84 protein-coding genes and 1 pseudogene are annotated in these 96,722 nt (G+C 70.3%); 47 read left to right on the top strand and 38 right to left on the bottom strand.

Annotation, left to right across the window (positions count from 1 at the left end; translation table 11 throughout):
• The coding region (locus HKK72_RS06640) for an MMPL family transporter (protein WP_187233352.1) at positions 1 to 2,129 on the bottom strand (2,129 nt) is incomplete at its 3' end.
• Between the two features lie 168 nt (positions 2,130 to 2,297).
• On the opposite strand from HKK72_RS06640, the gene HKK72_RS06635 reads away from it, so the two are divergent.
• Positions 2,298 to 3,452: a cystathionine gamma-synthase gene (locus HKK72_RS06635; RefSeq protein ID WP_187233351.1), complete on the top strand. Its 1,155-nt coding sequence runs from the start codon at positions 2,298 to 2,300 to the stop codon at positions 3,450 to 3,452.
• Positions 3,453 to 3,623: 171 nt separating this feature from the next.
• Positions 3,624 to 4,655, top strand: a complete 1,032-nt coding sequence (locus tag HKK72_RS06630) for an alpha/beta hydrolase (RefSeq protein ID WP_315987112.1) — start codon at positions 3,624 to 3,626, stop codon at positions 4,653 to 4,655.
• A 39-nt stretch (positions 4,656 to 4,694) separates the two neighbouring features.
• Here the strand turns inward: HKK72_RS06630 and HKK72_RS40690 are convergent, their stop codons facing one another.
• The 3 genes from HKK72_RS40690 to HKK72_RS06615 form a co-directional block, all read right to left on the bottom strand.
• A complete protein-coding gene (locus tag HKK72_RS40690) occupies positions 4,695 to 5,417 on the bottom strand; it encodes a hypothetical protein (protein WP_261986592.1) in 723 nt (240 codons plus the stop codon).
• A gap of 35 nt (positions 5,418 to 5,452) precedes the next feature.
• Positions 5,453 to 7,405 carry a VWA domain-containing protein gene (locus tag HKK72_RS06620; protein WP_187233350.1) on the bottom strand — a complete coding sequence of 651 codons (1,953 nt, stop codon included), beginning with the start codon at positions 7,403 to 7,405 and terminating at the stop codon, positions 5,453 to 5,455.
• A gap of 104 nt (positions 7,406 to 7,509) precedes the next feature.
• Complete coding sequence (locus HKK72_RS06615; protein WP_187233349.1) at positions 7,510 to 8,922, bottom strand: sigma 54-interacting transcriptional regulator; 1,413 nt, start codon at positions 8,920 to 8,922, stop codon at positions 7,510 to 7,512.
• Positions 8,923 to 9,100: 178 nt separating this feature from the next.
• Between HKK72_RS06615 and HKK72_RS06610 the strand changes: the two genes are divergently transcribed.
• The 3 genes from HKK72_RS06610 to ilvA all read left to right on the top strand — a co-directional run bounded on the left by HKK72_RS06610 (position 9,101) and on the right by ilvA (position 12,530).
• Positions 9,101 to 10,261 carry an FIST N-terminal domain-containing protein gene (locus tag HKK72_RS06610; protein WP_187233348.1) on the top strand — a complete coding sequence of 387 codons (1,161 nt, stop codon included), beginning with the start codon at positions 9,101 to 9,103 and terminating at the stop codon, positions 10,259 to 10,261.
• On the top strand, positions 10,251 to 11,222 hold the full coding sequence (locus HKK72_RS06605; RefSeq protein WP_222720401.1) for an ROK family protein: 972 nt from the start codon (positions 10,251 to 10,253) through the stop codon (positions 11,220 to 11,222). The genes HKK72_RS06610 and HKK72_RS06605 overlap by 11 nt, the downstream gene beginning before the upstream one ends.
• 93 nt (positions 11,223 to 11,315) lie before the next feature.
• Positions 11,316 to 12,530, top strand: a complete 1,215-nt coding sequence (ilvA, locus tag HKK72_RS06600) for a threonine ammonia-lyase (RefSeq protein WP_187233346.1) — start codon at positions 11,316 to 11,318, stop codon at positions 12,528 to 12,530.
• A gap of 15 nt (positions 12,531 to 12,545) precedes the next feature.
• Here ilvA and HKK72_RS06595 read toward each other — a convergent pair whose 3' ends face one another.
• The 3 genes from HKK72_RS06595 to hppD form a co-directional block, all read right to left on the bottom strand.
• Positions 12,546 to 14,006, bottom strand: coding sequence for a M1 family metallopeptidase (locus HKK72_RS06595; protein ID WP_187233345.1), 1,461 nt, complete (start codon positions 14,004 to 14,006; stop codon positions 12,546 to 12,548).
• Between the two features lie 219 nt (positions 14,007 to 14,225).
• Positions 14,226 to 15,941, bottom strand: a complete 1,716-nt coding sequence (locus HKK72_RS06590) for a M1 family metallopeptidase (RefSeq protein ID WP_315987111.1) — start codon at positions 15,939 to 15,941, stop codon at positions 14,226 to 14,228.
• Between the two features lie 13 nt (positions 15,942 to 15,954).
• A complete protein-coding gene (hppD, locus tag HKK72_RS06585) occupies positions 15,955 to 17,055 on the bottom strand; it encodes a 4-hydroxyphenylpyruvate dioxygenase (RefSeq protein ID WP_187233344.1) in 1,101 nt (366 codons plus the stop codon).
• A gap of 243 nt (positions 17,056 to 17,298) precedes the next feature.
• On the opposite strand from hppD, the gene HKK72_RS06580 reads away from it, so the two are divergent.
• Positions 17,299 to 17,802, top strand: coding sequence for an Lrp/AsnC family transcriptional regulator (locus HKK72_RS06580; RefSeq protein WP_187233360.1), 504 nt, complete (start codon positions 17,299 to 17,301; stop codon positions 17,800 to 17,802).
• Positions 17,803 to 17,902: 100 nt separating this feature from the next.
• Here HKK72_RS06580 and HKK72_RS06575 read toward each other — a convergent pair whose 3' ends face one another.
• Positions 17,903 to 18,190 (bottom strand): hypothetical protein, encoded by a 288-nt coding sequence (locus HKK72_RS06575; RefSeq protein WP_187233343.1) that lies wholly within the window; start codon positions 18,188 to 18,190, stop codon positions 17,903 to 17,905.
• Positions 18,190 to 19,044 (bottom strand): mycothiol conjugate amidase Mca, encoded by an 855-nt coding sequence (gene mca / locus HKK72_RS06570; protein WP_222720414.1) that lies wholly within the window; start codon positions 19,042 to 19,044, stop codon positions 18,190 to 18,192. The genes HKK72_RS06575 and mca overlap by 1 nt, the downstream gene beginning before the upstream one ends.
• A gap of 264 nt (positions 19,045 to 19,308) precedes the next feature.
• Between mca and HKK72_RS06565 the strand changes: the two genes are divergently transcribed.
• Complete coding sequence (locus HKK72_RS06565) at positions 19,309 to 19,692, top strand: DUF4307 domain-containing protein (RefSeq protein ID WP_187233341.1); 384 nt, start codon at positions 19,309 to 19,311, stop codon at positions 19,690 to 19,692.
• 118 nt (positions 19,693 to 19,810) lie between these two features.
• On the top strand, positions 19,811 to 20,311 hold the full coding sequence (greA, locus tag HKK72_RS06560) for a transcription elongation factor GreA (RefSeq protein ID WP_187233340.1): 501 nt from the start codon (positions 19,811 to 19,813) through the stop codon (positions 20,309 to 20,311).
• Between the two features lie 283 nt (positions 20,312 to 20,594).
• Here greA and HKK72_RS06555 read toward each other — a convergent pair whose 3' ends face one another.
• Positions 20,595 to 20,984 (bottom strand): hypothetical protein, encoded by a 390-nt coding sequence (locus HKK72_RS06555; protein ID WP_187233339.1) that lies wholly within the window; start codon positions 20,982 to 20,984, stop codon positions 20,595 to 20,597.
• A 68-nt stretch (positions 20,985 to 21,052) separates the two neighbouring features.
• Here HKK72_RS06555 and HKK72_RS06550 point away from each other — a divergent pair, with 68 nt between their 5' ends.
• From HKK72_RS06550 to HKK72_RS06535, 4 genes are all read left to right on the top strand, one after another.
• The gene (locus HKK72_RS06550; RefSeq protein WP_187233338.1) at positions 21,053 to 22,015 is read left to right on the top strand and encodes a ribonuclease Z; all 963 of its coding nucleotides are present in this window, start codon (positions 21,053 to 21,055) and stop codon (positions 22,013 to 22,015) included.
• 110 nt (positions 22,016 to 22,125) lie between these two features.
• Complete coding sequence (locus tag HKK72_RS06545; protein ID WP_187233337.1) at positions 22,126 to 22,998, top strand: glycoside hydrolase family 16 protein; 873 nt, start codon at positions 22,126 to 22,128, stop codon at positions 22,996 to 22,998.
• Between the two features lie 28 nt (positions 22,999 to 23,026).
• Positions 23,027 to 25,021 (top strand): thioredoxin domain-containing protein, encoded by a 1,995-nt coding sequence (locus HKK72_RS06540; RefSeq protein ID WP_187233336.1) that lies wholly within the window; start codon positions 23,027 to 23,029, stop codon positions 25,019 to 25,021.
• A 213-nt stretch (positions 25,022 to 25,234) separates the two neighbouring features.
• Entirely contained in the window at positions 25,235 to 26,401 is a 1,167-nt protein-coding gene (locus tag HKK72_RS06535) for a C40 family peptidase (RefSeq protein WP_187233335.1), read from the top strand.
• Here the strand turns inward: HKK72_RS06535 and HKK72_RS06530 are convergent.
• Both HKK72_RS06530 and HKK72_RS06525 read right to left on the bottom strand, forming a co-directional pair.
• Complete coding sequence (locus HKK72_RS06530) at positions 26,389 to 27,033, bottom strand: TetR family transcriptional regulator (RefSeq protein ID WP_187233334.1); 645 nt, start codon at positions 27,031 to 27,033, stop codon at positions 26,389 to 26,391. The two genes, HKK72_RS06535 and HKK72_RS06530, sit on opposite strands and share 13 nt — an antisense overlap.
• Entirely contained in the window at positions 27,014 to 28,552 is a 1,539-nt protein-coding gene (locus HKK72_RS06525) for an MFS transporter (RefSeq protein ID WP_187233333.1), read from the bottom strand. The genes HKK72_RS06530 and HKK72_RS06525 overlap by 20 nt, the downstream gene beginning before the upstream one ends.
• Positions 28,553 to 28,667: 115 nt before the next feature.
• On the opposite strand from HKK72_RS06525, the gene HKK72_RS06520 reads away from it, so the two are divergent.
• From HKK72_RS06520 to HKK72_RS06505, 4 genes are all read left to right on the top strand, one after another.
• Positions 28,668 to 29,189 carry a hypothetical protein gene (locus tag HKK72_RS06520; protein WP_187233332.1) on the top strand — a complete coding sequence of 174 codons (522 nt, stop codon included), beginning with the start codon at positions 28,668 to 28,670 and terminating at the stop codon, positions 29,187 to 29,189.
• A gap of 89 nt (positions 29,190 to 29,278) precedes the next feature.
• On the top strand, positions 29,279 to 30,082 hold the full coding sequence (locus tag HKK72_RS06515) for an isoprenyl transferase (RefSeq protein WP_187233331.1): 804 nt from the start codon (positions 29,279 to 29,281) through the stop codon (positions 30,080 to 30,082).
• A 132-nt stretch (positions 30,083 to 30,214) separates the two neighbouring features.
• Entirely contained in the window at positions 30,215 to 31,570 is a 1,356-nt protein-coding gene (locus tag HKK72_RS06510) for a PhoH family protein (RefSeq protein ID WP_187233330.1), read from the top strand.
• A gap of 726 nt (positions 31,571 to 32,296) precedes the next feature.
• A complete protein-coding gene (locus tag HKK72_RS06505; protein WP_187233329.1) occupies positions 32,297 to 32,905 on the top strand; it encodes a lytic transglycosylase domain-containing protein in 609 nt (202 codons plus the stop codon).
• Between the two features lie 89 nt (positions 32,906 to 32,994).
• Here the strand turns inward: HKK72_RS06505 and HKK72_RS06500 are convergent, their stop codons facing one another.
• Positions 32,995 to 34,395, bottom strand: a complete 1,401-nt coding sequence (locus tag HKK72_RS06500; RefSeq protein ID WP_187233328.1) for a class II fumarate hydratase — start codon at positions 34,393 to 34,395, stop codon at positions 32,995 to 32,997.
• A gap of 77 nt (positions 34,396 to 34,472) precedes the next feature.
• Positions 34,473 to 35,753, bottom strand: a complete 1,281-nt coding sequence (locus HKK72_RS06495) for a serine/threonine-protein kinase (protein ID WP_187233327.1) — start codon at positions 35,751 to 35,753, stop codon at positions 34,473 to 34,475.
• 145 nt (positions 35,754 to 35,898) lie between these two features.
• On the opposite strand from HKK72_RS06495, the gene HKK72_RS06490 reads away from it, so the two are divergent.
• Positions 35,899 to 37,332, top strand: a complete 1,434-nt coding sequence (locus tag HKK72_RS06490; RefSeq protein ID WP_187233326.1) for a serine/threonine-protein kinase — start codon at positions 35,899 to 35,901, stop codon at positions 37,330 to 37,332.
• A 66-nt stretch (positions 37,333 to 37,398) separates the two neighbouring features.
• On the opposite strand, the gene HKK72_RS06485 is transcribed toward HKK72_RS06490, so the two are convergent.
• On the bottom strand, positions 37,399 to 39,066 hold the full coding sequence (locus HKK72_RS06485) for a fumarate hydratase (protein ID WP_187233325.1): 1,668 nt from the start codon (positions 39,064 to 39,066) through the stop codon (positions 37,399 to 37,401).
• A gap of 148 nt (positions 39,067 to 39,214) precedes the next feature.
• On the opposite strand from HKK72_RS06485, the gene HKK72_RS06480 reads away from it, so the two are divergent.
• The gene (locus HKK72_RS06480; RefSeq protein ID WP_187233324.1) at positions 39,215 to 39,388 is read left to right on the top strand and encodes a hypothetical protein; all 174 of its coding nucleotides are present in this window, start codon (positions 39,215 to 39,217) and stop codon (positions 39,386 to 39,388) included.
• A gap of 30 nt (positions 39,389 to 39,418) precedes the next feature.
• Here the strand turns inward: HKK72_RS06480 and HKK72_RS06475 are convergent, their stop codons facing one another.
• Positions 39,419 to 40,351 carry a DMT family transporter gene (locus tag HKK72_RS06475; protein WP_187233323.1) on the bottom strand — a complete coding sequence of 311 codons (933 nt, stop codon included), beginning with the start codon at positions 40,349 to 40,351 and terminating at the stop codon, positions 39,419 to 39,421.
• 103 nt (positions 40,352 to 40,454) lie between these two features.
• Between HKK72_RS06475 and HKK72_RS06470 the strand changes: the two genes are divergently transcribed.
• Together HKK72_RS06470 and HKK72_RS06465 are read left to right on the top strand one after the other, a co-directional pair.
• Positions 40,455 to 41,861, top strand: a complete 1,407-nt coding sequence (locus HKK72_RS06470) for a PLP-dependent aminotransferase family protein (protein WP_187233322.1) — start codon at positions 40,455 to 40,457, stop codon at positions 41,859 to 41,861.
• Positions 41,862 to 41,891: 30 nt separating this feature from the next.
• On the top strand, positions 41,892 to 42,119 hold the full coding sequence (locus HKK72_RS06465) for a hypothetical protein (RefSeq protein ID WP_187233321.1): 228 nt from the start codon (positions 41,892 to 41,894) through the stop codon (positions 42,117 to 42,119).
• A 130-nt stretch (positions 42,120 to 42,249) separates the two neighbouring features.
• On the opposite strand, the gene HKK72_RS06460 is transcribed toward HKK72_RS06465, so the two are convergent.
• The 5 genes from HKK72_RS06460 to HKK72_RS06440 form a co-directional block, all read right to left on the bottom strand.
• Positions 42,250 to 43,467 (bottom strand): MFS transporter, encoded by a 1,218-nt coding sequence (locus HKK72_RS06460; RefSeq protein WP_222720400.1) that lies wholly within the window; start codon positions 43,465 to 43,467, stop codon positions 42,250 to 42,252.
• An 84-nt stretch (positions 43,468 to 43,551) separates the two neighbouring features.
• Positions 43,552 to 44,364: an ABC transporter permease gene (locus HKK72_RS06455; RefSeq protein ID WP_187233320.1), complete on the bottom strand. Its 813-nt coding sequence runs from the start codon at positions 44,362 to 44,364 to the stop codon at positions 43,552 to 43,554.
• Positions 44,361 to 45,317, bottom strand: coding sequence for an ABC transporter ATP-binding protein (locus HKK72_RS06450; RefSeq protein ID WP_187233319.1), 957 nt, complete (start codon positions 45,315 to 45,317; stop codon positions 44,361 to 44,363). The genes HKK72_RS06455 and HKK72_RS06450 overlap by 4 nt, the downstream gene beginning before the upstream one ends.
• Before the next feature lie 67 nt (positions 45,318 to 45,384).
• Positions 45,385 to 46,011, bottom strand: coding sequence for a class F sortase (locus HKK72_RS06445; RefSeq protein ID WP_187233318.1), 627 nt, complete (start codon positions 46,009 to 46,011; stop codon positions 45,385 to 45,387).
• Positions 45,998 to 46,519 (bottom strand): hypothetical protein, encoded by a 522-nt coding sequence (locus tag HKK72_RS06440; RefSeq protein WP_187233317.1) that lies wholly within the window; start codon positions 46,517 to 46,519, stop codon positions 45,998 to 46,000. Before HKK72_RS06440 ends, HKK72_RS06445 begins: the two co-directional genes overlap by 14 nt.
• Positions 46,520 to 46,671: 152 nt before the next feature.
• On the opposite strand from HKK72_RS06440, the gene HKK72_RS06435 reads away from it, so the two are divergent.
• Complete coding sequence (locus tag HKK72_RS06435; RefSeq protein ID WP_315987109.1) at positions 46,672 to 47,280, top strand: DUF1707 domain-containing protein; 609 nt, start codon at positions 46,672 to 46,674, stop codon at positions 47,278 to 47,280.
• Positions 47,281 to 47,295: 15 nt separating this feature from the next.
• On the opposite strand, the gene glpX is transcribed toward HKK72_RS06435, so the two are convergent.
• Positions 47,296 to 48,330, bottom strand: a complete 1,035-nt coding sequence (glpX, locus tag HKK72_RS06430) for a class II fructose-bisphosphatase (RefSeq protein WP_187233315.1) — start codon at positions 48,328 to 48,330, stop codon at positions 47,296 to 47,298.
• A gap of 202 nt (positions 48,331 to 48,532) precedes the next feature.
• On the opposite strand from glpX, the gene HKK72_RS06425 reads away from it, so the two are divergent.
• Together HKK72_RS06425 and HKK72_RS06420 are read left to right on the top strand one after the other, a co-directional pair.
• Positions 48,533 to 49,147 carry a TetR/AcrR family transcriptional regulator gene (locus HKK72_RS06425; protein ID WP_187233314.1) on the top strand — a complete coding sequence of 205 codons (615 nt, stop codon included), beginning with the start codon at positions 48,533 to 48,535 and terminating at the stop codon, positions 49,145 to 49,147.
• On the top strand, positions 49,144 to 49,794 hold the full coding sequence (locus HKK72_RS06420; protein WP_315987108.1) for a DUF4245 domain-containing protein: 651 nt from the start codon (positions 49,144 to 49,146) through the stop codon (positions 49,792 to 49,794). Before HKK72_RS06425 ends, HKK72_RS06420 begins: the two co-directional genes overlap by 4 nt.
• A gap of 78 nt (positions 49,795 to 49,872) precedes the next feature.
• On the opposite strand, the gene HKK72_RS06415 is transcribed toward HKK72_RS06420, so the two are convergent.
• The 5 genes from HKK72_RS06415 to xseA form a co-directional block, all read right to left on the bottom strand.
• A complete protein-coding gene (locus tag HKK72_RS06415) occupies positions 49,873 to 50,148 on the bottom strand; it encodes an exodeoxyribonuclease VII small subunit (protein ID WP_187233313.1) in 276 nt (91 codons plus the stop codon).
• A gap of 66 nt (positions 50,149 to 50,214) precedes the next feature.
• On the bottom strand, positions 50,215 to 51,663 hold the full coding sequence (locus tag HKK72_RS06410; RefSeq protein WP_187233312.1) for a DUF6782 family putative metallopeptidase: 1,449 nt from the start codon (positions 51,661 to 51,663) through the stop codon (positions 50,215 to 50,217).
• Positions 51,664 to 51,906: 243 nt separating this feature from the next.
• Entirely contained in the window at positions 51,907 to 52,515 is a 609-nt protein-coding gene (locus HKK72_RS06405; protein ID WP_187233311.1) for a hypothetical protein, read from the bottom strand.
• A gap of 174 nt (positions 52,516 to 52,689) precedes the next feature.
• A complete protein-coding gene (locus tag HKK72_RS06400) occupies positions 52,690 to 53,091 on the bottom strand; it encodes a hypothetical protein (protein ID WP_187233310.1) in 402 nt (133 codons plus the stop codon).
• A gap of 54 nt (positions 53,092 to 53,145) precedes the next feature.
• Complete coding sequence (gene xseA / locus HKK72_RS06395; protein ID WP_187233309.1) at positions 53,146 to 54,351, bottom strand: exodeoxyribonuclease VII large subunit; 1,206 nt, start codon at positions 54,349 to 54,351, stop codon at positions 53,146 to 53,148.
• Positions 54,352 to 54,423: 72 nt separating this feature from the next.
• On the opposite strand from xseA, the gene HKK72_RS06390 reads away from it, so the two are divergent.
• The 13 genes from HKK72_RS06390 to HKK72_RS06330 all read left to right on the top strand — a co-directional run bounded on the left by HKK72_RS06390 (position 54,424) and on the right by HKK72_RS06330 (position 66,513).
• Positions 54,424 to 55,575, top strand: a complete 1,152-nt coding sequence (locus HKK72_RS06390; protein WP_315987107.1) for an FAD-binding oxidoreductase — start codon at positions 54,424 to 54,426, stop codon at positions 55,573 to 55,575.
• Positions 55,572 to 55,859, top strand: a complete 288-nt coding sequence (locus tag HKK72_RS06385) for a (2Fe-2S)-binding protein (protein WP_187233308.1) — start codon at positions 55,572 to 55,574, stop codon at positions 55,857 to 55,859. The genes HKK72_RS06390 and HKK72_RS06385 overlap by 4 nt, the downstream gene beginning before the upstream one ends.
• Positions 55,849 to 57,375, top strand: coding sequence for an FAD-dependent oxidoreductase (locus HKK72_RS42015; RefSeq protein WP_187233307.1), 1,527 nt, complete (start codon positions 55,849 to 55,851; stop codon positions 57,373 to 57,375). The genes HKK72_RS06385 and HKK72_RS42015 overlap by 11 nt, the downstream gene beginning before the upstream one ends.
• Before the next feature lie 134 nt (positions 57,376 to 57,509).
• Positions 57,510 to 58,403, top strand: a complete 894-nt coding sequence (locus HKK72_RS06375; RefSeq protein ID WP_187233306.1) for a dihydrodipicolinate synthase family protein — start codon at positions 57,510 to 57,512, stop codon at positions 58,401 to 58,403.
• Positions 58,403 to 59,404, top strand: coding sequence for a proline racemase family protein (locus tag HKK72_RS06370; RefSeq protein WP_187233305.1), 1,002 nt, complete (start codon positions 58,403 to 58,405; stop codon positions 59,402 to 59,404). The genes HKK72_RS06375 and HKK72_RS06370 overlap by 1 nt, the downstream gene beginning before the upstream one ends.
• Before the next feature lie 185 nt (positions 59,405 to 59,589).
• Positions 59,590 to 60,747, top strand: a complete 1,158-nt coding sequence (locus HKK72_RS06365) for a branched-chain amino acid ABC transporter substrate-binding protein (protein WP_187233304.1) — start codon at positions 59,590 to 59,592, stop codon at positions 60,745 to 60,747.
• 82 nt (positions 60,748 to 60,829) lie between these two features.
• Positions 60,830 to 61,723 carry a branched-chain amino acid ABC transporter permease gene (locus HKK72_RS06360; RefSeq protein WP_187233303.1) on the top strand — a complete coding sequence of 298 codons (894 nt, stop codon included), beginning with the start codon at positions 60,830 to 60,832 and terminating at the stop codon, positions 61,721 to 61,723.
• Positions 61,723 to 62,784 carry a branched-chain amino acid ABC transporter permease gene (locus tag HKK72_RS06355; protein WP_222720399.1) on the top strand — a complete coding sequence of 354 codons (1,062 nt, stop codon included), beginning with the start codon at positions 61,723 to 61,725 and terminating at the stop codon, positions 62,782 to 62,784. Before HKK72_RS06360 ends, HKK72_RS06355 begins: the two co-directional genes overlap by 1 nt.
• Positions 62,781 to 63,617 carry an ABC transporter ATP-binding protein gene (locus HKK72_RS06350; RefSeq protein WP_187233302.1) on the top strand — a complete coding sequence of 279 codons (837 nt, stop codon included), beginning with the start codon at positions 62,781 to 62,783 and terminating at the stop codon, positions 63,615 to 63,617. Before HKK72_RS06355 ends, HKK72_RS06350 begins: the two co-directional genes overlap by 4 nt.
• A complete protein-coding gene (locus HKK72_RS06345) occupies positions 63,614 to 64,333 on the top strand; it encodes an ABC transporter ATP-binding protein (RefSeq protein WP_187233301.1) in 720 nt (239 codons plus the stop codon). The genes HKK72_RS06350 and HKK72_RS06345 overlap by 4 nt, the downstream gene beginning before the upstream one ends.
• 3 nt (positions 64,334 to 64,336) lie before the next feature.
• The gene (locus HKK72_RS06340) at positions 64,337 to 65,260 is read left to right on the top strand and encodes an ornithine cyclodeaminase family protein (RefSeq protein ID WP_187233300.1); all 924 of its coding nucleotides are present in this window, start codon (positions 64,337 to 64,339) and stop codon (positions 65,258 to 65,260) included.
• A complete protein-coding gene (locus HKK72_RS06335) occupies positions 65,257 to 65,937 on the top strand; it encodes a GntR family transcriptional regulator (RefSeq protein WP_187233299.1) in 681 nt (226 codons plus the stop codon). Before HKK72_RS06340 ends, HKK72_RS06335 begins: the two co-directional genes overlap by 4 nt.
• 120 nt (positions 65,938 to 66,057) lie before the next feature.
• Positions 66,058 to 66,513, top strand: coding sequence for a MarR family winged helix-turn-helix transcriptional regulator (locus HKK72_RS06330; RefSeq protein ID WP_261986590.1), 456 nt, complete (start codon positions 66,058 to 66,060; stop codon positions 66,511 to 66,513).
• A 135-nt stretch (positions 66,514 to 66,648) separates the two neighbouring features.
• Here HKK72_RS06330 and HKK72_RS06325 read toward each other — a convergent pair whose 3' ends face one another.
• The gene (locus HKK72_RS06325) at positions 66,649 to 67,503 is read right to left on the bottom strand and encodes a hypothetical protein (RefSeq protein ID WP_187233298.1); all 855 of its coding nucleotides are present in this window, start codon (positions 67,501 to 67,503) and stop codon (positions 66,649 to 66,651) included.
• Between the two features lie 168 nt (positions 67,504 to 67,671).
• Here HKK72_RS06325 and HKK72_RS06320 point away from each other — a divergent pair, with 168 nt between their 5' ends.
• Entirely contained in the window at positions 67,672 to 68,655 is a 984-nt protein-coding gene (locus tag HKK72_RS06320; protein ID WP_410050286.1) for a 4-hydroxy-3-methylbut-2-enyl diphosphate reductase, read from the top strand.
• 48 nt (positions 68,656 to 68,703) lie between these two features.
• Here the strand turns inward: HKK72_RS06320 and HKK72_RS06315 are convergent, their stop codons facing one another.
• Positions 68,704 to 69,189: a DUF6542 domain-containing protein gene (locus HKK72_RS06315; protein ID WP_187233297.1), complete on the bottom strand. Its 486-nt coding sequence runs from the start codon at positions 69,187 to 69,189 to the stop codon at positions 68,704 to 68,706.
• A gap of 65 nt (positions 69,190 to 69,254) precedes the next feature.
• Positions 69,255 to 70,568: a DNA recombination protein RmuC gene (gene rmuC, locus HKK72_RS06310; protein WP_187233296.1), complete on the bottom strand. Its 1,314-nt coding sequence runs from the start codon at positions 70,566 to 70,568 to the stop codon at positions 69,255 to 69,257.
• Positions 70,569 to 70,680: 112 nt separating this feature from the next.
• On the opposite strand from rmuC, the gene ychF reads away from it, so the two are divergent.
• From ychF to typA, 10 genes are all read left to right on the top strand, one after another.
• Positions 70,681 to 71,772 (top strand): redox-regulated ATPase YchF, encoded by a 1,092-nt coding sequence (ychF, locus tag HKK72_RS06305; protein ID WP_187233295.1) that lies wholly within the window; start codon positions 70,681 to 70,683, stop codon positions 71,770 to 71,772.
• 536 nt (positions 71,773 to 72,308) lie between these two features.
• On the top strand, positions 72,309 to 73,319 hold the full coding sequence (locus HKK72_RS06300) for a conjugal transfer protein (RefSeq protein ID WP_187233294.1): 1,011 nt from the start codon (positions 72,309 to 72,311) through the stop codon (positions 73,317 to 73,319).
• Positions 73,320 to 73,429: 110 nt separating this feature from the next.
• Entirely contained in the window at positions 73,430 to 73,711 is a 282-nt protein-coding gene (locus tag HKK72_RS06295; protein WP_187233293.1) for a hypothetical protein, read from the top strand.
• Positions 73,712 to 73,760: 49 nt separating this feature from the next.
• Positions 73,761 to 77,126 carry a TcpE family conjugal transfer membrane protein gene (locus tag HKK72_RS06290; protein ID WP_187233292.1) on the top strand — a complete coding sequence of 1,122 codons (3,366 nt, stop codon included), beginning with the start codon at positions 73,761 to 73,763 and terminating at the stop codon, positions 77,124 to 77,126.
• Between the two features lie 28 nt (positions 77,127 to 77,154).
• Positions 77,155 to 79,656: an ATP-binding protein gene (locus HKK72_RS06285; RefSeq protein ID WP_187233291.1), complete on the top strand. Its 2,502-nt coding sequence runs from the start codon at positions 77,155 to 77,157 to the stop codon at positions 79,654 to 79,656.
• A gap of 71 nt (positions 79,657 to 79,727) precedes the next feature.
• Positions 79,728 to 82,202 carry a type IV secretion system protein gene (locus HKK72_RS06280; protein WP_187233290.1) on the top strand — a complete coding sequence of 825 codons (2,475 nt, stop codon included), beginning with the start codon at positions 79,728 to 79,730 and terminating at the stop codon, positions 82,200 to 82,202.
• 21 nt (positions 82,203 to 82,223) lie between these two features.
• Positions 82,224 to 82,862 carry a hypothetical protein gene (locus tag HKK72_RS06275; protein ID WP_187233289.1) on the top strand — a complete coding sequence of 213 codons (639 nt, stop codon included), beginning with the start codon at positions 82,224 to 82,226 and terminating at the stop codon, positions 82,860 to 82,862.
• The gene (locus tag HKK72_RS06270; RefSeq protein WP_187233288.1) at positions 82,859 to 83,905 is read left to right on the top strand and encodes a C40 family peptidase; all 1,047 of its coding nucleotides are present in this window, start codon (positions 82,859 to 82,861) and stop codon (positions 83,903 to 83,905) included. Before HKK72_RS06275 ends, HKK72_RS06270 begins: the two co-directional genes overlap by 4 nt.
• Positions 83,906 to 84,017: 112 nt before the next feature.
• The gene (locus HKK72_RS06265) at positions 84,018 to 84,407 is read left to right on the top strand and encodes a (deoxy)nucleoside triphosphate pyrophosphohydrolase (protein WP_315987106.1); all 390 of its coding nucleotides are present in this window, start codon (positions 84,018 to 84,020) and stop codon (positions 84,405 to 84,407) included.
• 127 nt (positions 84,408 to 84,534) lie between these two features.
• Entirely contained in the window at positions 84,535 to 86,388 is a 1,854-nt protein-coding gene (gene typA / locus HKK72_RS06260; RefSeq protein WP_187233287.1) for a translational GTPase TypA, read from the top strand.
• 60 nt (positions 86,389 to 86,448) lie between these two features.
• On the opposite strand, the gene HKK72_RS06255 is transcribed toward typA, so the two are convergent.
• The 8 genes and pseudogenes from HKK72_RS06255 to HKK72_RS40675 form a co-directional block, all read right to left on the bottom strand.
• Positions 86,449 to 87,753, bottom strand: a complete 1,305-nt coding sequence (locus HKK72_RS06255; RefSeq protein WP_187233286.1) for a M14 family metallopeptidase — start codon at positions 87,751 to 87,753, stop codon at positions 86,449 to 86,451.
• Between the two features lie 310 nt (positions 87,754 to 88,063).
• Positions 88,064 to 88,486 (bottom strand): DUF4282 domain-containing protein, encoded by a 423-nt coding sequence (locus HKK72_RS06250; RefSeq protein WP_187233285.1) that lies wholly within the window; start codon positions 88,484 to 88,486, stop codon positions 88,064 to 88,066.
• Between the two features lie 133 nt (positions 88,487 to 88,619).
• Positions 88,620 to 89,468, bottom strand: a complete 849-nt coding sequence (locus tag HKK72_RS06245) for an FHA domain-containing protein (RefSeq protein WP_187233284.1) — start codon at positions 89,466 to 89,468, stop codon at positions 88,620 to 88,622.
• Positions 89,469 to 89,689: 221 nt separating this feature from the next.
• Positions 89,690 to 90,094 (bottom strand): annotated as a pseudogene (locus HKK72_RS42010) (4Fe-4S single cluster domain-containing protein); the annotation flags it as partial.
• A 125-nt stretch (positions 90,095 to 90,219) separates the two neighbouring features.
• Entirely contained in the window at positions 90,220 to 92,139 is a 1,920-nt protein-coding gene (locus tag HKK72_RS06235) for an AAA family ATPase (protein ID WP_187233282.1), read from the bottom strand.
• Between the two features lie 45 nt (positions 92,140 to 92,184).
• Positions 92,185 to 93,348, bottom strand: coding sequence for a response regulator receiver protein (locus HKK72_RS06230; RefSeq protein WP_187233281.1), 1,164 nt, complete (start codon positions 93,346 to 93,348; stop codon positions 92,185 to 92,187).
• Complete coding sequence (locus HKK72_RS06225; RefSeq protein ID WP_187233280.1) at positions 93,345 to 95,750, bottom strand: serine/threonine-protein kinase; 2,406 nt, start codon at positions 95,748 to 95,750, stop codon at positions 93,345 to 93,347. Before HKK72_RS06225 ends, HKK72_RS06230 begins: the two co-directional genes overlap by 4 nt.
• Positions 95,751 to 95,967: 217 nt before the next feature.
• Positions 95,968 to 96,531 (bottom strand): DUF4282 domain-containing protein, encoded by a 564-nt coding sequence (locus tag HKK72_RS40675; protein ID WP_261986589.1) that lies wholly within the window; start codon positions 96,529 to 96,531, stop codon positions 95,968 to 95,970.
• Between the last annotated feature and the right edge of the window lie 191 nt (positions 96,532 to 96,722).

Raw genomic sequence — 96,722 nt, 5'->3', positions numbered from 1 at the left:
TCTCCGAGCTCGCCTGGATCGCTGCGCTCCACGGCCTTGTCCCCGTGCCCGGGCCACCACGCCGAGTGGCCCAGAAGCGCGGTGATCGAGGGCACCAGGAACGTGGACATCACGAACGCGGAGATCGCGATACCGACCGCCACCGAGAAGCCCATCTGCTGCAGCATGGCCACGGGCGCGATCACCATCACGAAGAAGGTGCCGGCGAGGATCAGACCCGCCGCCGCGACCGTCGGCCCTCCGTGCTCGACCGCGAGGGCGGCGGCCTGGCGTGGCTCGTTGCCCTCCTTGGCCTCCTCTCGCAGCCGGGCGATCATCAGGATGTTGTAGTCGGTCCCGATGGCCAGCACGAACAGGTAGAGGATGATCGGCAACTGGAAGGTGACCCCCGGCTCGCCCATGATCCCCTGGAACATGTAGACCGCCGAGCCCAGCGTCGCCGCGAAGCCGAGGAGCACCGCGACGACCAGGTAGAGCGGTGCGACCACACTCCGTAGCAGCAGCGCCAGGATCAGGGCGATGAGCACAGCGGCCACCGGCAGGATGACCGACAGGTCACGGTTGTTGACCTCGTTGATGTCGGCGAAGATCGCTGTCGTCCCGCCGACGTACGGGCGCACCCCGCTCGGGGCCGCCTTGTGCACGGCGTCGCGCAACTCACCCTTGACCAGGCTGATCGAATCGTTCGACACCGGGTTCTGCGTGAGGAACAGGTCGACCTTGGCCACGGACTTGTCGGTACCGGGCACTGCCGGCTGCACCTGTCCGACGCCCGGTGCGGACTTGACGGCCCCGCCGAACGCCGTGAGCTGCTCCTGCGAGAGCGGCTGACCGTCGGTGCGCTTGAGCATGACCTGGACCGGAGTGGTGACGCCGGGCGGGAAGCCCTTCTCCATGTCCTTCAGGGCCTGCGCAGACTCGGTGTCCTGCGGGAAGCCGGCCATGAAGTCGTAGTCGGCCTTGAAGCCGAACGCGCCGGCGGCGAGTGCGACCATGATGCCGCCCGAGACGAGTGCGACCAGCGCGGGCCGCCGTCCGACCATCCGGCCGAGCCGAGCCGAGGCCGTCCCCTTGGGCTGCTTCTTCCACGCCTTCGAGGGCCAGAACACGGCCGCGCCGAGGAGCGTCACGATGGCGGGGATCAGGGTGAGCGAGGTGATCGCCATCGCGCCCACGGCGATCGCCAGAGAGGGACCCCACGCGCTGAAGACGCCGAAAGTGGCCAGCAGCAGCACGAGGAAAGCGATCATGACGGCGCCGGCGGCGGAGGCGATGACCTCGCCGACCCGCTCCATGGCGCTGAACATGGCGGTCCGCTTGTCGTCTCCGGCTCGCAGCCGTTCCCGGAAGCGGAACATGAGGAACAGGTAGTAGTCGGCGCCGATTCCGAACAGCACGATCAAAATGATGATGGAAAGGCTGTCGTCACCGGCGAAATTGAAGATCTTGGACGCTATCCCGATCAATCCCATGGCAACCTGCATGGTGACCGATATCACGATGATCGGCAGGACCGCGGCGAGCGGTGCCCGGAAGATCAACAGAATCAATCCGATGATCAGTACGAAGGTGGCGACGCCGACGATCGCGAACGCGCCCTCGAACGAGTCCGCGTTGTCGACCCAACCGGCGACGTCACCGCCGACCTTCGCCTCCAGCCCGCTGCCCTGAAGCAGCTTGGGCAGGTCGGCGCGGACGGCCTCGATCGCCTTGGTCTGTTTCTCCTGGTCGGCGGTCGACATGCCCGACATCGGGACGTTGATGATCTGGACGGCCTTGTTGGGGGCCACGGCCTGCTCGCCGGTGAGGAACCCGTTGACCGACGGCAGCTTCTTGGCCTGCAGCGCCTGTGCCGTCTGCCCGGCCTTGGCGGTGTCGGCGGCGGTCAGTGGCTGACCGTCCGAACGCTTGATGACGATCAGGGCAGAGGTGTCCTCCTGCTGCGGGAACGCCTTCTGGGCCAGATTCATGGCCTGGACGGACTCGTACTTGCTGGGCAGGAACTCGCCCTGGTCCGATTCGGTGGTGAGCGCCGGCGAGAACACGATGATGGCGACCGCGGCGACGAGCCAGGCGCCGATCGTCCACCACGGGTGTCCCACGACGAAACGCGCGAGCCGTGCGAACATTTTCTTCTCTGCCTCATTTCAGTCTTCAGCAACATAGTTCTCGATACTGAACAAGACGGTAGAGCCTGCATCGGCCTGCGGGGTCAACCCCCACGGCGAAATCAGGCCTAATACCTCCGGGGGAGAGCCTCCTCCTGAGGGATGGCGGCGGCCCGTTAATCTCGGGGGATGGACCGTTTCACTGATGCAGCCGGTTTCGAGACCCTGGCCATCCACGCAGGTCAGGAGCCTGATCCCGCCACGGGGGCAGTCGTACCGCCCATCTACCAGGTATCGACGTACAAACAGGACGGCATCGGGGGCCTGCGCGGCGGCTACGAGTACAGTCGCTCGGCCAACCCGACTCGCACCGCCCTGGAGGAGTGCCTGGCGGCGATCGAGGGCGGCACCCGCGGGCTGGCCTTCGCGTCCGGTCTGGCGGCCGAGGACACGCTGCTCCGCACGATATGCAAGCCCGGCGACCACGTCGTGATCCCCGATGACGCCTACGGCGGCACCTACCGGCTCTTCGCCAAGGTCCTGGAGCAGTGGGGGGTGGTCTTCGACCCGGTGCCGCTCGCCGACATCGCCGCCGTGCGCGCCGCCGTACGTCCGGAGACGGCCGCGATCTGGGTCGAGACTCCGACCAACCCACTGCTGGGCATCGCCGACATCGCCGCGCTGGGGCAGGTGGCCCACGGCGGGGGCGCGCTTCTGGTCGTGGACAACACCTTCGCCTCGCCCTATCTGCAGCAGCCGCTTGGCCTCGGGGCCGACGTCGTCGTGCACTCGACCACGAAGTACCTCGGCGGCCACTCCGACGTGGTCGGCGGGGCGCTCGTCGTCTCCGACACCGCGCTGGGCGAGCGGCTCGCGTTCCACCAGAACGCGATGGGCGCCATCAGCGGGCCGTTCGACGCATGGCTGACGCTGCGCGGGATCAAGACCCTGGGCGTTCGCATGGAGCGACACTGCGCCAATGCCACCGCCATCGTGGAGATGCTCGTACGGCATCCTCGGGTCGCCGAGGTCAGGTACCCCGGGCTGCCCGGGCACCCGGGCCACGATGTCGCGGCGAAGCAGATGCGCGCCTTCGGCGGCATGGTCTCGTTCCGGCTCACCGGCGGCGAGGAGGCTGCCGTACGGGTGTGCGAGAGCACCAGGCTGTTCACGCTGGGAGAGTCGCTCGGCGGGGTGGAGTCGCTGATCGAGCATCCGGCCCGCATGACGCACGCCTCAGCGGCAGGTTCGCCGCTCGAGGTGCCCACCGACCTCGTCCGGCTGTCGGTCGGCATCGAGGACCGCGACGACCTGCTCCACGATCTGGAGCGGGCCCTGTCCTGACCCGGGCGTCCCACCCGGACAGCGGACCCGGAGACGCCTCGCCGCCCTGACGGCGGCGGGGCCGGTCGGCCGCGCGCGACGCGACCGGACCGCACGGCCCCCCATATCGCTCCAACGCTCCCCTCGGTGATCTATGATGACCGCCAGATTCCACCACGAGAGGGGCATTGGGTGCGCAAAGGACTGGTGCTCGGTGCAGCCGCGGCCGCGGCGTTCGCGTCGGCGGCGATCGTCCCTCCGGGCGGTGACGCGGCGGCGGCTCCGGGCGATCCGGCCAGTCCGGCGCCGACGGCCTCGACCGACCCGGCGAGCGCCGCTCCGCAGGCACCACAGGCACCTCAGGACGCCCCCGCCACGGTCACCGCCGGCAGCCAGGTCGAGACGGCGCAGGCCTTCATCGTCACGCTGGCCCCCTTGCAGACCAAGAGGTACTCCTACGGGCCCAGCGAGAACCAGCGGATGGACGCCTACTGGCGCGACCCCGGTGCGGAGACGCAACCGGCCGTCCTGCTGCTGCACGGCGGCTACTGGAAGGTCGGCGACAAGTCCTCGTGGGGCAGGGTCGCCTACAAGCTCGCGGCGGACGGTTACGCCGTCTTCGCGGCGGACTACCGGCTCACGGGAGAGGCGCCGTGGCCGGCGCAGCGCGATGACGCCTCGGCCGCGCTGGAGTTCATCAAGCGCCATTCCGCCCGCTTCAAGGTCGACCCGAACAGGATCGTCGTCGTCGGTTCGTCGGCGGGCGGTCAGCTCGCGACGATGCTGGGCACCTACGGCGCCGGGGCGCAGCGCGTCCGTGGCGTGGTCGCCCTGTCGCCGGTGAACTCTCCCTATCTCGGATATCTCGACGGCGCGCTGCCCGGCGCCCTGGGATCACAGGTGCTGTTGCGGCGGGCCGTCGAGGAGCTGATCGGCTGCACGCCGGGAGAGATCGGCACGGCGTGCTGGCAGCGGCTCGAAGACGTGGCGCCGGCCACCCACGCCGGTCGTGGCGACGCGCCGATGCTGATCATGCACTCGACCCAGGAGTTCGTGCCGGCCGCGCACAGCACCGAGCTGGTGGCGGCTCTGAAGGGCTACGGAGTGCCGGTCACGCTGAAAGAGGAGCCGGGTACCGCCCACGGTCTGGCGATCATCAAGGACCCCCAGGCGTGGCGCACCGTGCTCACCTGGATCGACTCCATCGCCAAGAAGCCGGCCTGACCGGTCGCGTCGAGCGCGCCACCGGTCACCGGCGGCTTGTCACCGGCTGTACCAGACCATCAAGAACAAGATCACCAGCCACAGCAGCGCGATGACACCGGAGATCGCGGCGATCCTGCCCTGCTCGACCTGAGCGATGGGGGCCTCGAACGCCGCGGCGGGCTCTTTCCCGGCCGCCCGTTCTTCGGCGACCCGTGCATCGGTGGCCCGTGCTTCGGTGGCCCGTGCTTCGGCGACGCGTGCGTCCGCGTCCTGCGCGTCCGGGACCCGTGCGTCGGCGGCCTGTGCGTCGGCGGACTGTGCCGCGGAGGTCTCGGAGGTGCCGCCCGCCGGAGCCTCTTCCGCGGGTGCGCCCTGCCCGGCACCCTTCTCCGCACCCGCACCCTCGCCCACCGCGGGTTCCGCGGTCGGCGCCCGTACGGCCGACGCACGCCCGGCCGCGGCGAGTTCGAGCGCGTGCACCGCCTTGCGCTGGTCGCGCTCGACGATGAGCAGCAGCACCAGGGCCACGATGAACAGGGTCATCGACGCCGTGAGCCACACCTGGGCGAAGTCGCCGTCCGCGAGGAGCAGACCGAACAGAAAGATCCCGAGAGTGAGCAGCCCGTAGATCCGCGTCGCCCGGTTCAGATAGCGCAGGACGGCGACCTGGCGCAGCCGGATGTAGCGGGGCGAGGCCATCGTCGCCGCGGTCAACGGCCCCAGGGTGAAGATCGCGAATCCGATGTGCAGTATCAACAGCAGGCGATCGGCGCTCGACATGACGCGACCCTATCCGAACCGGTGTGGCGCGGTCGTCAGCTCGCCCGGCGTCGGGCGCGCAGGTAGTCGCTCACGAGGTACTCCCCGAGCCGGTCGGGAGTGGGGGCGAGGACCCGTCCTCCGTTGCGCCGGGCGACCTCTTCGACGAAGGACACCAGGCGCTGGTCGTCGGCGAGCATGAAGACGTTGAGGGTCGCGCCCCGCCGCGTCATCTTGTCCACCTCGGCCATCGTGAGCACCAGCGTCTCGGGAGACGGGGGATAGTCGAAGACCGAGCGGCCGTCGCGGCGCAGATGCGCGGTCGGCTCCCCGTCGGTGACCACCAGCACGATCGGTTCGAAGTCCGGATGCCGGTCGAGATGGCGCCCGGCGATGAGCAGGGCGTGGTGGAGGTTCGTGCCCTGCACCATGTCCCAGTCGAGTCCGGCCATCTCCGTGGAGTGCAGGACCCGTGCGTAGTTCGAGAACCCGATGATCTGGATCGCGTCCTGCGGGTACTTCGTCGTGACCAGCGAGTGCAGCGCGAGGGCCGTCTGCTTGGCCGCTCCCCAGGTGCCGCGCAGCACCATCGAGTAGGACAGGTCCACGAGCAGGCACACCGCGGCGGCGCTCCGGCGCTCGGTCTCGAGCACCTCGAAGTCGCCCGCGCTCAGCCGGATGGGCCGGTGCGCGCCGGACCGGCGTACGGCGTTGCCCAGGGTGCGCACCACGTCGATCGGCTGCTCGTCACCGAACCGCCACTCCCGGCTCGCCCCCGTCAGCTCGCCGGCCTGGCCGGCGCTGCCCTGGTCGTGGTCTCCTCTGCGCCCCGCCTCCAACTGCGAGAAGACGCGCCGCAGCGCGGTCTCACCGAGCCGTCGTACCGCCTTGGGGGTCAGCTCGAGCGCGCCGCCCCGGCGGCGCAGGTAGCCCTGGCGCTCCAGCTCGGCCTCGATCCGGCGCAGCTCGGAGAGATCGTCGACCGCCTGGCGGCCGAGCGCCCGGCGAACCGCCTCCTCGTCGATGTCGTCCATCCGCGCACCGGGATAGTCCTGTCGCAGTGCCGCCTCGAGGTCGGCGAGATCGGCCAGTTCCTCCAGCGCGGTGGTCGCGTCGCCCATGCCGAGGGGATCGTCGCCGGTCATCCGCTCCGACCCGCCCCAGTCCAGGTCGGGCCGACGGGCTCGCAGCGCGTCCGAGAGCCGGGACATCTCCAAGGCCAGCCCGGCGTCCTCGAGCGCCTGCGCCATCAGGCCGGCCAGCTCGGCCCGCTGCTCGGGCGTCAGAGAAGAGAGCAGCCGGTTCATCGCCGCGGCCCGCCTGGCCAGCGAGTCGACCAGCTCCTCCAGCGTGCGCGGGGAATCAGGGAACAGATCCCCGTACTCCCGCATGAAGCGCTCGAAGTCCTCCTCGGTGTGCTCGCCGCGAGCGTCCTTCTCGAGCATCGCGTTGAGCTCGGCCATCATGTCCTTGACCCGCTGCATCGTCGCAGGGTCCTGCTGTTCGAGGGCCTGCTTCATCCCGCGGAACTGGGAGTCGAGCACATCGCGCCGCAGCAGGTTCTTGAGCTCCTCGAAGGTCGCGCGCGCATCGGGCGAGCGCCATTCGTAGTCCCTGAGCCGGGTGATCGCCTGCGCGGTGTCGGTCGGCAGCGTGTCGAGCTCGGCCTCACGCAGCCTGGCGTCGTCACCCGGATCGGGGAACAGCGTCGCGCGCTCCTGGCCGATCGCCTTGTCGAGCAGTGACCGCGCCTGTTCCAGGGTCCCGTCCAGCCGCCCCTGACCGCGCAGGTCCCGTCGGCGGTTCCTGACCTGGCGGAGCAGATCGTCCAGGCCGCGCCCGCGCGGCGAATCGGGCAGCCCGCGGCGCAGCAGGTCCCGCAGAGCCTCGGCCGGATCGGTGCCGTCGAGCACCGAGTCGCCCATGGCGTCCAGCGCCGCGCGTACGTCGTAGGGCGGCGTGAGCGGATCAGGGCCGTCGTGATAGGCGCCGTACCGGTAACGGGTCATGCTCGACGGCCTCGCACTCGTGCCCTCCTCGGCCCAGCCGACGCCGCGCCCCTCGCGCCCCTCGCACTCCGCGGTCCAGTCACCGTCGAGCCCTCCCTACCACGTCAGGTCCGGTACGTCGCGGTGCCGTCGGGGCCCGGCGAGGAGACGTCCTTGGACAGCCGCCGCGTCAGGAAGAGCCCTTCGAGGGCGAACTCCAGAGCCGCGGCGGCCTGGCCGGGCGACTCACCGGACATCCCCAGCCGCTCCATGATCTTGGCCAGCCCGGAGACCTGCCCGACCCGCTTGAGCAGCTCGGCGGCAGGGACCAGCTCGCCGGAGTCGACGCTGTCACCGGCGTCGAACTTGTCCAGCAGCCCGGACAGATCGACCGGCCCGAGAGTGCGCCGATAGGTCTCGGCGACGGCCCGCCGCAGCAGGTGCTCCAGCACCTCCTGCTCGCGGCCCTCCTCGCTGACCTCGAACTCCACCTTGCCGAGCAGCGTGGGCACCACCGCGGGCAGGTCGCACACGCGCGCGACGGGATGCTGTTCACCGGTGAGCGCGGCACGGCGGAGTGCGCCGGCCGCCACCGTCTCGGCGCCGGCGATGGCGAACCGCGCGGACACGCCGGATCTGGAGTCCACCGCGGTCGAGTCGCGGACGAGCCGGGTGAACCGGCCGATCACCTCGATCAGGTGGCCGGGCACCTCGGCGCCGAGCCCGGCGAGATCGGCCTCCTGCCGGACGAGATCGAGCTCGTCGTCCAACGCCAAGGGGTAGTGGGTGCGGATCTCGGCGCCGAAGCGATCCTTCAGCGGGGTGATGATCCGGCCGCGGTTGGTGTAGTCCTCGGGGTTGGCGCTGGCGACGAGGAGGACGTCCAGAGGCAGCCGCAGGGCGTAGCCGCGGACCTGGATGTCGCGCTCCTCGAGCACGTTGAGCAGCGCCACCTGGATGCGCTCGGCCAGGTCCGGCAGCTCGTTGATGGAGAAGATCCCGCGGTTGGTGCGCGGCACCAGGCCGAAGTGCACAGTCTCGGGGTCGCCGAGCGTACGGCCTTCGGCCACCTTGATCGGGTCGATGTCGCCGATCAGGTCGCCCACGCTCGTGTCGGGCGTGGCCAGCTTCTCGCTGAACCGTTCATCCCGGTGCATCCAGGCGATGGGCAACTCGTCACCCAGTTCGGCGGCGAGCCGCCGGCAGCGCACGCACACGGGCTCGTACGGGTGATCGTTGATCTCGCAGCCGGCGATGACGGGGGTCCACTCGTCCAGCAGGCCCGCCAGGGTGCGGATCAGCCTGGTCTTGCCCTGACCGCGCTCGCCCAGGAGCACGAGGTCGTGCCCGGCCAGCAGGGCACGCTCCAGATGGGGCAGGACGGTGTCGTCGAACCCGACGATCCCAGGGAAGCGGGGTTCGCCGGATCGGAGCCGGGCCAGCAGGTTCTGCCGGAGTTCGGCCTTCACCGGGCGATGGACGTGGCCGTTTGCGCGCAGCTCACTGACGGTGGTCTCGCGCGTCGTCGAATCAGGCACGAGATCGACACTACGTCGCCGGTGCTCAGGCTCGCACCTCGGTTCGCCACCTGCGACCGCGTTCGCCGACCGCCAGGGTGGCCGGACGCCGCCGAAAGCCGGCTGATTTTGGTAAGCGACCGTGGAACCGGGGAGAATCGGGTCTACACGCGGAGACCATACGAGGGAGGTGGACCCAGTGGCGCGCTTCGGCGACGGACTTGCCCTCGGACCCGATCTGTTGAGCTCGGCGGAATCCGCTGTGCGCCAGGCGATGGCGCCGCTGACCGGGCGCGCGGATCTCATGTGCGTCTTCATCACCGGAGACGACCCCGATCTGGTCGAGGCGGCGGCCAGGCGGGCCATGGAGGTCGCGACCGCCCGTACGATCATCGGCTGCAGCGCGAGCGGCGTGATCGGCGGCAACCGGGGTGTGGAGGAGACCAGCGCCGTCAGCGCGTGGGCGGCGATGCTGCCGCACGCGCGCATCGAGCCGTTCCGGCTGGACACGCTGCGCACCGATGACCGGCTGGTCGTGCTCGGCATGCCCGAAGGCCGGGACGACGACGTGGTCGGCGTGCTGCTGGCCGACCCCTACAGCTTCCCGGTGGACGCCTTCGTCGAGAGGTCCGGTGACGTACTGCCCGGGCTGCCCCTGGTGGGCGGGCTGGCGGGCGGTGACGTTCGCGGTTCGACGCGGCTGTTCGTCGACGACGAGGTCATCGATTCCGGCGCGGTCGGCGTGGTGCTCGGCGGGCCGATCACCGCCGCCACCGTGGTGAGCCAGGGCGCGCGGCCGATCGGTCCCTCGATGGCCGTGACCAAGGCCGAGGACAACGTGCTGTACGAGTTGGCCGGCGCGCCGGCGCTCGACAAGCTCGAGCAGATCATCACCGTGCTGCCGGCCGACGAGCAGGAACTCGCCGCCTCGGGACTGCTCATCGGCGTCGCGATGGACGAGTACGCCGATGAGCACGAACAGGGCGACTTCCTCGTCCGCGGCGTCGTGGGGGCCGATACCGACAACGGCGCGATCGCCATCGGCGACGTGGTCGAGGTCGGCCGCACCGTGCGGTTCCAGGTACGCGACGCCGGAGCCGCCGACGAGGATCTGGCCGAGCTGCTCGAGCGGTTCGATCTGTCCCCGGTCGGAGGGGCGTTGCTGTTCTCGTGCAACGGCCGCGGCAGGGCGATGTTCCCGAGCTCCGACCATGATGTGCGAACCCTTCGGCGGACCTTCGGCCCGGCGGGCGTCGGCGGGTTCTTCGCGGCGGGCGAGATCGGCCCGGTCGGCGGCCGCAACCATGTGCACGGCTTCACCGCCTCGATCCTGGCCTTCGGAGCAGACGATGACGCCTGACCCGCCCGAGGCCGGCGGAGGCCCGGTTCTCGCGGTGGACATCGGCGGGACCAAGCTGGCCGTCGGCCTGGTGGAGTACGGCGGCCGGATCACCGCGTACGACCGGATGGAGACGCCCAACGAGCCCGACCTGGACGCCGAGGTCCTGTGGCGCACCCTGGAGGCGCTGCTCGACAAGCTGCTCGCCGACAGCGGCACCCCCACGATCGTGGGGGTCGGAGTCGGCTGCGGCGGGCCGATGACCTGGCCGGCCGCAGAGGTGTCGCCGCTGAACATCCCCGCCTGGCGGGGGTTCCCGCTGAGGGACCGGCTGCGCGGCCGCCATCCAGGCCTGCCCGTACGGGTGCACAACGACGCCGTCTGCGTGGCGGTCGCCGAACACTGGCGAGGAGCGGGCCGGGGCAGGGAGAACGTTCTCGGCATGGTGGTGTCGACCGGCGTCGGCGGCGGGCTCATCCTGGGCGGACGCCTGATCGACGGCGCCCGGGGCAACGCCGGGCACATCGGTCATGTGATCGTCGACCCCGAGGGTCCGCCGTGCGGGTGCGGAGGCCGGGGCTGCCTCGAGGCGATCGCACGGGGGCCGGCACTGGCCGCCTGGGCGCGGGAGCAGGGCTGGCGGCCGGGGCGGCACGACACCACGGCCAAGGACCTCGCGGACGACGCGGCCCGCGGGCACCCCATCGCGACCACGGCGCTGCGGCGGGCCGGCCGGGCGCTGGGCATCGCCATCGCCTCGGCGACGCACCTGTGCGATCTCGAGGTGATCGCCATCGGCGGCGGGCTGTCCCAGGCCGGGCCGCTGCTGTTCGACCCGCTGGAGGAGTCGCTGCGGGTGCACGCGCGCATGGACTACGCGAGGAAACTGCGTGTCGTCCCGGCCGCTCTGGGCCAGCCCGCGGGCCTCATCGGAGCCGCCGCCCTGGTGTTCGCCGCCGACCGCTACTGGAGCGCGGACTGACCGCAGGTCCGGGCGGGTCCGGACCTGCGCCCGCGACCCTCGCGACGGCGGCGGGTGCGGCCTGGCCCGGCACGGAAGTGGGAGACTCGGGGCATGACTTGGGATCCCGTGGGCGTACGTGAGATCCGTGCGGCCGCCGAGCTGCTGCGTGATGTCGCCGTGCCCACACCGCTGCTGCATTCCCGCTACCTGTCCGAGATGGTCGGCGGCCCGGTCTACCTCAAGTGCGAGAACCTGCAGCGCACCGGCTCCTTCAAGATCCGTGGGGCCTATGTGCGGATCGCCCGGCTGAGCGAGGCGGAGCGGGCCGGCGGCGTCGTCGCGGCGAGTGCGGGAAACCATGCCCAGGGCGTCGCCCACGCCGCCTCGCTGCTGGGCTGCAAGGCGACCGTCTTCATGCCCAAGGGCGCGCCACTGCCCAAGGTGGCCGCGACGAAGGCGTACGGCGCGGAGGTGCTGTTCCCCGGGCCGACCGTGGACGACTGCCTGGTCGCCGCCGAGGCCTACGCGGAGGAGCGGGGCGCCGTCTTCATCCACCCCTTCGACCACCCCGACGTGGTCGCGGGGCAGGGCACCATCGGCCTGGAGATCCTCGAGCAGTGCCCCGACGTGCGAACGATCGTCGCCGCCACCGGCGGCGGCGGCCTGGTGGCCGGGATCGCCACGGCGGTCAAGGAGCTCAGGCAGGACGTCAAGGTCATCGGAGTGCAGGCCAAGCGGGCCGCCGCCTTCCCGCCGTCACTGGCCACCGCCCACCCGACCCGGATCGACATCGGCCCCACGATGGCGGACGGCATCGCGGTGGGCCGCCCCGGAGACCTGACCTTCGAACTGGTCTCCAAGCTGGTCGACGCCGTCGTCACCGTGTCCGAGGAGTCTCTCTCGCAGGCGCTGCTGCTCTGCCTGGAACGCTCGAAGCAGGTCGTCGAGCCGGCCGGCGCCGCCGGGGTCGCCGCGATGCTCGAGCACTCGTACGCCTTCAACCCGCCCGTGGTGGCCCTGCTGTCGGGCGGCAACATCGACCCGGTGCTGCTCGCCAAGGTACTGCGGCACGGGCTGGCGGTGGCGGGACGCTACCTGGTCGTCCGATGCCGGGTGCAGGACCGGCCGGGAGCGCTGGTCACGCTGCTGAGCGAGCTGGCCGATCTCGGCGTGAACGTGCTCGACGTGATGCACGAGCGGGTCGCCCCCCGGCTGCACGTCGAGGACGCCGAGGTGCTCATGCACCTGGAGACCCGGGGGCCCGACCACTGCGACGAGGTGCTGGGGCGGCTCAGGGCCAAGGGCTACGTGCTCACGTTCACCTGATCCGCGTGCGACCGGTCACCGCTTCGGCTTGCCCTTGTCGTAGAGCCAGGCCTGGAAGAGCTTGTCGAGCTGCATGCCCGACACCTTCTCGGCGAAGATCACGAACTCGACGATGGTCGCGGTGCCGTGCCGGCGCGCGGCCGCCCAGTCGCGCAGGATGGCGAAGAACTTCGCGTCTCCCACCTTGGCGCGCAGGGCCTGCAGGCACATGGCGCCCCGCACGTAGATCGAGGAGCTGAAGAGGCTCTGCGCGCCCGGGTCGCCCGCGGGCGGATTGAAGATCGGTGATCGCGGCGGCTGCCGGTAGTGCCGCTCGAATATCTTCGCCGTGGTCTCCTGCCGCGTGTGCTCACGCCACAGCCACTCGGCGTAGGTCGCGAAGCCCTCGTTGAGCCAGATGTCCTGCCAGCGCCACAGGCTGACGCTGTCGCCGAACCACTGGTGGGCCAGTTCGTGCACGATGAACCGCTCGTCGGGTGCGAAGCCGAGGTAGACCGGCCGCTCCTGGGTCTCCAGGGCATAGCCCAGCCGCGGATCGTCGATGATGCCCCCGGCCGTCTGGAAGGGGTAGTCGCCGAACATCCGGATCTGCCACCGGAGGACCTCCATCGTCGTGGTGTGGAGGCGCTCGGCGGCCGAACCGAACTGCGGGTCCACCGCCGTGATGACCGGGATGTCATCGACCCGGCCGCGCCGGACCGCGAACCGGCCGATGGCGATCATCGCCAGATAGCTGGCCATCGGGTCCCGCTCGGTCCACACGTACGTGGTGTTCGCCCCCCGGGTCACCGGGGGATGCGGGTCGCCGTTCGCCAGCACCTGCAGGTTCTTCGGCACCGTGACGCGGAAGATGTAGGTCGCCTTGTCCCGGGGATGGTCGTTCACCGGAAGCCAGGTCGGCGCCCCGTCCGGCTCGGAGACCACGACCGCGCCGTCCCTCGTCCTCACCCAGCCGTACGTGCCAAGGGCGGCATGGCGGCTCGGCCTCGGCCGGCCGGCGTAGCGCACGATCGTCGTGAAGGTGTCCCCGCGCGTCAGCGTCTTCGGAGGGCGGACCATGAGCTCCTGGCCCTTGCGCTCATGCGGTGCGGGCAGGCCGTTGACCAGCAGTTCGGTGATCTCGGGGCCGCGGAAGTCGAGGTTGAAGGCGGACAGGTCCTGCGTCGCCCTCGCGGTGATGGCCACGGTGGCGGCGACGCGCTGGTCGGCGGGGGCATAGCGCAGGTCCACCTGGTACTCCCCGACGTCGTAGCCGCCGTTGCCGGCGTGGGGGAAGTACTTGTCGCCAAGCCCGGCCGCGCCGGGACGGCCTGCGGAGGCGGGTACGGGAGCCACGGCCGGCGCGGTCGTCCTAGCGGGGGCGGGCGGGCCGGTGACCCGTGTGGCGGCGTACGGCGTGATCGCCGGTCGCGCGGGCGCTTCCAGCGGCCATGGGGCCGACCGCAGCACCGTCACGCCGCTACCGTTGATCGTCATCAGCACGCATGCGGCGGTCACCACGGCGGTCACCCGGAGGGCCGCCCGCCGGGCGGCGCGTCGGGTCGCCCGCCTGGCCGCCGGTCCGTCAGGGCGTCTGGTCGCTTGTCCGAGAGGGCGGTTCACCCGGCATACCCTGTGGTCCCGGCCGGTGCGGTGTCGCGGCGCCCGCCGAGTCTTTCCGGATACCTTGCCGAGGGTTGCCCGTTCGCTGGGGCGTCACCAGCTGGTGGGGCGGCCCCGCTCGTACAGCCAGACCCGGAAGAACCTGTCGAGCTTGTGGTCGGACAGCCGTTCGGCCAGCGCGATGAACTGCGCGGTCGTCGCGTTGCCGTGCCGGTGCTCCTTGGCCCAGGTGCGGAGGATGGTGAAGAAGGTGGCGTCGCCGACCTTGCGCCGCAGCGCGTGCAGTGTCATGCCGCCGCGGTCGTACACCGAGCGCCCGAACATCTGGCCACGCCCCGGGTTGCCCGGTGGCACGTCCCAGACCTCCCGGTTGTCGGTCTGCCGGTACCTCGTGTCGAACTCCTGCTGTACGGTCGGCCCGCCGGCCCGCTCGCCCCAGATCCATTCCGCGTAGGTCGCGAAGCCCTCGTTGAGCCAGATGTCCTTCCACCTGGTCACGCTGACGCTGTCGCCGAACCACTGGTGCGCCAGTTCGTGGGCCACGATCGTCTCCTGGGCGCCGAACGATCCGTAGACCGGGCGGTTCTGGGTCTCCAGCGCGAAGCCCACGTCGGCGTCATCGACGATCCCGCCCGTGGACGAGAACGGGTAGGGGCCGAACAGCTTCACCCACTCGTCGGTGATCTGGGCGTTCTTGGCCTGGAAGTCGTCCACGTCGGTGTTGAAGACGGTCGGGTCGACGGCGGACAGGATCGGGATCCCACCGGGCGTCGTGCCCTTCCGCACGTCGAAGCGGCCGACGTTGACGGTGGCGAGGTAGGTCGCCATGGGCTCTTTGACCCGCCAGGTCGTCGTGGTGTCGGCATGAGCGGCAGCCTGGGTGAACCGCGGCGTCGAGCTGGAACCGGGCGGCTGGATCTCATCGCCCTCGCCATCGCCGGGGGCCGGTCCCTCGGTCTGCTCGCCGTTGGCGATGGCGGTCAGCCCGTTCGGCACCGTGATGTGGAAGTCGAACGTGGCCTTGTCACTGGGATGGTCGTTGCCCGGGAACCAGCTGTGCGCGCCGCTCGGCTGGCATGCGACGAAGACGCCGTCCCGGGTGGGGATCCAGCCGTAGCGCTGCAAGATCGGGTCGACGACGGTCTTGGGCGTGCCGGAGTAGCGCACCAGGACCTTGAAGGTCGCGCCCTTCTTCAGTGGAGCGGCCGGGGAGACGATCAGTTCGCTGCCCTGCCGCTCGTGGCGTGCGGCGGCGTCGTCCACCCGCACCTCGGCGACGTTCAGGTCGGACAGGTCGAGATCGAACCGCGACATCGCCTGGGTCGCCCGGGCGGTGATCTCGGCGACGCCGTCCAGTGCCTTCGCGCTGTCGCCCGGGTCGATGCGCAGCTTGAGGTCGTAGTGCTGAACGTCGTATCCGCCGTTGCCGTCACCCGTGGTGTAGGGATCGCCCACGGAGGAGGCGCCGGCATCGCCCGGGACCGCCGCTGGCGGCGGGGCGGAGGGACCCTCGGCGGGCCGGTCCAGGTCGATGGAGCACGAGGCCGCGGCGCTCACCGCGGCGAGCGCCACGGCGATCCGGGGGACGGTTTGCGGAATTCGTGACGTCATCACGTCGCCCAGCCTGCCCGGTGCCCGGCGGGCTGGGCAAGCCGAGATCGACATCGATGCCGTGTCGCGGCGGGTGGCGTGCGGGCCGGGGGCGTCATGGAGCGCCGGCCGCGGTGCGGTCAGTGGCAGGCCGTCGTACGGGTCGGCGGCCGGCCGTCGTACGGTCGGCGGCCGCCCGCCCGCGCGGCCGGCCCGCACGCCATCGGGCCGGTCAGAGGTTGCCCCGGCGCTCCTGCTCGCGTTCGATCGCCTCGAACAGCGCCTTGAAGTTGCCCTTGCCGAAGCCCAGGGAGCCGTGGCGTTCGATCAGCTCGAAGAAGACCGTCGGCCGGTCCTGCACCGGCTGGGTGAAGATCTGCAGCAGATAACCGTCCTCGTCGCGGTCAACGAGGATCTTGCGCTTCTGCAGCTCTTCGATGGGCACCCGTACGTTCCCGATGCGCGACCGCAGCTCCGGGTCCTCGTAATAGGAGTCCGGGGTGTCGAGGAAGTCCACACCGGCCGCCCGCATCCGGTCGACCGAGGCGAGGATGTCGCCGGTGGCGAGTGCGATGTGCTGCACGCCCGGGCCGCCGTAGAACTCCAGGTACTCGTCGATCTGCGACTTGCGCTTGCTCTCCGCCGGCTCGTTGAGCGGGAACTTCACCTTCCGGCTGCCGTCCGCGACCACCTTGGACATGAGCGCGGAGTACTCCGTGGCGATGTCGTCGCCGATGAACTCGGCCATGTCCGTGAAGCCCATGACGCGGTGGTAGAAGTCCGCCCACTCGTCCATGCGCTCGACGTTGCCGACGCAGTGGTCGACGGCCTGGAAGCACCTGCCGGGCGCCGTCTCGACCATGGGCGCGGCCGGGACGTACCCGGGGAGGTAGGGGCCCGAGTAGTTGGACCGGTCGACGAGGGAGTGACGGGTCTCGCCGTACGTCGCGATGGCGGCGATCACGACCTTGCCGTACTCGTCCTCGATCGCGTGCGGCTCCTCGAGCCCCACCGCGCCCTGGGCGATCGCGTGCTCGTACGCCGCCTCGACGTCGGGCACCTCGATGGCGAGGTCCACGACGCCGTCGCCGTGCTCGGCGACATGCCGGCCGAGGTCGGTGCCCGCGCGAATCGGCCCACGGAAGACGAAGCGGGCGCTGCCCGACTCGAGGACATAGGCCGCCTCGTCCGGGCTGCCGTTCTCCGGACCTCGGTAGGCGACCCGGCGCATGCCGAACGCGGTCGAGTAGTAGTGCGCCGCCTGCCTGGCGTTTCCGACGGCGAAGACGATGGCGTCCATCCCCTTGACGGGGAAATCGTCCCGATCGTTCATGGTGCTGCTCCCTCGCGCGGTTGGTGCTTCAATCTGATCCACGATCTACAGAGTGCGCAAGGGCAACAAAATATACTGGACAATCTGTAGGGTGGTATTCGCGCCGAAGCGGGCGTTCTGTACAGGATGACCATGATCAAAGCATTCTGAGTGATCTTGCGTCTGGCGGCGCGGGTGACCGCGGGTGCGGCGGCGCCCTGGAGCGGCGACTCGAGATCACGGCGGAAGGACGAGGGGCGGGTTTTGGACACGCCGATCGACGAACTGGACGGGCGGTTGATCGCGCTGCTGACCGCGGAGCCGCGCGTCGGCGTCCTGGAATGCTCGCGGCGGCTGGGCGTGGCCCGTGGAACCGTCCAGGCCAGGCTGGACCGGCTGGCGCAGCGCGGCGTGATCAGGGGCTTCGGGCCGGAGATCGATCCGGCCGCGCTCGGCTACGACGTGACCGCGTTCGCGACCCTGCAGATCCGTCAGGTCGGCGGACACGACCCGGTGGCCGAGCGGCTGGCCGAGATCCCGGAGGTGATCGAGGCGCACACCATCACCGGCTCGGGCGACATGCTGTGCCGCATCGTGGCCCGCAGCAACCGGGACCTGCAGCGGGTGATCGACCAGATCGTCGACGTCCAGGGCGTGGAACGCGCGTCGACCACGATCGCCCTCGCCACCCCGGTGCGTCAGCGCACACTGCCGCTCGTCCGCTCGGCGGCCGGGCCGACGCGGACCGGCCCGGCGCTCAGCCCGTGACCGGGCCGGAGCTCACGGCAGGCCGGTTCCGCGGGCCGGTCTCACGTTCCGATCTCACGGGCTCGTGGCGCGAGCCCGGCCCACGGGGCGGCTCCGCAGATCAGTTCTGCGGGTCGCCGTCGTCCTTCTGAGCGTCATCGGCATCGCCGGAGCCGTTGCCCGGCGGCTGCTCGTTCGCCCGCCGCTGCTCCCACTCGGCCTGTTTGAGGTCCTGCTCCCGCGGAGCCTGGATCCGGGAGATCTGCTTGTTCATCGACTTGATCAGGAAGACCAGGGCGAGCCCCAGGGCGACGACGACGAGGAGCCCGAGGACCCCCGGAGTGACCGAATCCTCGTCGACTCCGGCCAGTGCCGCCAAGGGCATCGCACCGGTGACCGGGACGAGCACTAAAGACACACCCTCTCGCTGACGCCGGTGAACAGATCGTCCTCCGGCAGTTCGGTGTCCACCAGTGAACGTGCCAAATGGTAGTCCTCGGTGGGCCAGGCCTCGCGCTTGACCTCCAGCGGGCAGGCGAACCAAGGCCCGTCCGGGTCGATCTGGGTCGCGTGCGCCAGCAACGCCCGGTCCCGCGTCGCGAAGAAGTCGGCGCACGGGACCTTGGTGGTGATCTCCCAGGTGAGCGGCTTGTCGACCCATGAGGCGAGGAGCTCGGCGTAGGGGCTCTCCAGGCCGGCGGCGATCATCGCGTCGTTCTCGGCGGTGAACCGCTCCTTGTGGAAGGTCAGGTGGTAGTAGAGCTTCAGGGGCTGCCACGGCTGCCCGGCCCCGGGGTAGCGATCCGGATCGCCGGCCGCCTCGAAGGCCTCCACCGAGACCTCGTGGGTCTTGACGTGGTCGGGGTGCGGATAGCCGCCGTTCTCGTCATAGGTCAGGATCACGTGCGGCCGGAACTCCCGTACGGCACGGACGAGCGGTTCGGCGGCCACCTCCAGGGGCTGCAGGGCGAAGCAGCCATCGGGCAGCGGCGGCAGCGGGTCGCCCTCGGGGAAACCGGAGTCGACGAAGCCGAGCCAGCGCTGCTGCACGCCGAGGATCTCCCGGGCCCGCGCCATCTCCCGTTCGCGCACCGCCCCGATGTCGGCCTTGATCTCCGGCCGGTCCATCGCCGGGTTCAGGATGTCGCCGCGCTCTCCGCCGGTACAGGTGACGACGAGGACCTCGACCCCTTCGGCGACGTAGCGGGCCATGGTGGCCGCGCCCTTGCTGGACTCGTCGTCGGGATGCGCGTGTACGGCCATCAGCCGCAGCTTGGCCGGGCCGGACGCCGCGGGCAATGACTCAGGCACCTGGGTCTCCCTCTGCAAACCATGTCGTGTCGATGGGTGGATATGCGATGTGTAGTTATGCATGGACATCCGTCCGGGCCCTGCCGCGCGCAGCCGCGTGGTGCCCCGATCAGGGCGGCTTCGGTCACGGCGTACAGGGGGTCTGTGCGGGGGACCGGCCCCCGCAGGCGACAATTGTCCCTGACAACGCCGCGACCACGCAGAGGGATTCCCGCCATGGCGATGAGCGACACCGAGGCCCGCACGCCCGCACGCCGCCGATTCAGCCCGGGCCTCCTGATCATCGGCCTGGTGGCGGCGGTCGCGGCGTTCGGCTGGGCGTACGTCATGGCCCATGTGAACCAGACGCCCGGCATCGTCGCCCAGACAGTGACCTTCCGTGTCCTCAGCGACTCCAGAGTCGAGATCAACTTTAGCGTGACCAAGCCGAGGGACAGCGAGGTGCGGTGCGTCATCAGCGCGGTCGACACCGACTTCGCCGAAGTGGGGCGCGCGGAGATCCTCGTACCCGCCGGCACCGAGCGTCTCAGCGCCGAGCGGCAGCTGCAGACGTCGTCGCACGCGACCGCCGCGCAGGTGAAGGACTGCGTGGCGCTGTAAACCCTCTGGCGTGGAAGTTCGCTGGTTGCGGCCGAGGATATGAGGGAACCTTTACCCTCATACACCGGATAGGCTTGAGGTTTAATCCGGCCGCATTTCACGTGGATGAGGAGTACCCGTGACCGAGACCCGTGCTGACAACGTCTCCTGGCTCACTCAGGAGGCGTACGACCGGCTCAAGAACGAGCTGGATCATCTCTCGGGATCCGGCCGCATCGAGATCGCCCAGAAGATCGAGGCCGCCAGGGACGAAGGGGACCTGAAGGAGAACGGCGGCTACCACGCCGCCAAGGAGGAGCAGGGCAAGATCGAAGGCCGTATCCTCCAGCTCCGCCACATCCTCGAGAACGCCCGGGTCGGTGAGGCGCCGCGCACTGAGGGCGTCGTCGGCCCCGGGATGACCGTCACCATCGCCTTCGCCGGCGATGATGAGGAGGTCACGTTCCTGCTGGCCTCGCGCGAGGAGAGCGGCTCCCCGATCGACGTGTACTCGCCTAAGTCCCCCCTCGGCGCCGCCATCAACGGCAAGAAGGTGGGCGAGACGGCCTCGTACACGCTTCCCAACGGGCGCAACATGACCGTTGAGATCATCGACGCCACGCCCTACGCCGGATCCTGATCCGCCGGAGGTCGATGCGTAGAACAGGTCGAGTCGAGGCCGGTCACCGTCCCGCTGACCTGTACTCGGTACGTAGGTGACCGGCACCGAAAGGTACGTAGGTGACCGGTCGCGTCATATGCAGTCGATGCCGGGCATGGCCTTCCATGCCCGGCATCGCGTTGCGTGGCCATACGCGGCCATACGGAGCGCAGCGAGACCACATCCGGCCGCGCCTTGTCGCTTTTGCCGTATAAGTGGGAGTTCGGCCGAGTAGGGGGTCGAGCGGAGATAAATCGCGGGATCAGTCGCGCTCGCCGATATTGATGCCGGAGATGTCCCGTGCCTGGATGACGTTGCCGACCTTGGCCGAGCCGCCCACATTGTTGGTGATGATGTCCCCGCCGCCGGCGGGCCGCTCGACGTCGGCGAGCCAGTCGCGCAGCTCGTCGGCGAATTCTGGATCGCGTCGGGCCTCGGCGGCGAGCGCCTCGGCCAGCGTCTCGACGCGGGCCCGGTCGCCCGGGTTCCGTTCCAGTTCACCGGCCGTCTCGGCGGTCTCGGAACGCCGCCCGAAGGTCTGCCGGACCAGCCCGGTGAGTGCCGTCCACGTCTGCCGGCCGGCCTCACCGCTCGCCCCGTCGAGGACTTTCACCAGTACGGCGACAAGCGCCGAAGCCGTGATCGGATCCATCGTGCCTCCAGACGACGTGACAGGACCTCCCGCTCAGAGTAAGCCCCGCGCACGGCATCATGGGGCGCATGTCCCCGCGCGATCTCGTCGTTCTCGGCTCCGCGAGCGCCGTACCGACCCGGACCCGTAACCACAACGGATATCTCCTGCGCTGGGACGGTCACGGGCTCCTGTTCGACCCCGGCGAGGGAACCCAGCGGCAGATGGCGCACGCCGGGGTGTCGGCCCACGACATCACCTGGATCTGTGTCACCCACTTCCACGGCGACCACTGTCTGGGCGTGCCCGGCATCGTGCAGCGGATCGCCAGGGACGGCGTCGCGCATCCGGTGGACGCGGCCTTTCCCGCGAGCGGCGCCGAGTACTGGCGACGGCTCAGGAACGCGTCCGTCTTCCACGACACGGACGTGATCCGGGAGCGGCCGCTCGCCGGCGAAGCGGCCCTGCTCGACACCGGCGACGCACCGTTCACGCTCACCGCACGCCGGCTCTCGCACCCGGTGGAGGCCTACGGGTACCGGCTGGAGGAGCCGGACGGCGTCACGATGGTCCCCGCGGAGCTGGCGGCCAGGGGCATCACGGGTCCGCTCGTGCGCCGGCTCCAGGAGGAGGGCCGGGTGGTCGCACCGGACGGCCGCACGGTCACGCGGGAGGAGTGCAGTGTGCCGCGCCGGGGGCAGAAGGCGGCCTTCGTGATGGACACCCGCCTCTGCGACGCCGTCCACGAACTCGCGGCGGACGCCGACCTGCTGGTGATCGAGTCCACCTTCCTGGCGCAGGACGAGGGCCTGGCCGCGGAGTACGGCCATCTCACCGCCGCGCAGGCCGGCCGGATCGCCGCCGACTGCGGTGTGCGGAGCCTGGTGCTGGCCCACGTCTCCGAGCGCTATGGCGTGGAGGACGAGCCGCGCTTCGTCGAGCAGGCGGCCGCCGCCCACGATGGCGAGACCGTCCTCGTACAGGATCTGGATCGGATCCCGGTGCCGCCCCGCCGCCGGCCGCCCGAGGGGCCGATAACGCCACAAGGGTGAGAAAGACGCCCAGTGGGTGGCGCGCAGAGTGGGGGAACGGGCGGGAAGGGATCGAGGCTCAAAAGCCAACCTCGCCCCGACGGCCGGGTCGGATCTGTTCCCATGGGGCCATGTTCTCAGCAGACGCGCGCCGTCGACTGGCGGCATCAGGGCTGGCCTGCGCGGCCATGATGAGTTCGTCGGCGATGTCGGCCGCCGCCCGGGCCGGCGTACTCGGGCCGGCCGCTCCGCCGCCCGGTCCCGGGGCCGGCGACTCCGGTGGCCGTCGCGTGGCGACGGCGATCGGGAGCGTTCGGGGCGGGGGCCCATCGGCCGGGTGGGGGAGGCCGGTGCTGACCGAACACTTCGGCGGCACCCGGCTGGACGCCCGGAAGTGGGCGGTCTACCACTCCCCGCAGGTGCGCGAGAACCCCCGTACGGCGTCGGCGGCGCGGGTGTCGGGCGGACGGCTGCGGCTGACCGGCGGGATCTATCGGGGCAGGGACCTGTCCGGCGGAGTGGCCTCGCGCCTCCACCAGAGGTACGGCCGGTGGGAGGTGCGGATGCGCGCCGAGCGCGGCGTGGGCTATTCGGCCGTCGCGCTGCTCTGGCCGAAGCGCTTCGGGGATCCGGAGTTCGCGGAGATCAACTTCGCCGAGGTGATCGACCCGACGCGGCGGACGGTCGGGTTGTTCGTCCATCGCGGGCCGGACGACGACCAGAGGCGGCGCCTGATCGCCGCCGACTTCACCCGCTGGCACACCGTCGCGGTCGACTGGCTCCCGCACCGGCTGAGCTTCTGGCTCGACGGCAGGCAGGTCTGGACCTACCGCGGCCCGCTCATCCCCCAGCGCACGCCGATGGGTCTCGCCCTGCAGAACGATCAGGTCTGTGACCGCGGCCCGGGATTCTGCCGCGACCGTACGACGCCCAGGTGGGTGACCATGGACGTCGACTGGGTGCGCGTCTACCGGCCGCCCGAACGTGGGAGGCGGGCCGGGTAGGCCGGGCCGGGTGAGGCAGTATCAACGTATGAACCGGCTGAAGGACGCGACGAGCCCCTATCTGCTCCAGCACGCGGACAACCCGGTGGAATGGTGGCCGTGGTCGGCCGAGGCCTTCGAGGAGGCGCGGCGGCGCGACGTGCCGATCCTGCTCAGCGTGGGCTACGCGGCCTGCCACTGGTGCCACGTCATGGCGCACGAGTCCTTCGAGGACGCGGCCACTGCCGAGCGGATGAACCGGCTGTTCGTGAACGTGAAGGTCGACCGCGAGGAGCGCCCCGACGTCGACGCCGTCTACATGGAGGCGACCCAGGCGATGACCGGCCAGGGCGGCTGGCCGATGACGGTCTTCATGACCCCGGACGGTCATCCGTTCTACTGCGGCACGTACTTCCCCCGCACGCAGTTCCAGGCCCTGCTGAAGGGCGTCACCGAGGCGTGGACCGAACGGCGCGACGAGGTCGTGCGGCAGGGGCAGCAGGTGGTGACCGCGCTGACCTCGCGAGGCCCGGCCCTGTCCGGTGGCGAACCGCCGACGGCCGAGCGGCTCACCCAGGCGGCCCGGGCACTCGGGCAGACCTATGACGCCGAGCGCGGTGGCTTCGGCGGCGCCCCGAAGTTCCCGCCGTCGATGGCGCTGGAGTTCCTGCTCCGGCACGAGGCGCGCACCGGCGAGGGCGACGCCGGCGAGATGGCGGCGCACACCCTCGAGGCGATGGCCCGGGGCGGGATCTATGACCAGCTCGGCGGGGGGTTCGCGCGGTACTCCGTGGACGCCGGCTGGGTCGTGCCGCATTTCGAGAAGATGCTGTACGACAACGCGCTCCTGGCCCGGGTCTACGCGCACTGGTGGCGGATGAGCGGATCCCCCCTCGCCGAGCGGATCGCGCTGGAGACCTGTGACTGGATGCTGCGCGACCTGCGCACCGCCGAAGGCGGCCTGGCCTCCGCGCTCGACGCCGACAGCGAGGGTGAGGAGGGCAAGTACTACGTGTGGACCACCGGCGAACTGCGCGAGGTCCTGGGCGAGGACGACGCGGCCGAGGCGGCGCGGCTGTTCGGCGTGACCGAGGCGGGCACGTTCGAGCACGGGGCGTCCGTGCTGCGGCTTCCCGCGGATCCGGCCGACCGCGGGAACCACGACACGATCCGAGCCGCTCTGCTCGCGGCGCGCGCGAACCGGGTGCCGCCGGCCAGGGACGACAAGGTCGTGGCCGGCTGGAACGGCCTGGCGATCGCCGCGCTGGCCGAGTGCGGCGCCCTGCTCGATCGGCCCGATCTGGTCGAGGCCGCCGAGGAGGTCGCCCGGCTGGTCGAGACCGTCCACCTGAGCGGCGCGCGGCTGGTCCGTACCTCACGCGACGGGGCGGCCGGCGCCAACGCCGGGGTGCTGGAGGACTACGCCGACGTGGCCGAGGGCCTCATCGCCCTGCACGGCGTCACCGGCGACCCGCACTGGGTGGCCCTGGCGGGAGACCTCCTCGACACGGTCCTGGACCATTTCGCCGACGGCGCCGGAGGTTTCTTCGACACGGCCGACGACGCCGAGGAACTGTTCCGCCGGCCGCAGGACCCCACGGACAACGCGACCCCCTCCGGTCAGTTCGCGGCCGCGGGCGCACTGCTGTCGTACGCCGCTCTGACCGGTTCCGGACGTCATCGGGACGCGGCCGTCGCGGCGCTCGCGCCGGTGTCGCTGCTGGCCGAGCGGCACGCCCGGTTCGCGGGGTGGGGGCTCGCCGTGGCCGAGGCGCGGCTGTCCGGCCCGCTCGAGGTAGCCGTCGTCGGCGATCCCGGCGACGAGCGCACCCGTGCGCTGCACACCACCGCGCTCATGGCCTCCGCGCCCGGGACGGTGGTGACCCTCGGCCGGCCCGGCGTCGAGCGGCCGGAGGTGCCGCTGCTGGAGGGGCGCGGCCTTGTGGACGGCGCGCCGGCGGCGTACGTGTGCCGCGACTTCACGTGCCGCCTTCCAGTGACCCTGCCCGCGGATCTCGCCCGGGAGTTGCGCGGCGACGGCTGACCGAGTTGGACGTATTGCCGACCTCGTGACCTTGATCTCTCAAGGCCTCGGGTGTTACCAATGGTTGCGCAGGTGCGGTGGACGGATCCCGTTCGCGAGTGCGGGAACCCCACGCCCGCCGGGCCTGAGGCGTCCCGCGGCGCCTGGACGTTCGTGCGTATGTAGGTCATAGTCGTTGAGCCGGTCCGAACAGAGTTACCAAGGAGTGTTGCTGTGCGCAGGCCGAGCCGCCGCGTCCTGCCGACGGTCATCGGCGTCTCCGTGGTTACGACGCTCGCCACCAACGTGGCGGTGGTGGTGGCGCACTCACAGGGGTCCGGCCCCGCCGAACGCCCAGGTGGCAGGGAGAGCTTCGTCGCCGCCTCAAGCGGCTCCCGGCTCGCCCCCTCGGCCGTCGCGCCGCTCAAGAAGCGGCTGACCCCCGATCTGCTCGTGGCGGCCCCCGCCAGCCTCCCCGCCGACGCCGCCGCCAAGGTGCAGGGCGTCAAGGGCGTACGGGCGGCCGAGGTGGTCGACGCCGCACAGGCGCTCGTCGCCGGCAAGCGGGTGGGACTGCTGGGCGTCGAGCCCTCGACCTTTCGCGCCTTCACTCCGCGCCCGACCGCCGAGTCGGACGCGCTGTGGCGCAATGTCGCCGCCGGAGACGTCGCCATCTCGTTCACGATGGGCAGCGACGGCGGCGTGAAGCTCGGCAGCCAGGTGCCGATCGGCGGCAGGCAGCGCCAGACCCAGACCCGGGTCGGCGCCTACGCCACCATGGGGATCGGTGAGATCGACGCGGTCGTGTCCCGGCCCACCGCCCAGTCCTTGGGAGTTCCCGGCGGAAACGCCATTCTGATCAGCGCACCCAAGACCGACCTGACCAAGCTGACCAGGCAACTGCGCCGCGTGCTGCCGCGGCAGGCGCGGACCCTGCGGCTCAACCCGCAGCTCGACACGCCGTCCGCCCGAACCGGTGCGCTGCCGAGGGCCCGCGGTCAGGTGCTCACGCGAACGCAGGTCATGGTCGCCATCCAGGCCGCGCAGAGCAAGCTCGGCATGCCGTACGTCTGGGGTGGCGAGTCCGACAGTGAAGGCGGCTACGACTGCTCGGGCCTGATGCAGTACGCCTTCGCGCGCGCCGGCGTACGGCTGCCGCGCGTGGCCGCCGACCAGGCCCGCGCCGGCTGGGTGATCCCGTTCAGCAAGGCGCAGCCAGGTGACCTGCTGACCTGGGCCAATGACCCGACCGCGCCCGGCTACATCTCGCACATCGCCCTCTACATCGGCGGCGGCCGGATGGTCGTGGCGCCGCGCACGGGCGACGTCGTGAAGATTGCCCCGGTGAACTTCAACAACTTCAAAGGCGCGATCCGGATCAACCCGCGCTACGCGGGCTGATCGTCGAGGGGGCAGCCGGCGGCTAGGAACTCCAGGGCGCGGTCCACGAGCTCGGGCAGATCCTCGACGGCGCCGTTCTCGGCCCACCTGATCATGACGGCCTGGAGCGCCCCGATGACGGCCTGGCCGAACACCTGCACTTCGAAGTCGTCCCGTGGGCGGCCCACGCGCTCGGACACCAGTTCCAGGAACATGCGGTAGGTGTCGTGCAGGCTCGCGTCGAACGACCTGGCCCGCAGCGCCGGTACGGACAGGATGAGCAGGACACGTGCCGTGATCATTTCCCGGTCGGACGCGTAGGCGTGCTCCAGCACTTGGCGGAACATCCGGCGCATGGCCTCGACGAGCGTCAGCTCCGGAGGCTGCTCCCGGAACACCTCGGCCATGATGGGGTCGTACTCGTCGGTGACCACGACGTCTTCCTTGGTGGGGAAGTAGCGGAAGAACGTGCTCGGAGAGATCTCCGCCGCCTCGGAGATCTGCTCCACGGTGGTGGCGTCGTAGCCCTGTTCGATGAAGAGCCGGAGGGCGTGTTCCTGAATCGCCCTCCGGGTCTTCAGTTTCTTGCGCTCACGCAGGCCGAGCCGCTCGAAGTGGCGGTCGAGGGATTGTTCACGGGGCGGCGTACTCATACTCCGATTCTCCGGCACGATCGCGTCCGCGGGTGCGATCGGCCCGTCGACCGGGCAGGAACGACCACGTGAGCACGGCGCCGGCCAGCCCGGCCAGCGCGCAGACGACCAGGAGCCGGTCCATGCCATGGACATACGCCTCCTGCGCGGACCTGAGCAGGCCGGGATCTCCCAGCCGCAGGGCGACCGAGGTCGCACCGCCCACCGACTCGCGGGCGCTGTCGGCGGCCGCCGGGGGCAACCCGTCCACCGGCACCCGGTCGCGGTAGGTCGCGGCCAGCAGGCTGCCGAGCCCGGCGACGCCCAAGGCGCCGCCGACCTGCCGGATCGTCTGGACCAGACCAGACCCGACGCCGGTGCGGCCGTCGGGGAAGGTCGCCATCAGGGCGTCCATGGCCGGCACCATGGCCAGCCCGCTTCCGAGCCCGACGATGGTGAACCAGGCGGCGGTGAACACGTACTCGTCGGCCACGGTGGTGCGGCTGCCCCAGGCGAGGCCCGCGGCGAGGACGAGGAGCCCGGTGACGATGACCGCCTTGTGGCCGGCGCGCGGGGCCACCCGGTCGGTCACGACGGCACCGGCCATCAGCCCGATCATCATCGGCAGCAGTCTCAGACCGGTGCCGAGAGCGTCGTTGCCCTGGACGCTCTGCAGGTACTGGGGCACGACGAAGAGCACCCCCATGAGCATGAAGGACACGAACGTCGCGGCGACCGTGGCCCACAGGAACACCGGGTCGCCGAACATCCTGAGGTCCATCATCGGATGCGCGGTCCGGCGCTCCCATCCGGCGAACAGGGCGAGGAGCGCCAGCCCGCCGCCGACCGCGAGGAGCACCACGGGGTCGGACCAGCCGTCGACCGGCGCTTCGATGACGCCGTAGACGAAGGCCACCAGCCCGGCCGCCGACAGCAACGCTCCGACTCCGTCCACGTGGGACGCCTCGGGATCGCGGGACTCCGGCAAGAGCACGGCGATGGCGATCACGGCCGCGACGATGATCGGCACGTTGACCAGGAAGATCGAGCCCCACCAGAAGCCGTCGAGCAGCCAGCCGCCGACGATGGGGCCGAGAGGCAGCCCCACCGCGACAGAGGCCGTCCAGATCGCGATGGCCCGGCTGCGCTCCTCCGGCGGAAAGATCACCGGCAGCGTGGACATGGACAGGGCGGTGATGATCGCTCCGCCGACGCCCATGAGGGACCGTGCCGCGATGACCTGTCCCGGTCCTTCGGCGAGGGCGCCCGCCAGGGAGGCCGCAGCGAACACGGCCATGCCCGCCAGCAGCAGGCGCTTACGGCCGAACCTGTCGCCCAGCGCGCCCGCCGGCAGCAGCGTCGCGGCGAACACGAGGATGTAGGAGTCGACGATCCACTGCAGCTCGGTCGTCCCCGCTTCCAGTTCCGACGAGAGCGTGGGCAGGGCGACGTTGAGGATGGTCGTGTCGAATCCGATGACCAGCAGGCTGAGCACCAGCGCGCTCAGCGCCCACCACCGGCGTGGCTCGGGTGAGGTCATGACATCAGCTCCCGATCAGTAGTTTGATCCAAATGAGAGTAACTCTCAAAAGCGAGATAATGTCAAACAACGGAACGCTCTTGGCTGTGCTCAGATTCGATGTAATTATGATTACGTGACTACTAGCGAAGCGACCAAAGAGCTGCGTGGCTGGTTCTCCGGGCGGTTGCCCGCCGAGTGGTTCGAGGGAGGCATCGAGGTCGTCCTCGACCGGGAAGAGGTCAGCGTGATCGGGCGGCTGCCCCTGCCCGAGCTGGCCTCGGACATCCCGGAGGCCGAAAGGGCCGCCGCGATGGCCGGCCGCATCCAGCGGTTCCGCGAGGAGACGCGCGAGCGGCGCATGGGGATCGCCCGCGAGGCCGAGCAGAAATTCGGCCGCCGGGTCTCGTGGGGTGCCGAGTGCGGTGACGAACGTGAGATGTTCACCACGCTCTCTGTGCCGGTCATGACCCGGCTCCGCCAGAGCGAGCGGCGGGTGCTCGACACCCTCGTCGAGGCCGGCGTCGCGCGGAGCCGCAGCGACGCGCTCGCCTGGTGCGTACGCCTCGTCGGCAAGAACGCCGACGAGTGGCTCGCTGAACTCCGCGAAGCCCTCCAGCACGTGGAACGGGCCCGCGCAGCCGGTCCGCACATGTGACCCAGGGCAAACCCAGCCCACGAGCCGGACGTTCCGGGCGATAATTGGCTGTCGTTCTCACGGGGGGGCCGTTACGCGGAGGAGTGTCCATGGGTGTTCGTCGGGATGCGACGAGAGGTCCGCTGATCAGGGGACCACTACGTGATTTCCTCTACCGGCTGTACGAATGGCGGGTCGGGACGTCGCTGCCCACGGACATCACCCCCCGTCACGTCGGCGTCATCCTCGACGGCAACCGGCGGTGGGCCCGGTCGATGGGGCTCGCCGACGTCAACACCGGGCACCAGCGCGGCGCTGACAAGATCTCGGAACTGTTGCAGTGGTGCACTGAGGCCGATGTCGAGGTGGTCACGCTCTGGCTGCTCTCGACCGACAACCTGACCCGGCCGGCCAAGGAGCTCAACCCGCTGCTCGAGATCATCGAGAACACGGTGGAGCAGCTCGCCGCCTCGGGCTGGAACGTCAGACCGGTCGGTGCGCTGGACCTGCTGCCCGACAAGACCGCACGTGTCCTTAAAGATGCCGGTGAGGCCACATCTGGCGCCCCTGGACTGATTGTGAACGTCGCGGTTGGGTATGGAGGTAGACGTGAGATCGCTGATGCGGTGCGCTCTCTGCTCTTCGAGCAGGCGAGCAAAGGCACCAGCATCGAGGAACTCGCCGAGGTCCTCGATGTGGAGCACATCGCGGAGCATCTCTACACGCGCGGTCAGCCCGATCCTGACCTGGTCATTCGTACGTCGGGAGAGCAACGCCTCTCCGGCTTCATGCTCTGGCAGAGCGCGCACTCGGAGTTCTACTTCTGCGAAGTCCACTGGCCGGACTTTCGCAAGGTGGATTTCCTGCGCGCGCTCCGTTCCTACGCCGCGCGGCACAGGCGTTACGGTTCCTGATCCACTGGTGGGGACTGTGACGGGTGTCACTGTCCGAATCCGGAGGACCGGCCGTAGCGTGGAATCAGGTTTCCTCCCCGAGGTAGGGGCGTCGGCACCCGGATCCGTCCGGCGACGCCCGAAGGAGAGCGAGTGGTCACTTCCTCCTCGCGCCGTGTCTCCCCCCAGCCTGCTGGCACGGATCGGCGCACGTACGTCCTCGACACCAGCGTTCTGCTCGCCGATCCGGGGGCGATAGCCCGGTTCGCCGAGCACGAGGTCGTACTTCCCATCGTCGTCATCACCGAACTCGAGGCCAAGCGCCACCACCCCGAGCTGGGGTTCTTCGCCCGTGAGGCGCTGCGCAAGCTCGACGACCTGCGATTGGAGCACGGCCGTCTCGACGAGGCCCTTTCCGTCGGCGATCAGGGCGGCACGGTCCGGGTGGAGCTCAACCACTCGGATCCGAGCGTGCTGCCCGACGGCTTCCGGCTGGGTGACAACGACACCCGCATCCTGTCAGTGGCCCGCTGGCTCTCCCTGGAGGGTCGCGACGTCGTGCTCGTGTCCAAGGATCTGCCGCTGCGGGTGAAGGCCGCATCGGTCGGTCTGGCCGCGGAGGAGTATCGCGCGGAACTGGCGGTGGTCGAGTCCGGTTGGACCGGCATGCACGAACTGGAGGTGACCGACGAGCAGGTCGAGCAACTGTACGAGTCCGGCCGGCTCGAACCGGAGGCGGTGCTGGGCGCCGACATCGGCGATCTGCCCTGCCATACCGGTCTGCGGCTGCTCTCCTCGAAGGGCTCGGCTCTGGGCCGGATGCTGCCCGACAAGTCCGTGCGTCTCGTTCGGGGCGACCGTGAGGTGTTCGGGTTGCGCGGCCGTTCGGCGGAGCAGCGGGTGGCGCTGGACCTGCTCTCGGACGAGGACGTCGGCATCGTGTCGCTCGGTGGCCGGGCGGGCACCGGCAAGTCGGCGCTCGCGCTCTGCGCGGGCCTCGAGGCCGTGCTCGAGCGGCGGCAGCACCGCAAGGTCGTCGTCTTCCGGCCGCTCTACGCCGTGGGCGGGCAGGACCTCGGTTACCTGCCCGGGTCGGAGAACGAGAAGATGTCGCCCTGGGCACAGGCCGTCTTCGACACCCTGTCGGCGGTGACCACGCCAGAGGTCATCGAGGAGGTTTTGGACCGTGGCATGCTCGAGGTGCTGCCCCTGACGCACATCCGCGGCCGTTCGCTGCACGACGCCTTCGTGATCGTGGACGAGGCGCAGTCACTCGAACGCGGCGTTCTGCTGACGGTGCTCTCGAGGATCGGCGCGGGGTCCAGGGTGGTGCTGACCCACGACGTCGCACAGCGCGACAACCTCCGGGTCGGCCGGCACGACGGGGTCGTCGCCGTCGTCGAGAAGCTGAAGGGCCATCCGCTCTTCGCTCATGTGACGCTGACCCGGTCGGAGCGCTCACCGATCGCGGCCCTCGTCACCGACCTTCTCGGCGACGTCGGGGTGTGATCGCAGGCGGTCTCGCGGCCGAGCGACGCCGAGGATCGCCGGATCGAGCATCGCGGGCGCTTCCGGGTGCCACGTCGATGCGGTCCGTCGTCTCCTCCGCTCCTCGCCGGCTCCGAGACCGCCCCGCCGCACCTTTGATCAATCACGGTCTGTCCTGCGGCAAACCCGTTCCGCGACAATGTGACTAATGCCACATCGGGCTCGTTAATTCACTAGAACCGCTGGTCTCCCTGCGGTTTCGCCGGTTCGGCGAGGTGGTTGACAAAACGGCCACCTGGCCCCCTGGTCATGTTCCGGTTGCGAGGCCCCCCCAGGAGTCGGGCAGTGTGGGGCGCCGTAAGCACCCCCGGGTGCGTGAGGCGCAGCGCGGCCGCCCCTGAACGCCGCGAACTGACCGCATCGCACCGCAGGCATGACGCTCTCCCGGGACGCCCGGGCGTGATCGCGCCGGGGGGTGACCGCACTCGTGCGTGTGCCCATGCGCGCCCGACCGTCGGAAGGACCGCCTTGTACGGAGGCCATCACGGGTCGTCCCCTAGGCGAGACAGTCGACAGTACGAAGAACTCGCGGACTTCAAGTCCGGCGCCCAGGAGGCGGTTCCCGCCTCTCCGGGTTACCTCACCCCTCACGTCGATGTGAGAGTCGCAGGCGCGCCTCTCGAGCAGACGCGCGGCGAGGACATCGGCCGGCCCCAGAGGCGTCAGCGCCTCATCAGGATCGGCGCGGTGGCGGCCGCCGCGATCGTGGTCGTGGGCGGTGGCGCGGCCGGCGCCATGGCCATGACGGGCGGCTCGGACAAGCAGACGGTCGCTCCAGCCCCGCTCGCCGACGGCGCGGGCGACCAGCCCTCGGCGGCCGATCTGCAGGCCGCGGAGGACGCGCGCCTCAAGCTCGCGGCGCAGCGCGCCTCTCGGGACGCGCGCAAGGACTCCGTCCGGCGGCCCGTGCTGGCCCTGAAGGGCACCCCGCTGCCCTCCAAGACGCCGGAGGACACCCCGGGCGCCCCGCCGTCGGCGGGCAACCCCGTGCCGGCCGGTGAGGCACAGCGGATCGCCAAGGCGCTGCTGCCCGATTTCGGCTTCAACCCCGCGAGCCAGTTCGGCTGCCTGGTGGAACTGTGGCAAAGGGAGAGCGGCTGGCGGGTGACCGCCGCCAACCCCTCGGGCGCGTACGGCATCCCGCAGGCCAAGCCCGGCAGCAAGATGGCGACCGCCGGACCCAACTGGCAGACCAACGCGACGACCCAGATCAAATGGGGCCTCGGTTACATCAAGTCCCGCTACAACACCCCGTGCGGAGCCTGGGCGGCCTTCAACCGGCAGGGCTGGTACTGAGCCGGCCCTAAGCCGCGAGCCCGGCCTCGGCCGGCGTCATCCCCGGGCACGCCGTCCCCAGAGGGCGGGGCGTCGCCCGGGGGGCGGGGCTACGAGCCCTGCGGGCGGGTCATCGCCAGAAGGTCGAGGGCGGCGTCCAGCTGCTCGGTGGTGAGCGTGCCCCGGTCGACATGCCCTCGTTCCAGCACGACCGCCCGGATCGTCTTGCGCTCGGCGAGGGCCTGCTTGGCGACGCTCGCAGCCTCCTCGTACCCGAGGTAGCGGTTCAACGCCGTGACGATCGACGGCGACGACGCCGCGTACTCCAGGCAGCGGTCGGCGTCGGCCTCGATGCCGTCCACGCACCGGTCGGCCAGCAGGCGTGACACGTTGGCCAGCAGCCGGATCGACTCCAGCAGATTGCGGCCCAGCAGCGGCAGCATGACATTCAGCTCGAAGTTGCCCGCCGCTCCGCCGAAGGCGATGGCGGCGTCATTGCCGATCACCTGGCCGACGACCTGACAGACCGCCTCGGGGATCACCGGATTCACCTTGCCCGGCATGATCGACGATCCTGGCTGCAGGTCGGGCAGGTGGATCTCGGCAAGCCCGGCACGCGGCCCCGAGGACATCCACCGCAGGTCGTTGGCGATCTTGTACAGGCCGACGGCGATGGTACGGAGCGCGCCGCTGGTCTCGACGAGCGCGTCCCGGGCGCCTTGGGCCTCGAAGTGATCGCGAGCCTCGGTGAGCGGCAGCCCGGTGGCCCGGGCGATCTCCGCTATCACCTGCTCGGCGAAGCCCCGTGGGGTGTTGAGGCCGGTGCCCACGGCCGTGCCGCCGAGCGGCAGCTCGGCGAGCCGGGGAAGCGCGGCCTCGAGCCGCTCGACCCCGAGCCGCGTCTGAGTGGCGTATCCGCCGAACTCCTGGCCGAGCGTGACGGGGGTGGCGTCCATCAAATGCGTCCGGCCCGCCTTCACCACGGTCGAGAACTCGGCGGCCTTGCGGCTCAGGGAGTCCTCCAGGCGGCGCAGCGCGGGGATCAGGTCATCGAGCACGCCGCCGGTGGCCGCGACATGGATCGACGACGGGAACACGTCGTTGGACGACTGGGACGCGTTGACGTGGTCGTTGGGGTGAACGTCCCGCCCGAGCCGCTCGGCCGCGAGCGTGGCGATCACCTCGTTGGCGTTCATGTTGGACGAGGTCCCCGACCCGGTCTGGAACACGTCGATCGGGAAATGGCGGTCCCACGCGCCGTCCGCCACCTCGCGGGCGGCCTCGGCTATCGCGTCGGCCATGTCCTTGTCGAGCACGCCGAGCTGTGCGTTCACCTTGGCCGCGGCGGCCTTGATCTGCGCCAGCGCGGCGATGTGCGCCCGCTGGAGGGTGGTGCCCGAGATCGGGAAGTTCTCGACGGCCCGTTGCGTCTGCGCGCGCCACCGGGCATCGGCCGGGACGCGTACCTCTCCCATTGAGTCGTGCTCGATCCGGTACTCCTGCTCGGCCATCCCGACACCTCCTCACCCGACCGTACCCGGGCGGGTGAGGGCGTCTCGCGGAGGTCCCGCGATCACCGCCGGCGGTGTCACCGCTCGGTGACGGTGTACCGCTTCCGCTCGCCGGGCCGGCCCTTCGGTTCCAGCGATCCGTGGATCCACACCTCGCATGTGGCCGTGTCGTTGACCACGGCGTCGAGGCGCGGCAGGTCGTACTGCCCGACCTGGCCGTCGGCCAGCACGCCGTCGAAGACGACCTCGGTGTTGCCCGGCCGGGCGACGAAGACCCTGCACGGCCCTCCGGCGGCCCGGATGACGAGTGCGTTCGACTGCACGCCCTCAGGTTCGAGTTCGGGACCGCTCGCCGGTTCCGTGAGGGCGGCGGATACGTCGGCCGCGGTGGTGTCCGGCTTCTCCCGCGTCATCCCCAGGACCAGGCCGCCGAGGCCGAGGATCCCGATGGCGCAGGTGGCGGCGGCGAGAGAGACGGCGACCATCATCCGATGCCGCTGGGCCGCGCGGCGGCGCGATCGCGGGGCCGTGGCGCGCTCCAAGCGATCGGCCGCACGGGCATGGGTGAGCCGCACGGCCGGATTGCGCTCCAGCAGTCCCATGATCACGGACGTGAGCGGGGCACCGGCCAACTGCGGTGGCAGCGGATCCTCGGTCGCGGGCACTCCAGGTGGGAGTGTCGCGCCCCGCCGGTCGTACGGAGCGCGCCCTTCCACGGCCGTGTAGAGGATGGCGCCGAGGGACCACAGATCCGACTTCGACGTCGGCTCGCCCCCTCGGGCGACCTCCGGCGCGACATAGCCCGGCGACGGTACCCGGCCCTGGGGGTGGCCGAAACCCGCCGGCGCGCCGGCGGGGACCGCAGGATCCACGACGGCGAAGTCGGTCAGCAGCACGCGGCCGTCCGGCGTGAGCAGGACATTGCTGGGCTTGATGTTGCGGTGCAGTATTCCGGCGTTGTGAGCGGCGCCGAGGGCGTCCAGCAGGCGGCGGGCGATCTCGGTGACGCGCTCTGGCGTGAGCGGACCGCTGCGTGCGATGACCTGTGCCAGATCGGCACCCTGCACGAGCTCCATCACCACCCAGGGACGGCCGTGCTCGACGATGACGTCGTAGATCTCGGCGATCGAGGGGTGACCGAGCTGAGCCGTGGCGCGGGCGCTGCGAAGCGTCCTTTCGACGAACACGGCGGGGTCGGCCTCGGTGACCGTCACGAGGAGCCGTAGCTCCTTGATCGCCACAGCGCGGTCGAGGCGGTCGTCATGGGCTCGCCAGACGGTGCCCATGGGGCCGTAGCCCAACTCTGCGAGCAGTCGATAGCGATTGGCCACCGAAATGCCGCCTCGTGACTGCACCACGGCGAGAAACATACCGGATTGACGTGCCGCAGACCGGATGCGGCGCAAATTCCCTCACAAAGCTATGCATGCGTGTAAATTCGGGGAAATTGGGAAACGTCGTGCGGCAGGGAAATCGGGGCCGTCTGTTACCAGGAGAGCTGTGATGGGCGGAGACGCACCGGTCCGGCTGCCCGAGGGCGTGCAGCCGCTCACGCTGGAGGATCCGTCCGTGATCGGGCGGTACCGGCTGCTCGCTCGGATCGGCGTCGGCGGCATGGGCGTGGTCTATCTGGGCTCCTCGCGCGACTCGGAGCCGGTCGCGATCAAGACCCTGCATCCGCTCTACGCCGACGTGGACGACCTGCGCAGGCGGTTCGTGGCCGAGGCGCGGTTCGCGCGCCGGGTGACGGCGGGAACGGCGCGCGTCATCGAGGACGCCTCCCACGGCACCGCGCCGTACATCGTCACCGAGTTCATCGAGGGTCCGCCACTGTCCCGGGTGGTCGAGGAGGACGGGCCGCTGACCGGGCCCCGGCTGCACGCGGTCGCCACCGGAATCGCCGCCGCGCTGGTCGCCATTCACGAAGCGGGGCTCGTGCACCGTGACCTGAAGCCGGAAAATGTGCTCCTCGCCCGTGACGGGCCTCGCGTGATCGATTTCGGTATCGCGCGTGAAGCCGATGTGGTCCGCGGGGACACGCAAGCGGGAATCATCATGGGAAGCCCCGGGTGGATCGCGCCCGAACGGCTACTCGGCCGCTCCGCGGTGGCCGCCTCGGACGTGTTCGGCTGGGGCTGTCTGGTGGCCTTAGCGGCCTCGGGCCGTCATCCGTACGGCACCGGCGGTGGTACCGAGCTGGGCGAGCGGATCGTCAACGGCACCCCCGATCTCGGGGGCCTCACCGGGCGGCTGCGGGGCCTGGTCGCCGGTGCCCTGGCCAGGGACCCGGCCATGCGGCCGGTGGCCGCGGAGATCGTGGATGTACTGGACGCGGCCGGCGTCGACGTGCGGACCCGCCCGGCCCGGGCCCGCGCCGAGATCCGGATCGGCCCGGGCGTCCGGGCTCGGGCAGGTACCGGGCGGGATGCCAGGGGAGGCGCCAGATCCACCGCCACCGCCGCCCAGGCGGCGGTGCGCCGGAGCCGTCTGATGGCTCCTGCCGCCCACGCGCGGGTGGGCGCGGCAGTGGCCGCCGTCGGAGCGATCGTGGCGGCCGCCACGATCGCCGTCGCCGGACCCGGCACGGAATCCGGCACGGGCACCGGCTCCGAATCCGGTGGCGGAGTGCGACAGCGCCCGGGGACCGGGGCACCCGTTCCCACTCTGGGCGCCGAGCGGAGGCCGCACCGCCTCGTGCGGATCCGGCCGCGGCCGGGCCCGGCGGCCCGCGTGCCGTCCGGCCCGGTGGCGCGACGCTCGGTTCCGCCGTCGCACCTCGTGGCGAGGCCCGCGCCCGAGTCGAGCGAACGCGGCGACCGCGGGCCCACACCGGAGCCGACGCTGATCGACGAGCCGATGAAGGCCACGCCGACCCCCGAGGTCGGTGACTCCCCTCCGGAGTCGGCGGGGCCGCCGGCGAGCCCGACCGGCGGATGAGGGTGGCGAGCCCGCGACGGACCACCGTTCGGTGAGCGCCTGCCGATGGTCAGTGCGTTCCGATGTTCAGCGTCTGCCGATGGTCAGCAGCGGGGCGCTCGTGCCTTCGGCCGAGGAGCCGAAGAAGTCATCGCCCTTGTCGTCGACGACGATGAACGCGGGGAAGTCCTCGACCTCGACCTTCCAGACCGCCTCCATGCCGAGTTCGGCGTACTCGACGACCTCGACCTTCTTGATGCAGTCCTGGGCGAGCCGGGCGGCGGGACCTCCGATGGAACCGAGGTAGAACCCTCCGTGCGCCTTGCACGCGTCGGTCACCTGCTTGGATCGGTTGCCCTTGGCGAGCATCACGAGCGATCCGCCCGCCGCCTGGAACTGCTCCACGTACGAGTCCATCCGGCCGGCGGTGGTCGGCCCGAACGAACCGCTCGCGTAACCCTCCGGGGTCTTGGCCGGGCCCGCGTAGTAGACGGCGTGGTCGCGCAGGTAGCCGGGCATCGGCTCGCCCGCGTCGAGCCGCTCCTTGATCTTGGCGTGCGCGATGTCACGGGCCACGACGAGCGGCCCGGTCAGTGACAGCCGGGTCTTGACCGGGTATCCGCTGAGCTCGGCCCGGATCTCGTCCATCGGCCGGTTCAGGTCGACGCGCACGACGTCGCCGGACAGATCGTCGTCGGTGGTCTCCGGCAGGTACTTCGCGGGATCGGTCTCGAGCCGCTCCAGGAACACGCCGTCAGCGGTGATCTTCGCCAGGGCCTGCCGGTCGGCGCTGCAGGACACCGCGATGGCCACGGGGCAGGAGGCGCCGTGGCGGGGCAGCCGGACCACCCGGACGTCGTGGCAGAAGTACTTGCCGCCGAACTGGGCGCCGATGCCGAGTCGCTGGGTGAGCTCGAAGACCTGCTGTTCGAGCTCCAGATCGCGGAAGCCGTGCCCTCCGGCCGAACCTGCGGTCGGCAGCGCGTCGAGGTAGTGCGCGGAGGCGTACTTGGCGGTCTTCAGCGCGTACTCGGCGCTGGTGCCGCCGACCACGATCGCCAGGTGGTACGGGGGACAGGCGGCGGTGCCCAGCGAGCGGATCTTCTCCTCCAGGAAGGCGAGCATCCGCTTGGGGTTCAGTACGGCCTTGGTCTCCTGGTAGAGGAAGGACTTGTTGGCGCTGCCCCCGCCCTTGGCCATGAAGAGGAACTTGTAGGCCCCGCTCGTCGCCGGGTCGCCGCCGGTCGCGTACAGCTCGACCTGCGCGGGCAGGTTGCTGCCGGTGTTCCGCTCCTCCCACATGGAGAGCGGCGCCAGCTGCGAATAGCGCAGGTTGAGCCTGGTGTAGGCGTCGTACACGCCGCGCGAGATGTGCTCTTCATCCCGGCCGTCGGTGAGGACATGCTGGCCGCGTTTGCCCATGACGATGGCGGTGCCGGTGTCCTGGCACATGGGCAGCACGCCGGCGGCCGCGATGTTGGCGTTCTTGAGCAGGTCGAGCGCGACGAACCGGTCGTTGGGCGAGGACTCCGGGTCGTCGAGGATCCGGCGCAGTTGCTCGAGGTGGGCGGGCCGCAACTGGTGGGAGATGTCGTGGATCGCCGTCTCGGTGAGCTGCCTCAGCACCTCGGGCTCGACGCGCAGGAAGGCCCGGCCGTCCGCTTCGAACGTGCTCACCCCGTCCGTCGTGAGCAGGCGGTACTCGGTCTCGTCGGGACCGAGCGGCAGCAGGTCGGTGTGGGCGAACTCGGGCATCGCGCAGGCCTCTCCTCAATCCGCGGGGGTGGGCTCAGCGTACGGCGTGCCGCTGATCACCTCATCTCCGGCCGGGGGTTCTTGCGAGACGGGACGGGGCAGGTATTGAGTGGAAGGGAGCCGGTAAGCGCTCCGATCGGGGATCGTCATGTTGGCATGGCAGCTGTTGGATCTCTCCGCCCCGCCCGATCCGAATCACGGACTGGGCTATGCGGCACTGATGTTCGTCGGGTTGGCCGTCGTGATCGCGCTCCTCGTCACCTTGATCGCTTTGGTGCTGCACAACCTCCGCGAGGAGGAACGCCGTCGGCACACGCACTGAGTGAACCGGCGCACGCACTGCGCGAGGGGGTCACGGGGCCGCGAGAGCGACACGAATCCGGCGTCGCGGCGCCAGACCTGTGACCACGCCGAGCGCGACGAGCCCCACCCCGGCGAGCTCGGCGGGGCCCGGCCGGCCGAGCCCGAGCACCACCGTGATGATCGCCGCACTGACCGGGATGACCCCGGCGAACAGCCCGGCCCGGTCCGCGCCGAGCCGGCCGAGGGCGTCGTACCACAGGAAGAACGCGACGGTGGTGACGATCGCCGAGAGGTAGAGCAGCGCCGCGGCCTCGCCGGCCGTGGGGAGGCGTACGAAGCCGCGGCCGTCGGCGATCAATCCGGCGATGATCAGCATCGGCACGGCGAGCGCCGCGGCGTACGCCGACACCCTGATCGGGCCGAGTCGCGGCAGGAGCGGCACGGCCAGCAGCGAGAACCCGATCTCCCCGGCCAGCGCCCCCATGGACAGCAGCAGCCCGGTCAGGCTGCCGCCGCCGAGTCCGTTGGCCAGCGCCGCCCCGGCCGTGACGACGAGCGCGGCGGCCACCGTGAGCGGAGCAGGCCGCCTGCGCTCCAGCAGCGGCCCCAGTAGAGCGAGCACCACGGGGACCGTCGCGATCACGGTGCCGACGGTCGAAGGGCTCGTGTGCCTGGTGGCCATGACGACGAAGACGTTGAACCCCGCGAGCCCGGTCGCGGCCAGGGCCACCAGCAACAGCACATCGCGGACCGGCGTCCGGCCTGCCCGGCGTGATCTCGCAGCCGTTCGCCCCCTCGGCGCGCGGCGGTCGTGCAGGCGGGCGGCGGCGAGCAGGACGAGCGCGGCGAGCGCGTAGCGAAGGGCCTGCCCGCCGAAGACCGGATAATCCTGGATGGTCGCCGACACGCCGGTGAGCGTGCCGACGAGGAACATGGCGCTCGCGGCGCCCAACATGCCCCGGGCGTTGGCGGAACTGTTCATGGCGTGGAACGCTAGGGCTCCGATTGGTCCCGGAGACAGAGCCAATCAGCAGGCCGGAATCAGGACCAAGCCTCATCATCCCCTCTCTCATTTCGGCGATCACATGACCGACCTTCATCTCCACTTCGATCGCGCCGCCGGGCGGATGTCCGGCCAGGTCGCCGCCGGCCTGCGTGCGGCCATCCGGGGCGGCCGGCTCGCGGCCGGCTCCCGGCTGCCGTCGAGCCGCGACCTGGCCAGGGATCTGGGCGTGTCGCGCGGTGTCGTGGTGGCGGCCTACGAGCAGCTCCTCGCCGAGGGCTTCCTCGTCGCGCGACGCGGTGACGGCACCCGGGTCGGGCCCATGGCCGCCACGCAGAACCCGCTGCCGGAGTCGCGCCCCGGCCGGGACCGGAGGCCGGCCCGTGACGCGCCGCCGGTCTCCTACGATCTGCGGCCCGGGGTGCCCGATCTGGCGGCGTTTCCCCGGGAGCGCTGGTCGAGTTCGATCCGCGCCGCGTTGCGAGCGCTGCAGTATGACGAGCTCGGCTATCCGGACCCGGCCGGCGCCCCGGTGCTGCGAGCCGAGCTCGCCGGCCAGCTCGGCCGCGTACGCGCCGCGCACGTCACGCCCGAGCGGGTCGTCGTCACCCAGGGTGTGGCCCATGGGCTGGCGATCGTCGTACGCCTGCTGGCCGAGGACGGGCATCGCCGGCTGGCGGTGGAGGATCCGGCCAGCGTCCACCAGGTGCCGCTGCTGGAAGAGGCCGGGGTGGAGCTCGTCCGGGTCCCCGTGGACGGACAGGGCGTCGACGTGACGGCGCTGGACAGGACCGGGGCACGGGCGGTGCTGGTCACTCCTGCCCATCAGTACCCCACCGGGGTGGTGCTGTCGGCCCGGCGGCGGGCCGAGCTGGTGTCGTGGGCCCGTGCGGTCGACGGGATCGTGATCGAGGACGACTACGACGCCGAGTTCCGCTATGACCGTGAGCCCGTGGGGTGCCTGCAGGGCATCGCTCCCGACCGAGTCGTGCTGACCGGCTCGGTGAGCAAGTCGCTGGCGCCGGCACTGCGGCTCGGCTGGGTCGTCGCGCCGCGGCCGCTGGCGGAGCGGGTGCGCGCGTATCGAGCCGGCACCGACCTCGGCGGCCCCGTGATAGAGCAGCACGCGCTCGCGGAGCTGATCGCCTCTGGAAGCTATGACCGGCATCTGCGGGTGATGCGCAGGCAGTACCGGCTGCGCCGGGACGCGCTCGTGGAGGCCGTGCGCGCGCATCTGCCGGGCTGCCGAGTGCATGGGGTCTCGGCCGGACTGCATGTGTACGTCGAACTGCCCGTGGGAATGCGGGAGCAGAGCGTCGTCGAGGCGGCCGGACGGATGGGCGTGGCCGTCGACGGCGCGGGTCCGCTGTGGTGGGGTCCGGCGCCGAGTGCCGCGCTCGTGCTCGGCTACGCCGCGCTCTCGCCGGCTCGGCTGGCCCGGGCGATGGCACTGGTGGGAAGCGCGGTTACTCCTGGGAGTGACGGGTAGGACACGCGGTCAGATGAGGAGGCATGTCAGATGAACGTGCAAGAGGCGAACCGACAGCTTCAACTGGCCGTCCACGACGCTCAGGTGGCGTTCGACTGCGTCGAGCTGGGTGACATAGACCGGGCGCACACGCACGCGCTCATGGCTCGCACGGCCGCGGACGCCGCTGAGACGGTGCTGCGTTACGCGCTGGCCGAGGAACGGGGCGAGGCGGTGCCGTCCGCCGAGCCGCAAAGTGTCGAAGGATTCCATCCCTGAGCGGTCGGGGCCCATCTCCAGTCCGACTCGTACGTCTTCGTGGATCATGTCGGCCGGCGTGATCCACGAAGATGCGCGTACCCAAGATGCGTATCGGGGCCGGGCCGGCGGGCCCAGCACGCGTCAGCGACTACGGGGCGACCGTGTGATCATCGGATGACGCCGTCCGGGCCGGTTCGGGCTGGAAGCCGCGGGCGGTCACGACGATCACGAGGGTGAGCACGGTCGGTACGACGAAGGCCAGGCGCAGCCCGTTATCGGGGTTCGTCGGCGCGATGGCCCCGACGATCGCCGCGCCCAGGACGAAACCGACATAGTTGAAGACGTTGACCCGGGCGACGGCGACACCCAGGCCGGTGGGGTCCACCCGGCCCGCGGCCGAGAACGCGACGGGCGGTACGACGCACAGGCCGAGGCCCATCACCGCGAACGCGGCGATGGCGACCGGTGCGTTGGGGGCGGCGACGACTCCGATCATGCCGATCAGCCCGGTGAGCCCGCCGGCCCGTACGACGCTGGCGGCGCCGAGGCGGCGGACGCCCAGGTCTGCTACGGCACGGGCGGCCACCATGGCGATCTGGTAGGCGACGTAGGCGAGCGGTGCGATGCTGGACGAACCGCCGAGCTCGTCCTCGAGGTACTTGGTGCTGTAGCCCGAGGTGGCCGCGTCGGCGACGTACATGCACGCCATCGCGGTGCCCACGATCAGCACCGGCCGCCATGGCACCTGCTCGGCGGCGGCCTTGAGCTCCCGCGAACTGGGCGCCGGGCCCTCTTCGGACCTGTGCAGCAGCCGCGAGCCGGTGAGCAGCGAAACGGCGATGCCCACCAGCGCCGGCACAGCGAAGCCGGCGAACAGCGACAGATCCAGCTTGTTCGCCAGCGCGGACCACAGCCCGCCGGCGATCCCGGCCGCGCTCCAGACGGCGTAGAAGCCGGTGATCAGGCTGAGCCCGTACCGGCGCTCGACCGCCACCGCCTGGGCGTTCATCGACGCGTCGACCGCACCGACGAACAGGCCGAAGAGCGCGACGGCCGCGTACAGCGCGGCGTCGCCGTCCACCAGCCCGACGAGTGCGATCGTCGCGCACACCGCAGGCTGACAGACGCGCAGCACCGTCGCGCTGCCCCAGCGCGGGAACACCACACCGGACAGGACACTGCCCAGCCCCGCGATCACCGGCACCAGGAGCAGGACGACGGCCAGCCTGCCGTCGCTGAGGCCGTGCGCGTCCTGGATGCGCGGCACGCGCGTCACCATCGCTGAGAAGCAAAGCCCCTGCACCGCGAAGCTCGCATAGGCGGAGGCGCGCGCCTGACGGTCCCGCCGGGTGATGCCCGTCGCCATGGCGATCTCCATCAACATGAAGAAGTTTCGCGTCAGGCTAGGGACGGACGTCACCCCAGGTCAATAGTGAAGGGCGGGCCCCGGCTATCCGATCAGGCGACGGCGCATCCCCCGGACCGCCAGCACCCACATCAGCGCGGCGAACAGCAGCAGCACGCCGAAATGGCCGGCATCGGCGAGCGGCCGGACGCCGAACACGGCATGGCGAACGAGTTCGACGCAGTGCAGCAGGGGGTTGAACTGAGCGGCGACGTGCACCCAGCCCGGCAGAGCGCTGATCGGAAAGAACGTCCCCGCCACGAGGAACAGCGGAGTCACCACCCCGGTGATCACGTAGTCGAAGGAGTTGATCGACGGCACGATCGTCGAGGTCCACATGCCGAGCAGCCCGAAGCCGAGGGCCGTGACGAACACGATCAGCGGCACGAGCAGCATCCCGGGGCTCGGATCGAGGCCGAACGCCATGGCCACGAACAGGGGCGCGCACCCGTAGACCGACGACTTCGCCGCGATCCAGGTGACCTCGCCGGTGACGAGCTCGTGCACGTCCAGCGGGGTGGCGAGCATCGCGTCGTAGGTGTGCTGGAAGACCCGGCGGATATAGCCGTTGAACATCCCGGGGAACACCGAGGTGAACAGGGCGGCCGTGCCCACCATGCCGGTGCCGACGAAGTCGAGGTAGCGGTAGTCGCCGACCATCGCCATGAGCGAGCCGAAGCCGTAGCCGAACGCCAGCATCATGAAGGTCGGCTCGAACATCGAGGCGAACGACTGCGACCGCCAGTAGCGACGGAACAGCGCGATCTCGTGCCGCCACGTGCCCTGCAGCGCCGCGAGCTCGATCCGGTGACGCGGAGGCGTCGCGGACGTGGTTTCGACCGGTTCGACGAGGCTCATTCCACTTGCTCCCCGGTGAGGACGACGAAGACGTCCTCGAGGTTGGCCGGGCGTCGTACGCCACCCGGGCCGAGCGCGTCCGCCAGCGACTCGGTCATCGACTCGGCCCGCAGCACCGACACCGACGTGCCGGTGGGGCGGGCCGGCAGACCGGCCGCCCGTACCAGCTCCTCGACCTCGGCGAGCCGTGCCGGCGGCCCGTAGTGCTCGACCGCCCAGGTGCCGGCGTACTCCTCGATGAGCTTGGCCGGTGTGCCGCGGGCGGCGATCCTGCCCTGCGACATGAGGGCGCACTCGTCGGCGAGCCGCTCGGCCTCCTCGATGTAGTGCGTCGACATCAGCACCGTCGTGCCGGCCGCCCGCAGCGCGTCGATGAGGCCCCACAACTCCGCGCGAATCTGTGGATCAAGGCCCACCGTCGGCTCGTCGAGCAGCACGAGCCGGGGACGGTGCACCAGCCCCCGTGCGATGAGCAACCGCCGTCGCATCCCGCCGGACAGGTCGTCCACCCGGGTGTGCTGGCGCCCGGTGAGATGAGCGAGCGCCAGCGCGTCGTCGACCGCCGCGCGGCGGCCGGCCCGCGGCACCCGGTAGAGATGCGCGAACACCTCGAGGTTCTCGCGGGCGGTGAGCTCCTCGTCCATGTTGTCCTGTTGCGGCACGACGCCCATCTGCGCCCGGGCCCGCTTCGACTCGCGCGGGATCGGATGACCCAGCACGTCGATCGTGCCCTCGTCGGCGAGCGCCTGCGCGGTCAGCAGCCGCATCGTGGTGGACTTGCCCGCGCCGTTGGGGCCGAGCAGGCCGAGGCAGATGCCGGTCGGAACCTCCAGATCCAGGCCGTCCACGGCGGTGAGCCCGCCGAACCGTTTGACCACGCCCCGCAGCGCGATGGCCGGCGCACCGCCTGTGTCCTCGCACGGGATGCCTGCCCGGGAGCTCGCGGTCGTCATGGCGCCACCTTAGGCAGCCGGTGCGACATTCCTCATCGGGTTTTCCCGCCACCCGCCCGGCGAGGGTTCAGCGGATCGCGGTCTGGTGGGCGTACGCGATGACGTTGTGGGTGTAGCTCTTGCCGGCCCTGTCGAACCGGCCCCCGCAGGTGATCAGGCGCAGACCGGCGTAATCCAACGGGTCGTAGACCTTGTTCGTCGGGAACCGGTCCTTGGGCACCTGTTCGATCGACTCGATCCGGAAGACCACCACCGCGCGGTCTCGGCGGGTCACCTCGACGGTGTCGCCGGGCCGGAGCCTGCCGAGGTCGTAGAAGATCGCAGGCCCATCGCGGGTGTCGACATGGCCCAGGATGACGGCCGGGCCCGGCTCACCGGGGGCCGGGCCCTGGGCGTACCACCCGGCGAGCCCGGGACGGCCGGCCGGCGGCGCAGACAGCGACCCGTCGGGCCCGAGGTAGAGGGAGGTCAGCCGGGCACGCAGACCGATCGAGGGGATCGAGATCTGCTCCGGGGCCGACCGGCCGAGCACGGCGGGTGTGTGATCCACCGGTCGGGCGGTTGCCGCCCAGGCGGGCGGCTGGGGCGGTCCCGGCGTGCCGCGCAGCCCGAGGCCGAGCGTGAAAGCGCCGGTCAGACCCAAGACGGCGGCCGTGACCAGGAGGGCACGGCCGCGTGCGCTAGGACCTGGCATCGGAGCGGCGTCGCCGGATCGCCAGCGCGCCCACGCCACCGGCGCCCAGGAGCAGAGCGCTTCCGGCACCCACCAGCGGCAGGTTCTCGCCACCGCCGCCCAGGCCGGTCTTGGCGCCGCCCTTGGGAACGGGGTGACCCTTGCCCGCGGGCCCGCCCTTACCGGCGGTAACGGTCACCCGCCCGACGAAGTTCACGCCCGCGCACTCCACATGGACCTGGTGCACGCCGAACGTCGCATGGCTCGCGATGGTCGCCAGGCCGGCGACCCCCACCCGCTCGCCCTCGGTGTTGAGGATGACGTCGGCGGCGAAGGCATCCGACTTGGCCACCGAACCGTCCTCGGCGCACTCCTCGACGTGGACCGTGACCTTCTGCCCCCGCTGGGCCTGGCCCGGAGTGACCCCCACCGTGCCCGTCGCCATCGCCGGCGTGGCGAGCCCGAACGTCACGGCGCCGATGACGGCGCCGAGCACGGCTGTGTTCCCCGGTCGGATCCTCATTCGCATGATGCCCCCCTTGTCGCCCGGAGTGGACTCCACCGGTCCACCGCTCGTGTCCGGGCTTTGCTGATGAGATGGGGCTCATAGCGTGATTTGTTCGGGCGGTCAGGGGGACCGGCGGGTTCTCGCGACGTACGCTCGCGGATATGGTTCGGAGCGTGGACAACCCCTGGCGCCCGGCGACTCGGGGCGGCGACGTCCCCGCGCGGGACCTGCGCGCCTCCGACGCCGACCGCGAGAAGGTCGTGGCACTGATCGGAGCCGCGCTCGCCGACGGGCGGCTGACCATGGTGGAGCACGGAGAACGGATGGAGCGGGCCTACGCCGCGCGCACGCTCGGGGAACTCTCCGTGCTGACCCTCGATCTGCTGCCGCCCGAGCAGCAGCCCATCCGTGTCGACGACCGGCCCCTGCACGCGCTGTTCGGATCGGCACGCCGGGGCGGGCGCTGGGTGGCGCCGGCCCGCTTCCCCGTGACGGCGTTGTTCGGGTCGGTCGAGCTGGATCTTCGCGAGGCGATTCTGCAGCGCAGCCATATCGTCATCGACGCCAACATCGTGTGCGGGCATGTCCGGCTGCTGATCCCCGAAGGGGTGCGGGTCGACGTCACCAGCCGCATGATCTTGAGTTCCCGGAAGCTCAAGATCTGGGTCCCGCCGGGCGCGCCCGACGGCCCGCTCATCGAGATCGTCGGCACCGCGGTGATGGGTTCGATCCAGGCCCGTACGCCCAAGCGCAAGTGGCGCCAGCGCCTCCGCGGGCGCTGACGCCGGGCGCGGCGGCTACGACGCCGTGTCGAAGTTGATCGCGCTGTAGGCGCGCAGCTTGCCGAGCTGGTGTTCGCTCTGGATTTTGCGGATCGTGCCGCTGCGCGAGCGCATGACGAGCGAACTGGTGGACGCCGTGCCCTTGCGGTAGCGCACGCCGCTCGCCAGCTCGCCATCGGTGATGCCGGTGGCGGCGAAGAACACGTCGTCGGAGGTGACGAGATCGTCGGTGGTCAGCACCCGGCCGAGGTCGTGGCCCGCGTCGATGGCCTTCTGCCGCTCGGCGTCGTCCTGCGGCCACAGCCTGCCTTGGATCACCCCGCCGAGGGCCTTGATGGCACAGGCGGCGATGATGCCCTCCGGGGTGCCGCCGATGCCGAGGAGCAGGTCCACGCCGGTGCCCTCGCGGGCGGCCATGATCGCGCCGGCCACGTCGCCGTCGGTGATGAACTTGATCCGCGCCCCCGACTCGCGGACCTGGGTGACGAGATCCTCGTGCCTCGGGCGATCAAGGATGACGACGGTGACGTCCTGCGTGGACGAGCCCTTGGCGCGGGCGACGGCACGGATGTTGTCGGCGACCGGCCGCTGGATGTCCACGACGTCGGCGGCCTCAGGCCCGGTGACCAGCTTCTCCATGTAGAACACCGCGGACGGGTCGTACATCGAACCCCGGGCGCTCACCGCGATCACCGAGATCGCGTTGTTCATCCCGAGCGCGGTCAACCGGGTGCCGTCAATGGGATCCACCGCCACGTCGCACTCGGCTCCGCTGCCATCGCCGACCTGTTCGCCGTTGTAGAGCATCGGCGCGTTGTCCTTCTCACCCTCACCGATCACCACCACGCCCTTCATGGACACGGTGTTGATCAGCTGGCGCATGGCGTTGACCGCGGCGCCGTCGGCACCGTTCTTGTCGCCGCGCCCGACCCACCGGGCCGCGGCCATCGCGGCGGCCTCGGTCACTCGGACCAATTCCACGGCTAGGTTGCGGTCAGGCGCGTCCTTGGCCGTGGCAAGTGGGGAGGAAACGGTCGTTTCATCAGACATAGCGGGCTGCCCTTCACTAGTCGGCCTTGCATGGGATCGTAGTTCCCACCTGGCAGGGCGTAACCTCATCGGCACGTGTGTCCGCTGCTGCGAGCGGGCGGATACGGTTACCAGGGAGGAGGAGGGCGTCCTCCCGGCCCGCGGACCGGGTCCCCACGCCCAGGTGAGAGATGAGCGGTGACTATGGACGGGGAGCGCGAGCGTGAGCATTGACGAACCGCCCGTGCGGGTGTCCGATCGCGGGGCCGCCACCAGGGGCGCGCTGCTGACCGCCGCGCGCGGTGTGTTCGCCGAGGCGGGGTTCGCCCAGGCGGCGGTGACCGACATCGTCGCCAAGGCCGGGGCCAGCGTCGGCAGCCTCTACCACCACTTCAACGGCAAGGCCGATCTCTATCTGACCCTGTTCGAGGAGTTCCAGAACCGCCAGCAGGAGCGCACGCGCGAGGCGATCCACGCCGTACGCGACGCCGGCGAGTCCGACCCGATGCGGCTGTTCATCGCCGGCGCCACCGCCTATATCGACGGTTGCCTGGCCGAGCGCGAGGTTTCGCGGCTGTTCATCTCCGGCGACGGCCCGCCAGGTTTCGACCGCGTGATGCAGAAGCGGCTTCGCAGGTGGGCACGGCTCAACGCCGCCCTGTTCCACTCCGCCGACGGCGGGGTCGACGAACCGCTCGTGATCGTTCTCACCGGGGCGATGGCGGCGGCCGTGACCGAGATCTCGCTCAGTGACGACGCAGAGGCGTCCCGCAGGCTCGCGGGCGACATCATGGCGATCATCGAGACGATCAGGAACCCCCGTGCGGAGCGCGCGTGAGCGTGGGCGATCCTGAGACGGTGACCGACCGGACCACCCACGCCGGCACGGCGCCGGCACCGGAGCCAACGCCGGTGAGCCCGGCCGTGTACAAGCGGCTGACCACCGGGCTCGGCGGCTTCACCATGGCGATGCTGGCCTGTCTCACGCTGGTCGGCGTGATCGTGCTGATCACCCCGCGCAGCCAGAAGGAGACGCTGCCGACCGTCGACTACGCCCCGCACACGCGCGCCCTGCTGATCTCCGCGCCGTACACCTCGTACGTGCCGCAGGGCCTGCCGGCCCGGTGGCGGCCGACCAGCTCCCGGCTCACCGGCGAGCGGGGCAAGGAGCCGGTGGCCTGGCATCTCGGCTTCGTGACGCCCACCGACGAGTACGCCGCGCTGGAGCAGAGCGACGAACGGCCAGAGGTCTTCGTGGCGCGCATGACCAACCGCAACCAGCGGGTGGGAGCCCAGCAGATCGCCGGGGCGAGCTGGGATCAGTACTTCCGTGAGGACAAGAAGCAGCGCTCGCTGGTGCGCCGGCTGCCCGACGTCACGCTGGTCGTGACCGGTACGGCCTCGTACGACGAGCTCGCGGTGCTGGCCGGCTCGCTGCGTCCCCAGCCGAAGGCGGCCGTGAGTCCCGGGCCGTCGCCCACCTGAGCAGGCTGTGCCGGGACGCTGATCACGCGGCCGAGCGCGAGCACCATCACGCGGACGAGCGGCAGATCGCGGCAGTGGTCAGAACGGGGTCTCGGGTCCGCCGTCGGCGGTGGCGCGGTCCGGTATCACGGCCGCGAGCCGGGCGCGGGCCCCTTCGAGCCACTCCTCACAGGCCCTGGCCAGCCGCTCGCCCCGCTCCCACAGGGTCAGGGACTCCTCCAGCGTGAGCCCGCCCGCCTCGAGCCGCCGCACGACGTCGGCGAGCTCGTCACGCGCGTGCTCGTACGACTCCGGTTCGTCCGCGCGGAGGTTTTGAGCCGGTGAGCCGGACTGATCCGGTGCGTTCTGCGCCACGGCCACACTGTACCGGCGGCAGGTGGAGGCTCATCGCTCCGCCGTCCGGACGGGCGCTCCGGAAGCTCAGGGGGCGGTGCCGTTGATCCTGTCCCAAGCCGCTCCGTAGTACTCGGTGTACGGCTGGTCGGTGGCGATCGAGGGGCGGACACGGCCGGCTCGATACTCGTCGAGAATGGCCTTGGTGCCGGCCCGCTTCCCGATCTGGGATCTCTCCACCTGGTCCATCGGCGGCCAGCCGTGATCCTTGCTCTCCTGGTCCGCCGCCTTCACGGCCCGCTCGTAGGCGTCCTCGTAGATCGACTCGTGCGTGTTCCGGGGTATCTTGAGGCCTTGCTCGCGCAGTTCTCTGTTGGCCTCGACCTCGAGGACCCTGCCGTGGGCCTCCTCCCTCAACATGCCCTCGACATAGTCGGAACGCGACAGCTCGCGCGCCCTGCCGTTCACCGTTCGGCCGGTGTGCTGGAATTCGACATGGCTGGCCTCGTGAATGAGCACCACGGCCTGCCGATTCTGCGACCACCTCGTGTCGATATAGATGGTGTTATTGCTCGATGTGTAGAAGCCGCCGCCCCCGCGACGGTAGACGACATTGGGCTTGTACCTGTCCAGGATCTTCTGCGCCTGGCGTCCGACGGCCGTCTTCACCATGATGCTTCGCACCCTGGCGTCCACGAGGGCCGTCCGGGCATGGGCGACCCGTTCACGCGCGACCGCCGTGTCGTACAGGTTCTGGTTGGTCGGAGATCTCTTCGTCGCCTTCTCGGCGTCGCGCAGATGTTTCTCCGCCTCCTTCAGCGCGGCCTCAGCGCCCTTGATGTCGAACTTCGCGGCGGCATCCTCGGCTCTTCGCACGGCCGCCTTGGCCGACTCGCTCGCCGTCTTCGCGGCATGGGGATCGGCCTTCGCCGCCTTCCTGGCCTTGGCGAGATCGCCGAGCTTGTTCAGGCCCTTGCCACCGAAGATCATCCCGAAAACCGAGGGGATGGTCCGGGTCATCGCTGACGCCTCGTGGCCGTTCTTCCAGTCCTCGCGGATCCCCTTGGTCGAGTCGTCCCACATCGCCTTCAGCGAGTCACCCGGATCGGTGAACAGCTGCTTGACGCCGCCCCAGGAATGCTTGAACCCCGAATGGCTACAGATATGGATCAGGCAGGCGGTGCCGGCCGCGCCGTCGAAGGCCTCCTTGGCGCCTCGGCCGAACCCCTGCACCATGTCGCAGGCCGTCTGCCCGAACCAGCCGCACGACCAGTAGTCGCCCTTGCCCTCTTCCCCGTCCCCGGCCGGTGTTTCGGCGGCGTCGCCACCGGGAGCATCGGCCTGCCCGCGTCCGGCCGGACCTTCGGCTTCTCCGCGCTCGGCGCCGGGATCGTCGGATTGGGAGGCCGTGGTGCGATCCGGTCCGCAGTCCTCGCCGGGGACCCGGCACACGGCCGCGCCGATGCGGTCGGTGATCTGGGCCGGGAGGACGGAGGTCACCAGTGCGCCGGTCACGATGGCGACGAGGAGGATCACCGCGATATGAGAGACCGATCCCTCGCCCCGGTCTCTGCCGGACGGAAGCGAGAGGAGAAGCCGCCTCCGCCGGGCCGGGCCGGGCCGATCAAGCACTCGCGATCACCTCCGCGCGAGCACTCTATTGATCATTAGTGGTGATTTGTAGCCATTCGGTCCATGATCGATCGCCTGACCGGCCGACGGCTCGACCGAAGCGAGACGCCGAGCGGCGCGGGAGGAACTCTGCCGCCGGGCCGGCCGTCAGGCCACGTAAGGAACCGGCAGATCGCGGGCCATGACCTTGCCGCGCTCCGTCAGCGAGCGGTCGGCACCGATGGTCACGGTCCGCCGCTCGACGGTGTCGCCGCGTTGGACGAAGACGGTGGCCACCCAGGAGCCGCCTTCTTCCACAGCGTCGGGAGGCCGCAGGACGGGTCGTAGCCTGACGCTCGCCCGTTCGCGTGCGCGCCGCTCGTCCGGGGTGGGCCGCGGTACCCACAGGATGTCGTCGACGTCGCCGACGACGCGGACGAGTTCGGTCATGGGCCTGGTCGTCTCGACGTACGCGCGGGCCAGCGCGGCCGCGTCGGCGGCAGATGTCGGTGTCACGTTCGCGGCCTGGAGCACCTTCGTGAAGGACGCCGGCTCCTCGGTGAGGTGGAGGACTCCGGCGGGCCCGACCGCGACGTAGAAGCTCGCGCCAGGATGCGGGACGGCGTCGAACCGGAGCAGGCGCCAGCCCCGCAGGATCGGCACAGAGAGCTCACTGATCGTCGTCGCGGCGGTATCGGAGGCGAGGGCGGCCCGGTCCGGGCGGCCCGCGGCCGCCATGGCCTGCCGCACCGTTTCGCGGACGTCGGTCGGTGCCATGGGACTCCTCGGGCCGGCGGACGTGGACGTCGTGCGAGCGGCCGGCGGTGCGTCGCGCGTGGACGGACCGCACGCCGCCGCCGCCACGAGCGCCAGTATCGCGCCGACGTGGGCGAGTGGTCGTGCCGGGATGCTCATCGGGTGGCCTCAGATTCCGTCGGGTCCGCGACCGTCTCAGGCTGACCGGAAGTACCGGCGAGTCCGGGCCCGGCAGAGGAGGATCAGCGTGGCGACCGGAAAGGCCAGGCCGAGCACGCCGAAGGGGTCACCGATGCCGATGCGGGCGAACTGCCACAGCAGGTAAAGGATCTCCAGGACCACGATGGCGATCCACAGGCGGTGGCTCGGCCGGGTGGCGACGGCTCTCGCGGCCAGAGCGCTGCCGATCCCGGGAAGGGCCACGGTGAGCGCGATGCCGAAGCCGTACGCGCCGCCGGCCAGTATCCACGCGTTGATCGCCGCGGCCAGCGTGAGGCCCGCGGCGGCGTACAGGAGGATCCTGATCGCGCGCACCGGGGTCGGCAGCACGACGTCCGTGGCCGGGCGTCTTCGTCGTGGGCGTCGTGAGGTTTCCATCCGGGCGGAGAATATCGATCAACGTCCGAGGGAGTCCAGAGATCCGGGAGGCCTTCAGCCCGCGGAATCGGTGACCGTCGCGGCGACCCGTCCGTCGGCGAGACGGATGGTCAGCTCCTCGCCGGCCGAGACACCGCCCGCAGCCCGTACGATCGATTCGTCCGCGCGCTGCACGATCGCGTAGCCGCGCTGGAGCGTGGCCCCCGGCGACAGCGCGAGCAGCCGCGCCCTGGTGTGCGAAAGCTCGTCGGCGGCCTTGGCCAGAGTCGACCGGAAGGCGCGCCGGGCCCGGTCGCGCTGCGCGTCCACCGACTCGGCCTGGCGCTCAACCTCCCGGACCGGGTCGGCCAGCGCCGGCCGTGACCGCATCGAGGCGAGCCAGGCCTGCTCGCGCTCCAGCCGTCCGCCGACGTACCGCCGGCCCCTGTCCCGCAACTGGCGCACGAGCTGCAGTTGCTCCCGTACGTCGGGAACGACCTTCTTGGCCGCGTCGGTGGGCGTCGAGGCGCGCACGTCGGCCACCAGATCGAGGATCGGGGCGTCCTGCTCGTGCCCGATGGCGCTCACGACCGGCGTGCGGCACGCGGCGACGGCCCGCACCAGGGCCTCGTCGGAGAACGGCAGGAGGTCCTCGAGCGAGCCGCCGCCGCGGCTGACGATGATCACGTCGATCTCCGGGTCGCCGTCGAGCTTGTCGAGCGCGGCCGTGACCTCGGCGACGGCGTAGGAGCCCTGCACCGCCACGGGCTCGACGGTGAACCGGACGGCGGGCCAGCGGCGGCGGGCGTTCTCGAGGACGTCGCGCTCGGCGGCGGAGTCGCGCCCGCAGATCAGCCCGACCCGGTGCGGAAGGAACGGCAGCGGGCGCTTGCGCTCCGGCCGGAACAGGCCCTCGGCGGACAGGACGCGCTTGAGATGCTCCAGCCGGGCGAGCAACTCGCCGAGGCCGACCGCCCGGACCTCCACCGCAGCGAGCGAGAACGAGCCGCGGTTGACCCAGAAGTCGGGCTTGGCGTGGACGACCACGCGCGCTCCGTCGGCCACGGCCGGATTGTCGAAGACCGCTCGCGGCCCGACCACCCGGACGGACATGTTGGCGACCGGGTCCCGCAGCGTCAGGTACACGGTGCTTCCACGCCGGTTGAGGTCGGTGACCTGTCCCTCGACCCAGATGCGGCCGAGCCGGGTGATCCACCCGCCGACCAGCTGCAGGACCGTCCGGACCGGTACGGGCGACTCGGCCGAGGTCTCCATACCCATGCGGGGCAGCTTAGAGGAGCGTGTGTGGAGAGGGGTTGTGCGAGAGGTCGGCAATGTGACATTTTACTGCGCGTGCCTACGAGAGATCTGCTGGTCATAGGGGCCGGAGTGATCGGCGCCGCCTGCGCCTATTACGCCGCCAAGGCGGGCCTCACCGTCACCGTGGTCGATCGCGGCCCCGTGGCCGGCGGTACGACCGGCGCCGGCGAGGGCAATCTCCTCGTCTCGGACAAGGAGCCCGGCGCCGAGCTGGATCTGGCGCTGCTGTCTCTTCGGCTCTGGGGAGAACTGGCGGGCGAGTACGGCGACGAGGTGGAGTACGAGGCCAAAGGCGGCCTGATCGTGGCGGCGTCGGCACCCGGCCTGGCCGCGCTCGAGGATCTCGCGGCACACCAGCGCGCCGCCGGAGTGCGGGCCGACGCCGTCGCGGCGGCGGACCTGCACCACCTCGAGCCGCATCTCGCCCCCGGCCTCGCGGGAGGCGTGTTCTACCCCCAGGACGCGCAGGTGCAGCCGATGCTGGCCGCCGCGCACCTGCTACGGGCGGCGCGGGACCGCTATGGCGCGCGGTTGCGCACCGGCGTGACCGTCACCGGCGTCATCTGCGCCGGCGGGCGGGTGACCGGGGTGCGCACCGACAGGGGGGACATCATGGCCGGCGCGGTCGTGAACGCGGCCGGCACCTGGGGCGGTGAGATCGCCGCGTTGGCCGGAGTGCGGGTGCCGGTCCTGCCGCGCCGGGGCTTCATCCTGGTGACCGAGCCCCTGCCGCCGATGATCCGGCACAAGGTCTACGCGGCCGAGTACGTCGGCAACGTCGCCAGCGATTCGGCCGGGCTCGAGACCTCACCCGTCGTCGAGGGCACGAAGTCGGGCACCGTGCTCATCGGCGCGAGCCGGGAACGGGTCGGCTTCGACCGCACGCTCTCGCTGCCGGTGCTGCGGCGGCTCGCCGCGCAGGCGATCGCGCTGTTCCCGGCGCTCGCCGACGTCGCGGCGATCCGCACGTACTGCGGGTTCCGTCCGTACTGCCCCGACCACCTGCCGGTGATCGGCCCTGATCCGCGTGCGCCGGGACTGCTGCACGCCTGCGGTCACGAGGGCGCGGGCATCGGGCTGGCGGCGGCGACCGGTCACCTGCTCGCCCAGGCCCTCACCGGCGCGGACCCCGACCTCGACCTGACGCCGTTCCGCCCCGACCGTTTCGCGGAGGTCACCTCTTGACGCATCAGACAGAGCACGCCGACCCGTTCGAGATCAGGTTCGACGGGCGTCCTCTTCCGGCGCTCCCCGGACAGACCCTCGGCGCCGTGCTGTTCGCGGCCGGGGTGCGGTCCTGGCGGACGACCCGCGAGAACGGGCGGCCGCGCGGCCTGTTCTGCGGGATCGGAGTCTGCTTCGACTGCCTGGTGACGGTGAACGGCGACCCGTCGCGCCGGGCCTGTCTGATCGAGGCCCGGCCCGGCGATGTCGTGACGACCCAGGAAGGGGCCGGGCGTGACGTGTGACGTGGCGGTGATCGGCGCGGGCCCGGCCGGGCTCGCCGCCTCGGTGGCGGCCGCGGCGGCGGGCCTGCGGGTCGTTCTCGTCGACGCCGGCGACCGGCTCGGCGGGCAGTACTTCCGGCATCCTCCGGACGCCCTGCGGACGGCCGGGCCCGACGTGACGCCCCACGGGTGGGCCGAGTTCGCGCGGCTCCGTGACGCGCTGACCGACCACGTCGCCGCCGGCCGGGTCACCCATCTCGCCGGTCATTCCGTCTGGTACGCCGAGGCGCACGCGGTCGGGGCGGGCGCCCGGTTCACTCTGCACCTGAACGGCACCGGCAACGGCACCGGCGCTGTGCAGGAGATGCGGTCGCGGACCCTAGTGGTGGCGACCGGAGCGCACGACCGGCCACTGCCCTTCCCGGGCTGGGACCTGCCGGGGGTGCTGACCGCAGGGGGCGCGCAGGCGCTGCTCAAGGGCAATCTGGTCGTGGCCGGGCGGCGGATCGTCGTCGCGGGGACGGGTCCGTTCCTGCTGCCGGTCGCCGCCGGGCTGGCCTCGGCCGGCGCCCGGGTCGAGGGCGTCTTCGAGGCGGGCCGGCCGGAGCGCTTCGCCCGGCACGGCGTCCGGTTCCTCCGCAACGCCGGGAAACTCGCCGAGGGAGCGGGATACGCCGCCACACTGCTCCGGCACCGCGTGCCCTTCCGGATGGGGCATGCGGTCGTGGCGGCGCACGGGGACGACGCGGTCGAGTCCGTCACCGTCGCCCGCCTGGACCGTGACTGGACCCCGGTGCCCGGCACCGAGCGCGTGATCGAGTGCGACGCCGTCGCGGTCGGATATGGCTTCACCCCGCAGATGGAGATCCCGGTCGAGCTCGGCTGCGCCACCCGGACCGACGCCGACGGCAGCCTCGTGGTCGTCGTGGACGCCGCGCAGCGCACCAGTGTGCCCGGGGTCTACGCGGCGGGGGAGACCACCGGCGTCGGCGGTGTGCAGCTGGCGCTGGCGGAAGGCGAACTCGCCGGGCTGGCGGCGGCCGGCGAACTCGGCGTGCGGACGGCCCGGCCGCCGCGGCGGCTGCTCGCCCGGCGGGCCGGGCTGCGGGACTTCGCGGCGACCCTGCAGGACGCCTACCCCGTACGGCCCGGCTGGGCCGGCTGGCTGCGGCCCGACACCCTGGTGTGCCGGTGTGAGGAGGTGCCGTACGGGCGGCTCGACGAGGCCGTGCGCGACCTCGGCGCCACCGATCCGCGTACGGCCAAGCTGATCAGCAGGGTCGGGATGGGCTGGTGCCAGGGTCGTATCTGCGGCTACCCCACCGCCTGCCTGACGGCACGGATCCGCAAGCGCGAACCCGACCGCACCGATCTCGCCGGGTTCGCCCGCCGCCCGCTCGCTCAGCCGGTCCGCCTGGGCGACCTCGCGCAGAGCACGGCCGACGACGGGACCGACCCGGCCGACCGCGCGGACCGCACCGACCTGGCCGGTCTCGCCGACGAACCCGACGGAGCAGACCGAGCCGAGGAAGTGTGATGGTTCCACGGCGGTGCGGCCCTCGATCCCCCATCGTTCATCATCCATAACGGTCGCATTGCGACGAATCGACGGTTCTTGACGCCGCAGGTCGAGGCAATGTGAAATGTCACATCTCTTGGAGGAGATCCACAATGACCGAACCTCGCACCCCCTGGCACGGCGTGATGGTCGCCACCGCGCTGCCGCTCCGTGAGGATCTGTCCGTCGACTACGACCGGTACGCCGAGCACGTCCGGTGGCTCGTCGATTCGGGCTGCGACGGGGTCGTGCCGAACGGTTCGCTCGGCGAGTACCAGACACTCACGGCCGAAGAGCGCGCCCAGGTCGTTCGTACGGCCGTGGACGCGATCGGCGGCGACCGGGTCATGCCGGGCGTCGGCGCCTACGGCTCCGCGGAGTCGCGCCGATGGGCCGAGCAGGCGGCCGAGGCCGGGTGCGGCAGCGTCCTGCAGCTTCCGCCGAACGCCTACCGGGCCGACGAGACGATCATCGAGGCCCATTACGCGGAGGTCGCCAAGGCCGGCCTCCCGATCGTGGCCTACAACAACCCGCACGACACCAAGGTGGACCTGACGCCGGCCCTGCTGGCCCGGCTGCACGCGGCCGGCCACATCGTCGCGGTCAAGGAGTTCAGCGGCGACGTCCGGCGCGGCTACGAGATCGCCGAGCTGGCCCCCGGGCTCGACCTGATCATCGGCGCCGACGACGTACTGCTGGAACTGGCCCTCGCCGGGGCCAAGGGCTGGATCGCCGGTTATCCGAACGCGCTGCCGGTGTCGTCGGTGGAGCTTTACCGCGCGGCGGTCGACGGGGACCTGGACCGGGCGCTGCCCCTCTACCGGGCGCTGCACCCGCTGCTGCGCTGGGACTCCAAGGTCGAGTTCGTCCAGGCCATCAAGCTGTCGATGGACGTCGCGGGACGGCACGGCGGCCTGAGCCGCGCGCCGCGCCTGCCGCTGAGCCCGGAGCAGGAGAAGACCATCCGCGCCGCCACCGAGAAGGCCCTTGGAGAGGGATACCGCTGATGCGATCGAAGCATGTCTTCCATGCGGTGGACTCGCACACCGAGGGGATGCCGACCCGTGTCATCACGGGCGGGATCGGCGTCATCCCAGGTGCCACGATGTTCGACCGCAGGCGGCACTTCATCGAGCATCTGGACCACATCCGCACCCTGCTGATGTACGAACCCCGCGGGCACAGTGCGATGAGCGGCGCGATCCTCCAGCCGCCGACCCGGCCCGACGCCGACTACGGCGTGCTGTTCATCGAGGTCTCCGGCTGCCTGCCGATGTGCGGCCACGGCACCATCGGCGTGGCGACGGTGCTCGTCGAGACCGGCATGGTCGAAGTGGTCGAGCCGGTCACGACGGTCCGGCTGGACACCCCGGCCGGGCTCGTCGTGGCCGAGGTGGCGGTGGAGGGGGGCGCCGCGAAGTCGGTGACGATCCGCAACGTGCCGTCCTTCTCCCACCCTCTCGACCAGACCGTGGTGGTGCCCGGGATCGGCGAGGTCGGCTACGACATGGCCTACGGCGGCAATTTCTACGCCATCCTGCCGATCGACCGCGTGGGGATCGCATTCGACCGGGCCGAGAAGCAGCGCATCCTGGACGCCGGGCTGGCGATCATGGATGCGATCAACGAGAAGAACCGCCCGGTCCATCCGGACAACCCCGACATCGGCGGCTGTCACCACGTGCAGTTCGTCGCGCCCGGATCGACGGCGCGGCACTCTCGTCACGCGATGGCGATCCACCCCGGATGGTTCGACCGCTCGCCGTGCGGCACCGGGACCTCGGCCCGGTTGGCCCAGCTGCACGCCCGGGGTGAGCTGAAGCTCGGTGACGAGTTCGTCAACGAGTCGTTCATCGGCACCCGGTTCATCGGCCGGATCATCGAGGAGACGACCGTGGCCGGCCGGCCCGCGATCGTGCCGACGATCACAGGCCGGGCGTGGGTCACGGGGACCGCACAATACCTTCTCGATCCGGATGACCCATTTCCCACGGGGTTCCTCCTGTAGTCCCCTAGGCCGGAGGTCAACGAATCCGGCGTCCACGAATCCGGAGTACCTGTAGTCCAGAGCCGTCCTAGCCGAGTCAACCAACCCGCAGTCCACTGGCCCGGAGCCCACCGGTCCGTAGTCCACTGGTCCGTCCAGTCCACCCGAGCCACGCCTGGGCAGGCACGAGAAAGAGAGCCCCCTGCATGAAGAGTCCCAAGATCATTCTCGGTGTCGCCCTGGCGGCCGTCGCCGCCACGTCGGCATGCGGCCAGGGTGTGCTGGGCGACAAGAGCGAGAGCGATGACAAGGGTCCGATCATCCTCGGCATGAACACGCCGATGTCGGGCAGCAGCGCCGAGATCGGCCCGTACATGAAGAACGGCGCCCAGCTCGCGATCGACGAGATCAATGCCAAGGGCGGCGTGCTCGGCCGCAAGTTGCAGCTGCGGGCGGAGGACGACGCGTGTGACCCCAAGACCGCGACGGCCGCCGCCAACAAGCTGGTCGCGGCCGGGGTGAAGGCCTCGGTCGGCGGGTACTGCTCCGGCGCCACGCTCCCCACTCTGCCGGTGTTCGACCGGGCCAAGATCCCCATGGTGATCCCGGCGGCGAACTCGACCGACCTGGTCGCGCAGAAGCTCAAGCACGTCTTCCTCATCAACGGCACCGGCGACCAGCAGACCACCGCGGCGATGACCTGGCTGGAGAAGAGCGGCGCCAAGAAGGTCGCCGTGATGCACGACAACACCAGCTACGCCAAGGACATCGCGGTGCGCACCGCGACCGAGCTCGACCGGCCGGGCGGTCCGGACAAGGCGGGCATCGAGACGGTCAACCCGGGCGAGAGCGACTACAGCGCCAACGTCACGAGCGTGCTCAAGACGAGCCCGGACTTCATCTACTGGACCGGCTACTACCAGGAGGGCGGGCTGCTCATCCGGCAGCTTCGCCAGGCGGGCTACAAGGGCAAGATCATGGTCGCCGACGGGGCCGTCGACCCCAAGATCATCTCAATTGCGCAGGGCAGGAACGCCGACGGCCTGTACGCGACCATGACGCAGATGCCCGACACCATCGAGGGCGCGGAGAGCTGGGTCGCGAAGTACAAGCAGAAGTTCGGCGCGGACCCCGGCCCCTACTCCCCGCAGTCCTACGACGCGGTCCGCGTGGTGGCCGAGGCGATGACCAAGGCCGGCAGCACCGACGGTGACAAGGTCGCGACGGCGCTGGAGGGGCTCAACGGCTTCCAGATCTTCTCCGGGCCGCTGAAGTTCACCCCCGACCACCGGCTCTCGAACGGCGGCTTCGTGATCCTCATGGTCAAGGGCGGCAAGTTCACCCTGCAGGACCCGCTCAAGTAACCGTCCACGACTCCTCACGTGATCTCGCGGTCGTCCGCGCGGGCGACCGCGGGATCACGGCATGGAAGCCAGGAGGCCCTGGATGTCTCAACTGATTTGGAACGGGCTGTTCGTCGGCTCGTTCTATGCACTGGTCGCACTGGGCTACAGCATGGTCTACGGGATCATCAAGCTGCTCAACTTCGCCCACGGCGACCTCTATATGCTCGGTGCCTTCTCCGGATTCGCGATGCTCGGCGCCATGGGCGGGCTGGTCAAGTCACAGTCGCTGCTCGCCCTGTTCATCGTGCTCCTGCTGGCGATGCTGACGACGGGGCTGAGCGGCGTCGTGCTCGAGCGGGTCGCCTACCGGCGGCTGCGCCGGGCCCCCCGCCTGTCCCTCCTGATCACGGCGGTCGGCGCGTCGTTCGCACTCGAGTACGGCACCAGGATCGTCGCCGGGCCCAACCCGAAGGTCTATCCCGTACGGCTGGGCGGCACGACCCTCCACGTCTTCGGCGCTCGGATCACCGTGCAGCAGCTCGCGCTCATGGGCATCGCGATCGTCTTGATGGTCGGGCTCAACACGCTCGTCATGCGCAGCCGCCAGGGCCGCGCCATGCGGGCGATCGCACTCGATCCGAAGGCCGCCCTGCTCATGGGCGTCAACGTCGACAAGGTGATCGCACGGACGTTCTTCATCGGATCGGCACTGGCGGGCGCCGCGGGAGTCATGGCCGGCGGCTACTACGGGAAGATCGACTTCCTGATGGGCTTCATCATCGGGCTCAAGGCGTTCACCGCGGCGGTCATCGGGGGTATCGGGAACATGCAGGGCACGATGCTCGGCGGCCTCGTGCTCGGGCTGCTGGAGTCCTTCGGCACCCATTGGCTCGGAGGCGAATGGCGTGACGTGTTCGCGTTCGGCTGCCTGATCCTCTTCCTTACCGTGAGACCGACGGGGCTGCTCGGTGAACGTGTCACGGAGCGGGTGTGATGGCCAAGACCCAGGGTCCACCGGTCAAGCCGGTCGTGGGCAGGGGACCGACGTTCATCACCCGCCTCATGGAGAGCCGCGGGCTGGGCTGGGCCGGACTGGCAGTGGGCCTGCTCGCGCCCCTGGTGATCGCGACGCCTTACGCGCTCAACGTGATGACCAGCGCCGTGATCTTCGTCATGCTGGCGGTCGGGCTCAACATCGTGGTCGGCTACTGCGGCCTGCTCGACCTCGGCTACGCGGCGTTCTTCGCGGTCGGCGCCTACACCAGCGGAATCCTCGCCACCGAGTTCGACGTCCCGCTGCTGGCCACCATCCCGGCCGTCATCGTCGTCACCGTGATCGCGGGCATCGTGGTCGGCGCGCCCACGCTGCGGCTGCGCAGCGATTACCTGGCCATCGTCACGCTGGGTTTCGGCGAGATCATCCGCATCGTCGCGACCAACCTCGACGTCACCGGCGGCCCGTCCGGCATCTACGGGATTCCCGGACTGTCGGCGTTCGGCGTCGACCTGTCCGAGCCGGTCGTCTTCTACTGGGTCGCCGTCCTCATCACCGCGCTGGCCGTACTGTTCGCGGCCCGGCTCGGCAGGTCGAGGCTCGGCCGGGCCTGGCGGTTCGTACGGGAGGACGAGGACGCGGCCGAGGCCAGCGGCATCCACACCTACCGGGTCAAGCTGGCCGCCTACATCGCCGGCGCGGTGTGGGGCGGGCTCGCCGGCGTGCTGTTCGCCGGCCAGCTCTCCGCGATCTCGCCGGCCAGCTTCACGTTCCTGCAGTCGGCACTGGTACTGATGGCGGTCGTGCTCGGCGGCATGGGCTCGACGCCCGGTGTGATCATCGGTGCCGTCTTCATCAGCCTCCTGCCGGAACTGCTGCGCGACCTCGCCGACTACCGCTTCTTCGCGTTCGGCGTCCTGCTGATCGTGGTGATGCTGGTGCGCCCGCAGGGCCTGTGGCCGCACCGGTCGACCGAGAGCGCTCGAACCGCCGCCCGTACCCCCGCCGACGACAGGGCGGGTCCCGCCGAGCCGGCGACCGATTCCAAGGGGGCGTCATGACCCTCCTCCAGGTCGAGGATCTGAAGTTGGCGTTCGGCGGCGTGCGCGCAGTCGACGGCCTCACCTTCACCGTCGGCGAGGGCGAGATCGTGTCGATCATCGGTCCCAACGGGGCCGGGAAGACCTCGGCGTTCAACTGCATCACCGGGTTCTACAAGCCGACCGGCGGCTCGGTGCGCGTGGCGGGCACCGACGTCACGGGCGGACGGCCGTCGGCGATCGCCGCCCGAGGCGTCTCCCGGACGTTCCAGAACCTGCGGCTGTTCGGCGAGCTCTCCGTGCTCGACAACGTCCGGGCCGGAACCCACCTGTGGCTGCGGCAGAGCGTGTTCGACGCGCTGCTGCACACCCCGCGCTACCGGCGTAGCGAGCAGGAGGGCACGGACGAGGCGCACAAGTGGCTCGACTTCGTCGGGCTCCGCGGCGACCGGGCGGGGCTCGTGCGGAATCTGCCGTACGGCGCGCAGCGAAGCGTCGAGATCGCGCGGGCGCTCGCCCGCCGGCCGTCCCTGCTCCTGCTGGACGAGCCGGCGGCCGGGCTCAACCACACCGAGAAGACCGAGCTCCTCGACCTGATCCGGCGCATCCGCGACCTGGGTATCGCGATCACGCTGATCGAGCACGACATGGGGCTGGTGATGGAGATCTCCGAACGGGTCGTCGTGCTCAATTTCGGCAAGGAGATCGCGGACGGGAGGCCGGACGAGGTGCGGCGCGACCCGGCGGTCATCGAGGCGTATCTGGGCCGCGACGAGGACGATCCCGAGCCGGAGCCGTCCGACCCGCCTGTGTCCGGTCCGGTCTCAGCCGATCCGGCGGGGGAGGGCCGGTGAAGACCACAGCGCTCGAACTGACCGATCTGGACGTGCGTTACGGCGGCGTCCAGGCACTGCGCGGGCTGAGCCTGACCGTGGAGGAGGGCGAGATCGTCGCCCTGCTCGGCAACAACGGCGCGGGCAAGACCACGACGCTCTCGACCGTGTCGGGACTGGTGCGGCCGGCCGGCGGGACGGTCCGCCACGCGGGAGAGGACATCACGAGGTCATCCCCGCCGGCAATCGTGGAACGTGGGTTGATCCACGTTCCGGAGGGGCGGCGGATCTTCAGCACGCTCACCGTGCACGAGAACCTGCTGATGGGCGGCTACCCGGTGCGGGACCAGGCGGAACTGCGCCTGCGCCTGGACCGGGCGTACGAGCTGCTGCCGCGCCTCGCCGAACGGCGTACGCAGCAGGGCGGGACGCTCTCGGGCGGAGAGCAGCAGATGCTCGCCATCGGGCGGGCGCTCGTGGCCGGGCCCCGGCTGCTGATGCTCGACGAGCCGTCGATGGGGCTGGCGCCGCTGCTGGTGGCCGCCGTCATGGACGTGATCCGCGACATCAACGCGGCGGGGACCTCGGTGCTGCTCGTCGAGCAGAACGCCAAGGCCGCACTCAAGATCGCGCATCGCGGTTATGTCATCGAGAACGGGGAGTGCTCCCTCGATGGGAGCGCCGCCGAACTGTCCGCCGATTCGCGGGTGGTCGAGGCCTATCTGGGTGGCGTATAGCCGGTGCTCCACATCGACGCCGGCGCACTGGCGGCCTCGGTCACCGAGGCCGAGGCCGCCGACCTGATCGAGCGGGCCCTGGCCGGGGGCCTCGATCCCGCGGCCGATCCGCAGCGGTCGACCGTCGAGGCTCCGGCCGGGCAGCTGTTGCTCATGCCGGCCGTCGCCCCAGGCTATGCGGGTGTCAAGATCGCCACGGTCGTGCCCGAGAACGCCGCACGGGGACGACCGCGGATCCAGGGTGTCTATGCGCTGTTCGACGGGCCGACCCTGACCCCGGTGGCGCTCCTCGACGCGGTGGCCCTCACGGCCGTACGCACGCCCGCCGTGTCGGCGGTGGCCGTGCGGCACCTGGCCCCGGCCGACGCGCGGCGGCTCATCGTCTTCGGCACCGGGCCGCAGGCGTGGGGCCATGTCATGGCGCTGCGGGCGGTGCGGCCGGTGGAGCACGTCACGGTCGTCGGCCGCGGCGGTACGGCGCGGTTCGTGGACCGCTGCCGGGCCGCCGGGCTCACCGCGGTGGCCGCGGGTCCGGAGGCGGTCGGCGACGCCGATCTCGTGGCCTGCTGCACGAGCGCCCGGGAGCCGCTGTTCCCCGGCCGCCTCGTCGGCGATCACGCGGTGGTCGTCGCCGTGGGCTCGCACGAGCCGTCCGCCCGTGAGGTCGACGAGGACCTGGTCGCCCGGGCGACCGTCGTCGTCGAATCACGCGGTGCGGCCGCGCGGGAGGCGGGGGATCTGATTCTCGCCCGCGAGAGCGGGGCCGTACGGGAGGATCACGTCGCAGGTGACCTGACCGAACTGGTCGCCGGGAGGGTCACCGTCCCGCCGGGCCGCCCCGCCCTTTTCAAGAGCGTGGGAATGGCCTGGGAGGATCTGGTGGTCGCGGTGGCGGTCTTCGAGCGGTTCAGGGATGAGGGACGATGACCGACCAGGACTCTCTCAACCTGCCGGTGCTCGGCGTACGACAGAACGTCCGCGAGCAGATCGCCGACGCGCTGCGGGCGGCCCTCGTCGCCGGTGAGATGCGGCCGGGCGTCGTCTACTCCGCTCCCACCCTTGCCGCCAGGTTCGGGGTATCGGCCACGCCGGTCCGCGAGGCCATGCTCGACCTGGCCAAGGAGGGTCTGGTCACCCCTGTGCGCAACAAGGGGTTCCGCGTCACGGCGCTGTCCGACCGCGACCTGGACGAGATCACCGAGGTCCGTTCGCTCATCGAGGTGCCGACCGTACGCCGGATCGCCGAGACGGTGGCCGCCGAGCGGTCGGCGCGGCTGCGGCCGCTGGCCGAGGACATCCTGGCGGCGGCCGAGCGGCGTGACATCCTCGCCTATATCGAGGCCGACCAGGTCTTCCACATCGCGCTGCTCAGTCTCGCCGGCAACAGCCAGTTGATCGGGGTGGTGCGCGATCTGCGGCACCGATCACGGCTTTACGGCGTACCGACCCTGGCCGAACGCGGTGAGCTCGTCCCTTCGGCGCGCGAGCACCTCGATCTGCTCGATCTGATCGGGCGCGGCGACGGAGCGGGCGCCGAGACGCTGATGCGGCACCACCTGCGGCACGTGCGAGGCATCTGGGCCGATCGGCCGGAAACCGACTGATCGGGCATGCCGTCTGTGGCCGTCTGTGGCCGCCATCTGGTCGGTCGCGGCGGAGTGACACATCTCATCCGTATTAGTTAGCTCTGCTAAATTGACTCGTTCGGACCACCGCCGGCGGTGATGACAGGGGTGATGATGGCGGACCAGAGTCGCGAGCTGGCCGAGCGTTTCAACCGGCAGATGCGCGACGTCATATTGCTGCTGCGCCGTGTCAGCATGGATCAGCCGATCACCGTACAGCAGCTGGCGGTGCTCGGCTCGTTGCAGTCGGGCTCGCGCCGGATGAGCGAACTGGCCGCCGAGCACGGCGTACGCCTGCCCACGATGACCATGCAGATCAACCGGCTGGTCCGCGACGGCCTGGTGACCCGCGGCGCAGACGCAGCCGACGCTCGCGTGGTCACCGTCTCGATCACCCCCGTTGGCGCGGAGACGCTGCGGACCGCACGCGCTCAGCGCATCGACTTCCTCGCCGACCGCTTCGCGGCGCTGAGTGAAGACGAGCGCGCGGCCATCGCGACCGCGCTGCCCGCCTTCGACAAGCTCTGCGCCGACTCCGAGGAGAGCTCCCGATGAAGCCTGTCTCGGCACGTCGTACCACGCGAAGCGATGCCGTCACCGCCGTCACCGGCCGCCTCCGCCCGCCTGGGGAACGGCGCGGACCAGCCCTCTGACGGCCGGCCGCGTGCGCCGAGGGGGCCGGGCGGGTGGTCAGCCCTGGTCGAGCTTGGCGATGCGGTTCTCGTACATCCGCAGCACGTCCGCCCGGGCCGCGTTCTCCCGCTCGTAGGTCCGCAACTGCCGGACCTGCTCGGCCGACAGGTTGCGCAGCCGCCCGCGCAGGGAGGCGAGGCTCGCCTGGTCGTAGTCGGGCACCGGCAGTGACTCTGCCGCGATCTTCGCCTTGGACGCCGCCTTGGACGCAGCCTTGGCGGCCGCCTTGGGCGCCGCAGCTCGGGGTGCGGCCTTGGACGCGGGCTTCGGCGCGGCCTTGGGTCGGGCCTTGGGCTCGGGGGCGGGTTCGGCCTGCGGCTCCGGCCGGGCGGCGGCCACGGGTTCGGCGGTCGATCCGGGCGCCGTCACGGGTTCCGGCGCCGCCGGGGACGATGCCGTTGTCGTCCGGGCGGTGCGCGCGGGCGCGGCCTTGGGCGTAGGAGTCGCCTCCGTGGTGCCGCCGGGAGCGGCCGAGGACGGCTTGCCCACGGCGATCTCGGGCTCGGCGACCGGTGAATCGCCGCCCTTCGCGGGCGGTCGGGCGACCGGGACGTCCTCGGTCTCCGGCGCGGTGGGTGCCGTCGTCGGTTCCCCGGGACCGGCCACCCGATCGGTCACCCTGGTCACCGCCTTGCCGGCGAGGTGCTGGACGTCCCCCCGGAGCCGGTTCAGCACCGGCCGCGGGCCGGATCCACGCAGCTCCTTGTAGTCCTTGGTCACCCGGTCACTGATCAGGAGTGCCCGGCCGACGCCGAACATGGCCAACCTTGCGGCCTGAACCGGCAGGTCGCGGACATGTTCCCCCACGGCCTCCCGAACCTGCTTGCTGAGGCGGCGCGGCGATCGTGTCATCTCTGGTCAGCTCCCTGGGCGTCCTCGCAACGGACTGGTCGGATGCCTGGTCGGATACGGCCTGGTCTGTTATGTATCACTGTGCCGTACCGTGCGGCGCTGGTCATCTCGACTGAGGGGATTTGACCGCCGGATGGCGTCTAGTCGATCACACGTACCATGGGGCACATGACCTCCATGACCCGCGGTGTCTCCTCCGCCCCTCAGACGGAAACGCAGAACCGCCGCGTCCTGCTGGCCAAGCCGCGCGGCTACTGTGCCGGTGTCGACCGGGCCGTGCAGGCCGTGGAGCTGGCGTTGGAGAAGCACGGCGCGCCGGTCTACGTACGTAAGCAGATCGTGCACAACGTGCACGTGGTGAAGACCCTCGAGGAACGGGGCGCGATCTTCGTCGACGAGACGGAGGAGGTGCCGGAGGGTTCGCTCATCGTGTTCTCCGCACACGGCGTCGCGCCCGTCGTGCACGACGAGGCCAAGCGGCTCAGCCTCCGTACGATCGACGCGACCTGCCCGCTCGTCACCAAGGTGCACAAGGAGGCGGTCCGGTTCGCCGCCGACGACTACGACATCCTCCTCATCGGCCACGAGGGCCACGAGGAGGTCATCGGCACCACGGGCGAGGCCCCTGAGCACATCCACCTGGTCGACGGTCCGGGTGACGTCGACAAGGTCAACGTCCGCGACCCGGAGAAGGTCGCGTGGCTGTCCCAGACCACGCTGTCGGTCGACGAGACCATCGCGACCGTCGACGCCCTCCGAGGCCGCTTCCCCAAGCTGCTCGACCCGCCGTCCGACGACATCTGCTACGCGACCCAGAACCGGCAGACGGCGGTGAAGGAGATCGCGGAGCAGGCGCAGCTCGTCATCGTGGTCGGCTCGACGAACTCGTCCAACTCGGTACGCCTGGTCGAGGTCGCCAAGGACCACGGGGCCGACGCCGCCTATCTCGTCGACTACGCCGAGCACATCGACCCGGCGTGGCTCGACGGCGTTCGCACGGTCGGCGTCACCAGCGGCGCCTCGGTGCCCGAGGAACTGGTCAAAGGGGTTCTCGACCGGCTCGCGGAGCACGGTTTCGACCACGTCGACGAGGTCGAGTCGGTGAAGGAGAGCATGCGGTTCGCGCTGCCCCACGAACTCCGACGGCTCTGAGCTCCGAAGGCCCGGCCGCGCGGGCGTGATCGGTCAGGGCGTGGTCGGTCAGGTCTGCGGTTCGTCCCAGCGGACCGGGTCGTCGTCGTAGTCGTCGTCCTCGAAGAGCCGCCGCCCGACGAGGCGGCCGCGCAGCTCTCGCAGGTTGGTCAGCAGCCCGCGCGGGATCGTGATGGCGAGGACGAGCAGCGTTCCGAGGAACAGCCACGGGGCGCCGGAGGCGAGCACGGTCACCACGCCGACGAAGACGCCCCGGATCAGTGAGCCGCTGCCGAGCGCGTCCACGATCGACGCGATGATCGCGACCAGGAAGAAGATCACGGGCGGGGTCACCGCGACGGTGAGCAGGTCGGCCGTGCGGGTGGTCAGGGCGGCCAGCGCACAGCCGATCACGAAGGAGACGCCGGGCAGTACGCCGATGCCCAGCAGCGATTCCGATCCCAGCACGCTGCCGACGAGCGCGACGCCGAAGACCACGACGATCCCGCCCCGCCCGGTCAGAGTGATCGACGACCCGCTGGGTTGACGTCGCACTGGCTCCCCTGGGGTCGGCGGAGCGCCGGTCGGCGCTCCACGTCTGGTCGGTGCTGTCGCGGCCATCACGCCCCCTCAGCGCCCTGTCCGTAAGGACTCTGCTGCTCTGGGACGGCCCGTTGGAGGAAACCTACCGGCTCAGGCCGGGCCGGACGGTCAGAGGCGCGTGGCCGTTCCTCGTCGAGCAGCTCCGAGGCCGACAGGGCCCGGGGCGTCTCCTCCACCGGCCGCGGGCCCTCCAGGTCGCCTTCGACGACCCCGAGATCGTTCAGCCGCCGGGCGGTGACCAGCACCCGGGCCTCGAGCGAGCCGACGCTCCGGTTGTAGGACTTGATCGCGTTGGAGAGGGACTTGCCCAGCTCGTCGACGTGCTGCCCCATCGTGCCCAGCCGTTCGTACAGTTCCTTGCCCAGATCGAACACCGCTCGCGCGTTCTGGGACAGCGCCGCCTGCTGCCAGGCGTAGCTGGCCGTACGCAGCATGCTGATCAGGGTGGTCGGAGTGGCGATGTGCACGCGGCGCGCCATCGCGTACTCGAGCAGCTCGGGTGACCGCTCCAGCGCGGGCGCGAGGAATGCCTCCCCGGGGATGAACAGGACGACGAACTCCGGCGACGGCGTGAACGCCTGCCAGTACGCCTTCGCCGCCAGCCGGTCGACATGATCGCGCAGATGCCGCGCGTGGGCGTCCAGCCGCGCGGAGCGGATCGATTCGTCGTCGGCCGAGGAGGCCTCCAGGTAGGCGGCCAGCGACACCTTGGAGTCGACGATGATGGCCTTTTCGCCGGTCAGCCGAACGACCAGGTCGGGGCGGACGGCGCCGTTCTCGGTCATGGCCGTGGCCTGCTCGTCGAAGTCGCAGTGGCGGGTCATTCCCGCGATCTCGACGACCCGGCGCAACTGCAGTTCGCCCCAGCGCCCGCGGGCCTCGGGCCGCTGCAGGGCCCGCACGAGCGTCTGGGTCTCGGCCCGGAGCTGATCGGAGCTCTGCCGCACGAAGTCGACCTGTTTGGCCAGCATGGCGTGTGACTCTCTGCGGCCGGTCTCGACCTCGCGAAGCTGCTCCTCCACCTTGGCCAGGGTGTCGCGCAGGGGCGTGACGAGGTGCTCGACCGCCTGCTTGCGCCGCTCGAGCTCGCCGGCCGCCTCGACGCCCGCCGCCTTCAGCCGGGTGTCGGCGAGCTCCAGGAACCGCTGGTTGCTCGCGTCGAGGGCCTTGGCCGACAGCGACTCGAAGTGCTGGGCCAGCCGCTCCTCGACGTAGGTGACCTTCTCCTCGGCGGCCTTGGCGCGTGCCATGACGCCGGCCTGGCGTGCGGTGGCGAGGGCGAAACCCACGATGGCACCGAGGGCGAGGCCGACGAGCAGCGTGAGGTCCATGGCAGCATCGTGACAGCGGAGGGTGACGGAACCTGGACGACTCGCCGAGATGCCCCCGTTTGGCCGCCGTGCGTGCCGTGTCAGTGCGCCGCAGCCCATAGACTCGGCCGACGTGAGTCTGTCCATTGGAATCGTCGGGCTGCCCAACGTCGGCAAGTCCACCTTGTTCAACGCGCTGACCAAGAACGACGCTCTGGCGGCGAACTATCCGTTCGCGACGATCGAGCCGAACGTCGGCGTGGTCGGGGTGCCGGACCCGCGCCTGGAGCGTCTTGCGAAGATCTTCGGATCCGCGAAGATCATCCCGGCGACGATGGAGTTCGTCGACATCGCCGGCATCGTCAAGGGAGCCTCGGAGGGGCAGGGACTTGGCAACAAGTTCCTCGCCAACATCCGCGAGGCCAACGCGATCTGCCAGGTCATCCGCGCGTTCGACGATCCCGACGTCACGCATGTCGACGGTGACGTCGCTCCCGCCCGCGACATTGAGACGATCAACACCGAGCTCATCCTCGCGGACCTCCAGACCATCGAGAAGGCTCTTCCCCGGCTGGAGAAAGAGGCGCGGACCAGGAAGGACAAGCACGGTCTCGCGATCGTCGACGCCGTGGTGGCCGCGGAGACACTGCTCAACGATGGGACGACGCTCTTCGCCGGTGCGGCCGTGGTCGGCATCGACCTGGATCTGCTGCGCGAACTGCACCTGCTCACCGCGAAGCCGTTCCTGTACGTCTTCAATCTCGACGAGGACGAGCTCGGGGACGAGGCGCTTCGCGGGCGGCTGCGCGAACTCGTGGCGCCGGCCGAAGCGATCTTCCTGGACGCCAAGATCGAGGCCGAGCTGATCGAGCTCCCTGACGCGGAGGCGCTGGAACTCCTGCAGAGCATGGGGCAGGAGGAGTCGGGTCTGTCGCAGCTCGTGCGCATCGGTTTCGACACCCTCGGCCTGCAGACGTACCTGACCGCCGGTCCCAAGGAGACCCGGGCCTGGACCATCCCCAAGGGCGCCACGGCGCCGGAGGCCGCCGGGGTCATCCACACCGACTTCCAGCGCGGTTTCATCAAGGCCGAGATCGTGTCGTACGACGATCTGGTCGCCGAGGGCTCCGTCGCGTCCGCGCGTGGGGCGGGCAGGGCGCGCATGGAGGGCAAGGACTACGTCATGCGCGACGGGGATGTCGTGGAGTTCCGCTTCAACGTCTGACGGCCGGCGGACGCCGTTCTGGCGGCATCGTTCCGGTGGTCATCGCTGCGGCGGTCGCCGTCGACCGAATGTGACATTCACCGTACTCGGCCCGCGCCGGTGAGCGTGGGTCGGCACGTCACGCCTTGGATCGATCCAGCTTCGGTTCGTGAAGCAGCAAGGCCATTCTCCCGATTTGGCGGTGGTAATGCTGCGGGATCGTAGAGTTCGTGGCTTATGCTGCTAGTTGTCCTGTTCGATGAGTGGATAGTGAATCGTCACCGTTTGGCAATCTTCCCGGTTCTGACGTGAGGTGCCGTGAGTTATCCACAACCGCGCGCCGGGACTGGGCATCGCCGCAAGTCGCTGGAACAATTGACCTCCGTGGTTAGGCTGGGTGAATCCGAAGCCACACCCGACAAAGTAGAGATGATCGCGCCGACCGGGGGCGAGGCGCGAGCGGAGGCGCGATGGCTCGCAGGCCGGCCGTGCGACACGGCCCCCAGACGGCTGCCTATGATCGTGCTGAGCCGATGGGTCCGGAGGGGTCGTCCGTCATGAACGACGCGTACGACGGCGGTTCCCGGGGTGGCCTCTCGCGCGGCGGCATGGCGGCGGAGCCGGGCGGAGGCTATGGAGCGGCGGATCCGTGGGGTCCGGCGGACGACGAGGCGCACGGCGGGTCCGGGCGCCGAGCCGGCCGCTGGCGCGGAGCGGGCGGCCGGTGGTGGGTGTGGGTCGGCCGGATGATCCTCTGGGCCTTCATCCTGGTGGTGCTGGTGAACGGCATCCGAGCCCCGTTCGAGCGATACACCTCGGACGGATCGGCGGGGCCGGTCGCGGCCGGCACCGAGAAGCGGGCGCAGTTTCCGACCAGTGCCGCCTCGGCTTACGCGCTGCAGTTCACCGGCGTCTATTTGAACTACGACCAGAAGACCGCGAGCGAGCGGGAAAAGCAGCTCCGGTTCTTCCTTCCGGACGGCGCCGACGGCCAGTTGGGCTGGAACGGCACCGGGCAGCTGCGGCTGCAGTCCGTTCAGGTGGCGGCGGTCAACGCGCGCGACGCCAACAACGCCATTGTCACGCTGCTCGCCGAGACACAGGACAAGTGGTTCCAGCTCGCCGTGCCCATCTACACCAAAGACGGTGCCATGGTCGTCTCGGGCCGCCCCGCGCTGCTGCCCGCGCCGCCCAGGGCGACGCTGCCCCAGACCAACAACCGGGAGCGTGACACCTCACTGGAGGCCGAACTCCAGCAGCCGCTCGAGGGCTTCTTCCGGGCCTACGGCAGCGGCGACACGGTCGCGCTGTCCCGGTTCGCCGACCGCAACTCGATCACCGGGCTCGGCGGGTCGGTGACGTTCACGCGGCTCAGAGAGGTGATCGCGCCGGCCGGTGGCGCGGACCAACGCAACATCACCGTCACGGTCGGCTGGCAGATGCCGACCTCTGACCCCAAGGCGCCGGGCGGCGAACTCGAGCAGACGTACGAGCTCAACGTGGTAAAGAAGGACGGAACCTGGTACGTGCGAGACATCGACGGCTCGACCCAACCCACCGGATCATGAGAGGGGCCGCGCCGTGAGAATCAGCGTCATTCGTGTCGTCCCCGCGGGAGGACGAGCCCCCGTCAGCCTTCCCAGCATGCACTCGCCTATCCAGGAAGGCGGTTAGGCCGATGTTCCATCAGCTAATCGCGTCGGCGCCCGACCAGTTGCTGGCGGCGCCGGACGACCTCAAGACCGATCAGCTGGCCGACTGGCTGCGGCAGATATTCGGACCGCTGTTCCTGGTCATTGTCTCGATCGTGGCCATCTTCTTTCTCTTCACGAGAGAGATCACACGGTTCGTGCAATTCATTGTTCTGGCGATCGGTATCGGCGTCATTTTCTATGTCCCCAACATCATCGAGACGACGGCCAAGGCAATCGCCAAGGCCCTAGGGGTCGACTTGAGCTGACCTGGTTCACGGCCGGGCACTGTGCTTGCCACCGTTAGGGGAGTAGGGCGTGGATCTACCCACGTACACGAACATCTGGCGCATCGAGAAGCGGCTCTACAAGCTCTACGATCTGCGGCTTCCGATGCCGCTGCCGCTTGTGCAGATCGGTGTGTTCGTCGGTGTGTTCGTGCCGTGGATCATGCTGCTCAAGTTCGTCGGCATCCCGTTTCGTACGCCCTGGCACGTGCTCTACCTCGTACCGCCCGGTGTGCTCACCTGGCTGGCGACCCGCCCTGTCATCGAGGGCAAGCGGCTGACCGAGCTGCTGCTGTCACAGTCGCGCTACCTCACCGAGCCGCGCACCTGGTGCCGGCTGACCCCGATCCGCGAGCCGCGCGAGGTCGTGGTCGTGGCACGCGTCTGGCGGCAGACCGGTCCCATGCGGCCGGTGACGGCCGCCGAGAAGGCGGCGGTCAGGGCCGGTCGTAAGGCTCGTGAGGCTCAGCGCAACAAGAAGGGCCGTGGCCGGAACGCTCCCGTGCGCGTTCCCGGGCCCGCCGGCGCCGCCGCGCACACCACGGAGCCCGCCCTGGCCTCGTTCGTAGCCGACCGTCCGACTCAGGCGGCGGCGCCGCGGCCACTGGAGCAGTACGCGGCACAGGCGACGCTCGGCGGGCACGCGGGAACGGCGGCCCCGGCGACCTTCGGCACGGACGCTCGCCGCACCACCGCTCGGGAGGCAGATGCTCCCCGGCCGGACGAGGCACCCGCGACCGGCGTACGCGGCGGGGCCGCCCCGATGCCGCAGCGGGCCGACGGCCACCGAGCGGCCAGTGCCTGGCGGCCGAGGACCAGGCGGGACATCTCGCATGAGCCGGAGCCCACGACCGAACCGCTGCCGACCGCCGGCACCGCATCGGTGCGTGAGTCCGCGCGGGCCGAACCACCGCCGGCGACGCCCACGCTGGAGGTCACCGCCCGGCCGGATCGGACGACCACGGACGAGTCCGCGCGGGCGGGCCTGGCACCGGCCGGCCCCGCCGCACCGTCGGCGGCGGACTCCGCGCCGGCACAGGCGTCACCCGCGGAACGCGGCGATGACGCGGTCAGCGAACCGCGGCCCGTGGGTTCGGGCAAGCGGGGCCTCGCCTCCGGCGTACGCAGGCCCGGCGCGGCTGCGGAGTTCTGGAGGGCGATCGCCCCGCCCGAGCGAGCAGAACCGGCTCAAGGGGAGTCCGCACCCGCCGAGCGGGCGTCCGCCGAGCCCGTACGGCCTGATCGTGCGCAGGTCGAGCGTGCGCAGGCCGAGCGTGCGCAGGTCGAGGGCGCACAGATCGGCACGGCCGAGGAAGAGCGGGCACCGGCAGAACGACCGCGGGCCGAGGAGGCCGAGAGCAGCGGGGATCGGGCAGGCGAACGTGCGGCGACTCCGCCCGTCGCCACGGCGGCGGAGGGGCCGGCGCCCGCTGAGGATGATCCCGGGGTCAAGGACCCCCGGGTCGACGACCGGCCCACCGGCGACCAGGGCCGCTCGGAGCCGCCGGCGGCCGAGTCGCCCGCCGCGACGACGAGACCGGACATCTCGCAGGTTCCGGCGGCGACGACCTTGCCGGACATCCCGGCGGTGCCGGAGGCGTTCGGCGCCACCGGCGTGCCTGTCGGCGCGTCCGCCGGTGAGGAGGCGCAGACCGAGGAGGCCGAGACACCTCGGCCGGAGGAGGAGCGGCCCGCCGCCCCGCAGCCGGTCGTGCAGGCGCCGGCGGGAGCAGCCGATACCGGTGCGGGATCGTCCGCCGAAGCCGGGCCGTCCGCCGAAGGGCGCTCGCCCGAGGACCAGAGCGCGGACGCATCCGCTACGGATGAACCGGGGGAGCGCGGCAGGCAGGTCAGGAGGGAGCCGCCGAAGCCCTGGTCCGAGGGCCTGTCCCGGCCCCTGCGCGACCCGAACAGCGACGCCCAGGTCTGGCCTCCGCCGCGGCTGCCGCAGGGCGGCTCTCCGGGACAGCCGCGCAGGAGCGCACCACCGCGCCGTCCCGCGGAGACGGGACCGAGCAGGGGCGGTGCCCCGGCTCGGGCCTCGGGCCCCACCGGGGTGCCCTCCACGGGGCAACAGCCCCCCGCGGGCCCGCCGCCCAGGGCGCAGGGATTCGCCACCGCCGCGCCACCTCCCACTGGTCCGGACGGTGTGCCGCCCGGCGAGTCGGTGCCGCCAGTGCCTCCGGTCCGTCCGGTCGCGCCGCCGCCGCCGTACCAGCACGAGCAGGCACCGGCTCGTGAAGCGCCGCAGATCCCGCAGAACAGGCCGGGCCCGCCGGCCGGCCAACCACCGCCACCGGTAACGCCGGAGCCGCCCGGCAGGGTGTCGTGGCGGCCCGCGCCGCCCGAGTCGCAACCCGGGTCTCAGCACGGGCCTCAGCACGGGCCGCAGGCCGAGGTGCCACAGGAATACGCGCCGGCGCGCGAAGTACGGTCGGGACCGGCTTCACCGGTCCGGCCCCGTCCGCTGCCGCCGCCACCCTCGCCACCGGCTCCGCCCCAGGCCATCACGCCACCGGATCCCGAACACGAGGGCACGCCAGGCGGACTGCGCCGGCTCATCCAGGCGGTCGGCGGCGGCCACAGCCATGTGGACGAGGAGTACGAGGAGCGGTTGCAACGGCCCTTCCACGGCACCCGGCGCATCGTGGTGCTCGGCTGTACGGGTGGGGCAGGCCAGACCGTCACGGCGCTCATGCTGGGGCACACGTTCGCGCAGTACTGCGCCGAGCCGGTCGTGGCCATCGACGTCAATCCGGGCCCGGGAGCGCTCGCCCGGCGTACGCGCAGTGAGACCAACGAGACGCTCACCGGCCTCATCACCCGCGCCGACCAGGTGAACACGCTCACCGCGATGCGCCGCTACGCCTCACAGGCGAAGTCCGGCCTCGACGTCATCACGGCGGGCAAGAATCCCCTGCAGGCGCTCGACGACCGCGATTACGCGCTCGCGATCCGCACCGTCGACCGGTTCTACTCCGTCACCCTGCTGGACGCCGCCGCGGCGGTGGTCGCCAGGGTCCTGCCGCACGCCGACCAGATCGTTCTCGTCGCCCCGGCCAGCGCCGACGCTCCGCGTGCGGTGGCGATGACGTTCGAATGGCTCGACGGCCACGGTTACAGTCAGTCGCGGTCGCAGGCCGTTACAGTGATCAATGGGGTCAGCCGTCGCAGCATGGACGATGTCGAACAGGCCGAGTCCGTGGCCCGGGGCCGTTGCCGGGCGCTCGTACGGATCCCATGGGACGACCACCTGAGCCTCGACCGCTCACCCCGCAACGAGTTGAAGTCGCTGCGCGCCCCGACGCGGCGCGCGTACCTCGCGCTCGCCGGAGTCGTCGCCGGCGGTTTCGTCGCCCAGCCGGAGCGCTACCAGCAACAGGAGGCCAGCCGATGACGCCGCGAGCCGCCGAGCGGAGCGAGCGATGAGTAGAGCGTCGAAGACACGCTCCAGCCGGTTGGCGGTGCGGTACTTCGATGACCGCATCCTGCTCACCGACAGCGCCGCGTGGGCCTATTTCCGGCTGCCCACGGTGTCCTACGAGTTCACGACGGGCGAGGAGCGCGAGGCCCTCGCGACGAACATCACGATCGCGCTCGCCGGTATCCGCATGCAGGACGCCGAAGTGCACCTGCGGATCGCGCACCGCACCTACCCCGCGGCGGAGTGGGCGCTGAAGCTGGACGAGACCTCCGACCGCGGCACCGGCTGGCGTGAGTATCTCGAGGAGATGTACGCCCACGTCTGGTCCAAGGACTTCTGGACCAAAGAGGTCTATCTCGGCGTACGCATCGGCGCCCGCGGCATGGGCGGCCAGCTTTCCGGTGGCGTGCTGTCGCAGTTGCTCGGGTTCTACAAGCGCAGTGAGGGGTCACTGGGTCTGCACGACGACGCGATCGACGCCAAGGAGATCGCGCGCTGGACCGAGCAGGCGGAGCGGATCGGCCGGGCCCTCGGCGGCTCGGCCCTGTACGCCCGGCACGCGACGTCGACTCAGGTGGCCTGGTTGTTCCAGCACGCGGTGACGGCCTCGCTGGCCGATCCGCCGCCGTCGGCGGTGCCTCGCCGTACGTGGGGCGCCGGTGAGATCGAGGCGCTCATCGAGGGAGCGATCCACAACGGCAGGTCCCATCTGCGGATGGAGCAGCCCGGCGGATCCTCCTATCTCGCCTACCTGTCGTTCGCGCGGTTCCCCGACCTCATGCCCTTCCCGGACGGTGAGCCCTGGCTGCACTACGCCGACGCGCTGCCCTTCCCGGTCGAGATCAGCGCGCGGATGAAGCTGATCCCGCCGGCGAAGGCGTCCAAGGACGTGTCGCGCAAGCTGGCGCACGCTCGTGACATGGACCAGCACATCCGCGAAGCCGGCGCGGAGGCTCCGATAGCGCTGGCCGAGCAGATCGATGCCGCCCGGATGCTCGAACACGGCATCACCAAGCAACGGCTGCCGTTCGTGTACGGCTGGAACCGGCTGATCGTCAGTGCGCACACCGAGGAACTGCTTCTGCAGAGGGTCGACGCGGTGGTCGAGCACTACCGCGACATCGGCATCGACGTGGTGAACTCCACCGGCGACCAGTTCTCGCTGTTCTGCGAGTCGCTCCCGGGAGATCGGCTTCGGCTCAACGCCTACGCGCAGCGACAGCCGTTGCGCACGATCGCCGGTGGAATGCCGATCGCGACGGTCGACCTCGGCGACCGGATCGACGATTCCGGTGGCGGCTGGGTCGGCCCGTACATCGGTGAGACCCTGGGGCGCGCCCGGTCCATCGTGCACTTCGATCCACTGGTGGCGGCGGCTCGTAACCGGCCGACCGCGGTGGCCATCACCGGCGAGCCGGGCGGCGGCAAGACCACGCTGGCGTTGCTGCTGATCTACCAGATGGCGCTCCGCGGCGTGACCATCGCCGCCATCGATCCCAAGGGCGACGCGGAGTCGCTCGTCGAGTTGCTCCAGGCGCGTGGCCGCAAGGCGCGCATCCTGCCGCTCGGATCCGCCGCGCCCGGACTGCTGGATCCCTTCAGCTTCGGCGACGACCTGGCGGCCAAGAAGACCATGGCCACCGAGACCCTGCGGCTGCTGCTGCCGCGCATGTCGGAAGAGCGCGAGTCCGCGATGATCCAGGCGGTCGGTGCAGTGGCGAACGCCGACGAACCGTGTCTCGGCAAGGTCGTGGACTATCTCGAGGGATCGTCGGATCCGGCCTCCAAGAACCTCGGCGCGGTGCTGAGGTCCATGTCGGAGATGCGGCTCGCCCGGCTCTGCTTCGACCCCTCGGGTGGCGAGCGCATCGACACCGCCGGCTGGACGACCGTGTTCACCCTCGGTGGGCTCACGCTGCCGGACGTGGCCATCTCGCGTGAGGACTACTCCTACGAGCAGCGACTGTCGGTCGCGCTGATGTACCTCGTGTCGCAGTTCGCCCGGAGGCTGATGCACGGCCTCGACCGGCGGCTGCCCAAGGCGATCTTCCTGGACGAGGCGTGGGCCATCACTTCGACACCCGAAGGCGCCAAGCTCATTCCGGAAGTGTCGCGAATGGGGCGCTCTCGCAACACTGCGTTGATTCTGGTCTCGCAGAACGCCGGTGACCTCTTGAATGAGCAGGTGACCAACTGTCTGTCGTCGGTGTTCTCGTTCCGTTCCTCCGAGCGCGTCGAGGTGGGGAACGTGATGGCGCTGCTCGGGGTCGAGCCGTCCGAGGAGCACATGGCCGTGCTGCGCAATCTCGGCAATGGCGAGTGCGTCTTCCGCGATCTGGACGGGCGGGCCGGGCGCATCGGCGTCGACCTGATCTCCGACGAGCTGCAGCGCTGGCTCGACACCAACCCGACGCATGCCAGACCGCGCTCGCCCGGGGAGGCCGGCCTGGCCGCCAGGGGACCCATGTCCGCAGGGGTTGGAACCGAGGAGGTCACGCGATGAGGCGCCCCCACCTCGCCCCACCGTCATGGTCGGGGCGTGGCCGATCAACGCGCCTGCGACGTGGCTCCGTGATGCGACTGCGGCGTGACCGGGCCATCGAGCGGGCCGTCCGGCCTCGCAGGCGGCGCAGGGCCCGCCGGTCGGTCATCCTCCTGGCGATGGCCTCGCTGTTCCTCCTGAGTCCTTTCAGCCCGGCCAGCGCCGCGATTCCGAGCCCGCCCATCAATACCAATCCCAACGATGTCTGTGCGCCGGACCCGAACCCCGCCGCTGAGCCATACGGTTCCGGCGTCGACGGGATGATCAAGCAGCCGGACTATCCGAGCGAAAAGCTGAAGACATCCACACCGCAAAAAATGACGTACTACGACCGATATGGGACGTCGGGGCAGTACTGGTACGCCACTGATATGGGCTGCGCAGATGCGATGGCGATGATGGGAAACGCCGTCGCGAACACGACCTTCACCTTGGCCAAGGCGATTGATCGCACCACGATTTCTGTCTATCAGGCGGCGGCGTCGGAATCCCTGTTGGGCTGGCTGAAGAAAACCGTCGATGGTGTCATCAGTGGCGTAGGCAAGACGTTCGGCGCTCAGTACTGGACCTGGGTCGTCATCCTTGGCGCGATGTGGCTGGCCTGGATGGGATTGCTGCGACGGCGGGCCAGCAAGGTCGCCGAGGGCACCATCTGGATGGTCGCCGCGATGGTGGGGCTGACCTGGCTGATCGCTCGACCTGCCGATTTCACCACGTTGGGAACCACTGTCTCCGAGGCGACCAGTGTGGCGTTCAATGCCGCTCTGCCGCAGAGCGATACCAAGGGCACCGTCTGTGTGCCGCCGCCGGCCGGACAGAGTCCGCCGAGTTCGGTGAATCTCGATGCCACGACCCGGAATGCCAACGGACTCTGGGTGGCTTTGGTCTGCAAGCCGTGGCTGATGGGCGAATTCGGCACCACCGATCCGAACAGCAAGATCGTCAAGGACAACGCGGACAAGCTCCTCTGGTCCCAGGCGGTCGACCTGTCGGAGACCTACGGTGGTCAGAAGGTCGATCTCGACAAGAAGGCCGACGCCTACAAAGAGGTCGCCTCAGATATCAAGGAGAACCACCCCGGCGCGTACTCGACGTTCCAGGGCAAGCAGTGGACCAGCCGATTGGCGGTCGCCTTCGGAGGCCTTTTCGCCGCTCTGGTCGCCGGGTTGCTCATCATGGTGATCGCTATCGCGTTGATCGTGGTGAAGATCGCCTTCCTGCTGTTGCTGGTCGCCGGGCCGATCTTCCTGGGCATCGGCATCCATCCGGGAATCGGCCGCGTCATCGCGATCCGCTGGTTGGAACTCTTGCTCTCCATGCTCCTGAAACAGGCAGCGTTGATCGGCGTGCTGGCGCTGCTGCTCTGGGCGTACGGGCTCATCCTCGGCGAGACCCTGCCATGGGGCCTGCAGATTCTGCTGATCGCACTCGTGACCGGCGCCGCGTTCGTCTATCGCAAGCCGTTCCAGCACCTGTTCGCCTCAGTCGGTTACTCCGCGGTGGGTTCCCGGGCCAAGAGCGAAGAGCATCTGGAGAAGTCGATCAGTGAGGTGCGCAAGAACACGACCGCCGTGGCCACGGCGGCCGTGCCCGGCGCCGCGGGTTACCGGCTGGCCCGGTGGGGCAAGCGCGATTCCGCCGAGGGCGGCGCACTCGCCGACGTCTCGCCGGGTGCGGACGGTGCCGCGTCAGATCCCGCCGGGGTCGTGGCGGGCCGGGGCCAGGCCGCGGACGGCGGCACGGGCGCGGCCGTCGCCGGTGCGGGTCGTTCACGTGCCGGGGCGCCGCCCCTCAACCTGCCGTCCCGTGGCGGATCACCGAGGCGCGATTCAGGTACCCCCGTGGCAGCCTCTGGCGGCCGAGCATCCGACGGTGCTCTCAGATCCGCTCGCGGTACCGGTACGAAGGCCGTGGGGCCGGTCCGTGCCACTGACGGAGGACGTGCACTCGCCGGTGGCGGTTCGGGCGGATCCGGTGGCGGTTCAGGTGCTTCAGGCGGATCGGGCGGGTCCTCCGGCGGCTCCGGCGGTTCGCGTCCCACCGGTCCGCCCGGAGGACCACCGGGGACCTCGCGCCCCACGAGCTGGGGCGGCGGGCGCACCACCTCGGGCGGCGGCTCCGCATCCGGCGGCGGTGGCGCGAAGGGGCGCGGCGGCGGGGGCGGTACGACCTCGGGCGGGGGCGGCGCGACCGCGGGCGGCTCCGCCGGGACCGGCGGGCGTGGCGGCTGGTTCGGCGGGAGGGGAGATTCCGGTTCCTCCGGGGACGAGGGCGGTGGCGGCGCCGTCCGGGGCGGCGGCTCCGGTGGTGGCCGTGCCAGGCGAGCCGGCCGTTCGGGCGGCAAGAAGCCCGCCTCTGAGCCCGCGTCCGGAGTGCCGAAGCCCCGGACCGGTGGGGAGAGCGGCCCGCGCGATGAGCGGCGTCCGCCACCGCTGTGGGGCAAGGAGAGCATGGACGACGAGCCCTCGATGCCGTTCTGGCTGCGTCCCGTGGATCGGGATGACTGAGACTCCCCAGGTGATGCTCCGATGGACCTGACGGATCGTCAGCGCAAGTTCGCCTTCGCGGGCATCGTGGTCGCGCTCGCCGCTGCGGGCATCTATCTCACCTTGCCCACGAACGGCGGCGAGACCGAGCCGTCGGCTCAGCGGCCGGCCACCGGCGTGCCCGTCGGTCCGGCTCCGCCGGCCACCACGCCACCCGGCATCGAATCGTCCATCGCGCCCGACAGTTTCGACATCTATCGGCTGCTGCCGTTCTCGCAACGGGACTTCGCCGGAGCAGCCGATCTCGCGCAGCGCTTCACCGCGGCGTACGGGACCTACCGCTTCGATGAGGATCCGAAGGCGTACGTACAACGGCTGCAGGGGATGGTCACCGAACAGTTGCGCACCGAGCTCGAACGCGGTTCCTCCGCACCCGGGCTGCTGGAGGAGCGGAAGGCCGAGCAGGCCTCCGCCGAGAGCACGGCCACGATCGACAGTATCCGCGACATCGAGGCGAACTCGGTGATCTTCCTGGTGACCGGCCGGCAAGAGCTGACCAGCGCCGGCCGGCGGAGCCAGGAGAGCCAGCGGTACGCGGTGACGGTCTCCCGAGACGGCGGCTCCTGGCGGATCTATGCCTTCGAGCCCGCCGATGCCGGTCAGGCGGGTGACACAGGATGAGACGACGGCTGCTCATCCCCCTTGCCATCGCCGGCGCGGCCGTACTCTTCCTCGCCCTTCTCATCGTTCCGGTGTTCTTCGGCGCCAGCCAGTTCCTGTACGGCGGAGCGGGCGGTGCCAACTGCGTCGATACCGCGCAGGCGGCGGCACAGCCTTCGGCGGCGGCCGACGCCAGGGCGATTCCGGCCGACTACCTGCGGCTCTACAAGAAGGCCGGCAAGGACTACGGCATGCCGTGGAACGTGCTGGCCGGCGTCGGCAAGGTCGAGACCGGGCACGGCACGTCGAAGCTTCCCGGGGTCAGGAACGGTGAGAACTACGCCGGCGCGGGCGGCCCCATGCAGTTCCTGGCCGCGACCTGGCGGGCCTTCGCGGTCGACGGCAACAAGGACGGCCGGAAGGACCGCTATGACCCCGCGGACGCGATTCCGTCCGCGGCGCGCTATCTCAAGCACAACGGTGCGCCGAACCGGATGCGCACCGCCATCTTCATGTACAACCACTCGTGGGACTACGTGAACCTGGTCCTGTCCTGGGCCAAGCGCTACTCCGGCGGCGGCTTCACCGTCGTCCAGGCGAACGCCCCGGCCTGCGCCGACACCCAGGGCGTCCCGGTGGCCGCAAGCGGACTGGTCTCCCGGATCATCGCCTTCGCGATGGCGCAGCGCGGCAAGCCGTACATCTTCGGTGCGTCGGGACCCGATGCCTGGGACTGCTCCAGTCTCATGCAGGCCGCCTACCGGCAGGTCGGTATCACCATCCCGCGCACCACCTTCCAGCAGTGGCCGTTCGGCGTGAAGGTGGCCAAGGGCGAGGAGCAACCAGGCGACCTGGTCTTCTTCAACTCCGGCCCTGGCACCGCGGCGGGCAGTCCCGGACATGTCGGCATGGTGATCGGTTCCGGCAAGATGGTGGTGGCCCGCTGTTCCACCTGCGTCCCTAACATCGGCGTGCAGAACTACAAGATCCGTGGTGACTGGGTCGGTGTCACTCGCCCACTCGCCCGACCAGAGATCAGCAGGCAGATCGAAGCCCAGTCGTGACCCTTCCGGGGCACGCCCGCCGACATCACCGGCGCGACGTGGCGTCGCGGGTGTTGCTGGGTACGACCTGACCTATGAGCGAAACGACCTGTGGGGTAGCGGGAGGGGCCGAGTGGGAGCCGATGTCGTCGTGGTGGGGGCAGCGATCATAGAAGACGGGAGGTTGCTCTCGGCTCAGCGCGCCGAGCCGGCAGAGCTGGCGGGCGGCTGGGAGTTCCCGGGCGGCAAGGTCGACCCGGGCGAATCCGATGAGGACGCGCTGGTCCGGGAGTGCGTGGAGGAGCTCGGCGTCAAGGTGAGGCTGGCCGAACGCATCGGCGGGGACTGGCCGCTGGGTCGGCAGGGCATCCTGCGGGTCTGGACCGCAGAGATCCTCGAGGGCAGCCCCCAGGCGCTGGAGCACACCGCGTTGCGCTGGTTGACCGCCGATGAGCTCTACGACGTCGACTGGCTTCCCGGAGATCTGCCCCTGGTCGAGGCGGTCCGGGAACATCTCCGCTAGAGGTCCGGCCACGGGTCAACCGGGCCCGCGGGGCACCGGACGACCGGAAGGGCCCTCCGGCCAAAGTAAACTGATGCTGCCGCGATGTTCCGCGGCGACTCCCGAACCCAGACCCAAGCGAGTTCGCATGTCCATTTCCACGCGCGACGATCTCCGTAACGTCGCGATCGTCGCTCACGTCGACCATGGGAAGACCACCCTGGTGGACGCCATGCTGTGGCAGTCCGGTGCCTTCCGCGAAAACCAGGACGTCGACGAGCGCGTCATGGACTCGGGCGATTTGGAGCGTGAGAAGGGCATCACGATCCTCGCCAAGAACACCGCGGTCAAACACGGTGGCCTGACGATCAACATCATCGACACCCCGGGCCACGCCGACTTCGGCGGTGAGGTCGAACGGGGCCTTTCGATGGTGGACGGCGTCGTCCTGCTCGTCGACGCCAGCGAGGGGCCGCTTCCGCAGACCCGCTTCGTGCTCCGCAAGGCCCTCCAGGCCAAGCTGCCGGTCATCCTCGTCGTCAACAAGGTCGACCGTCCCGACGCGCGGATCAAGGAGGTCGTCGACGAGACCTACGAGCTGTTCATGGACCTCGACGCGACCGAGGAGCAGATCGACTTTCCCATCGTCTACGCCTCCGCCCGCGCAGGGCGGGCCGGCCTCAGCCAGCCCGAGAACGGCGGCATGCCGGACAGCGAAGACCTGGAGCCGCTGTTCCAGGTGATCCGGGAGACCATCCCGGCTCCCTCCTTCGACCCGGACACGCCACTGCAGGCCCATGTCACGAACCTCGACGCGTCGAGCTACCTGGGCCGGATCGCGCTGTGCCGGGTGCACGCGGGCACGATCAAGAAGGGGCAGCAGGTCGCCTGGTGCAAGCACGACGGCACCATCGCCCGGGTGAAGATCACCGAGCTGCTCATGACCGACGCGCTCGAGCGCAAGCCGGCCGAGGAGGCCGGTCCGGGGGACATCATCGCCATCGCCGGTATCCCCGACATCATGATCGGAGACACCCTCGCCGATCCCGAGGACCCGCGGCCGCTGCCTTTCATCACTGTGGACGAGCCGGCCATCTCGATGACCCTCGGCACGAACACCGGTCCGCTGTCCGGCCGGGAGAAGGGCACCAAGGTCACCGCCCGGCTGGTCAAGGACCGGCTGGACCGCGAGCTGATCGGTAACGTGTCCATCCGCGTGCTGCCCACGGAACGGCCTGACGCCTGGGAGGTACAGGGCCGTGGCGAGCTGGCGCTGGCCATCCTGGTCGAGACGATGCGGCGGGAGGGTTATGAGCTCACCATCGGCAAGCCTCAGGTCGTCACCAAGGAGATCGACGGAAAGGTGCACGAGCCGGTCGAGCGACTCACCGTCGACGCCCCGGAGGAGTACCTCGGCGCGATCACCCAGCTGCTCGCTGTGCGCAAGGGCCGGATGGAACAGATGACCAACCACGGCACCGGCTGGATCCGGATGGAGTTCCTCGTCCCGGCCCGCGGCCTGATCGGGTTCCGCACCGAGTTCCTCACCGAGACCCGTGGTACGGGCATCGCCCACCAGGTCTTCGAGGGATACGAGCCGTGGTTCGGCGATCTGCGCACCCGCCCGACCGGGTCGCTGGTGTCCGACCGGGCCGGTGCCGCTACCGCGTACGCGATGTTCAACCTGCAGGAACGCGGCTCGATGTTCGTCGAGCCGACGGCCGAGGTGTACGAGGGCATGATCATCGGCGAGAACTCGCGCGCCGACGACATGGACGTCAACATCACCAAGGAGAAGCAGAAGACCAACGTTCGGTCGTCGACGGCCGAGACCTTCGAGCGGCTGACTCCGCCGCGCGTGCTGAGCCTGGAGGCCGCGCTCGAGTTCGTCGCCGACGACGAGTGCGTGGAGCTCACGCCCGCCGCGATCCGGCTGCGCAAGGTAGTGCTCGACAGCAAGGAGCGGGAGCGCACCCGCGCTCGGTCCAAGCGCGCCGGTTGATCCGGCCTGGTCATCGCGGCACCGGCCGATATCGGCCGATGCCGCGATGATCTTTTTTGATCAGGCGGCCGGGCAGTACTGGGCCTGCTTGCTGATGATCCGGTAGACGCAGTCGGAGTACTCCAGCAGCCGGAGGACCGCCTCCCTGTTACGAGTGGTCTCCCGGGTGATCACCTCGTCCGGCGGGTAGAAGCCGCCGCCCCCCGAGCGGGGGTACATCTCGAACGTGTAGCTGAAGATCTTGTGAGCTCCCCACAGCCAGTCGTTGATCGAACCGTCGGTGATGTAGAGGTCGCTCGACTGCTCGGGCGTGTAGCCGTTGGTCGACGCCATGTTCTGCCCGAGCGTCGCATGGGCGTTGCGATCGTCCTGGGTGAGGCCCGTCGCGGTGTCGGAGTAGGTGTAGCCGTAGGGCCACAGCACCAGTTCGCTGTAGGTGTGGAAGTCGATGCCGGCCTTGATCTGCTGCCTGCCGCCGACGACCCGGCTGCGGACGAAGTCGGCCACGACCCTGACCTCGGGTGCGGACTCGCCCGCCCGGCCCCGGTAGGTCTCGCTGGACGTGCTTCCTGACGACCCTCCGCAGCAGCCCCAGTTGTACGCCCAGTTGCGGTTGAGATCGGTGCCGACATTGCTCGAACCGGAGTTCGGCTGCCGGTTCTTGCGCCACGAACGGTAGGACCCGGTCGCGATGTCGTATTCGCCGCCGTCCGGGTTGAGGTCCGGCAGAATCCAGATCTCCCGGGTGTTCACCAGGTTGGTGATGCGTGAATCCGACCCGTAGCCGTCGGTCAGCAGGTTGAGCAGATAGACCGCCATCTCGACGGTCAAGTGCTCTCTGGCGTGCTGGTGGTGCGTGAAGAGCACCTCCGGCTCGTTCTCGTCCGTTCCGGCATTGTCGCTGATCTTGATGGCCATGATGTCGCGGCCCTCGTAGGACCTGCCGAGAACGGTCTTGCGTGCGATGCTCGCGTGGTCGGAGACGATGGTGCCGACCTCCGCGGTCAGCTCGGCGAAATTGTGGTAGCGGGAGTCGGCGGGCGGGAAGTCGAGGGTGCCGATGTCGGTCTCCGCGGACGCGGCGGGCAGCCGAGTGACCTTGAAACCGAGCCGGGCGACGGCGTCCGCCTGCTGCTTCGTGGCGGTGATGACGACACTGCGGCCGTGGGCCTCGTCGATCACCGCTCCGGTCTGGTTGACGCGGGTGCGCTGCTGCGGCGTACTCGGTCCATCGACGTCGTACTGGTCGACGGTGGAGGGGCCTGAGGCCGGTACGGACGTGCGGGCCGATGCGCCGCCGGTGAACGAGCTCGCGAGGAGCACGACGAGCAGTCCGAGAGCTGTGAGGAGCGTCTTTCTCCGCAAAGTGGCCTCCACGAGTGGGGAGCGGGGAGCGGGCCGGAGGTCCTGCGCGCACGCCGATTCTCGATCGACGGAGTTCGACGGGTGAGGTCGGCATGCTGCCGCGATCGTAAATAGCGGAGAAATGTCCGTAAAGAGCAGTGTTGCGGTCTGTCAGATAGTGCCGGGAACCGCTAACGCGTTCGGCAACACGAGATGGTGCCCACACGGACGGGGGCCACGTGCCCGGCGAAGGGCCGCGTGACGGCAGGGTGAGGTCTCGGCACCCCTGCCGCCCGCGGCCTTTCGCAATTGAATGAAGGAAAGCGACGCGTCAGCGTATTCCGCCGTTGTCGCGGATGTCCTTGATGTCATCGCTGATCTTGAACATCACGATGGCGAGCTCGAGATAAAGACGCGTGACGATCAGGCCGATCAGCCAGATGACCGGCGAGAGGACGATGAAGAGCAGACCCACGAGGGTCTGCGCACTGTCCCCCGAGGCGACGGAGACCAGAGCGTAGATCAGTAGGGCGATCGCATAGACGGTGGTGAGGATCAGCGAAAGCACGTAAAGGAACTTGACCAGCTTCGGCGCGATGAAGTTGTCGAAGCTGAAGTCGAAGAGCGCCCCGAAGAAACCCTTGTCGTTGTCGAGGCGGCGCCCGCTCGGAGGCCGGTAGGGCTGCTGGTAGTGCTGCTGCTGAGGCTGCTGGGGCCAGCCGGCCTGCTGCCCAGGGCCATAAGGGGTTGCCAACGTGGTCTCCTGAAAGAATGTCGCGGAGGGTAGCCCGCTCGAGGGCGGAGCTAAGCAGACCCTAGCTCACGGATCAATGGACATCCTGGGCAAAGCCGGGATGTTGACAAAGAGTGATATTTAATAACGCGTATCAGTTCAGATGGACTGTTCCGGTTGCATCTGCGGCGAGCCGGAGCGAGTCGCCATCGCGCAGTGGCGCCTCGGACCCGGGTGGCAGCCGCTGGTCGTTGACGAAGGTGCCGTTGGTCGAACGTTCGTCACGGACCCAGGCCGCGCCGGCCGGATCGAGCCACACCGTGGAATGCCGTCGCGACACGTTGTCGTACCGGGTGAACGTCGCGGCGACGGGCGATTGGCCGGCGTCCCGGCCGAGTACGAGGTGCTGACCCAGCGCCACCCTGAGCTCGCCGGTGGCAAAGGTCAACCGGAGTACGGGCGCCTGCTGGCGGAGGGGGCGCAGACAGGTCTCGCACTGTGCGGCACCGGGATTGGACAGCGGAGACTCACAGTGCGGGCACATGAAGGCCGTGGTCTCCTGCTGCCGGTCGGGACGCTGGGGACCCTGCTCGTCCTCGGGCGGGATCAGCGTCTCTTCACGGCGGGCCGGTGGCGGTGGCGGAGGTGCGGAATGCCCGCTCGACCGCGGTGCCGGCCCGCCACGCTGCTCCGGCGGGATGTGCGGCGGCGGGCCGGGCTCCTGCGGCGGCCACGGACGCGCCGGCCGCTGTGGCTGTGGGCGGTGCGGTGCGGGGGGCGGCGATTGGTTCCGGGCCGGGGGCGGGTTCGGAGCAGGCTGCCGGTCCTGCGCGGGAGGCTGGGGCGGCGGCGCGGAGGTGCGCTGCGGCGGCTGCTGTTCCCGGGCCGGTGGATGGCGTCGCGAGACCTCGCGGACGCGCGCGAGGTTGGCTCCGCAGTCCAGGCAGATGAGGTCTCCCGGCTCGAACGGAGCTCCGCAGGTGGGGCAGTTCAGGGACGCCATGACACATCCCCGGCGTGCACTCCGGCCCGCTCCATGGCCTGCTCCAGGTGCGCCATGTCACCTCGTCGCGGGATTCCGATGTAGTACACGCGCCGTCCTTCCACTCCTTCATCCACGCTCACCTGCACGCGCGGCCCCTCGTCTCCATTAGACTCGCGGTCGCCTGCCGGGGGGCCATACCTGGCCTGACCCAAAGCGGTCAGCGGAACGATCTGCTGGTTCGTCGAACCTCTCAGCGAAGAACCGGTATTGAGCCGGTCGACGTACGGTCCCGTGACGACAGCGTCACACAGCCCCAGGATGTCGCGTGACTCGGCGGTGCGTGCGAGCTGGGAGAACACTCGTCCTGAATACACGAGTATGTCCGTTGATGTCGTGTCTCGCCAAGTCCTTATGCCGCGCAGAAGCTCGCTGAGAGCGGCAGGCTGTTCGAACGGTTCTCCGCCTGAGATCGTGACACCGTCCACGGGCCCCGGCAACGACTCCAGCCAGCCGAGGACGGCTGCGACCGGTACGGCCGTTCGGGGATCGGCGCTCCATGTGTCCCGGGACAGACAGCCCGCACAGTGGATGGTGCAGCCCTGGGTCCAGATGCCCGCCCGGATGCCCGGCCCGAGCGTCGTCACCGGATAGTGGGCCTTCGCCAGCAGGAGGCTCGCACCGGCCGGTGCGGAGCCAGAAGCGGAAGTCGAGGAAGTAGAAGCGCAGGCGGACGGAGAGGACGCGGAAGGCGGGGAGGACGCGGAGGACGTCACCGCACCTCCAACCCGACGATGCTGCCCTCCCGGTGGATGCGTGAGACGGTGACCCGCTCTCCGGGGGAAAGCTCGCGGTCGAAGAGCGCTCTGGCGAGCGGGTTGATGAAATAGGACTCCAGCGCCATGCCGATGCCGCGCCCGCCCTTGTCCAGCTCGCTCGTGCACCACTCACGCAGTGTCCTGAGCACGTCCTCGGAGAGCGCCAACGTCAGCCGGTGCTCCTCCGCGACGCGGCGGCAGATGTTGGCGAGCTGCAGGTCGAAGATCTGAGTGGCGGCCCGCTGCTCGATGAAGTTGAAGATCACGATGTTGTCGCCGAACCGGTTGAGCAGCTCGGGCCGGTTCAGCACGGTGGTGAAGTGGTCGGAGATCGCCTGCTTGAGCCGATGCTCGATCTCGTCATAGGCCATGCCGGGAATGACGTTCTGTACCCGGCCCGCGGTGAAGGACCCGTCGAGCCTGGTCGCGCCGGCAGCCGGCTGACCGTCGACGTACATGCCGAGGTTCGAGGTGAAGATCAGGATCGATTCGGAGAAGTGCACGGTGTTGCCGCGGCCGTCGGTGAGCCGGCCGTCCTCCAGGATCTGGAGGAACTTGTCCAGGATCCTCGGGTGCGCCTTCTCGATCTCGTCGAAGAGGATCACCCGGAACGGGTCTTCGCGCACCGCGTTGGTGAGCTCTCCACCGGCCTCGTGCCCGACGTAACCGGGCGGCGAGCCGATCAGCCGGTCGCCGGCGTGTTCCGCGGAGAACTCGCTCATGTCGAAGCGCAGGTAGGCCGACTCGTCTCCGAAGACAAGTGACGTGACCGCCTTGGCGAGCTCGGTCTTGCCGGTACCGGTGGGCCCGGCGAAGAAAAGCACACCGCGCGGCCGGCTGCCGGACTTCGTGGCCTGGGCGCCGGACAGGCCGAGCACGGCGCGCTTGAGGATGTCCAGCGTCTTGGTCACGGCCTGGGGCTGGCCGAGGACGCGCTCGGGCACGCGCTTCTCGCCGTCGAGGACCCGCCTGCGCAGATGGCCGCGGCTCCACGGGTTGTCGAGTACCCCGAGCTTGTAGGTTCGAACGGCATCAGGAAGATCGGTGAGCTCGACGTTCCGTTCCTTGGCGAGCCGGGTCACTTCGATCATCGACTGCAGGGTCAGCCCGTCCGCCTGCTCGGCGAACGCGTCACACGCCTCGGCCGCCCGCGGGTCCGCCGACGCGTTCGTCACACCGAAGGCGCGGGCGAGCAGGCGAGCGGTCTCCTGCCGGTCGCCGAGATGCGGCCGGGGCACGGTGATCTCGCGGATGTTCTCGTTGTGCGTGGTGAGCCAGGGCGGCAGGTCGCCGGGCCGTTCCACCAGCCAGAGAACGGGGTTGTACAGCGGCTTCGGGCGAGGGCCTTCGACCCGCACCGGGCCGGCCGTACGGGACAGCTTCTCGCAGAACCGGAAGAAGTCGCGCTCGTGCGGCTCCAGATCCGTGGGCGACCGGGGAATGCGGGAGGCGTAGTCGATGATGAAAGCGGCGCGGACGTTGTCCGCCGGCCTGGCGACTGCGCTGAGGTGCTGGGCGAGCGTCTCGAGCGACGGCTTCTCATCGGCGTCTCGCCGTCCGAGGAGCTTCGACGCGGCCTCGGCGGCCTCGCCCGCCAGCGGGTCGTCGCCGTCGGGATAGACGCGCAGCCCGTCCACCGGGTCGTACATGAGGAGCGCGGAGAAGCCGCTCGCACGCAGCGCGTCCCAGAGGACGTCGCGGAGCGGCAGCAGTTGCGCGGGCCTCAGTTCATCGGCCCCCGGCACGAGAAAACTGTCGTGCAGGTTCCCCGACAGCACATATTGCGAATGCACCGACAGCGTGGCGTCCAGTTCCCGGATGAAGGGCGGCCAGCCCATCAGGCGCCCGCCCAACGTCGGCTGGTCGGCGTTCATGGCTCGCTCCTGTCGTCGCTCGTCGTCAAGACGTCTCCCACCCGGTCACTGCGGCCGTTCGCGTTGCCGTTCGCGCTGCCGGGGACGAGCCCTGGGCCGGTGTGCCTCGGGTGCGCTCGGCAGTTGCCGCTCACCGGGTTCGATCCGCCAGCGTACGTCCGAATGGACGCCCGCGGCCGCCAGGCGTGCTCTCGCCGTCTCGAAGGCGTCGCACCACTCGCGTTCGCGCTCGGCGTCGACGCGACGTTCCTCTTCACTCTGGGGCGCGCCGTCCCGCACCATGGCCGCCCGCAGTGTCGCCTCGTCCGGATCGATTCGCATCTTCACCGCGTGCCCGGGCCAGTCTCCCTTGGTCAGCACGATCGTGCCGTCCCGCGCGGTCATGGTCTCGAATCCGGTATCGACCTCGTAGCCCAGATCGCCGAAGGCCGTTGTGATCGTGTCGACCACATAGCGGCGTTCGGCTTCGGCCTGCTCCGCGGCCTGTCGCTCCTGCGCGAGCCGCTCGTCCTCCGCGCGCACCGCCTCGGCATGCAGGTTCGCGGCCTGTACGCGGAGGCGAACCTCGGTGAGATGTCCTTCCGCCTCTCCCGCCGTACGGGCGGCGACCAGCCTCTCGGCGGCCTCGGCGATGTGCCGGTGATCCGCCTCGGCGGCGTCGGGCAGCACCCGGCTCAGCACCCGGGCGAGGGTCTGCGCGAGCTCCTTCCGGCCGGTCGCCGGTTCGGCGATCACGCCCTGCCGGGCCTCCGGCAGCGCGCTGTGCAGGGCGGCGGCCGGAAGGTCGAAGATCCGGCCGGCCACGGCGGCGGCGATGTTCGCCGAGATCTTCTGCTCAGCGTCGTTCAGCGCGTCGTCGGTCGCGGCACACCAGGTCGCGAGGTCCTCAGCGGGCTGGCCGCTCAGTGTGAGAGGTGCGGGCAGCGCGACCTCGGCCGGCAGATCGTGTGCCTCGCCGGCCCGGTGCTGCGAGGCGTCGAGCGCGGCGATCCGGGCGTTGATATCGAGAACCGCTCGCACCGCCCTTTCGTAGTCCTCGGCCGTGCGAAGCGCCGCCTCTCTGGCCTCCGCCCGGCCCTCGGCCAGCGCCGCGAGCGTGCCGGCACCGCCGGCGGCAAGTCCCGCCGCCGTTCCGAGCACCCGATTCATCCCCAGGCTGAGCACCACCGCGGCGTCCAGTGCGATCTCCGCCTCAACACCGCTGCTCACGTCGCCGCCCCCAGGGTTTCTCGTCTGGCCTGTTCATGCGACTGGTTCCATTTCCCGTGCCGGATCCCGGCGCTGACTACATGGCCGAGGGGAACGGCCACTAGGACGAGCAGCCACATCAGCCATAGCAGTGAGAGCAGGGCGGTGAGGAGGACAGCGATCAAGAGCACGGGCACAAGCCCCAAGAGCAATACCATGCCGCATCCGCGGCGGCCGGTTCGCTGTACGGTGCCTGACATCGAATGAGAGGCCTGAGAAAGGCCGCGGCCTGTCGCGCCAAGGGTCTTGGCCAGCACCGACCAAGGTCCAAGAGCCAGATAATCGCGACCCTGTCGTGATGCGATGAGCACTTCAACGGCCAACTGCACCACGAAGGCGATCGTGGCCACCGTGAAGAAGAGGGCGGTCGGGTCAGTGGTGGAGTGGCGCTGACCGGTGATGTTCTGGCTGCCCGCTCCCTGCCCGTGCACCAACTGGACCGCCAACCAACTGCCACCGAACCAGATGAGAATGAGGGGCAGAGACCAGAGGACGGCGCGGGTGATGGCGGCACGCCGTCCGGCGAGGCGCCGCCGTTCGGCCTCCTCCCAATGTCGCCGGCGGTCGGCGATCCGCCGCTGTGCCGCCTCCAGGTCTCGTCGTCGCGCTTCGACCTCGATGACGGCGTCCGGCGCCGCCCGTACCACTGCGAGCAGGCGGAGCGGATCGTCGCCGGCTCCATCGGCCAGCCAGCGATACCACGGCACCGGCTCGTGCACGGAGGCGCGGGCGCGGGCGGCGGCATCGGCCAGCGTGCGACCGGTCTCTGCCGGGCTCGCGGCGAGGGCGAGCAGCGTCAGCAGCACGACCGGGGGGTCGTCTCGGCCGGGCGCGCCCGCGTCGGGCAGCCGGGCGGTGACCTGTGGGGGCAGCCGCTCCCGGAGCCAGCCGGTCAACTGGTTCCAGGCGTCCACCCGGCCTCGCCACCGGGCGTCGATGTCCGTGAGGTCGGCGGCGTCGGCGAAGCCCGCCAGCGCCGGCAGCAGCCGGTGCTGCCAGAGCGAGCGCCCGATGACGCACGCCACACGGTGATCGGCATGTGTCGGGTCGTTCGCGAGCGCGGCGAGCCGGGGAAGGTCCTCGGCCGTGACCCGGCGGCCCAGGAAGTGCGGCGGCAGGGACGGATCGAGCCACCGCACCAGATGCAGCAGTTTCACATCGGGCGGCAGCGCCTCTGTGAGATGCGCGTCGATCAGCTCGATACGGCTGTCGTCCGGGAGAAAACCGAGCCAGTCGCGCAGCGACCGCCATGCCTCGCCGCTCTCGCCGCGGCCGAAGAAGTACCGTGCCGCGGTGTCCCACTGCTCCACAAGGGCCCTGGCCAGCTCCGTACGGTCGGTGTAGCGCCGCCCGGAGAAGGCGAGTCCCGGCCCTGCCGGAAGCCGCCGTTCGGGCACCGGATCCTCGGCGACGGCGGGTGATCTGCCGTCCAGCCACTGGGCGACCTCCGCGCCGCCCCACCGCCGGCGCGGGTCGCGGGTCAGCAGGCCTTGGCACAGCAGCCGCAGCCTGGGGTCGGTGATGTCCTCGCCGCCGATCGGCCGGGTCGCCAGATGGTCGACGACAGCGGTCTCGCTCATGCCGAGGAACGGCGGGCGGCCGGTCACGAGCTCGCGCACGATCATGCCCAGCGACCACCAGTCCCGGGCCGGCGAGACCTGGCCGGACAGGGACTCGGGTGCGGCGTAGGCGAGGGTGCGCGATGACGACGCGAACACGACGCTCTGCTCGATGGCCTTGCTCAGCCCGAAGTCGGTGATGACCAGCCGCAACGGCTGGACATCTGCTACCAGCACATTCTCCGGCTTGAGGTCGCGGTGCACGATGCCGGAACGGTGCAGGCAGTCCAGCCCCGCGGCGAGTTGCGACAGCACCTCGGTCACGGAGACACCACTCGCCATGAGGGAGCGCAGATTGCCCGCCGCAGCGTATTCGATGACCTCGTAGTCCCGGCCGTCCGCGTGCCCCGTCTCCAGGATCCGCACCACGTTCGCGGAGCCGAGCTCGGGCAGCTTTCGCCATACCTCGCGGTCAGCGCCGTACCCGCGCCGGAATATCTTGACCACGTACTCGGTCTCCGCGTCGGCGGCCGCCGAGCCGCGCACCAGCATCAGGTCCGACTCGGCACCCTGAACCGGAAGTTCGCCGACGACAGTGAAGCGCTGCGCGAGGGTTCCGGGCAATCGCACGAGCGGTCCGCCGCCCGGTTCCGCGTCCCGGAAGGTGGTCGCCGGGAAGGCCGGCTGCAAGGGGTCGTTCGAGGTGCCGGCCGGGTCGCGCCGAGTCTCGCCGGCGGGCCGGTCGACATGCGTCACCCCTGGGTCCCGCTGCGTCCGGCGTGGTGACTCCTCGAACTCGGCCACTACCCCTGCTCCTGTTGTCGCGTGCCCCTCGCGAGCCTAACGTGCGCAGAGCAGCGGCGACACGGACTACGCGTCAGCGGCCAGGCGATCGCGAGCCGCCTCTCCGTGGAGGGGTCGGCCGACCACCGCGTCGCGCGCGGCCCTCGCCGATGCCGGGAGGAGCCCTGTCAAGGGCGGCGCATCAGGGGCACGCAACGGCTGTATCGACCGGCAGGGATCAAGACCGCAGCCGGCCGCTCTCACGGATCTTGCGAAGTTCATCGGTGATTTTGAATTGATTTATCACGAATTCCAGAATCATCCGCGTGATGACGATCTGGAACAGCGAGACAATCGGGGTGGCGACGAAGGTCAGCAGTGCGAGGAAGCCGTTCCACTCGGAGAAACTCCAGGCGAGGAGGAGCATCGCCAGTGCCGTGATGCCGGTGAAGCCGATGGCCAGAACGTATACCAGCCGGATCAGCTTTATGGTCACCATGTGATCGAAGCTGAGATCGAAGAGTGCGCCGAAGAAGCCTTTGCGTGAATACTCGGGTTCAGCGGATCTCGGCTGTGGGACCCAGCCGGGCGGTGGCTGGTTCGGCCCTGGTGCACCGGGACCGGGACCGGCCCCTGGACCCGGCGTCGGGCCCGGACCTGGACTCGGTGCCGGACCCGGCCTGGAACCCGGTCCCGAGCCTGCCGGACGCGGCGGCGGTCCGTACGATTCGGGGCCGCCGGACCGGCCTGCGCCGGGGCCGGGGGGGTGGTGGGGTCGGCCGGGTTCTGGTGTGTCGGTCATCGCCGCCTCCTCAGGGGCACGGGGGGACCGCCGTCAAGACGGGCAGGTCGACCCTAGAAGAGTTCCCCCGTCGCGCGGGCGCTACTCGCCGTCGACGGCGTTCGGGGGCCACCGCGGAGTCGCCGATGGCAGGCCGCCCGCGGTCGGTCGGTTCATGGTCTATCCGCGAGGCGGGCGAGCGCCTAGGCTGG

Origin of the sequence: Actinomadura sp. HBU206391 (genome assembly GCF_014323665.1) — a bacterium.
Lineage (GTDB): Bacteria > Actinomycetota > Actinomycetes > Streptosporangiales > Streptosporangiaceae > Actinomadura_C.
Note: the sequence above shows the minus strand (reverse complement) of the source record. Positions and strands in the feature narration are given on the sequence as shown.

Excerpts from the sequence above, each read along its gene's own strand:
- HKK72_RS06635 (WP_187233351.1), top strand. The coding sequence starts at position 2,298 with ATGGACCGTTTCACTGATGCAGCCGGTTTCGAGACCCTGGCCATCCAC.
- HKK72_RS40690 (WP_261986592.1), bottom strand. The coding sequence starts at position 5,417 with ATGTCGAGCGCCGATCGCCTGCTGTTGATACTGCACATCGGATTCGCG.
- HKK72_RS06620 (WP_187233350.1), bottom strand. The coding sequence starts at position 7,405 with ATGACCCGTTACCGGTACGGCGCCTATCACGACGGCCCTGATCCGCTC.
- HKK72_RS06605 (WP_222720401.1), top strand. The coding sequence starts at position 10,251 with ATGACGCCTGACCCGCCCGAGGCCGGCGGAGGCCCGGTTCTCGCGGTG.
- ilvA (WP_187233346.1), top strand. The coding sequence starts at position 11,316 with ATGACTTGGGATCCCGTGGGCGTACGTGAGATCCGTGCGGCCGCCGAG.
- HKK72_RS06595 (WP_187233345.1), bottom strand. The coding sequence starts at position 14,006 with ATGACGATCAACGGTAGCGGCGTGACGGTGCTGCGGTCGGCCCCATGG.
- hppD (WP_187233344.1), bottom strand. The coding sequence starts at position 17,055 with ATGAACGATCGGGACGATTTCCCCGTCAAGGGGATGGACGCCATCGTC.
- mca (WP_222720414.1), bottom strand. The coding sequence starts at position 19,044 with ATGGCCGTACACGCGCATCCCGACGACGAGTCCAGCAAGGGCGCGGCC.
- HKK72_RS06565 (WP_187233341.1), top strand. The coding sequence starts at position 19,309 with ATGGCGATGAGCGACACCGAGGCCCGCACGCCCGCACGCCGCCGATTC.
- HKK72_RS06555 (WP_187233339.1), bottom strand. The coding sequence starts at position 20,984 with ATGGATCCGATCACGGCTTCGGCGCTTGTCGCCGTACTGGTGAAAGTC.
- HKK72_RS06550 (WP_187233338.1), top strand. The coding sequence starts at position 21,053 with ATGTCCCCGCGCGATCTCGTCGTTCTCGGCTCCGCGAGCGCCGTACCG.
- HKK72_RS06545 (WP_187233337.1), top strand. The coding sequence starts at position 22,126 with ATGTTCTCAGCAGACGCGCGCCGTCGACTGGCGGCATCAGGGCTGGCC.
- HKK72_RS06540 (WP_187233336.1), top strand. The coding sequence starts at position 23,027 with ATGAACCGGCTGAAGGACGCGACGAGCCCCTATCTGCTCCAGCACGCG.
- HKK72_RS06530 (WP_187233334.1), bottom strand. The coding sequence starts at position 27,033 with ATGAGTACGCCGCCCCGTGAACAATCCCTCGACCGCCACTTCGAGCGG.
- HKK72_RS06525 (WP_187233333.1), bottom strand. The coding sequence starts at position 28,552 with ATGACCTCACCCGAGCCACGCCGGTGGTGGGCGCTGAGCGCGCTGGTG.
- HKK72_RS06515 (WP_187233331.1), top strand. The coding sequence starts at position 29,279 with ATGGGTGTTCGTCGGGATGCGACGAGAGGTCCGCTGATCAGGGGACCA.
- HKK72_RS06500 (WP_187233328.1), bottom strand. The coding sequence starts at position 34,395 with ATGGCCGAGCAGGAGTACCGGATCGAGCACGACTCAATGGGAGAGGTA.
- HKK72_RS06490 (WP_187233326.1), top strand. The coding sequence starts at position 35,899 with ATGGGCGGAGACGCACCGGTCCGGCTGCCCGAGGGCGTGCAGCCGCTC.
- HKK72_RS06485 (WP_187233325.1), bottom strand. The coding sequence starts at position 39,066 with ATGCCCGAGTTCGCCCACACCGACCTGCTGCCGCTCGGTCCCGACGAG.
- HKK72_RS06480 (WP_187233324.1), top strand. The coding sequence starts at position 39,215 with ATGTTGGCATGGCAGCTGTTGGATCTCTCCGCCCCGCCCGATCCGAAT.
- HKK72_RS06475 (WP_187233323.1), bottom strand. The coding sequence starts at position 40,351 with ATGAACAGTTCCGCCAACGCCCGGGGCATGTTGGGCGCCGCGAGCGCC.
- HKK72_RS06470 (WP_187233322.1), top strand. The coding sequence starts at position 40,455 with ATGACCGACCTTCATCTCCACTTCGATCGCGCCGCCGGGCGGATGTCC.
- HKK72_RS06465 (WP_187233321.1), top strand. The coding sequence starts at position 41,892 with ATGAACGTGCAAGAGGCGAACCGACAGCTTCAACTGGCCGTCCACGAC.
- HKK72_RS06460 (WP_222720400.1), bottom strand. The coding sequence starts at position 43,467 with ATGGCGACGGGCATCACCCGGCGGGACCGTCAGGCGCGCGCCTCCGCC.
- HKK72_RS06455 (WP_187233320.1), bottom strand. The coding sequence starts at position 44,364 with ATGAGCCTCGTCGAACCGGTCGAAACCACGTCCGCGACGCCTCCGCGT.
- HKK72_RS06450 (WP_187233319.1), bottom strand. The coding sequence starts at position 45,317 with ATGACGACCGCGAGCTCCCGGGCAGGCATCCCGTGCGAGGACACAGGC.
- HKK72_RS06445 (WP_187233318.1), bottom strand. The coding sequence starts at position 46,011 with ATGCCAGGTCCTAGCGCACGCGGCCGTGCCCTCCTGGTCACGGCCGCC.
- HKK72_RS06440 (WP_187233317.1), bottom strand. The coding sequence starts at position 46,519 with ATGCGAATGAGGATCCGACCGGGGAACACAGCCGTGCTCGGCGCCGTC.
- glpX (WP_187233315.1), bottom strand. The coding sequence starts at position 48,330 with ATGTCTGATGAAACGACCGTTTCCTCCCCACTTGCCACGGCCAAGGAC.
- HKK72_RS06405 (WP_187233311.1), bottom strand. The coding sequence starts at position 52,515 with ATGGCACCGACCGACGTCCGCGAAACGGTGCGGCAGGCCATGGCGGCC.
- HKK72_RS06400 (WP_187233310.1), bottom strand. The coding sequence starts at position 53,091 with ATGGAAACCTCACGACGCCCACGACGAAGACGCCCGGCCACGGACGTC.
- xseA (WP_187233309.1), bottom strand. The coding sequence starts at position 54,351 with ATGGGTATGGAGACCTCGGCCGAGTCGCCCGTACCGGTCCGGACGGTC.
- HKK72_RS06375 (WP_187233306.1), top strand. The coding sequence starts at position 57,510 with ATGACCGAACCTCGCACCCCCTGGCACGGCGTGATGGTCGCCACCGCG.
- HKK72_RS06370 (WP_187233305.1), top strand. The coding sequence starts at position 58,403 with ATGCGATCGAAGCATGTCTTCCATGCGGTGGACTCGCACACCGAGGGG.
- HKK72_RS06365 (WP_187233304.1), top strand. The coding sequence starts at position 59,590 with ATGAAGAGTCCCAAGATCATTCTCGGTGTCGCCCTGGCGGCCGTCGCC.
- HKK72_RS06360 (WP_187233303.1), top strand. The coding sequence starts at position 60,830 with ATGTCTCAACTGATTTGGAACGGGCTGTTCGTCGGCTCGTTCTATGCA.
- HKK72_RS06355 (WP_222720399.1), top strand. The coding sequence starts at position 61,723 with ATGGCCAAGACCCAGGGTCCACCGGTCAAGCCGGTCGTGGGCAGGGGA.
- HKK72_RS06350 (WP_187233302.1), top strand. The coding sequence starts at position 62,781 with ATGACCCTCCTCCAGGTCGAGGATCTGAAGTTGGCGTTCGGCGGCGTG.
- HKK72_RS06335 (WP_187233299.1), top strand. The coding sequence starts at position 65,257 with ATGACCGACCAGGACTCTCTCAACCTGCCGGTGCTCGGCGTACGACAG.
- HKK72_RS06330 (WP_261986590.1), top strand. The coding sequence starts at position 66,058 with ATGACAGGGGTGATGATGGCGGACCAGAGTCGCGAGCTGGCCGAGCGT.
- HKK72_RS06325 (WP_187233298.1), bottom strand. The coding sequence starts at position 67,503 with ATGACACGATCGCCGCGCCGCCTCAGCAAGCAGGTTCGGGAGGCCGTG.
- HKK72_RS06320 (WP_410050286.1), top strand. The coding sequence starts at position 67,672 with ATGACCTCCATGACCCGCGGTGTCTCCTCCGCCCCTCAGACGGAAACG.
- rmuC (WP_187233296.1), bottom strand. The coding sequence starts at position 70,568 with ATGGACCTCACGCTGCTCGTCGGCCTCGCCCTCGGTGCCATCGTGGGT.
- HKK72_RS06300 (WP_187233294.1), top strand. The coding sequence starts at position 72,309 with ATGAACGACGCGTACGACGGCGGTTCCCGGGGTGGCCTCTCGCGCGGC.
- HKK72_RS06295 (WP_187233293.1), top strand. The coding sequence starts at position 73,430 with ATGTTCCATCAGCTAATCGCGTCGGCGCCCGACCAGTTGCTGGCGGCG.
- HKK72_RS06285 (WP_187233291.1), top strand. The coding sequence starts at position 77,155 with ATGAGTAGAGCGTCGAAGACACGCTCCAGCCGGTTGGCGGTGCGGTAC.
- HKK72_RS06280 (WP_187233290.1), top strand. The coding sequence starts at position 79,728 with ATGCGACTGCGGCGTGACCGGGCCATCGAGCGGGCCGTCCGGCCTCGC.
- HKK72_RS06275 (WP_187233289.1), top strand. The coding sequence starts at position 82,224 with ATGGACCTGACGGATCGTCAGCGCAAGTTCGCCTTCGCGGGCATCGTG.
- HKK72_RS06270 (WP_187233288.1), top strand. The coding sequence starts at position 82,859 with ATGAGACGACGGCTGCTCATCCCCCTTGCCATCGCCGGCGCGGCCGTA.
- typA (WP_187233287.1), top strand. The coding sequence starts at position 84,535 with ATGTCCATTTCCACGCGCGACGATCTCCGTAACGTCGCGATCGTCGCT.
- HKK72_RS06245 (WP_187233284.1), bottom strand. The coding sequence starts at position 89,468 with ATGGCGTCCCTGAACTGCCCCACCTGCGGAGCTCCGTTCGAGCCGGGA.
- HKK72_RS06235 (WP_187233282.1), bottom strand. The coding sequence starts at position 92,139 with ATGAACGCCGACCAGCCGACGTTGGGCGGGCGCCTGATGGGCTGGCCG.
- HKK72_RS40675 (WP_261986589.1), bottom strand. The coding sequence starts at position 96,531 with ATGACCGACACACCAGAACCCGGCCGACCCCACCACCCCCCCGGCCCC.